This window comes from Saprospiraceae bacterium, from assembly GCA_016716185.1.
Classification (GTDB): Bacteria; Bacteroidota; Bacteroidia; order Chitinophagales; family Saprospiraceae; genus Vicinibacter.
Genome location: JADJWV010000002.1, coordinates 2,087,303 through 2,202,645 on the forward strand (window position 1 = coordinate 2,087,303; position 115,343 = coordinate 2,202,645).

The 115,343-nt window shown below is 40.7% G+C and carries 79 protein-coding genes and 2 tRNA genes (2 of these 81 running past the window's edge); 34 read left to right on the forward strand and 47 right to left on the reverse strand.

The genetic code is table 11. The features are described 5' to 3' along the window. The 5 genes from IPM34_10045 to IPM34_10065 form a co-directional block, all read right to left on the reverse strand. Positions 1-130, reverse strand: partial view of a 30S ribosomal protein S21 gene (locus IPM34_10045; GenBank protein ID MBK8955882.1) — the 5' portion only. The gene continues 62 nt to the left of window position 1, outside the view; the window shows 130 of its 192 coding nt (coding positions 1-130); its start codon is at positions 128-130; the stop codon falls past the left edge of the window. A gap of 99 nt (positions 131-229) precedes the next feature. Then, complete coding sequence (locus IPM34_10050) at positions 230-1,048, reverse strand: hypothetical protein (GenBank protein ID MBK8955883.1); 819 nt, start codon at positions 1,046-1,048, stop codon at positions 230-232. Positions 1,049-1,067: 19 nt separating this feature from the next. Continuing rightward, on the reverse strand, positions 1,068-2,534 hold the full coding sequence (locus IPM34_10055) for a SusD/RagB family nutrient-binding outer membrane lipoprotein (GenBank protein ID MBK8955884.1): 1,467 nt from the start codon (positions 2,532-2,534) through the stop codon (positions 1,068-1,070). A gap of 23 nt (positions 2,535-2,557) precedes the next feature. After that, positions 2,558-5,833, reverse strand: coding sequence for a SusC/RagA family TonB-linked outer membrane protein (locus tag IPM34_10060; protein ID MBK8955885.1), 3,276 nt, complete (start codon positions 5,831-5,833; stop codon positions 2,558-2,560). A 238-nt stretch (positions 5,834-6,071) separates the two neighbouring features. After that, positions 6,072-6,818 carry a pyridoxine 5'-phosphate synthase gene (locus tag IPM34_10065; GenBank protein ID MBK8955886.1) on the reverse strand — a complete coding sequence of 249 codons (747 nt, stop codon included), beginning with the start codon at positions 6,816-6,818 and terminating at the stop codon, positions 6,072-6,074. Positions 6,819-6,834: 16 nt separating this feature from the next. Here IPM34_10065 and IPM34_10070 point away from each other — a divergent pair, with 16 nt between their 5' ends. From IPM34_10070 to IPM34_10085, 4 genes are all read left to right on the forward strand, one after another. Further along, on the forward strand, positions 6,835-7,707 hold the full coding sequence (locus IPM34_10070) for a CPBP family intramembrane metalloprotease (GenBank protein ID MBK8955887.1): 873 nt from the start codon (positions 6,835-6,837) through the stop codon (positions 7,705-7,707). Next, on the forward strand, positions 7,700-8,512 hold the full coding sequence (locus IPM34_10075; protein ID MBK8955888.1) for a phosphatidate cytidylyltransferase: 813 nt from the start codon (positions 7,700-7,702) through the stop codon (positions 8,510-8,512). The genes IPM34_10070 and IPM34_10075 overlap by 8 nt, the downstream gene beginning before the upstream one ends. A gap of 9 nt (positions 8,513-8,521) precedes the next feature. Continuing rightward, positions 8,522-9,175, forward strand: coding sequence for a phosphatidylserine decarboxylase family protein (locus IPM34_10080; protein ID MBK8955889.1), 654 nt, complete (start codon positions 8,522-8,524; stop codon positions 9,173-9,175). 247 nt (positions 9,176-9,422) lie between these two features. Continuing rightward, positions 9,423-9,496 (forward strand) — tRNA-Ala (locus IPM34_10085). Between the two features lie 29 nt (positions 9,497-9,525). Here IPM34_10085 and lysS read toward each other — a convergent pair. The 4 genes from lysS to IPM34_10105 form a co-directional block, all read right to left on the reverse strand. Further along, a complete protein-coding gene (gene lysS / locus IPM34_10090; GenBank protein ID MBK8955890.1) occupies positions 9,526-11,055 on the reverse strand; it encodes a lysine--tRNA ligase in 1,530 nt (509 codons plus the stop codon). Between the two features lie 121 nt (positions 11,056-11,176). After that, complete coding sequence (locus IPM34_10095; protein ID MBK8955891.1) at positions 11,177-13,246, reverse strand: T9SS type A sorting domain-containing protein; 2,070 nt, start codon at positions 13,244-13,246, stop codon at positions 11,177-11,179. Between the two features lie 247 nt (positions 13,247-13,493). Continuing rightward, positions 13,494-13,802, reverse strand: a complete 309-nt coding sequence (locus IPM34_10100; GenBank protein MBK8955892.1) for a hypothetical protein — start codon at positions 13,800-13,802, stop codon at positions 13,494-13,496. Beyond that, positions 13,796-14,056 carry a hypothetical protein gene (locus tag IPM34_10105; GenBank protein ID MBK8955893.1) on the reverse strand — a complete coding sequence of 87 codons (261 nt, stop codon included), beginning with the start codon at positions 14,054-14,056 and terminating at the stop codon, positions 13,796-13,798. Before IPM34_10105 ends, IPM34_10100 begins: the two co-directional genes overlap by 7 nt. A gap of 168 nt (positions 14,057-14,224) precedes the next feature. Between IPM34_10105 and IPM34_10110 the strand changes: the two genes are divergently transcribed. From IPM34_10110 to IPM34_10130, 5 genes are all read left to right on the forward strand, one after another. Then, positions 14,225-15,253, forward strand: a complete 1,029-nt coding sequence (locus tag IPM34_10110) for a S41 family peptidase (protein MBK8955894.1) — start codon at positions 14,225-14,227, stop codon at positions 15,251-15,253. Positions 15,254-15,318: 65 nt separating this feature from the next. Further along, positions 15,319-16,389 (forward strand): efflux RND transporter periplasmic adaptor subunit, encoded by a 1,071-nt coding sequence (locus IPM34_10115; GenBank protein ID MBK8955895.1) that lies wholly within the window; start codon positions 15,319-15,321, stop codon positions 16,387-16,389. Then, entirely contained in the window at positions 16,382-19,456 is a 3,075-nt protein-coding gene (locus IPM34_10120; GenBank protein MBK8955896.1) for an efflux RND transporter permease subunit, read from the forward strand. Before IPM34_10115 ends, IPM34_10120 begins: the two co-directional genes overlap by 8 nt. Further along, complete coding sequence (locus IPM34_10125) at positions 19,443-20,747, forward strand: TolC family protein (GenBank protein MBK8955897.1); 1,305 nt, start codon at positions 19,443-19,445, stop codon at positions 20,745-20,747. Before IPM34_10120 ends, IPM34_10125 begins: the two co-directional genes overlap by 14 nt. 110 nt (positions 20,748-20,857) lie before the next feature. Beyond that, a complete protein-coding gene (locus IPM34_10130; GenBank protein ID MBK8955898.1) occupies positions 20,858-25,873 on the forward strand; it encodes a gliding motility-associated C-terminal domain-containing protein in 5,016 nt (1,671 codons plus the stop codon). Between the two features lie 20 nt (positions 25,874-25,893). On the opposite strand, the gene IPM34_10135 is transcribed toward IPM34_10130, so the two are convergent. After that, positions 25,894-28,809 (reverse strand): gliding motility-associated C-terminal domain-containing protein, encoded by a 2,916-nt coding sequence (locus IPM34_10135; protein MBK8955899.1) that lies wholly within the window; start codon positions 28,807-28,809, stop codon positions 25,894-25,896. 234 nt (positions 28,810-29,043) lie between these two features. Between IPM34_10135 and IPM34_10140 the strand changes: the two genes are divergently transcribed. Together IPM34_10140 and priA are read left to right on the forward strand one after the other, a co-directional pair. After that, a complete protein-coding gene (locus IPM34_10140; GenBank protein ID MBK8955900.1) occupies positions 29,044-29,790 on the forward strand; it encodes a hypothetical protein in 747 nt (248 codons plus the stop codon). Then, complete coding sequence (priA, locus tag IPM34_10145; GenBank protein MBK8955901.1) at positions 29,708-31,495, forward strand: primosomal protein N'; 1,788 nt, start codon at positions 29,708-29,710, stop codon at positions 31,493-31,495. The genes IPM34_10140 and priA overlap by 83 nt, the downstream gene beginning before the upstream one ends. 55 nt (positions 31,496-31,550) lie before the next feature. Here priA and IPM34_10150 read toward each other — a convergent pair whose 3' ends face one another. Both IPM34_10150 and IPM34_10155 read right to left on the reverse strand, forming a co-directional pair. Further along, positions 31,551-31,931 (reverse strand): LysM peptidoglycan-binding domain-containing protein, encoded by a 381-nt coding sequence (locus IPM34_10150; GenBank protein MBK8955902.1) that lies wholly within the window; start codon positions 31,929-31,931, stop codon positions 31,551-31,553. 208 nt (positions 31,932-32,139) lie between these two features. Continuing rightward, entirely contained in the window at positions 32,140-33,798 is a 1,659-nt protein-coding gene (locus IPM34_10155; protein ID MBK8955903.1) for a Na/Pi cotransporter family protein, read from the reverse strand. A gap of 334 nt (positions 33,799-34,132) precedes the next feature. On the opposite strand from IPM34_10155, the gene IPM34_10160 reads away from it, so the two are divergent. The 4 genes from IPM34_10160 (at position 34,133) to IPM34_10175 (ending at position 39,959) form a co-directional block, all read left to right on the forward strand. Then, positions 34,133-34,825: a MotA/TolQ/ExbB proton channel family protein gene (locus IPM34_10160; GenBank protein ID MBK8955904.1), complete on the forward strand. Its 693-nt coding sequence runs from the start codon at positions 34,133-34,135 to the stop codon at positions 34,823-34,825. Positions 34,826-34,843: 18 nt separating this feature from the next. Beyond that, on the forward strand, positions 34,844-35,242 hold the full coding sequence (locus IPM34_10165) for a biopolymer transporter ExbD (protein MBK8955905.1): 399 nt from the start codon (positions 34,844-34,846) through the stop codon (positions 35,240-35,242). 170 nt (positions 35,243-35,412) lie between these two features. After that, positions 35,413-36,879, forward strand: a complete 1,467-nt coding sequence (locus IPM34_10170; protein ID MBK8955906.1) for an amino acid permease — start codon at positions 35,413-35,415, stop codon at positions 36,877-36,879. Between the two features lie 722 nt (positions 36,880-37,601). Further along, a complete protein-coding gene (locus IPM34_10175; protein MBK8955907.1) occupies positions 37,602-39,959 on the forward strand; it encodes a T9SS type A sorting domain-containing protein in 2,358 nt (785 codons plus the stop codon). Positions 39,960-40,861: 902 nt separating this feature from the next. On the opposite strand, the gene IPM34_10180 is transcribed toward IPM34_10175, so the two are convergent. Then, the gene (locus IPM34_10180) at positions 40,862-42,391 is read right to left on the reverse strand and encodes an amino acid permease (GenBank protein MBK8955908.1); all 1,530 of its coding nucleotides are present in this window, start codon (positions 42,389-42,391) and stop codon (positions 40,862-40,864) included. A gap of 167 nt (positions 42,392-42,558) precedes the next feature. On the opposite strand from IPM34_10180, the gene IPM34_10185 reads away from it, so the two are divergent. Then, on the forward strand, positions 42,559-44,331 hold the full coding sequence (locus IPM34_10185) for an OmpA family protein (GenBank protein MBK8955909.1): 1,773 nt from the start codon (positions 42,559-42,561) through the stop codon (positions 44,329-44,331). On the opposite strand, the gene IPM34_10190 is transcribed toward IPM34_10185, so the two are convergent. Together IPM34_10190 and dusB are read right to left on the reverse strand one after the other, a co-directional pair. Then, positions 44,321-45,799: an HD domain-containing protein gene (locus tag IPM34_10190; GenBank protein ID MBK8955910.1), complete on the reverse strand. Its 1,479-nt coding sequence runs from the start codon at positions 45,797-45,799 to the stop codon at positions 44,321-44,323. The two genes, IPM34_10185 and IPM34_10190, sit on opposite strands and share 11 nt — an antisense overlap. A 2-nt stretch (positions 45,800-45,801) precedes the next feature. Next, positions 45,802-46,809, reverse strand: a complete 1,008-nt coding sequence (gene dusB / locus IPM34_10195; protein MBK8955911.1) for a tRNA dihydrouridine synthase DusB — start codon at positions 46,807-46,809, stop codon at positions 45,802-45,804. A 157-nt stretch (positions 46,810-46,966) separates the two neighbouring features. On the opposite strand from dusB, the gene nhaD reads away from it, so the two are divergent. The 3 genes from nhaD to IPM34_10210 all read left to right on the forward strand — a co-directional run bounded on the left by nhaD (position 46,967) and on the right by IPM34_10210 (position 51,821). Continuing rightward, on the forward strand, positions 46,967-48,232 hold the full coding sequence (nhaD, locus tag IPM34_10200) for a sodium:proton antiporter NhaD (protein ID MBK8955912.1): 1,266 nt from the start codon (positions 46,967-46,969) through the stop codon (positions 48,230-48,232). A gap of 62 nt (positions 48,233-48,294) precedes the next feature. Next, positions 48,295-51,357 carry a glycosyl hydrolase gene (locus tag IPM34_10205; GenBank protein ID MBK8955913.1) on the forward strand — a complete coding sequence of 1,021 codons (3,063 nt, stop codon included), beginning with the start codon at positions 48,295-48,297 and terminating at the stop codon, positions 51,355-51,357. Positions 51,358-51,389: 32 nt separating this feature from the next. Beyond that, the gene (locus IPM34_10210; GenBank protein MBK8955914.1) at positions 51,390-51,821 is read left to right on the forward strand and encodes a TonB family protein; all 432 of its coding nucleotides are present in this window, start codon (positions 51,390-51,392) and stop codon (positions 51,819-51,821) included. 158 nt (positions 51,822-51,979) lie between these two features. Here the strand turns inward: IPM34_10210 and IPM34_10215 are convergent, their stop codons facing one another. The 6 genes from IPM34_10215 to IPM34_10240 form a co-directional block, all read right to left on the reverse strand. After that, positions 51,980-52,567, reverse strand: coding sequence for a hypothetical protein (locus IPM34_10215; GenBank protein ID MBK8955915.1), 588 nt, complete (start codon positions 52,565-52,567; stop codon positions 51,980-51,982). A gap of 275 nt (positions 52,568-52,842) precedes the next feature. Further along, a complete protein-coding gene (locus IPM34_10220) occupies positions 52,843-53,571 on the reverse strand; it encodes a TIGR02206 family membrane protein (protein ID MBK8955916.1) in 729 nt (242 codons plus the stop codon). A 12-nt stretch (positions 53,572-53,583) separates the two neighbouring features. Continuing rightward, positions 53,584-54,270, reverse strand: a complete 687-nt coding sequence (trmD, locus tag IPM34_10225; GenBank protein MBK8955917.1) for a tRNA (guanosine(37)-N1)-methyltransferase TrmD — start codon at positions 54,268-54,270, stop codon at positions 53,584-53,586. A 25-nt stretch (positions 54,271-54,295) separates the two neighbouring features. Beyond that, positions 54,296-54,883: an FKBP-type peptidyl-prolyl cis-trans isomerase gene (locus IPM34_10230; protein MBK8955918.1), complete on the reverse strand. Its 588-nt coding sequence runs from the start codon at positions 54,881-54,883 to the stop codon at positions 54,296-54,298. 95 nt (positions 54,884-54,978) lie between these two features. Beyond that, positions 54,979-56,349: a dipeptidase gene (locus IPM34_10235; protein MBK8955919.1), complete on the reverse strand. Its 1,371-nt coding sequence runs from the start codon at positions 56,347-56,349 to the stop codon at positions 54,979-54,981. Positions 56,350-56,400: 51 nt separating this feature from the next. Then, positions 56,401-58,566, reverse strand: a complete 2,166-nt coding sequence (locus IPM34_10240) for a S9 family peptidase (protein MBK8955920.1) — start codon at positions 58,564-58,566, stop codon at positions 56,401-56,403. A 97-nt stretch (positions 58,567-58,663) separates the two neighbouring features. Between IPM34_10240 and IPM34_10245 the strand changes: the two genes are divergently transcribed. After that, the gene (locus tag IPM34_10245; GenBank protein MBK8955921.1) at positions 58,664-59,707 is read left to right on the forward strand and encodes a hypothetical protein; all 1,044 of its coding nucleotides are present in this window, start codon (positions 58,664-58,666) and stop codon (positions 59,705-59,707) included. Continuing rightward, positions 59,686-60,291, forward strand: coding sequence for a tRNA-(ms[2]io[6]A)-hydroxylase (locus tag IPM34_10250; GenBank protein ID MBK8955922.1), 606 nt, complete (start codon positions 59,686-59,688; stop codon positions 60,289-60,291). Before IPM34_10245 ends, IPM34_10250 begins: the two co-directional genes overlap by 22 nt. A 209-nt stretch (positions 60,292-60,500) precedes the next feature. Here the strand turns inward: IPM34_10250 and IPM34_10255 are convergent, their stop codons facing one another. The 5 genes from IPM34_10255 to yidC form a co-directional block, all read right to left on the reverse strand. Continuing rightward, positions 60,501-61,031 (reverse strand): hypothetical protein, encoded by a 531-nt coding sequence (locus IPM34_10255; GenBank protein ID MBK8955923.1) that lies wholly within the window; start codon positions 61,029-61,031, stop codon positions 60,501-60,503. A 24-nt stretch (positions 61,032-61,055) separates the two neighbouring features. After that, positions 61,056-62,072, reverse strand: coding sequence for a hypothetical protein (locus tag IPM34_10260; protein ID MBK8955924.1), 1,017 nt, complete (start codon positions 62,070-62,072; stop codon positions 61,056-61,058). 119 nt (positions 62,073-62,191) lie between these two features. Then, positions 62,192-63,235 carry an NAD(P)-dependent glycerol-3-phosphate dehydrogenase gene (locus tag IPM34_10265; protein MBK8955925.1) on the reverse strand — a complete coding sequence of 348 codons (1,044 nt, stop codon included), beginning with the start codon at positions 63,233-63,235 and terminating at the stop codon, positions 62,192-62,194. A gap of 880 nt (positions 63,236-64,115) precedes the next feature. Beyond that, entirely contained in the window at positions 64,116-64,667 is a 552-nt protein-coding gene (locus tag IPM34_10270) for a hypothetical protein (protein ID MBK8955926.1), read from the reverse strand. Next, positions 64,664-66,481 carry a membrane protein insertase YidC gene (gene yidC / locus IPM34_10275; GenBank protein ID MBK8955927.1) on the reverse strand — a complete coding sequence of 606 codons (1,818 nt, stop codon included), beginning with the start codon at positions 66,479-66,481 and terminating at the stop codon, positions 64,664-64,666. Before yidC ends, IPM34_10270 begins: the two co-directional genes overlap by 4 nt. Before the next feature lie 580 nt (positions 66,482-67,061). Between yidC and typA the strand changes: the two genes are divergently transcribed. After that, positions 67,062-68,879: a translational GTPase TypA gene (gene typA, locus IPM34_10280; protein ID MBK8955928.1), complete on the forward strand. Its 1,818-nt coding sequence runs from the start codon at positions 67,062-67,064 to the stop codon at positions 68,877-68,879. A gap of 383 nt (positions 68,880-69,262) precedes the next feature. Here the strand turns inward: typA and IPM34_10285 are convergent, their stop codons facing one another. From IPM34_10285 to IPM34_10295, 3 genes are all read right to left on the reverse strand, one after another. Next, the gene (locus IPM34_10285; protein ID MBK8955929.1) at positions 69,263-69,688 is read right to left on the reverse strand and encodes a hypothetical protein; all 426 of its coding nucleotides are present in this window, start codon (positions 69,686-69,688) and stop codon (positions 69,263-69,265) included. Positions 69,689-69,705: 17 nt separating this feature from the next. Next, a complete protein-coding gene (locus IPM34_10290) occupies positions 69,706-70,596 on the reverse strand; it encodes a hypothetical protein (protein MBK8955930.1) in 891 nt (296 codons plus the stop codon). Positions 70,597-71,192: 596 nt separating this feature from the next. Continuing rightward, positions 71,193-73,193, reverse strand: coding sequence for a PD40 domain-containing protein (locus IPM34_10295; GenBank protein ID MBK8955931.1), 2,001 nt, complete (start codon positions 73,191-73,193; stop codon positions 71,193-71,195). Positions 73,194-73,354: 161 nt separating this feature from the next. Between IPM34_10295 and IPM34_10300 the strand changes: the two genes are divergently transcribed. Beyond that, a complete protein-coding gene (locus tag IPM34_10300; GenBank protein MBK8955932.1) occupies positions 73,355-76,282 on the forward strand; it encodes a S8 family peptidase in 2,928 nt (975 codons plus the stop codon). 75 nt (positions 76,283-76,357) lie between these two features. Here IPM34_10300 and IPM34_10305 read toward each other — a convergent pair whose 3' ends face one another. The 10 genes from IPM34_10305 to IPM34_10350 all read right to left on the reverse strand — a co-directional run bounded on the left by IPM34_10305 (position 76,358) and on the right by IPM34_10350 (position 91,102). Further along, positions 76,358-77,626 (reverse strand): adenylosuccinate synthase, encoded by a 1,269-nt coding sequence (locus IPM34_10305; protein MBK8955933.1) that lies wholly within the window; start codon positions 77,624-77,626, stop codon positions 76,358-76,360. A gap of 298 nt (positions 77,627-77,924) precedes the next feature. Further along, complete coding sequence (locus IPM34_10310) at positions 77,925-78,698, reverse strand: sulfite exporter TauE/SafE family protein (protein MBK8955934.1); 774 nt, start codon at positions 78,696-78,698, stop codon at positions 77,925-77,927. A gap of 361 nt (positions 78,699-79,059) precedes the next feature. Continuing rightward, a complete protein-coding gene (locus tag IPM34_10315) occupies positions 79,060-80,691 on the reverse strand; it encodes a GMC family oxidoreductase (protein ID MBK8955935.1) in 1,632 nt (543 codons plus the stop codon). Between the two features lie 221 nt (positions 80,692-80,912). Next, positions 80,913-82,034 carry an aminotransferase class I/II-fold pyridoxal phosphate-dependent enzyme gene (locus IPM34_10320; protein MBK8955936.1) on the reverse strand — a complete coding sequence of 374 codons (1,122 nt, stop codon included), beginning with the start codon at positions 82,032-82,034 and terminating at the stop codon, positions 80,913-80,915. Positions 82,035-82,050: 16 nt separating this feature from the next. Beyond that, the gene (locus IPM34_10325) at positions 82,051-82,428 is read right to left on the reverse strand and encodes a hypothetical protein (protein ID MBK8955937.1); all 378 of its coding nucleotides are present in this window, start codon (positions 82,426-82,428) and stop codon (positions 82,051-82,053) included. Beyond that, positions 82,364-83,119, reverse strand: coding sequence for a hypothetical protein (locus IPM34_10330; protein ID MBK8955938.1), 756 nt, complete (start codon positions 83,117-83,119; stop codon positions 82,364-82,366). The genes IPM34_10325 and IPM34_10330 overlap by 65 nt, the downstream gene beginning before the upstream one ends. Before the next feature lie 33 nt (positions 83,120-83,152). Continuing rightward, entirely contained in the window at positions 83,153-84,133 is a 981-nt protein-coding gene (locus IPM34_10335) for an enoyl-CoA hydratase/isomerase family protein (protein MBK8955939.1), read from the reverse strand. A 346-nt stretch (positions 84,134-84,479) separates the two neighbouring features. Next, positions 84,480-85,226: a response regulator transcription factor gene (locus tag IPM34_10340; protein MBK8955940.1), complete on the reverse strand. Its 747-nt coding sequence runs from the start codon at positions 85,224-85,226 to the stop codon at positions 84,480-84,482. Positions 85,227-85,230: 4 nt separating this feature from the next. After that, a complete protein-coding gene (locus IPM34_10345) occupies positions 85,231-88,416 on the reverse strand; it encodes a histidine kinase (GenBank protein ID MBK8955941.1) in 3,186 nt (1,061 codons plus the stop codon). 439 nt (positions 88,417-88,855) lie between these two features. Further along, positions 88,856-91,102: a bifunctional (p)ppGpp synthetase/guanosine-3',5'-bis(diphosphate) 3'-pyrophosphohydrolase gene (locus IPM34_10350; protein MBK8955942.1), complete on the reverse strand. Its 2,247-nt coding sequence runs from the start codon at positions 91,100-91,102 to the stop codon at positions 88,856-88,858. Between the two features lie 171 nt (positions 91,103-91,273). Here IPM34_10350 and IPM34_10355 point away from each other — a divergent pair. From IPM34_10355 to truA, 6 genes are all read left to right on the forward strand, one after another. Beyond that, positions 91,274-91,355: transfer RNA gene (locus tag IPM34_10355), tRNA-Leu, on the forward strand. Positions 91,356-91,417: 62 nt separating this feature from the next. Next, positions 91,418-92,797: a hypothetical protein gene (locus IPM34_10360; protein MBK8955943.1), complete on the forward strand. Its 1,380-nt coding sequence runs from the start codon at positions 91,418-91,420 to the stop codon at positions 92,795-92,797. 24 nt (positions 92,798-92,821) lie between these two features. Continuing rightward, the gene (locus IPM34_10365; protein ID MBK8955944.1) at positions 92,822-93,511 is read left to right on the forward strand and encodes an ATP-dependent Clp protease proteolytic subunit; all 690 of its coding nucleotides are present in this window, start codon (positions 92,822-92,824) and stop codon (positions 93,509-93,511) included. 1 nt (position 93,512) lies between these two features. Next, a complete protein-coding gene (gene clpX / locus IPM34_10370; protein MBK8955945.1) occupies positions 93,513-94,763 on the forward strand; it encodes an ATP-dependent Clp protease ATP-binding subunit ClpX in 1,251 nt (416 codons plus the stop codon). A gap of 139 nt (positions 94,764-94,902) precedes the next feature. Then, positions 94,903-95,259 carry a DoxX family protein gene (locus IPM34_10375; GenBank protein ID MBK8955946.1) on the forward strand — a complete coding sequence of 119 codons (357 nt, stop codon included), beginning with the start codon at positions 94,903-94,905 and terminating at the stop codon, positions 95,257-95,259. A gap of 123 nt (positions 95,260-95,382) precedes the next feature. Next, positions 95,383-96,159 carry a tRNA pseudouridine(38-40) synthase TruA gene (gene truA / locus IPM34_10380; GenBank protein MBK8955947.1) on the forward strand — a complete coding sequence of 259 codons (777 nt, stop codon included), beginning with the start codon at positions 95,383-95,385 and terminating at the stop codon, positions 96,157-96,159. On the opposite strand, the gene IPM34_10385 is transcribed toward truA, so the two are convergent. Both IPM34_10385 and IPM34_10390 read right to left on the reverse strand, forming a co-directional pair. Continuing rightward, entirely contained in the window at positions 96,145-97,428 is a 1,284-nt protein-coding gene (locus tag IPM34_10385; GenBank protein MBK8955948.1) for a serine hydroxymethyltransferase, read from the reverse strand. The two genes, truA and IPM34_10385, sit on opposite strands and share 15 nt — an antisense overlap. Positions 97,429-97,733: 305 nt before the next feature. Next, complete coding sequence (locus tag IPM34_10390) at positions 97,734-98,942, reverse strand: HD domain-containing protein (protein MBK8955949.1); 1,209 nt, start codon at positions 98,940-98,942, stop codon at positions 97,734-97,736. Positions 98,943-99,004: 62 nt separating this feature from the next. Here IPM34_10390 and IPM34_10395 point away from each other — a divergent pair, with 62 nt between their 5' ends. Further along, on the forward strand, positions 99,005-100,567 hold the full coding sequence (locus IPM34_10395; GenBank protein ID MBK8955950.1) for a PglZ domain-containing protein: 1,563 nt from the start codon (positions 99,005-99,007) through the stop codon (positions 100,565-100,567). Between the two features lie 199 nt (positions 100,568-100,766). On the opposite strand, the gene IPM34_10400 is transcribed toward IPM34_10395, so the two are convergent. Together IPM34_10400 and tatC are read right to left on the reverse strand one after the other, a co-directional pair. Continuing rightward, positions 100,767-101,204: a hypothetical protein gene (locus tag IPM34_10400; GenBank protein ID MBK8955951.1), complete on the reverse strand. Its 438-nt coding sequence runs from the start codon at positions 101,202-101,204 to the stop codon at positions 100,767-100,769. Next, the gene (gene tatC / locus IPM34_10405; protein ID MBK8955952.1) at positions 101,201-102,130 is read right to left on the reverse strand and encodes a twin-arginine translocase subunit TatC; all 930 of its coding nucleotides are present in this window, start codon (positions 102,128-102,130) and stop codon (positions 101,201-101,203) included. The genes IPM34_10400 and tatC overlap by 4 nt, the downstream gene beginning before the upstream one ends. A 78-nt stretch (positions 102,131-102,208) precedes the next feature. Here tatC and IPM34_10410 point away from each other — a divergent pair, with 78 nt between their 5' ends. Further along, positions 102,209-103,390 carry a T9SS type B sorting domain-containing protein gene (locus tag IPM34_10410; protein ID MBK8955953.1) on the forward strand — a complete coding sequence of 394 codons (1,182 nt, stop codon included), beginning with the start codon at positions 102,209-102,211 and terminating at the stop codon, positions 103,388-103,390. Positions 103,391-103,577: 187 nt separating this feature from the next. Here IPM34_10410 and IPM34_10415 read toward each other — a convergent pair whose 3' ends face one another. The 3 genes from IPM34_10415 to IPM34_10425 all read right to left on the reverse strand — a co-directional run bounded on the left by IPM34_10415 (position 103,578) and on the right by IPM34_10425 (position 109,527). Further along, complete coding sequence (locus IPM34_10415) at positions 103,578-107,309, reverse strand: gliding motility-associated C-terminal domain-containing protein (protein ID MBK8955954.1); 3,732 nt, start codon at positions 107,307-107,309, stop codon at positions 103,578-103,580. Between the two features lie 110 nt (positions 107,310-107,419). Then, the gene (locus IPM34_10420; GenBank protein ID MBK8955955.1) at positions 107,420-108,670 is read right to left on the reverse strand and encodes an imidazolonepropionase; all 1,251 of its coding nucleotides are present in this window, start codon (positions 108,668-108,670) and stop codon (positions 107,420-107,422) included. Between the two features lie 17 nt (positions 108,671-108,687). Beyond that, complete coding sequence (locus tag IPM34_10425; protein ID MBK8955956.1) at positions 108,688-109,527, reverse strand: SPOR domain-containing protein; 840 nt, start codon at positions 109,525-109,527, stop codon at positions 108,688-108,690. A 195-nt stretch (positions 109,528-109,722) separates the two neighbouring features. Between IPM34_10425 and IPM34_10430 the strand changes: the two genes are divergently transcribed. Both IPM34_10430 and IPM34_10435 read left to right on the forward strand, forming a co-directional pair. Then, positions 109,723-110,712 carry a ketoacyl-ACP synthase III gene (locus tag IPM34_10430; GenBank protein MBK8955957.1) on the forward strand — a complete coding sequence of 330 codons (990 nt, stop codon included), beginning with the start codon at positions 109,723-109,725 and terminating at the stop codon, positions 110,710-110,712. Positions 110,713-110,716: 4 nt separating this feature from the next. Further along, positions 110,717-111,664: a nitronate monooxygenase gene (locus tag IPM34_10435; GenBank protein MBK8955958.1), complete on the forward strand. Its 948-nt coding sequence runs from the start codon at positions 110,717-110,719 to the stop codon at positions 111,662-111,664. Positions 111,665-112,727: 1,063 nt separating this feature from the next. Here IPM34_10435 and IPM34_10440 read toward each other — a convergent pair. Further along, entirely contained in the window at positions 112,728-114,428 is a 1,701-nt protein-coding gene (locus IPM34_10440) for a S8 family peptidase (GenBank protein MBK8955959.1), read from the reverse strand. 112 nt (positions 114,429-114,540) lie between these two features. Here IPM34_10440 and IPM34_10445 point away from each other — a divergent pair, with 112 nt between their 5' ends. Further along, positions 114,541-115,343 carry the 5' portion of an outer membrane beta-barrel protein gene (locus IPM34_10445; GenBank protein ID MBK8955960.1) on the forward strand. The gene runs 25 nt beyond the window's last position, so 803 of the gene's 828 nt are visible here — the first part of the coding sequence; it begins with the start codon at positions 114,541-114,543; its stop codon lies beyond the right edge, outside the window.

The following is a 115,343-nucleotide window of genomic DNA, read 5'->3' on the forward strand; positions in this document are numbered from 1 at the left end:
CTACGGATGGTTTTGTAAAGTGTTTGCGTTTGCGCAACTGGCGTAAGGTTTGGGACTGCTCAAATTTCTTTTTATACTTTTTGAGAGCCCTATCGATTGATTCCATTTCTTTTACGTCGATAATGAGCATATTTTCTTGTTTGGACCGCAAATTTACGATTAATTTTATAAAAGCAAAAAAAAATAGCGAACCCGTTAGAGTTCGCTATTTTCTATTTAAAATTTGATCTTATTGTTTTTCGAAAACCCGGATAGCTGTATGCCCCCATGCACATAATGCTCCATCAGGATGCAGCGCAGAATTATTCGCTGATGGGAATTCAAAGACTTTCCATCTAAAGGTAATTGGACTTAAAGAAGCAATTTCTGGTGGAAATGCATCGTATTCTCCAGCTGTTTTACTTACTGGTGCCGCGGGAGCCACTAAGCGTAATCCACCTCCACAGCCATCCGTTTGCACCGGAAAAGCCAATGAATCGCCCCCTGACTGATTTTTGTAATTATAAAGCAGGTAAGGAACAAAAGTTACAGCCGCACCACCTGGTTGACCAATGATATACACGCCATCAAAAACTTTTATTATATCTTGTAAATGGCCATTAGCTGTTCGTCTGTAAGTTCCTTCCATAGCAGTGGGCCCTGGATTTGCAATAGGGCCAGCAATTACGATATTGGCACTTGTACTTACTTTATAACCACCCTTATTAAATTTCTCAAAAGCAATACTATAACCGCCGATTTCTGATAAATCAGGAATTCCCAAATTTTCCGATTTAAGAATATTTACAGAATCGCTTCCCGTCTTACCGCCGTATCCGCCGACCATACCGTAAACAGTATCCACGGCAACAGCTACGACTTCTGGTAAATCTTTTTCCAATGTTGCTTGTCCAACACCATATACATAGGAATCAGACATAAGTTTCTCTGCAATAAATGGCAGACTGATTTCCTGTGATGTTGATGGTACTAGATCATCGTCCTTGCATGCATTGAATGCAAATGAAACGAGTAAAAGTGATGCGAAAAAATAAAATTTATGTTTCATAATTAGATGTAAGTTTAAATTATTTATCCCAAAATACTTTGGCTGTCAACAAATGTTGACCAACAAAATTCTGATTCAGACTCTCTTCAATTTCCGGATACGGAAGTATGCTTGGAAATATACCCAATCCTAAAGCGTTTTTAGTCGGATTTTTGAAGATCCCTCCATTAGATGCAAAAAGCGGAGTCCCGTTGCTGTCCATCCTTCTTGTTTCAATCCAGGATTCTATTGGCTGTAAACCATTCATACAAACCCACTTTTGGTAGGCAATAGATTTCAATGGATTTGCTGCATCAAAAGCACCTTTACCAGCCAAGTAGGTATCATCAGCTCCGGCTGTTACGCCCAGGTAAGCAAAACTTTGCTTAACGGCTTCATCGTAGAGAGCCTTCGCATCTCCTCCCGCACCCAATGCGGCTGCTTCAGCAAGAAGAAGATTACCTTCCCAGGCAGACATGAAGATTACTGGAGCGGTTGCACTAAAAATCAAACCTCCATCTTTTTTTAAGGCGCCAGCTGGTTTAGAAAATGGAGCTGAACTCGAAGGTGCATTTTCTACATCCCCGGGGCCAAGTCCTTTATGATCGCCGTTATCGTTGCGGTCGTAGAAATAATCAATTCGAGGATCGTTCGTACTTTCAAGATACTCCATTGCAGTTGTGGTAGCTACGTAAAAATTACCCAAAGCCGTACTTTTTGCTGAAGTCCAAAATGGATTACTTCCGGTGGATCCACCCGGGAACCTTACCATTGCAGCATCCGCATTTTCTGTGATAAAATTACTTGTGCTTGCGATTAATTCCTTTGCTTTATCTGTATTACCAGATCTCAGATAAATCTTTAGCAACAAGGTATTTGCAAATTTTTCCCATTTGGCCAAATCTCCGCCATACACCAAATCATCGCCGGCTGGATGCCGGAAGGAGCCACCATCCTGAAGGATTTGAGCTGCCTCAATCAATTCTGCTGCCAATCCTGGATAAACCACATCTTTGGCATTATCGTATTTCGGATGCAAGATGGATCCGTCCTCGATATCTCCTTTAAAAGCTTCCAGATAAGGTATATCGCCAAACAAATCGGCACAGGTTTGTAAGCCATACGCTTTCATCACCTTAGCCAGAGCCACATAGAATTTCTCCTGCGGAGCATTCTTGATGATAAAGTTCATGTTGTTACCAGCCCGATATACGGATCTGAAAATCTCATTTCCCTCTGAAGAAGAAAGGATATGTTGATCAGGATCTCCCAAAGATACACCTGGTCCTCCCGTATGGTATTGACACCAAATTCCAATAATCGGATAAAGTCTTTGTCCAAAACCAATAGCTGTGTAAAGTTGTCCGGAACTCAACTGCAAATTAATATCTGAAGTATTTGACTGATTCGGATCAACATTCACATCGAGGTAATTATCACAGGATGTGATAAACAAACTCAGGAAAAATATTCCTGACAACACCAATTTATTTTTAATAAAGTTCATAATCATTTATTTTTCCTTGTTAATTAGAATTTTACTCTCAATTCCACACCAAAACTTCTGGAAGGAGGAGTTGTAGTCGTTTCGATACCTATCGCATCACTGGCACCACCAACACCACCAACTTCCGGATCAGCGAATGTATTCTCTTCAGCAAGCCAGAATTTAATATTCTTGGCAAAAACGCCCAACGAAATTGAACTGAATCCATTTTTTCCTTTGAATGAAGGAAAATCATAGAACAAACTCAACTCTCTGAATTTCAAATAAGATGCATCCAACAAGTATGCGCTTGCGGGCAACCCTCTGAAATAAGAGTAGGCAGTTGTCTGTTTAGTATTTGCATCTCCATTGGCGTTCACACTGTTTTCAACTACAAAAGGCTGACGGTCATTCAATAAAGTAGTTAATGCAGTTCCATTAAACTCAGTACTCAATTTTGTACCGGAGTAAAATAAACCACCCTCTTTACCATCCAATAAAGCATTTAATGTGAAATTACCAACTTTTAATTCTGTTCCCATGGTATACAGGAAATCAGGCTGATAACTGCCGAGATAACTCAGCTCTGCACTCTTTTCCGGATTACCACTCGCATTTACAACCAAACGACCCTGGTTGTCGTAAACAAAATCTGTTCCTTTGAATGTACCGAAAGGTTGTCCTTCTACAGCAACAAGGTTTAGACTTCCATGTCCGGTGAAGTGAACAATACTGGTAAAGATATTGAGTTCATCTCCTTCAATGCCGTTATCGATAATCTCCACGACTTCATTTGTATTCTTAGAATATGATCCATAAAGTCTCCAAGTAATGTTCTGAGTGTGCACAGGAGTAACGGATAAACCGATTTCCACTCCTTTGTTTGTCATTCGGCCTATGTTGACCGGAACAAATGCAAAACCTGATGACCATGGAATGTTTACATCCACAATCTGGTTTTTTGAGTTGATGTTGTAATAGGTAAAGTTCACCTCAATACGGTCTTTCAATAAGCCCATATCAAATCCGACTTCAGTTGTAACAGATAATTCTGGTTTCAAATCCGGATTTCCTATACTGTTACCTTTTTGTGCCCCTGTTTGGCCATCAAATGGAAAACGAACCTGAAAATCATCTCCCAGATCCAAAAGCAAAGGATTTAGATTGTAATAAGTATTTAATCTATATAACGGAGCATCTTTTCCAGCACTTCCTATTCCCCCTCTTAATTTGAAATAATTAATGGGTCCTAAATCAACATTGGCCATGGAAGTTGGAACAAATGAAAGACCAACAGCCTGATAGAAGAAACCTCTGTTTCCATCGGGTAATGTTGAAGAATAATCCTGTCTTGCAGAATATTCGAAGGTGGCAAAATTCTTATAACTCAAAGAATTGTTGGAATAAATTCCATAAAGCCTGTACTGAGTTGATCTTCTGGTAGCTCGTGGCTGCTCAACTGAGTTTGTCAGGTCATAAAATCCCGGTATAACTAAACCACCCACAGTAGTGCCATTTACAGTTCTGCTTGCCTGGTCAATTGAATTAAATCCTAATGTGCTGTTCAATTTGAAATCAGATCCTATAGGTGTGGAATAGGTACCGAATAAGTCGTAAATCAAATCTGTTATGCGCACAGAAGATTCTTTGTAAGAACCCAGACTGAAAACAGATTCCGGAGATCTACCTCCATCAACCAATTCTCCATCTGCCCAGGTATAGGCATGTTCATAGGCAAATTTTGGACCTTTCTCAGTCACTGAACTAGAAATGAAATTTGTACTAATTCGTCCGGTAAAACTTAATTTCTCAGTTGGGCTAAAAGATAAAGATGCACTGGACAAAACATTATCAACCGAATTTCTAAGATCCTGGTTGTCCAGAATAAAATAAGGATTGATGGAATATTGTCCATAAAATCCTTTAAAATCATGATATGGACTGTTGTAATCTCTTAATTCTTCAAAAGGTATATTTGAAGGCGTCTGAGTAGCGAAAGACATTGCTGGAGTACCAGAAGAGTAACCGAATGGATATCCTCCTTCCGTTGCGCCTCTTTGATTCAGTTTGGAGTAGTTTATTCTAAAATCTGACCTCCATTTGTCTGAGAATTGTGCACCTGCATTTAATTGCAGGTTGTGTTTTTTCAATTCAGTATTCAAAACAATACCTTCATTATTAAAATTGGTATAAGACAACAGGTAGGTAAATTTATCACTACCTCCACTGATTGAAAAATTGTTTCTAACGGTTTGTCCGATTTCAAAGAAATTCTTCACATTGTTTTTAACCGCACTATAGGGTCTTATCAATTGCTCAATCTTACCGTTCGAAAGAGGAATGAGATCGCCATGATCGTCAAATGGAGCTGCTGTCCAGGGTAATAATCTTCCATCAAATTTGGAACCCCAGGCAAAGTTTTCGCCCATAAAAATGTTGATTCCACCACCGCATCCGTTACAAGATTCATATCCTGAACCGTATTGCTCCTGGTACTTGTACAATAAAAGTACCTCTTCCACACTAAATGATGAGTTCACCGAAATGGTAGGTTTAGTTGATTTTTTACCTGACTTAGTAGTTACCAAAATAACGCCGGAACCTCCTCTGGAACCATACAATGTGGTTGCTGCAGGTCCTTTTAATACAGTCACTGACTCAATATCATCAGGATTGATGTCGTTACCTCTGTTTCCAAAGTCAACATAATTGTCGCGATCGCCATCTTTTCCAGTTCCTCCTCCACCCGAAGCACTACTGTTATTTACAGGTACTCCATCAACGACGATCAAGGCATTATTTCCCTGGGTTAGAGAAGTTTCTCCTCTGAGAACTACCCTGGTAGAGGCTCCAACTGCTCCAGAAGCCTGACCAATTTTTACGCCGGCAACTTTTCCCTGAAGGGCATTGAGTACGCTCTTACTTGCAGTTGAATTTAATTCATCGGAATTAATCGTTTGATTCGCATAAACGACGTCACTTTTATTCCGCTTTACCCCCAAAGCAGTAATTACCGTTTCCCCCAGCAAAACCCCTTCTTCCAATGTCACATCCATGGTGTTGCTTACGCCTAAACTCAATTCCTGGGAATTGTACCCCGTATAGCTCACCACAATTACTGATGAATTTGCAGGAACTTCCAGGGAATAATTGCCGTTAATGTCCGTTATGGTACCAACGGTTGTTCCTTTGGCAACGACATTCGCTCCGATAATGGGATTACCGTCTTTGTCGGTAATCGTGCCTTTCAAAACCCTCTGAGCCTCAGCAAACTGTACTACAGCAAACAAGGCCAGAAAAATGAATAAAAGTTTCTTCATAATCTAGTAAGTTTTTATTTCTAAATGTTTTGTTAACCCCCAAAGATAGCATTCTAACCAAAATCCAAGTAATTTTGGTTAATTTTTTATTAATTTCTTGTGAGCCCTGATGAATTAACCAAGTATTATGCCAGACTCTATAGGCGGAAGGCGGAAGGTGGAAGGCAAGAGAAAGTTTTCAGTTCTCAGTATATAGTGTGCCGTACCCCGTATGTTACATTTGACTTTAAACTGCAAATTATCTTCTTTCATATGAGTTATTATAATCATCAACCAGCTTCTGTTTATACATGCCGATAACATTTTCAAGACCAAAATACAAGGCATCGGCGATCAGAGCATGGCCAATGGAAACTTCTAAAAGATTGGGAATCTTCGATTTATAATATCCTAAATTAAATAAATTCAGGTCATGTCCGGCATTCAGTCCAATGTTGTGAGCTTCAGCTGCAAGGGCGGTTGCTACATGATCTTTGATGGCCTGTTCCGGATTTGAAAAGAATTCTTGAGAATAATTTCCTGTATATAACTCAATGCGGTCAGCTCCAATAGAAGCCACCGCCGGAACAAATTCCTCAACCGGATTTAAAAACAATGAAACTCTTATCCCGGCATTTTTAAAGACCACAATGCAATCCCTCAAAAATACTTCATTTTGAACAGGGTCCCAACCGGTATTGGAAGTAAGAACATCCGGTGGATCGGGAACCAGCGTCACCTGATCGGGCCGGTTGGAAAGGACCAGATCAATAAAACTCTCCGAGGGATATCCTTCGATATTGAATTCGGTTTGCACTACTTTTCTCAGTGGCGGAATGTCTGAATAACGGATGTGTCGCTCGTCGGGCCGGGGATGCACGGTGATTCCCTCTGCCCCGAATTTTTCACAATCCTTTGCCATCTGCACCAAATCAGGCAAATTACCCCCTCTGGAATTACGCAATAATGCAATTTTATTGATATTTACACTCAATCTGGTTTTCATAAGACCCCTTCATTTTATGACCAAAAATACTTCAGTTCAGCTCATCAGTTATATCGGGTTTATTCTTGCAGGGCTGGTTTTAAGCCAATTGATCCTTTTAGCAAGTTTCATGGTTCAACATGGCGTTGAATTTATTAACCACTCAGACAGTAAATCCATCATCGAAAGTCTGAGTGGGCGTCAGCTACTCATTCAGCAGCTCATTTCTCAAGTTTGCAGCCTGATATTGCCCAGTTTTGTTTTTTATCAGGTTTTTATGCGGGGACCTATCCCTATCAACTCAAAGGCTTTTGATACGATGGTCTTTTTTAAATGCGCTCTGTTATTTTTCCTATTGCTTCCTTTAGTGGGTTGGTCGGCGTATCTCAACCAGTTATTTCCTCTCCCCGAATGGGCAAATACTGCAGAAACAGAGATGTTGGCCCTTATGGAGAAAATGTTTCAATCAAAAACTCCCTCAGATTTTATCCTGGGTTTAATCGCGATTGCCATCATACCGGCCATCGCCGAAGAGTGGGCATTCCGAGCCGTAATACAAAATTGCCTGATCAGGATTACCGGCAAAGCCTGGGTTGGATTGTTTTTAGCCTCGCTTGTTTTTTCTGCAGTACATTTTCAGTTTCAGGGATTTTTACCAAGATTTTTACTGGGATGGATACTTGGATTCATTTACCTTCAAACCGGACAGCTGTGGTACTCGGTTTTATTGCATTTTTTGAACAACGCGATCCAGTTGGTCACTATTTTTACTCTGCAAGACAAATCCTTACAAGAATTGCTTCAGACTTCTGAAATGCCCAATGTTTTTGCAACCATTGCTTTTACAATTGCTGCAATTTGGCTGGGTCTGAAATATTTTAGAACACGAAATCGCATTCATCATGCTTAAACGCAGCATAACCGGATTTCTTTTAGGAACGGTCATGATCGGATCGCTTTGTTATTCAGCAAATAGCGCATTCATTTTACTCCTGGTCATTTTAATCGGGTCCGTTTATGAATGGTATAAACACTTCTTGCCCAAGCATTCAAATCTCATCAGGTTCCTTTTCCTTGGCATTACATTCGTTATTGTTTGGATCCTTGTGTTGCTGCATTTTGATAAAATTGAAGCACATCCCCAACACTTCCAGAATTTGATTTACATCAATTTGTTGTTGCTGATTATTCTGGCAACAGGCGCTGTTTATGCCAAGTCTCTAGTATCCAGCAGCGTAGATTGGTATTGCTGGATCTTTTATTTGTTATTTCCTACCCTCATCGCAGTAAATTTTTTACACGACAATTTTTTATCAAACAGATGGATCCTCCTGGGATTGATTATTATGAACTGGAGCAATGACGTGTTCGCATATTTTACAGGCCGATTTTTTGGAAAAACTCCTTTGGCTGCTCAAATCTCACCCAAAAAAACCTGGGAAGGGACATTAGGGGGTGTCCTTGCAACCATATTTGCGGGCATTTTGGTGAACCGCTTTCTTCTTACAGAATCTTTGCCTTTGTGGCAAGTACTTTGGCTTGGTTTGGTTGTTTCCATGGCAGGAACTACCGGAGATTTATATGAATCGAGACTAAAAAGGCTGGCAGGAATTAAAGACAGCGGTGCCATATTACCGGGCCATGGTGGATTCCTGGACAGGTTTGATAGTTTTTTCTATGTCGTGGTTGTAGGTATTTTTGTGGTTTCCTTTTAATTCTAAAGAATGAATATACATAAAGAAGGCAAAACTTGGGTGGCTGGGGGCTTGGTGGTTTATCTGGTCCTCATCCTGATTTTCTATAAATTGGGAAGTATTTGGTTTTGGCCGTGGGCTATTGTATTTGGGGTTTTCTTTTGGCTGATCCTCAATTTTTTCAGGAATCCTAAAAGAGAAATCCCTGAATACGATGATCGCCTGGTTTATGCCCCTGCCGATGGTAAAATCGTGGTCATTGAAGAAATTGAGGAATCTGAATTTTTTCAGACACCTCGTAAAATGGTCAGTATTTTCATGAATCCACTCAATGTCCATGTCAACAGGTATCCTTTCAGTGGCAAGGTGGTTTACACCAAGTACCATCCAGGCCTATATTTGGTAGCCTGGCATCCTAAGTCTTCTACGGATAACGAAAGAAATACGGTTGTCATCGAAAGAACCGATGGCACTCTGGTATTGCTCAGGCAAATTGCAGGCGCACTGGCCCGGCGAATTTGCAGTTATGCCCAAGCTGGTAATGCCTGTAAACAAGGTGAAGACTTTGGCTTTATTAAATTTGGATCCCGAGTCGATTTATTTTTACCGTTGAATGCAGAAATAAGGGTTGAAATGGGACAAAAGGTAGAAGGAAACAAAGATGTCATTGCATTTATTCCCTAATTTCATACCTGAATTTTAAAGAATATCTGTTTCTTTGCGAGCCTGAAAGAAGGCGTTTTAGGCTTTTAGGCTTTTAGGCTTTTAGGCTTTTAGGCTTTTAGGCTTTTAGGCTTTTAGGCTTTTAGGCTTTTAGGCTTTTAGGCTTTTAGGCTTTTAGGCTTTTAGGCTTTTAGGCTTTTCGAATTGTTTCCGCTCACACCCACACTCACACCCACACCCACACTCACACCCACACTCACACCGAATTGGGGGTGTAGCTCAGCTGGCTAGAGTATTTGCATGGCATGCAAGGGGTCAGGGGTTCGACTCCCCTCACCTCCACAATTCAAAAAAAACTGCCTCAATGGAATTTATTCTGTTGGGGCATTTTGTTTTTTAACTGGTTTCATTTGAGGAAATAATAATACTTCCTGTATGGCTTCCTGTCCGGTAAGCAACATCGTCAATCGATCTATTCCGATTCCAAGTCCGGATGTTGGGGGCATCCCGTATTCAAGAGCCAGCAGAAAATCCTCGTCCATGGCCATGGCTTCTTCGTCACCTCTGGCCGCCAATTGGAGTTGCTCTTCAAATCTTTGACGTTGATCAATAGGATCATTTAATTCAGTATAAGCATTTGCAATTTCTTTGCAGTTCACGTACAATTCGAAACGTTCCACCAGGCCTTCTTTGTTGCGGTGTTTCTTAGCCAAAGGAGTCATTTCGATAGGGTAATCAACAATATAAGTAGGCTGCACCAACTCAGGCTCAACAAGCGTACTAAAAATCTCGTCAATTAATTTCCCTGAGCCCATAGTCGGATCCGTATCTATATTTTTTGTTTTGCAAAAAGCTCTCAGTTCCGATTCAGACTTCCCTTCTACCTGAAATCCACTGTATTTTTCAATGGCATCAAACATGGTGATTCTCACAAAAGGCTTTTTGAATGAAATTTTTTTACCCGCGATTTCAACTTCATGAGAACCATTGACCATTATAACAACTTTTTCCAACATGTCCTCCACCATTTCCATCATCCATATATAGTCCTTGTAGGCCACATAGATTTCCATGGATGTAAATTCCGGATTGTGGGTTCTGTCCATTCCCTCATTTCTAAACATCTTGCCGATCTCGTAAACTCCATCAAATCCACCAACGATCAATCTTTTTAGATAAAGTTCATTTGCAATTCTCAAAAACAAGGGTAGATCGAGGGCATTGTGATGCGTTTTAAATGGCCTTGCTGCTGCACCCCCATGAACACTTTGCAAAACAGGGGTTTCGACTTCCAGCCAACCTTGCGCATTAAAATAATCGCGCATGTATTGGATCAGTTTACTCCTTTTTATAAAAGTTTCTTTGACCTGCGGGTTGACGATCAGATCCACATAACGGTGGCGATACCTTTGTTCAGGATCCGAGAACGCATCGTGAACATTTCCGTCTGCATCGGTCTTTACAATGGGTAGCGGGTGCAATGATTTTGATAACAGTTTCAACTCAGAAACATGAATGGAAATTTCTCCTACTTTGGTTCTGAAAACATAACCTTTGACTCCTAGGATATCTCCTATATCTGTGTATTTTTTAAATACCAGGTCAAACAAGGATTTATCATCTTCAGGACAGATCTCGTCCCTTTTAATATAAACCTGGATTTTTCCATGATCGTCCTGCAACTCGGCAAAACATGCTTTCCCCATATCTCTTACCATCATCAACCTACCGGCAAGACAAACATTTTTAAAAGCATCGGGATCCTGGTCAAACTTCGTCTTAATGTCGTGCGAATTCGAATTGACAGGAAAAGCTTCAGGCGGATAGGGATTTAATCCCAGATTCTGTATTTCTTTTAATGCGTTTCGTCTTACAATTTCCTGTTCAGATAGATTTAACATATTGCGAATTATGGCCGCAAAGATATATTAAAATAATTCTTCATGATTATCAGAAAATAAGCAATTTTTAATTAAATGACTTTTATACAGCTTAAAAATCGCCGTTTAAAATCTAATAATATTACTTTTCTGATAGAACTATTTTAAAATAGGAAATTTCAGATTCGATTGTTACTTTTATAACATATACTCCCGAGATATCAGGCTTTACTAACTTTAATCTGTTTCCATCAAAGACTTCATTATTGTTTGAATAGGCGATCAATTTTCCTGCAAGATCAAACCATTCGACTTCGGGCTTTGCAACAAGTGTATTCTTAGAAGAAATTACAATATGATCATCACCAATTGAACTCACATGCAAAGCTCTGTCTAAGCGCTCCCGATGAATTAACTTGCCAAACAGACTATCTCCCCGCTCGTGTTTTCTTTCCTCCTTATCATCATAAGTTACAATATCTTTAAATTCGATACATACCGTATCGCGCTCTTCGCAATTTGGCAAACTTGCCAGCCATTCAAAGCAATAGGTTCCGAATCCTTCTACGGCCACATAGGTCAGTGGAATTGAAGCATCATCGATCACTGCAGAAAACGGTGCAGCAATCACAGACCAGTTTCCATTTAATGCACTGTTGGCGCTCAGTTTTCCAATTTTTCCAAACACTTTTAATTTTTCAGGCAATGGATCCGGATGGATACTTACAATTTCACATACTGCGGACTGACTTTCCGTAGAATCTTTTCTGAGTTTTAAACTTACGAACGTTTGTTCGCCAGGTTGAAAATTCCATACCACTTGTATGGAGGAAGAGTCCGCATTCGAAAGGATGTCCCCGCCTTCAACGGTCCAGACATATTTCAGATTTTTATCCTGAAATATAGCAGATCCAATAATCCAAAACGTATCTCCGGGACATACCGCTTTTGTGGTTGAAATAAACGGGCCTTTGAATATTTTTAACTCCTCAAATCCCTCTTCAAAACTTCGCACACAGATGGCGGTATCGGAACCTAATAAACAGGTGACTATAACATCTACAACATAATCTCCCGGTTGAGCGGGCCTGAACCTTTCATCTGTCGATAAAACCGTTCCGCTTGTATCCTGAAGATCTCTCCAATGGTACTGAAACATGTAGCTTTCTCCAATATTACAAGGATGGTTGATCCGGATGTTGGGACTATACTCCAAGGTATCGTTGACCAACTTTTGTTGCATATCGGCACTGTAGTCAATCTGAACAGAAGTGAGCAGGATGGAGCTATCGCATTCATAGGGAGTTGTCGATTTGGGCAATGGGATCTGGAAAGCTTGTTTGCAGCCCACCCAGGCCCGGTTAAACATGTCGATGTAGGGTTGGTTATCACAGCTTATAAAATATACTTCAGCAGGTTCTGGTTGGTCCAACACAATATAATTCGCAATTGAGTCAAATTTACAGCAATTGTTATCGGTAAATTGCTGTCTGTATACCCCACTGGAAAACACCCGTTGAGAATGCCATTTGTGTCCTCCGGGATGAGCCTGTTCGTAGCATATGACTCTTGGGACCCCTAATTTGTCGGGAATGTTTCTCACTTTAATTAATGCACAGCGAGGGCCTTCCTGACCACAGATGTCGCCACTTTTTGGATTTCCAATATAGGCGGTAACACAGATTGTAAAATCGCCTTCATCGGGAAAATCAAGATAGAGTTCATTTTTATTCAAACCAACCTCATCACCATCGAGGGTCCATTGGTATGAAGGTTGACAAGCAGCTGAACTGTCAATAAAAAACTTATAATTACAAGCCCCAACACAAATTGAATCGATCACACCACTTGGTTCATCATTGATAAATCCGAGAGGGTTTAATGTGGTCGGTCCACCACCATTTGTACTCAATGTAAAATCACAAATATCTCCGGAACACCCATCCACCCAAAGATAGTAAGTTTTACAGGGTGTAAGATTGACATTTATAACTTCAACACTACCCGGAGGAACACAAGGCATAGACTTGCATGCAATCTCCTCCCCACAATTGCAATCACCCCAGATGCCGTACTGCAAACCTTGACTGACAGTACATCCACCAATGGTCAACGTTATCGTTACGTTTCCACCCTGAGTCACAAAACCCCACCAACTCGTATTGTGCCCTACCCCACCCTGAGAACACATAGGTGCGCAATGAGTAGGCATCGTACTAGGATTATTACAAGCATAGCCATTTAATTGGTCCAACGAACAAAATACGTTTGCATCTTCACATGTTTCTGACATCGGTGGCGAGCATTGCGAAAGCACTTTTGTTTGGAAACAAAAAATCAAAATAAGTAGGGTAATGTATGTTTTCATAAGTTTAGCTTTAAAAATTATTAAATGATGAATCCATGCATTCAATACACAACTATTTTTTGTACGCGATGGATCTTTCCATCATTTAAAATCAAGAAATTTCATATTGCAATCCGTTGGTGCCGGTACAAGATCCGACGTGTAAAGTAAAATAGACGATACCTCCTTCACTTACAAATGACCAATAGACCGTATTATCTGATGAACTCCCATCGCAAAGGGTCCCCGAACAACCTGTGGAAAGCCCGGATTCATTGCTGCAACTGTAACCGTTCATAGCAGAAAGACTGCAAAAGGTGGCTGCCTCCTGACATTGGTCTGCAACCGATGGAACGCATTGGCTCCAAATTTGGGATATAGATATGAAACTCAACCCAACAAAAACAAGAAATCTTAGCATAACATTAAATTAAAATAGTGATGCCTTAAAAATGCAAAACGCTTTCCGGATTTGGGATTTTGATTAAAATAAAATGAAATACTATTAACTCCAACCATTATTTGAACCGGACCACAACCAAAAGGACTGTCCAGGTAACGACTATCGGGGGAATTATTATCCTTTAATTGGCAACTTGCAGGACTTAGTAACCTGCCAATAAATTGGAAGGATGCAGACGAAATCTCAAGATCATACACTTTCTTGAAGTTCATGATGATCGGATAATTAATTCAAAACCAGTTGGTACATCGTAAAAATAAGGCCTGAGACCACAGGAATCAAATATTTTTAGTTAAAATTTCTTCATGGGCAGGTTGAGAACAAGCTGGTTCGAACAAAATCAGGCTACTTTTGTGGCTTTATACACTAAAATTGAATAGATGCAATTGAGAAAATTCCTGGTCGCTATTACATTGTTAAACCTGTTGCTGATCAACGGTCTCAATGCTCAATCGGGGATTCCGATGGATAGCGTTTATACGTTTATTAAAAATAACTCTGTTTATAAAAATCAAGTCGATTGGCAACAAGTCGATAGCATTTACAAGGTTCATAAAAGCAAAAGCTATACGACAGAAGACAGCATTCAAACGTTGGTTCAGATATTGAAGGCGCTTGGCGATGTTCATAGTTCGATTCAATTTCAAGGCAAAAGCTATGGGCATTACGAAGGATTGGAAAAAAATGAATGGGCCTATTTAAAAAACTTTAAAACAATAGCAGAAGAAAGCCAGAATAAAATTTTCAGAACAAAATTTTTACAAGGTTTTGTGTACATCAGGATCCCGGGAATTCAGGTGGATGATTCTAAAAGTCTGAACCAAATGGCACAGATGCTCTACGATTCAATAGTCCTTTATACTCCTGAACGGGTTAGAGGATATATAGTTGATCTGAGATTAAACACCGGTGGGAATGTTTATCCCATGTTGGCAGGTGTAAGCGCATTGTTGGGCGAAGGTTTGATTGCAAAAGAATCAGATGCCGATGGAAGGGTTGTCCGTAATTGGTACATTCACGGTCCGAATGTTTTTGCAGACAGCACCCAACTTACGTATGTACAGAACAGAAAATTGGATGCCATTTCAACTAAGCCCGTTGTCGTATTAACGGGTCCGTTGACAGCAAGTTCCGGCACATTTACTGCCATCGCATTTAAACGGAGGCCTAATACCCTGTTCATTGGCGAACCCACAGCAAAAGGCTACAGCAGTTCCCTGACTCCGTTTAAATTTTCAAAAGAATTTACTGTAAATTTTGCCAATTGTTCAGTTTTAGATCGCGTTCAAACGGTTTACCTTGATCAACTTACCCCGGATCAGATTGTTTACCGGGGCGAAAATTTTGATCATTTATTAGCCGATAAAAAAATAAAAGCTGCTCTGGGATGGCTTCAGAAATTTCATTAATATTTATAATTTATAGTTCTCTAAAACCATATTTGCCGGGACTTGTTCTTTCTTTCTAATCGCTTATGTTGAAAACAACTGGTATACATACAATAGGGCTGGCCTCCATGCTTATTCTTATTTTTTCATGTTCTGATGAAAATAATAATCAAAAACAACAAACCGGAGCAAAACCCGGTTCCGTTCCGCCAATTCCTGTTAAAGTCATGGAAATCAGGTCATCCAAGCATCGGTCCATGATGGAGGCAACAGGCAACCTCATTGCTTTGGATCAAACCCTGTTGAGTGTTGAGTCATCGGGTAAAATCACTTATTTAAATTTGCCGGAAGGCGAATCTGTTGAAAAAGGACAATTGCTTATTAAATTGAATGATTCTGAACTAAAAGCGCAACTCGAAAAATTGCAGACCCAGGAGAATCTGGCCATCGAAAAAGAAAAACGAAAAAAGAAATCTCTGGAAATTCAGGGCATTTCCAAAGATGAATATGAGACGGCTCTTAACGATCTTCAGATGATTCGGGCGGAAAAGAAAATATTGTTAAGCCGAATCGCCAAGACCGAACTCAGAGCACCTTTTGCCGGTATTTTGGGATTACGCAATGTAAGCGAAGGAGCATACGTAAGAGAGGGCGATCCGGTGATTAGTCTCGTAAAAAGGGACCCTATTGGGATTGAATTCAACGTACCTGAGTATCAATCCTTCATGATCACCATGGGTCAGGAAGTTGCTTTTTCAATTGATGGTATCTCAGATTCTATGCAAGCCAAAGTGTATGCTTATGAACCTTCAATCGACCTCGAAGCCCGAAGTTTAAAAGTCAGAGCAAAATTGAGGAATCCGGGTCAAAAATTAAAACCCGGAGCATTCGCACAAGTACATTTATCCGGATCAAAAAATACACAGGCCATATTTATTCCCAACGAAGCATTGATTCCCATATTAAAAGGGTATAAAGTTTTTATTGTAAAACAAGGCAAAGCCAAAGAAATTCAAGTTGAAACCGGAGAACGGGATGAAGAAAAGGTGTTGATTAAATCCGGTCTGGCCGATGGGGATAGTCTGATCATCAGTGGAATCATGAGGTTACGGGAAGGTTCCGTTGTTCAAATTATTGAGAATACACCTCATGAGTAATTTCTCCCATACTTTTATCAGAAGACCCGTATTGGCCATTGTGGTCAACCTACTCATTGTCATTTTCGGTGCGATCGGATTTACCTTTTTAGGGGTACGGGAATATCCTTCCATCGATCCCCCCGTGATCAATGTGCGTACAAGTTATCCGGGCGCCAATTCTGACATCATTGAATCGCAGATCACCGAACCTCTTGAAAAAGCCATTAATGGAATATCGGGAATTCGAACCATTTCTTCCTCAAGTGCGCAAGGCAATAGCAATATTCGAGTTGAGTTTGACCTGGGATATGATATGGATGCCGCGGCCAATGATGTCAGAGATAAAGTATCTCAGGCGGTGCGGAATTTACCAAATGACATGGATGGGTTACCCATTGTCAGCAAGTCAGATGCAAGCTCGGAATCGATTATTTCTATGACCGTAAGGAGTGATACCCGAAATCATCTGGAAATTACAGATTATGCAGAAAACGTACTTGCACAGAGATTCATCACTATTCCCGGAGTGAGTACAATTCAAATTTGGGGACAAAAGCGTTACAGTATGCGACTTTGGATGGACCCTGTAAAAATGTCTGCCTACCAAATTACCCCACAAGACATACAAGCTGCACTCCAAAGGGAAAACGTCGAACTACCTTCAGGGAAACTTGCAGGCAATCAAACCGAACTTACCATTCGTACCATTGGCAAACTGAGTACAGAAACTGAGTTTAATGAATTGATCATCAAAACCGTAAACGACCGCTCAGTAAAACTTAAAGACGTTGGAGAAGCGAGATTGGGGCCAGAAAACGAAGAATCCATTTTAAGAGAAACCCTGGTCCCAATGATCGGTCTGGCGATTGTCCCGCAACCCGGATCGAATTACATCGATATTGCAGATGAGTTTTATAAAAGAAAAGAACAAATTGAAAAAGAACTTCCGAAGGACATCAGCCTTGACATTGCGCTCGATAACACCCGGTTTATCAAACAATCTGTCACAGAAGTTGGGGAAACGATATTTATTGCAGTTGCATTAGTCATTTTGATCATTTTCCTGTTCTTCAGAGATTGGCTTGTGGCTTTCAGACCTCTTATCGATATTCCAGTTTCGCTAATCGGAGCATTTTTTATCATGTACCTTATGGATTATTCCATCAATGTACTTACGTTGCTGGCCATCGTTTTGGCAACCGGACTTGTTGTGGATGATGGAATTGTCGTTACTGAAAACATTTTCAAAAAAGCTGAAAAAGGATTATCTCCAATGCAAGCTGCATTTCAGGGTTCATCGGAGATCATTTTTGCAGTCATTGCGACATCGCTCACATTAGCAGTTGTATTTCTTCCCGTAATTTTTATGGAAGGATTTGTAGGGCGGCTGTTTCGTGAATTTGGAATTGTGCTGGCCGGAGCGGTTTTGATTTCGGCATTTGTGTCACTTACGCTTACCCCTATGTTGAATGCGAGGATGATTCGTGCTCATTCAAAACACAACCGGTTTTATGAATGGACGGAGCCATTTTTCAAAAGTCTTGAAAAGTTTTATCAAAAAAGTCTATCCGCTTTTCTCGGTATCAGATGGATAGCATTTGTAATCATTTTGGTTTGCGGCTTCACCGTATTTTGGCTTGGAAAAAAATTGCCTTCCGAACTTGCCCCTTTGGAAGACCGCAGCTGGTTGCGTTTAAATGTGTCTGCTCCGGAAGGCGTTTCATATGAGTATACCGATTTTTTCATGAAACAACTGGCGCAACTCATTCACGATTCCGTGCCGGAAAAGCAAGTCTTACTTTCTGTAACTGCGCCCGGATTTACCGGCTCGGGGGCTGTAAATACGGGATTCATACGTCTAAGGCTGACCCAACCTGAAGACAGAAATCGAAGTCAGGACGATATAGCCAAACAATTGGTTAAACTCACCTCGCCATTAAGTCAGGCAAGAACTTTTGTGGCTCAGGAGCAAACCATATCAACGGGTGGTGGTGGGCCCAGAGGTGGTTTGCCCGTTCAATTTGTGATTCAAGCTCCCAATTTTGAAAAACTGAAAGAAGTCCTTCCCAAATTTATTGAAGCGGCCAACAAAAGTGAAATCCTGCAAACCATTGATGTAGATTTAAAATTTAACAGACCTGAATTGCTCGTCGAGATCGATAAAGAAAAAGCAGCACAACTCAAAGTAAGTACCGAAGATATAGCACGGACCATTCAAATGGCATACAGCGGACAACGATTTGGCTACTTTAATATCAATGGAAAACAATATCAGGTGATCGGACAAGTGGAACGCAAATTCAGAGACGCACCGGAAGATATACGTAAACTTTACGTCAGTAATGCGGAAGGCACTCCGATAGCCATGGATAACCTGATCCGGTTTTCAGAAAACAGCAGTCCTCCGCAGTTATATCATTACAACAGATACATGTCGGCCACAGTATCCGCCGGATTGCAAACCGGATATACCATCAAAAATGGCATAGAAGAAATGAAATCCATCGGTGCTGAATTGCTGGACGACAGTTTCTCTACTGCACTAACAGGAGCATCGAGAGATTTTGAAGAAAGTTCTTCGAATGTCTGGTTTGCATTTATGCTTGCATTGGTATTGATCTATCTCGTACTTGCTGCACAGTTTGAAAGTTTCCGGGATCCTGTTGTCATCATGATGACTGTACCTCTTGCTATAACAGGCGCTTTACTTTCCCTTTGGATATTCAAACAATCCTTAAATATTTTTAGCCAGATTGGTATTATCATGCTGATCGGATTGGTTACAAAGAACGGAATATTGATTGTTGAATTTGCGAATCAACTGCAACGGAAAGGAACGGTATTAAAGAAAGCTATTCTCGAAGCTTCTGCTTTGAGACTTCGACCGATCCTGATGACCAGTTTGGCTACCGCATTAGGAGCCTTGCCTATTGCTATGGCTTTAGGTGCCGGAGCCATCAGCAGGAAAGGAATGGGGATCGTCGTGGTTGGCGGAGTTCTTTTCTCGTTAATCCTCACGTTATACATCATTCCAGCCATATACATCTATCTATCGAAGCCGAAAACAGCAGATGAAGAAATATAATCTGATCATATTTTCCAAGGTACTAACATTCGTTAGTTTGATGGCACAGGACTCGCTCCGTCTTCGCGATGCCATTGAAATCGGATTAGCTCAAAACTACAGCATCAAAATAGCCGCTGAAGACATCAAAATTGCGGATTTCAACCACAGCCGCGGCCATGCAGGAATGTTACCTTCGCTTGATGTGAATGCTCAAGCATCCAAGTCGGGATCGAACACCAGGCAGGAATTTGTAACAGGCAATCTCGTCGACAAAACAGGTGCATTGGCCACACAATATCAATCGGAAATTGCTTTGAGCTGGACCCTGTTTGATGGAATGCGGATGTTCATTACTTACGACAAACTCAAATTGCTTAAAACTCAAAGCGAGCAAATGCTTAAGGTCCGTATTGAGGAATTTGTTTTTCAAATTACAAATCAATACGCTCTTATCGCCAAGCAGCAGCTTGCACTCAGATCATACAGCCAATTGCTAAAATTGGCAGAAGAGCAATTGGAATGGACCCGCAAAAAATTTGAAATTGAGCAAACCGGAAAATCAGATTTACTGCAATCGGAAATTGAATGGAATCGCCAGAAAGCCAATTTGCTCATTCGCGAAAATGAAATTAAAAACGCCAAAAGGCAATTGAATTTATTGTTATCCCGTAATCCTGAAACAGGTTTTTTTGTAATGGAAGACGAAGGCCTTTTGTTAAATCCACTTCAGGATTTTGATCCCACCCAGTGGATTCAAAAAAATTTAAATTTAAAAATATTGGAATCCGACAAGAAAATTGCAGAGTTCGAATTAAAGGAACTCAAGACCGGATACTATCCTCAATTATTTCTGAATTCCTCATACAGCTACAACAAAACAGAAAATCAGGCTGGATTTTTATTATTTAACAGAAACCATGGCTGGAATGTAAATCTCAATGCCAGTTGGAATCTTTTTAACGGCCACCGATTAAAAAAGGATATTGCCATCTCCAAAATAAACATACTCAAATCAAACTTGGCTATCGAGTCTTTGAAATTGGAAAACGAAACGCAACTCCGGGATGCCTACAACAGATATTTGCATTCAAAAGAAATCGCTGCACTCGAAGAAAAAAACCTCCAGCTCATCCAGGCCTATCTCGATCTGGTCAGTTCCAACTATCAGCTTGGAGAAGCTTTGTTCCTCGAATGGAAAGAAGCCAGATCACAATTCGAAAGCAGTCTCAATCAACTTCTCGAATACAAATACCAGGCAAAACTTGCCGAATTGGAATACAGGAGGCTTAGCGGTATTCTGATCAACTGATCTCTCCCTTGCAACTCTCTAGAATGACTCTCATATTATGCCTTCATTAAGGCAGATTAGAAAAGATTGCCTTGATTATCTTTGTGGATACAACCGGATACCTGTAGTAAATGAAAATTTCTAGTGTCGTTATTATAATCTTTTGTTTTGCACGGGTTTCTGCACAATGTCCTGAAATAACAAACACTACAACCAACCCGAATTGTATACCGGAATGTACGAGGTGTGGTGGTGATCAGATAACGATCAACATCCAAGGTGGCGACCTTCCACACAATGGAAAGATTGATTACTATGCAGACGTCAATCCGGGGTTTAATCCTTATATAGGCCAGGGCACTCTGATTGGAAGTGCCAACATTACCACCAATAATCCAAAATGCAGAATTTGTCCTTCATTATTGGGATTCATGATCGATGCCTGCGGAACAGAAGCGGCCAATGAATTTCTGATCATGTGGAGTGGCAGCGGCTTAAATACCTCTGATTTTTATTTTGATTATGCTCCCCAAAACAATACAGGTGGAGCAGGCAACGCTGATATTGGACCCGGTGGATGTGGAATTGGGGCAGGGCCAGCCGGCCTGGTGGGTGGCTGCACAGCAATTTCAGTAGGAGCTAATTTCAACATCCCCCCCAATTCTATCTGGATTGTTTTTACAAGTGCAAATGCATTTACATCATATGATTTTAGTGCCATTTGCGGACTCAGCTGTAAAATTTATGTTTCTGCGAGCAACTGTACACGAACCATTGGCGCATTTTCTAATTTCGATGCAAGCCCCGGTTCCAGGACTCAGGTGATGACCATAACCGGATGCGGATGCTCTACAAATGCCAGTTACGACATCCCTGGATTGCTTACAGGAAATGGAGATTTTTGGGCTGAAGGAAGTATATCCAATAATGGTTGTGCCGTACCTTCATTATCGCCTCCCGCATATACTGCAGCAACGAGTATTGTTACGCCATTTAATTACACCATCCCACAAAGTTGGTGCGAGCGCGATTACGAAATTGTAGGAATTCCAAACCCAGCCCCGGACCCCGATTGTTGCATGCCAATTTACACGGAACGCATTTTGGTACATGTAAAATGTCCTGTCGCTAACACAAGCACCCTCGAAGCATGTGAGATCATTAATGGCCTGGCCGCCTTTACACTTGAAGATGCCGATCCGGATGTTCTTGGAAGCAGCAACGGATTGGTTGAGTATTATCGGGATAAGGCAGGCACACAACGTATTTTTTCTCCTTTTACTTCAGGAAATGCAACAATTTATGCAAGAATCATCGATGGAAATTGCAAGTCTAATGTTGTTGCCATCCAATTAAAAGTAAATCCGTTGCCGGTTGCAAAAGCAACATCAGATAAACAATGTGACGATGGAAGCGGATTTGCGAATTTCGACCTGAGTCTTTTGGAAACTACCATCAAAAATGGCAACAATGGAGCAACGGTCAAATTTTTTGAAGATATCAACAAAACAAAAGAAATCAGTTCACCTTACCAAACCGGAACAACTACCATATACGCCTGTATACACAATGGCAAATGCGAATCCGCTCCTGTTGCCATTTTCTTGACTGTACTTCCTAAACCAATAGCCACAAGCGTCACATCCAGCGCCTGTCCGGGAGCTGATGGAAAAGCTGTTTTTTTATTATTAGACCTCATCACAAAAATCACCAACAATCCATCGGGGACTTCGGTAAATTTTTATGAAGACGATCTGTTGCTTAAAAAAATTAATCCCCCCTACTCTACTCCGGGAGATACGATCTATGCCGTAGTCACTGAAGGCAATTGCAAATCAGAACCGGTTGAAATTATTTTAAAAGTATCTGACTTAAATACCGTTCTTCTGATCACAGATAAAATTTGCGATGATGGGAACGGCAGTGCTGTTTATCACTTGATTCCTGCAACCCGGTATCTGCAACAAGGCGATACCAGCATTCGGGTGAGTTGGTATAGAGACAGCCTTAAACTAGATACGGTCATTTCGCCGGTCACTGTAAACCAAATAGATACTTTTTATGCCTTTTTAAAGAAGGACAGTTGCATTTCAAAAGCCATTCCCGTCATCATTGAAACGGTAAAACGCCCTGTGGGTATAGAACGAACTTATGAATTTTGCGGAGGGATAGATGGACAGGTCATCATTCCTTTAAACACTTTGGAAAATGGGGTCAAACCTTTTCCCCATTTGCCGAATATGGTATTGTTTGCAACAGACAGCAACATGACCCAGTTGGTACAGAACCAGATCACTACCTCAGGCGACACGCTTTACGCAGTCATCCTCGATTCACCCTGTAACTCACTTCCCGTTAAAGTAATTATCAACGTCAACCCATCTCCTTTTTTTGATCCTTATCCCGACCAGGTTTATTGTGACCACTACCTGTTGCCGGCTCTGTCAGGAACCAATTTGAGTCCAAATGCAAGTTACTTCAACAGCATGGGTAAGCCGTTGCAGGAAAGTGATACCATCAGGAGCAGCCAATGGATTTATGTTTCCGATACCCTTGGAATTTGTTCCGATCTCGATAGTTTTTACGTCGACATCCTTAAACAACCCGAAGCAGGACCTGACAACAACATCTCGGTATGTGAAGGAACTGTTCTAAATTTGAATAATCTGCTTTCTAATCACGATGGCGGAGGAATTTTTATCGATATAGATATGTCGGGAAGTTTGCAGGACAGTCTTTTTACTTCCACCGGACACAATGGACAAACCTTTCGTTTTCAGTATATCCTCAACGGAAATTCTTATTGCCAGGGAGATACCGCTGTATTTACCGTGCAAGTTGTCAAACAATTGTTTGCGGGTCAAAATCCTTTCATTATCATGTGTGAAAATGAACAGCTTTCGCTGTTGAACGCAACTCTAAACGGTGACGCGGGTGGTATATTTATTGATCCCATAAATACGGGCGCTTTACAACAATTGATCTGGGATGCCCGTATTTCCGGACCAGGAACCTTTGATGTGATCTACCAGGTCGGAGACGGAATAACCTGTCCAACTGATACCGCGTTGATAAAAATTCAGATTTTACCAAATATAGAAATTGACAAACCTCAAGATGTCTCAACTTGTGGTTATTATGTTTTACCCGCTATTTCAGGTAAAAACACCATTGGGAATTCTTCTTATTTTATCAGACAAAACGGAATATTAATTCCCCACAAAGAAGGCGATACACTATTCAGCTCTACAATCATTAATATCGTTGGAATTGGCCAGATGTTATGCCCCGATTCAGATAGCTTTCAATTGGAAATACTCAATGAGGTCAATTCCGATTTTAAACTAACAGATGTTTGTCCGGATTTCAGCATTGATATCGGAACCACAACATTCAACCTTCAGAATAGTAACGGGAAAGTTATTTTTAAAAATGGGTCTTTTACCGGTTGCGACAGTATCGTCCAGGTCGACCTGAGTTTTCTACCGGTAGCACAGGGAAATTATCAGGCTACGCTCTGCGAATCCAAGAGTTTGATGCTTGGAAATACCACCTTCGACAGAGCCAACCCGAGCGGGACAGCCGTGCTTAAGAACCAGAGCGCACATGGCTGTGATAGTTTTGTACAGGTATCTCTACTTTTCGAATCCATTCAAATGGATACTTTCAGGACGAGTTTATGTGAAGGAGAACGCATTCAGATCCGCAATAAATTTTACGATGCACAAAATTTATCTGGTATCGACACTTTAACAAACATCAATCCCGATTTATGCGACAGCATCGTGGTTATAGAAATCACTGCTTTGAAAGGCGGGGTTTTTAACTATAATGTAACGCTCTGTGAGAATGATTCGCTGGTGATTGGATCTATCGTGTTTAACAAGAACTTTACAGGACTTCACGACACCATCCAGAATGGAGCCAGTAATTTCTGCGACAGCATCCGCCATATTCAAATAAATTTTTCTCCACTCCCTGTTCATAACTATACTGACACCTTGTGTGAAAATGAATTCAGAGTCATTCAAAATAACAGATACGATTCTTTCAATCCTACAGGTACTGAGATTTTTAAAGGAGCAGGATTTACTGGATGCGACAGCATTGTCCATATTCAATTGTATTTTCTAAAAGCAGTTCAATCACAATATTCACCAGCCCTTTGCGAAAACGACAGCATTGATATTCATGGAAACTATTATTCAAAATACAAAACCTTTGGATTGGATACACTCAAAGGTCAGGCTTCAGGTGGTTGTGACAGCATTGTGTCTATTTCTGTCCAATTGATTCCCCTGGCTACGGGCGTTTTGGATACTCCATTGTGCGAAAATCAACAAATCGTTTTGAATGGAAAAATCTACGATAAGAATAGAACTTCAGGTATAGAACTTTACAAAGGAGCTGCGGTAACCGGATGTGACAGCTTGGTTCAAATCAATCTGAAAATTTTGCCACAAGCTGTTTCTGAAATTAAAGACACCTTGTGTGAAGATGAACAACTCATCATAAATGGCAACATATACAACAAAAAGAATCCCAGTGGGCAATCGATCATTCCGGTAGCCGGTTCATGCGACTCCTTAGTAAACGTCGACCTGTATTTCAACAGTCTTCAGGTTATATATCCTTCCGAAGTAAAAATCTTCCAGGGATCCGGTCAGAGCATTCAACTTCAACCAAATTTTACACCCGTTTTCATTCAATGGTTTCCTACACAAGGTCTAAGCTGTACAGATTGTTTAAATCCGGTCATCACCGTAAATGCAGATACTGAATATTCGGTGACCTTGCTTGACGAAAACGGATGTGAGATTGTAATTCGTATCCTTATGAAAGTATTTTTGGATGATCAGGTCTTTGTCCCGAATGTATTTTCGCCAAACGGAGACAACATCAACGACGTATTTAAGCTCATGGGTGAAAACAAACTGATAAACATTCGTTCGTTTGTTATCTACGACAGATGGGGGAACCTGATCTATTCAGAACCTAAAACTACACTGGCCAACCACAAAGGCTGGGATGGCTCTGCGCTAAACGGAGATAAAATGAATCCTGGAGTTTACATTTTTTCAATTGAGATTGAAAATCAGGGAAATCAATTCAGAAAAATCTTCGGTGATATAACTTTGATGCGTTAAACTCCTGTTTTATGCTTAGGTCATCTGATCAGTGTAACATCGCCGCTCAACTGATGAAATATTCCAGCCTTATCGTGAAACTGAAACACATAAACATAAACACCAGGCAATGATTTTATACCTTTAAATTCTCCATTCCACCCATCCTGTGTGCGGTGTGGAGAAAATTTCTTGCCCTCAAATTGCAAATTACCCCAACGGTCAAAAATTTTCAACACATCAATGACGTCCACAGAACGGTCTGTTATGATGTTAAAAAAATCATTAATGTTGTCTCCGTTAGGACTAAAGACGTTTGGGGCAAAGTATTTCTGCTCAGCGGCAATAAAAATGGATGCTGTGTATATACACCCAAATGAATCGGTAATTTTAACATGAAAGACACCCCCTTTCGGACCAGGAATTACAGAAGTGGCAAGACAATTTTGACAACGAATAATACCCGGGCCTGACCATTCAATTTCTACAATTGAATCAAGCGCGTTTACTTCTGCGATCAGATAAACAGAATCCCCAATTACAATTCGAAGACTGTCGGGATTAACATCAACTGCACCGATAACCGGATCCAGTATTGTGAAAGATTTAAACTGATTGCATCCGTTTGCATCCGTAAATTCAATAATATGGGACCCTGGCGAAACGCCTTCTTTCCCATCCGTGAAGTCATGAGCAACTCCATCGATTTTAAAAAGATAAGGTTCTACTCCCCCTTCAGCAAAATCAACAAATACAGTCCCTGATTCCGGCGAATTGCAATTTGCATGTTTGACCAAAATGTCAAACAACAATGGATCCGGTTCAGCAATTAAAAACGAATCCCTAATTGTACACTGATGCCGATCTGTAATCGAAACATAATAAAGACCCCTGGATAAGTTTTGTCGGATATTTAGAGAAGAACCATTTTCCCAATTATACTGATAAGGTGCTGTTGTCCCTTGTACCGAGATTTGAATACTGCCGGATTGTTGGCCATGGCACCTGACATCCTCAATCTGAGATAACAAGGTTGGTCTCAGCGTCTTTTCGATATGCAAAGTCAGGATGCTATCACAACCATTTGCCGACAAATAGAATTGTTGGTAAGTCCCGGAATCCCGATAATGCACCCCGGCAATATGAATGCTCTGATCAAAACACAAAGTCGTATCCAAACGGCTGGCTGATTTTGGTTTTGAAAAGTAATTGAGGGTGATCAAACTATCACAACCTAAGTGGCTTACAAATGGAATGGGGTAGATCCCTGATCTGAAAAATTTCATTTGACCAAAATAAAGGGTATCTCCTTCACATCTGCTGGAATCTAAAGAAATATTGTAAACAGGGTTGACAGATAAATTTAGAGTAATGAGGCTGTCGCATCCTGCCGCATTATTCAATTGCATCAGATATGTACCCGATGTAGTATAATTGTTGCCATTCAAACTGAGAGTCTTTCCCTTACAGATTGAAGTATCGACAACAGCGTTAGTATTTGCTCCAACTTTTAAGTCGACAACAAGTGTTGAATCGCAACCATCAGCAGATAAAAAAGTTTGCGTATAGAACCCCGGAGAGGTATAAATTTGATTTCCTGCTTTCAGAGATTGGCCTTCACAAATAAATGTATCCCATTGTGTGAATTTGTTTGGAAGCACAGTCAAATTTAAAATAGTCGAACTGTCGCAGCCGTTTGTGTCTTTATCGAACCAGTTATAACTCCCTGTTTTATCGTAACGCACTCCATTAAATTGGAGTGAATTTCCTTCGCAAATTGCAGCTGAGAATGAACTATCGCGTGGTGTATGAACCGTCAGATTCAAATCCAGGATGCTGTCGCAACCTTTTGTATTTTTTAGGAGCACTGCATAATCCCCTTGTGTATTAAAAACCTGGCCATCGATGACCAGGGAATCACCTTTGCAAATACTCGTCTTCAAAGATGCATAAGTGGTATCGAGATTGTATTCATAGGAGTTACTCAGTTCACAATCGTTACCATCAATGGCTTTAAGTACATACCTGCCTTCCTGCCCCCGAGGTATCAAATAATTCGACAAATTTGCAGACGGGATGGCCACTCCATCTTTATACCATTGATATTTTATCCGCGTGACGGTGGATGCCGGTGAATTGAGAACGATGGAATCCCGACAAGGATTTCCCGTAATCGCAAGCAGCAAGGAATCGAATTTTACGGTTTCCTCCAATAGCAATTCATCCAGGAAATAATAATAATATCCATCGGCGCGGGTGCATTGCGGACCAATGGCAATGGCTTCAATATTGGTAGTTGGTGTGATTTTGAGATTCACCTTCACCCACTTATTGGTTCCTGAAGCCGTAACGCGTGTTATCTCAAACCAATTGGGGTAATTGGAGGGGCATAACCAGGAATTTGCATCACCAAAAGGTAAGTTGGTACATTGTCCAGTGCCGAAAATTCCCAACGTTGTAATTGCTCTTGGGCCATAAGCGTTTCCCCTTTGCCCAAATCCAATCCAGAAACTCAAAGTGTATTCTCGCCCTGCCAGCATCGGACTATTGAGACAAGCGCCTACATATTCCTTGTAAATGGCATTGCGCACAGGATGGGTGTATAAATCCAAAAACCCAACATAGCCATTCCCCGCAGGTAAAGGCAACGGCGGACTGCCACGCATGGGGTCCTGTCTGAAGCCACATGTATGAAAATAATCAGAAGTGGCCGGAGATGCCTGGATCCAGTATTTCGAGCAATTCAATTGCATCAAACCCGTCGGGCAACAATAGTATTCTTCAAACGATGGATTGGGTATCAGGGATGAAGGGACAAACAAGGTATCTTTGATCCCTTTGCAAATACAGGCGGTATCATTCAGATCGATGAAACCATTTCCATCGTCATCTATTCCATTGTTGCAATCCTCGGTCACCGGCTGTGCAGAGAGCAGGACGGTGAGCATCGAGAGCATTCCAACAATTATAAAACGCCGATTCAATTGATCCTTAATATTCCAGGCTACAAACCTAAATAAAATACTTAAATTCTTTGAAAATTAACAAATTACAATTTGGCTCTGGTTTTTACAGGTAAATTGCAAATTATAAAGAAATTACGATTCTCAGATATATATCTGAGTGAACAGGGATATGTAAAAGCCTGTTAATACTTTTACCCGGAAAAACAAGAAAGGTTCAGATTTAAAATGGCAATTCAAACCCCTCAATTTGCAGAGCTCATCCTCCCATTGAACGTGGAAGGAACTTTTACCTATTCCGTCCCGGAAGAACTCCGGTCTGTTATCCGCATTGGACAAAGGGTTGAAGTTGAATTTGGAAAAAGGAAACATTATTGTGCTCTTGTTAAAAATCTGAACTCGGAATCCAACTGGACAAAGCCCAAACCACTTTTAGCGATCATCGATGAAAAACCAATATTTTCTTCGGTACAATTTAAGTTTTGGGAATGGTTAAGCGAATATTATATGTGCAGTTATGGCGAAATCATGATTGCAGCACTTCCATCCGCCTTCAGACCGGGTAGTGAAACGTTGATCTTTTCTCTTGTCGAACAGGATAACTTTCCAACAGAGGCTACCGATGACGAATTTTTACTTTTAGAGGCTCTTGAAATTCGCAAAGAAATTAATATCCAGGAAGCCCAGTCCATCCTGCAGAAAAAAGCCGTACTTAAATTGTTGAATGAAATGCTTGAAAAGCGGTGGATCCAGATTTATGAGAAACTGGAAGATTCTGCCGAAGCCATTCAAATATCATGGATCAGGCTGCATCCAAGCCTTCGCGAAAATCAAGATCTGTTGAATAAATCACTTGATCTCGTTCCAAAAATCAGAAAGGCAATCGCGATCATTGGTAAACTATTTACAACAAAGAAAAGATTATGGATGGATACGCCGTGTGGAATTACAAAAGTTGAGTTCTACTCCGGCTGATGTGACACAAGCATTATTGCAAAAAGAAATTTACGAAGAAATCAAACTTGAGAAATTCCACTACCCTGAATCATTCCGTCAGAAAACAGAACTCATACTTAGTAACGAGCAGGATAAAGTCTTAAAAGAGATCACAAACTGTTTTGAAACAGGCAAACCCATTCTTTTGCATGGCATAACCGGCAGTGGCAAAACCATGCTGTACCTTAAACTTATTGAAGATTTGCTCAATCAAGGCAAACAGATCCTGTATCTCGTTCCTGAGATCGCTTTGACTTCTCAGTTGGTGGGGCGTTTGAAACAACAATTGGGTGAACAATTGCTGGAATATCATTCCGATTTGAGTCCCAAATCAAAATTATCCGTATGGAATCTTGCAAAAGAGTCATCCTCTGTTTTTATTGGTGCGAGGTCATCTATATTTCTTCCTTTTACAAATCTGGGACTGATCATCGTCGATGAAGAACACGATTCTTCTTACAAGCAAAACGATCCATCACCCCGATACCAGGCCAGAGATTGTGCTGTTGTTTTAAGTAAAATACACTCTTGTAAAATCATTCTTGGCAGCGCCACTCCGAGTTTAGAAAGTTACTACAATGCAGGTGAAGGAAAATACCATTATGTGAAATTATTTCAAAGATTTGGAGACAGCGATTTACCGGACATTGAAACTGTATCCATGCAGGAGGCTCAAATCTTTGGCAAGAAGCATGGTCATTTTTCCGAACGCCTGATCGAAGAAATGAAAACTCAATTTGCATTGGGAAAACAGGTCATTATTTTCAGGAACAGACGTGGTTATAGTCCCCTGCTTCAATGCTCCAATTGCCATTGGGAAGCAGCCTGCAGCCAATGCGATATCCGACTGACGCTCCACAAACAGTGGAATAAATTGAAATGTCATATATGCGGACAAACAAAACCAGTTCCAGACAGATGTCCGGATTGCGGACAATTTACATTGAGACAACTGGGCTTCGGAACAGAACAAATTGAAGAAGCTCTTCAGGAATTATTTCCAGAACAAAAACTTCAACGACTCGATCTCGATGTAGCCCGAAGCAGGAAAATGCAACAGAAAATCATCGAAACGTTTCAGGAACAGGAATCCCATATTCTGGTTGGTACGCAAATGGTAACCAAAGGTCTGGATTTTGAGCATGTGGGAATGGTAGGAGTTTTACAAGCCGATCAAATTTTGTTCTTTCCCGACTTCCGCTCACAGGAGCGCGCATTTCAATTGTTAACTCAGGTGAGTGGCCGCGCCGGAAGAAGATCGCAAAAAGGAATTGTAATCGTACAGGGCTACCACATCGATCATCCCGTTTTACAATTTGTAAAGCATCACGATCAGGAGTCCTTTTATAAAAAGGAACTTAGCGAACGCCATAAATTTAATTACCCTCCCTATACCAGGCTTATCCGGTTACAACTGCTTCACAATAAAGCTCAAATCGCCGAAGATGCCGCCCAAGTCCTGAGCAAGGACTTGAAGGTACTTTTGGGAAAACGGGTTTTAGGTCCTGCAGAACCCCATGTTTCAAAAATTAAAGGTCTTTATGTAAGAGAAATTCTGGTCAAAATCGAGCGAGACAGCAATCAGGTTCTCAGGATTAAGAATGAGTTGACAGTCAGAATTCAAAAAATGAAATCGGGTTCAACATATCGAGGTGTAAGAATCCAAATTGATGTTGACCCATAAAAAAAAAAGCTTGTCTTGCGACAAGCTTTTAAATTTCTTATCATATCGACTTCAATCAGGCATTTGGAATGGTAAGTTCCTGGCCTGGATGAATTACATCGGGATCTTTCAATATATGTTTGTTAGCATTGAATATTTTCATGTAACTACCGGCATTATTGTAGTAATGTTTGGCAATTTTACTCAGACTATCACCCGATTTTACGGTATGTTTTGCGTAAAAGTCGGTATAGGCTACTCCAATGTCGGCAATGATATCAGAAGGATTATCTCCACCAATTTCTTTAATCTTATCCCAAATCTGGTCTTTTTCGTATTGTGTTTGTGCAGTGCCCCAAACTTTTAATACACCGTCAACTTCCTGTACATCACCATGTTGGATGTTCAATTCCTGGCCCAGATCCAAGACTGCCCGATACTTATCCTGTAAACTCATATTATAAAAATTAATTGTGAATAATAGCTACAAATTTACAATTTTTAAGATTGGCATTTGTAATCATATCCTTAAATTTTTACTATAATTTATAAAAGGGGGTAATTAAATGGCAAATCAGGCAATTTCATATTAGACCTCATTAAATTCTCAGAGCCCGCTTGCACCACACTTACATGATTTACAGCAATTAGAAGGTAACTTCCAATTAATTAAGCTCTTCTGCCTCCATAGACTTCAGCGTACTGATTTCTGCGATAACCTGTATAAGTGCTTTATTGGACGAATAAATTTCCCGATAGACATTCAAGAAGTTTGATGATTCCATCTCTGAAATTTCATTATTAATCAGTTCATGAGTCAGACTTGAAATTCTTTCTTCATAACCGGATTTGTTTTGATTCAACATCAGGACCAAATCAGCCTCATTATTATGAAAAGCAGAATTTAAAAGCAAGTTGTATTTTTTGTAAAATTCCATTTCCATCGTTTTTATTTCATTGTAGTTACGCGAAACCACTGCATTTGCAGAAAATTCAAATTCCAATAAATTGTGGCGGATGTCTTTCATATTTTTTGCCGAGCGAAGGATCAAACGTGCGACGATTAATATTTTACCCAATTTCAAAATTTCTCTTTCGTTCATTTGGTCTCGTCTGATCTCTGACAGGAATTCATGTATTTCACCTTGCAGAAATTTTAGCTTGTTATACTTTTCTTCAAACCTCACCTGTTCACCGGATGCCATTTGCCTGAGATTCCCAACAAAACCATTGTCTGCATCATTTGTGATTCCCAAAGTGCTTTTATTTAGATCCAAAGTCAATTCAAGCAAGTGAAAAATTTCCTTTTGTGATGATTCCAGGGCTTGTGCAGGAAGAACAGAAAAACTATTGCCAATAAATTTTGCGATGTACTCCGATGGTCTGTCTTTTATAAATCTGACCAACAAATTTGAAAACAGTCCCAAAAGAGGATAAAATATAATTAAGGAAATCAGGTTGATGCCGGATTGAAAAATAACGAGTTGCGTCAGAGGATCCCGAACCAGTAATTTTCCTGAAATAAAATCAAGCATCGGAAAAAGAAATGAAGCGGCTATGATGATGGTGCAGAAATTAAGTATGAAATTCCCCCAGGCTAATCTTTTTTTATCGACAAGACCTGTTCTGGAGGCCAACAGGAATTTCAGAGAAGTTCCTAATTCAGATCCAACCACTGTTGCAGCAGCACTTTCCAAAGGCAAAATTTGGTTATACAGCGCACTTAATGCAACAGCCATAGTCAATGAACTGGATTGAACAATTCCAGTAAAAACGAAACCTATACCAATAAAAAAAAGATAATTCCATCGCGAAAATTCCGACAAGTAAATTTCGAGCGATTGGTTTGCAGAAGTTTTCAACCATTCCAGCGCAATAAACAACATGGCAATGCCAATCAATAAATTCGTGAACTGCGCGACGTTGGTCTTTTTCTTAAAAAAAAGCAAACCCAGCAGACTTAGTCCCAAGAGCGGAAAAGAAAAACTGCTGAAATTTATTTTAAAACCTATGGTTGCAATCAACCAGCTGGTCATGGTGGTCCCCAGATTACTGCCCAATGTTGCCGCCAAAGCAGCTTTTAATGGAATAAGTCCTGCGCCAACAAAAGATAAAACGAGCAATATGACGACCGAACTACTTTGTAGGACTGCAGTGATGGCCGTACTTGCAACAGTAATTTTAAACTTACTCTTGGCCTGCTTTTGCAAAAACCTCTTAAATGAACGGGCAGCCAGATGCTTTAAGGAGTCTTCGATCAAAGACATCGCATAAATAAAAATGGCCACACCGGCTGCGAACTGCCAGAAATCAAATCCTTTCATAAGTTGACGGGGGCTCCAATACAACAATTAAATTCACGATCATATCCTCTGCAATTTCTAAAAAAGTGTCAAGCTAATATCCATGCCATTCAGATAAGCTATGCTTTTTCCGTAAATTTAAGAGGGCTAGAATTTCAAAGCTTGTTAAAAATAAATTAAACATCTGATTATCAAAGAAATAAATATTAACTATTTTTTTTGAATGGATTTGTAAGTTTGTACCAATTTCTTACTTTTGTAGCTTGATACATGAGCTTTTTATATCAAATGTATTGAATTCAAATACCAAAAACACCGGTTTTTACGATTAAACTAAGAATTGAATCCATAAATCATGCAGTTACTCACCTTACTTTGGGCAGAAAAAGCCACAGATGCCGCAGCAGAAGCAGTTGCAAAGACCAGTATTGTCGATATCATTTTATCGAGCGGACCGATTGGTGTTGGGATCATTTCCATCCAATTGGTACTTTCCTTTGTAGCACTTTACATTTTTATTGAGCGTTTTCTGAGCTTTAAAGCTCTTGCCAAGGAAGATGAACGCGTCATGCAGAACCTGAGAGCGAACATTGGCAGTGGAAATATTCAAGTCATCCAAAGTATTTGTGCGGGCAGCGACACTCCACTCGCGCGAATGGTAGAAAAAGGATTGTCCAGATTGGGTCGCCCCATGCCTGAGATTGAAAATGCAATTGAAAACGTCGGTAGAGTTGAAACATTCCGCCTGGAAAAAAAGGTTACTTACCTTTCATTGATTGCAAGAATAGCTCCTATGTTTGGATTTCTTGGTACCATCATGGGGGTCATTAAAATCTTTTACGACATCTCTTTATCAGATAATTTATCTGTTGGTGTCATTTCCGGAGGTTTGTACCAAAAGATGCTGACATCTGCGGGTGGATTGTTGGTTGGTATCGTTGCATTTCTGGGATATTATTTTTTAACCATGATGCTCGATGAGTTGGTAAACAAGCTGGAGAGAAGAAGTATCGAGTTTATGGACATCCTGCACACACCCGTTAAATAAGCATTTTAAAAAAAGCATATGAACATTAGGGGAAGAAGAAGGGAAACCGCTGAGTTGAGTGTCGAATCGCTCAACGATATCATGTTTTTTCTTTTGTTATTTTTCTTGATCGTTTCCACTCTGGCAAATCCAAATGTGATCAAACTTTTGCTTCCTTCTTCCAAACAAAGTGAGCAAACCACCACAAAGCCCATTGCCATTTCTGTAACAAGCGATAAAAGGTATTACATCGAACAAAAGGAAGTACCCTACAATCAATTAGAAACAAGTCTTCGCAAGTATTTAAAAAATGTTCCGGACCTGACCTGTGTGATCAGGATGGATCAGGGTTTAACGGTCCAGGATCTGGTGGAAGTATTGCAAATCGGAGTTAACCTGAAAGTGAAGATGGTGCTTGCGACAGAAAATCCGGATTAAACACAGATTTCTGAAAGGTCTCCTCTTTTAACATCTTGAGAGATAAGGAGTATTGAACTGCTCTCGCCTTCCTTTGGAATATATTCTATTTAAGGTAATCCTCCCCCAAGGAAAATCATTTTAGCTTACATTTATAATCATCCTTCTATATTTATGCAAGAATACAATATATGAAGAATAAGCTCACCTTGATGGATGCCATACTGATCGTATCGGGCTCCATGATTGGCTCCGGAATTTTCAAAGTGAGTCCGGATATCGCCAGAACGGTCGGAGGTCCCGGGTGGTTGTTGTTGATCTGGGCATTGGCTGGGGTAATATCTATATTGGGTGCATTGAGTTTAGGTGAACTGGCAGGAATGTTCCCGAAAGCCGGAGGACCTTATGTATTCCTTAAAGAAGCTTTTAATCCGCTTACGGGATTTTTATATGGCTGGACAGTCTTCCTGGTTGTACAATGCGGAACCATCGCTGCTGTAGCGGTGGCATTCGCCAGTTATTTTGGGGAGCTGGTTCCGATATTTCACGAAGATCATATATTATTTAACCTCGGAAACTGGTCCATCAGATCTACCCAGGTTTTAGGAATTGCGGTAATCGCCCTGCTCACCTATCTGAACAGCAAGGGTCTCAATTATGGAAAGATCATCTTAAGAATTTTTACGTTTGCCAAATTGTTTTCATTATTCGGCCTGATTGCTCTTGGAATTTTTGTTTTTGGCAATTGGGAAATCTGGCAAGCTAATCTCGACCATTTCTGGAATCTCAGTCCGAGTTATAGTCTGGATGCTTCCGGACAATACATTCTCAAAGAACTTTCCGGTACTGTTTTGTTATCAGCTATAGGTGTAGCCCTGGTGGGTTCTTTATTTTCCTGCGATGCATGGAACAACGTAACTTTTATTGCAGGGGAAATGGAAAATCCCGAAAAAAACATACCAAAGAGTTTATTTTTCGGCGTCCTGATCGTGGTTTCACTTTATATCCTCGCCAATGTCTCCTATTTATTTTTATTGCCATTTTATGGAAGTCCAGATGGTACTGATACCTTGACAAAGGGAATTCAATTTGCCAATGACAACAGAATAGGTACTGCTGCAGCATTCATGATGTTCGGACAAGTTGCTACAGTCATCATGGCTTTTCTGATCATGATTTCCACTTTCGGATGTAATAATGGAATCATTTTCGCAAGTGCGCGCGTATATCAGGCCATGGCGCAGGATGGATTGTTTTTCAAAAACATGAAAGAAAATAACACTCATGGCGTTCCGGGCAATGCACTGTGGATCCAGTTTGTCTGGGCTTCCCTTCTTTGTTTATCCGGCAAATACGGCGATTTACTGGATTATGTGATGTTTGCAGTCATGTTTTTTGCAATCATAACCATTGCAGGATTATTTGTACTTCGGGTAAAAAGACCGGATGCCCACAGACCCTACAAAGCATTTGGTTATCCTGTTGTCCCCGCTTTATACATACTGTTGGCAGGTTTGTTTTGCGTAAACCTGCTCTTCCAAAAACCTCAATATTCATTTCCGGGACTTTTGATCGTTGCATTGGGAATCCCCGTTTATTATTTTTGGAAAAGAAGGAAGACAGAAGAGGGAAAGATGAAGATAATGGATAATGATTAATGGATAATGCATAATGGTTATGCCTTAAGCCTTAGGCCTTACGCCTTCAGCCTTAAGCCTTACGCCTTACGCCTTTAAGCTAAGAAACTGGATTCCATTGCATGAATTGGGTTAATACATCATAGGAAATGCATTATTGTTAATGGTTGTTTGCTTTTATGGATTAGTTATTATCTATTCGTGTTTAGTGATTTTGACGTTTCGACGTTTTGACGTTTTGACGTTTCGACGTTTCGACGTTTCGAAGTTTCGAAGTTTCGAAGTTTCGATTATAAACTAAATGAAAGATCTGCGGATATCTGCGTAATCCCCGCCTGACCGAATAAGTTTTCCATTATTTTAAAACAAAATATCAGTCGGGCAGGAGCGGGAAAAATGGAAGAGTTTTTCGACATTTCGACATTTCGATACTTCGGGATTTTGAAGTTTCGAAGTTTTGGCTCTTGGTCTTTCAGATCGTAGGAACTCATGGTTATTGCGGGTATTTTCTATATTAATTTGTAAAAACAAGTATGATAAAATTGCCTCCAGAGGCACGATTAGAAGCTTGTATTGAATAGAAAATATGAGCCAAAAGGAGCCAGTTTAATTGGTGCATCCCCTTTAAAATGTTGAGCGAAAATGCACCCTTGATTCTCTTTTAGCCATAATTTTCTTATAATTCCATTCCATTGAATTATATTTAAGTCATTTAATTAAATAACATCAACCTTTGTTTTGCTATGAAACTACTGAATGAAATTATTTCCAAGAAGTTAAGAAATTATTTATTTCCAATCATTTTGAGTCTTGGAAGTGGCAATCATTTTTTCGCCCAATGTATTCCTCCCATGTCTGAAATTTGTGATACAGCTCACGTGTTATGTTCTTTGGATCAGTTAAACGGTTACACGTGCGCTAACTCCAGTACGACACCAAACCCCTGCAGCCCACTTTGTTCGCAAGGGGGTGTTGGACATAATACCAGCTGGTGGGCTTTTGTTACCCAGGGAGGGAATATAACCTTGAGTTTATCCATTGGAGGATGTGTCACTTCTCAAGGTCTGCAATTTGGTATATGGGAAGATTGCTCCTGTGGCACAGAGATTTTATGCAGGTCCATACCGTGTGTACCGCCCGGTGCTGAAGAACGCTTCACCGTGAATCTTCAAGCTTGTAAAATGTATTACTTATGGGTTGATGGCTGTTCCGGAGATGTTTGTGATTTTACATTGAGTACTCAGGGTGGAGGAATTCCACAAATGAATGATCTTAAAAAAATCAATAATATAGATAGTGAAAAAATCTCTGTTTGCGAGGGAGCATGTGATGTCTCATTTTTTGTACCTGTTGACTCCAATGGTTGTGAACCCTATTTCATTTGGGAATTGGGAACAAAAGAGGTTGGACGTCAAAAACGTTCCATTAAACTGAGTTTTCCAGATACCGGAGTTTTTAAGCTATGCGCAACGGCTGTCATTGGAAATCCAAGCACTGGATCAATTTGCTCCCAGCCTTCCAAGAAATGTATAGAAATTACTGTAAATCCTAAATCCGGAGTGATTAGCGGACCTGCCAGACAAATTTGTTATTATGACCTGCCTTATGCTTGGGGAAATACTGTCGTCACCGCCAACGGTGAGTACAAGAGCCAATTTATAGACTCCACCAACTGTTGTATTTTCGATTCCTTGTTAACGTTCGTGGTCATCGATGACGGAATTCCACCTTGTATCCGAAAACCATACATCAAGGGCAAGGTCTTTTTAGATCAGAACAACAACAGAACCTATGATACCCTTGAGGATATTTTATCAAACCGTTTAATCCTCAATTCTCCATCTCAAACTATCAGTTTTTCTAACAAATTGGGCTATACACTTTTTCTGGATTCAGGACAGCTGAATTCCATTACTGCTCCGCTGCCTTTGCCAAAATTTTATGACCAGTTTCCCGATAATTATTTAGTAAAGCCGCTGAATGGCTTTGGACAAGTTCCGGGCAATTTTGATTTTGCAGTTGTAAACACAGACTCCATAGACCTGGAAGTCCATTTAGCTTGCAGTCAAGCGAGAAGAGGTTTTGGTCAATATCCAGTTTACATTAGCATTAAAAACCTCGGTGGCTCAGATGCAATAGGATTTAAACTCGAATTGGCTTTTCCTTCCAATTGGGTATTCGAATCCAGCACTCGACTCACTCCAACGCAGATACAGGGCAATAAAATCTTTTTTGAATACATGGATAAATTATCTCCCAATGCGGATTTGCAATTTATTTGTTACTTCACCGTACCTCAAACAACAAACATTGGGACTCCTTACGAATTTCTAGTTGAAGTCTCAAACCCGGAAGATTTATATAAAGAAGATAACATTTCAAAATGTGGCGGTCGGGTTACCGGCTCTTATGATCCAAACGACAAAGCCGTTAATAAAACTTTTGTTGAAGACACATTAACTCCATATAAAGAACTTATTTATACCATACGATTTCAAAACACAGGCAACGACACGGCATTTACAGTATTCATTCGTGATACCTTAGACCCATTGCTGGATGCACGCTCGATTCGTTTATTGCAATCCAGTCATACTTGCCAATTGACCGGTGATCAGTTGGGGATTTATGAATTAATTTTTAATGACATTTTATTACCAGACAGCACGACAGACAATTTAGGATCTCAGGGTTTTGCCCAATTTTCAGTAACTACAACACCAAGCTTTTATTCAGGAAAAATAATAAAAAATTCTGCTTCCATTTATTTTGATAACAATGAGCCCGTTCATACAAATGTTGTAACAACGGAGTACCTCATCGTCAGTAACAAGGACTTTCATCAAGGTGGTATTGATTTCGAAGTTTATCCAAATCCTTTTGGCGAAGAACTGATTGTAAAATTTAACGAATTACGAGATGCTGATCAATTCATTTTAGAAGTTACAGATCCAAGAGGGTCATCTTTAGTTCAATATAAAGTCAGTGAGGGTGTTGTGTTAAAATTAGATACACAATCATGGTCTTCCGGAATTTATCATTTGCTTTTAAAAACTACTCAACAGCGTGTTGTTTCGTCTAAAGAAGTTTTGAAGTATTGATAGATGAGGATGTTTCGACTTTTTGACTTTTCGGGATTTTGTCTTTTTGACTTTTTGACGTTTTGACGTTTCGACGTTTCGACGTTTCGTAGTTTCGTAGTTTCGTAGTTTCGTAGTTTCGAAGTTTCGAAGTTTCGAAGTTTCGATTATAAACTAAATGAAAAGATCTGCGGATATCTGCGTAATCCCCGCCTGACCGAATAAGTTTTCCATTATTTTAAAACAAAATATCAGTCGGGCAGGAGCGGGAAAAATGGAAGAGTTTTTCGACATTTCGACATTTCGAAATTTCGGGATTTTGACTTTTTGACTTTTTGAAGTTTCGATTTTAAACTAAATGAAAAGATCTGCGGATATCTGCGTAATCCCCGCCTGACCGAATAAGTTTTCCATTATTTTAAAACAAAATATCAGTCGGGCAGGAGCGGGAAAAATGGAAGAGTTTTTCGACATTTCGAAATTTCGACATTTCGACATTTCGATACTTCGGGATTTTGTCTTTTCGACTAGTAGAAGTTTTGATTATAAACTAAATGAAAGATCTGCGGAAATCTGCGTAATCCCCGCCTGACCGAATAAGTTTTCCATTATTTTAAAACAAAATATCAGTCGGGCAGGAGCGGGAAAAATGGAAGAGTTTTTCGACTTTTCGTTCCGATAAAATAAAGAGATTTATTTCTTCTCTGAGAAGCTATTTTATCTGGACGATTTATTGAGTTACCCTATACACTTTGCTCTTTACTAATTAATCATTGCCCCACACTCTATAATGAATTCTCCTCCATCTATGCTGCATTAATTAAAGGCGCAAGGTTAAAGGCGGAAGTTGAATTCCATATCGGTATTATTTATCAAAAATATAATTTACCAATAAACATTCATTCTTCATTCTCTATTCTTTATCATCCATTCTGCACCTTACTGTGTTTGATTCCGTAAAAGAAATAAATGGAAATTCCGAGAACCATCCAAACGATCAGACGCAACCAGGTATCCATGGGAAGTCCCAACATTTGGGCAAAACAGATCAAAGCTCCAAGAATAGGTACTGCCGGTACCCAGGGGGTTTTGAATGGCCTTGGCAGATCTGGCTTATTTTTACGCAATACAATGATTCCGATACATACAATGACAAAGGCAAACAAAGTTCCTATTGAAACCAATTCGCCAAGTATATTAATAGGCAAAATACCTGCAAAAAATGCCGCAACAACACCAGTTAGTATGGTAGTAACGTGAGGGGTTTTATACTTGGAATGAACTTTTGCGAAAACGGGAGGAAGCAGTCCATCCTTTGCCATGGAGAAAAAGATACGAGGCTGCCCCATCAACATCACCAGAATCACTGAACTTAATCCGGCAATGGCTCCTATTTTTATTGGAAATCTCAACCACTCTAAAGATTCGCCGGTCTTGTCGATAGCGAGAGCAATTGGAGCGGGTACATTCAATTCCTTGTAATTCACAATTCCCGTCATCACCAATGCAACTAAAATATACAGGATCGTACAAACAACCAACGAACCCAGAATACCAATCGGCATATCCTTTTGAGGGTTTTTGGCTTCCTGTGCCAATGTCGACACTGCATCAAATCCAATGTAGGCAAAAAAGATCACACCCGCAGCAGTAACAATACCAAACCAACCGTAGTGTCCTCTCCCATCTACGTCAATGATGCGTTCAGGAATAAACGGCACCCAGTTTTCGGATTGAATGTAATTGAATCCAAAAATGATAAATAATATAATGACTGCCAGTTTTATCAATACGATGATGTTATTGAAATTTGCAGATTCTTTGATCCCGATAACCAGCAAAACAGTCAATAAACCTATAATGAATACGGCAGGAAAATTGAATAGGGCTGTCGCTGATTCAAGACTTGCCGGATCTATCGATGCTGCTGCAAGTTTATCGGAGACACTTGAGTTTAGGGTCTGCCACCCTTCATTGGGGATATTGACCAACTTAGTTCCGGTGGATGCTATCAACTCCGGCGGTAAATACACGCCAAAATCTTTCAGGATACTCACAAAATATCCGGACCATCCAACTGCAACTGTGGAAGCCCCAAACAAATATTCGAGGATCAGATCCCACCCTATGATCCATGCGATGAATTCACCTAAAGTAGAATAAGAATATGCATAGGCACTTCCGGAAATAGGGATCATCGAAGCATACTCGGCATAACACAAGCCTGCAAAAGCACAGCCGATGCCAGATAATATAAAAGCAAGAACCAAAGCCGGCCCGGCATGTTCGGCAGCAGCAGTACCGGTCAGGACAAAAATACCAGTCCCAATTATAGCCCCGATACCCAGACTGACCAGGTTTGTCGCACTTAAGGTCCGTTTTAATCCTTTGCTCGAATCAGCAGCTTCTGCATGAAGATGATCGAAAGGTTTAACTTTAAAGAGATTTTTCATTTGTTATTGAATAAGCAGCGAATATAAGAGAAATTCCATTTGGAAATAGTTTACAATTATTTTAGCCCTTTCCGCTAAAAACATATGAAGTTCCTTCATTTTATTCAAATTCAGACTAAAATCCATGTCTTTCCGTTTTAAGCAAAGATTTTATTACTTTGCATTCCATGAAGAACATTATCAGCAAATTACTAATCCTGCTGCCCTTCCTTTGCTTTGGCCAAAAAGAAAACAAGGCTTTGGTTGAAAACTACCAGAAGTTGGCTCCCGATGAAGCAGTCCGGGCCATCCTCATCGACAAGAAAAATTATAAATGGCTGGGAACCGACCGGGGTTTGTACCGAATGATTTCAATGGAACTCGATGCGGAATTGATGAGTTCTGATTCTGTTGCAGCTATTACCGAAGATAAAAAGGAATTGGTTTGGTATGGGAACCGCAACCAGCAATTGATAACCGAAGATAAAAATCAGACTATTGAACTTGCGATCAAAGGAGCTCAAATAAAATGTATGGCCTATTATAAGGGGGATATTTGGGTAGGTACGGACAAAGGTCTATTCCGGGTGTCGGACGATCAGGGCAGAATTTTAAACCATTATACCAGTAAAAACTCCAAACTAAATAAAGAAGGTATCAATTCGCTTTATGTCGATCCTAAAAACAGATTTTGGGTAGGAACTGATGGAGGCATTATCAAAATCGAAGATAAAGATTGGGATATTTATGAGAAAAGTTCAAAATTCAATGGAGCCATATCTTCGACTGAAGGAACCTGGTTATTGGCAGAAGACCGGATGTGGTTGGTTTATGAAGAAGATGGCCGCGAACGCTGGCAGGATGCTGCTGTAAAAAGAGGCCTCAGCAAGGGCCCTGTAAGAGCGCTCGCTTCCGATAGCAAAGGAAGAATTTACGTAGCTTCAGAGCTGTTGGTTCAATTTGATCCGTATACAGACCATACGCTCTTACTGGATGAAGACTATGGTTTTGTTTCTTCGCAAACCCTGTCACTGGCTTGTGATAAAAATGACGACTTATGGGTGGGTACCGCTGACCGCGGACTCTTCAGAATAGACATTCTCGATGGCGAAGAACAAGCTTTCAGTGTCATTGCATACAGTAAAGGTGAATTAAAATGTGCCGGAGATAAAACAGCATCCGTCATTGCCATTGCTAAAGGAGGTAAAACACCCTATAGCTACCTGTGGTCTGATGGAGTTACAAAGCTGAGCAGCAGAGACAGTCTGGGTGCAGGCACCTATGTGGTAACCGTAACGGATGCCGAGGCAGAAGACTATGTTGCCACAATAAAAATAAAAGAACCCGATCCGATTCAGGTCACGGTCGTTTCCAAATCTCCGGTCTCAGCAGTCAACCGAAAAGATGGAAAAGCAACCATTGAAATTCATGGCGGCACGGGTATCTACAGAACCTTGTGGTCGAATGGACGCTCGGGTCTGAGCAACAGCAACCTTGCCGCTGGGAAACAGGGAATCCGCATTATGGATCAGAATAATTGCATACTCAATTACAACATCATTATCGATCAACCTAAGGTCATTGCCGATCTGGACCGCAAAAAAATTACTGTAGGTCAGACTCTGCAAATAAATCAATTGTTTTTTGATGCCGACTCCGCAGTCATTAACGATCGTTCGTTTGCGGTTCTTAACGAAATTTATGACTTCCTGGTGAACAATAAGGATGTTGTTATCGAAATTGGCGGACATACGAATTCCATTCCACCACACGAATATTGTGACCGGCTTAGCACTTCACGCGCTAAAAACGTTGCCGATTTTTTGATTCAGAAAGGTATTTCTGCATCGCAGGTTCAACATAAAGGATATGGAAAAAGAGTTCCCATCGCAAGCAATGACACTGCAGCAGGCAGGCTTAAAAATCAGCGGGTAGAACTTAAAATAATTGCTATGAATTAATTTTTGTTGAAGAACTAACAGTCGTAAGTTCCTCCAGAGATTTGACAGGTATCAATCCGAGTTCTTTACCCTTTTCAAACATCAATTGTAATGCGGCATATCTTTCGTTCGGGATCACTCCTTCCAGAATAGATTCCCGAATACAAGTTTTGATAATCCCTACTTCCTTACCTGGTTTAATGGCAAATATTTCCATAATATCTGTACCATCTACCGGTGGTTGCCAGTTTCTGATTCGGTCTCTTTCTTCCAGTTCAAAAAGTTTCTCACGAACGATCAGGTAATTGTTGAGATAACGATTGACCTTGGTGATATTTTTTGAAGTAATATCCGCCTCACACAACATCAGGAGATCTTCGAGATCTTCTCCTGCGTCAAACAGCAATCTTCTCAATGCAGAATCGGTAATTTCTTCTTTGGTGAGTGCAATGGGCCGCAGGTGTAAACGAACCATTTTTTGAACATATTTTAACTTGTGATCCAGGGGTAATCGCAAGCCTTTAAATATTCTGGGGACCATTGCAGCTCCTAAGGCATCATGTCCGTGAAAGGTCCATCCTATGCCTTTTTCAAATCTTTTCGTTTGAGGTTTGGCGATATCGTGCAACAGCGCTGCCCATCGAAGCATGAGCTGATCCGACTTTTTTGCCAAATTATCGACGACTTCAAGAGTATGGTAAAAATTATCCTTGTGTCCCTTTCCTTCGTGGTATTCTACGCCCGCAAGCAATACCAGTTCCGGGAGAATTTTTTCCAGCAATCCGGTTTTAAAAAGCAGATCGAGTCCTACAGAAGGTTTTGGACACAATAATATTTTATCGAATTCAGCAGTGATTCTTTCTTTGGAAACAATTTTAATTCGGTCGCTACTGGTTTGTATGCCGGTTAAGGTCTCGGGATCTATTTGATAATTTAATTGTGTTGCAAAACGAATGGCCCGCATCATTCTCAAGGGATCATCAGAAAAAGTCGATTCCGGGTTGCCCGGCGTTTTAATTCGTTTTAGTTTGATATCTCCCAATCCATTGAAAGGATCGATCAGTTCGCCATAATTATTAGCATTGAGGCTAATCGAAATAGCATTGATCGTAAAATCTCTTCGAAGCTGATCATCTTCAAGAGTACCGGAAAAAATTACCGGTTTACGGGAATCGTGTTTATAGGATTCTTTGCGTGCCCCCACAAACTCGATATGTAAATCTTTGTGTTGAAAAGCGGCTGTGCCAAACCTGCTGTAAAAATTCACACTGGGCCTGGGCTTCAATTCATCTGCGACCAACTCAGCGAGCCTGATGGCATCTCCAATACAAACGATATCGATATCTTCAGAAGCCCGACCAATTATTTTATCGCGGATGTACCCACCTATGGCATATACTTCAATGCCATGACGTTGCGCAACAGAAGAGATAATAGAAAGTATTTTCTTTTCTGAAGGATTTAAATCAAATAATAAGGATTGTTCCATGTTCATCCTGCCAATTGCATTTCACAGGAATAATGGACCTGCATTTCTTCCAGAATATCTATAATTTCATTTTTATACATTGAACTTACCAGCCTGGTTCTAAATTCTTTTACACCCGGAAATCCTCTGAAATAATTGGTATAATGTCTTCGCATTTCTAAAATCCCAAGTTTTTCTCCTTTCCATTTTATTGAATGCAGAAGATGCTGTTGTACGGCATCCAGGCGTTCTTCCAAAGTAGGAGGACCTAATAGCTCACCGGTTTTTAAAAAATGTTTGATTTCCCTGAAAATCCACGGATACCCAATGCTGGCCCTGCCGATCATAAGACCATCGACTCCATATCTGTTTTTGTAAAGCAAAGCTTTTTCCGGACTATCGATATCGCCATTTCCGAAAACAGGTATGTGAATTCTGGGATTTTCTTTGACTTTGGCGATCCAGGTCCAGTCGGCATCTCCCTTATACATTTGCGACCGCGTTCGCGCATGAATAGTCAGTGCTTTTATACCTACATCCTGAAGCCTCTCTGCGACTTCTTCAATAAAAATGGTTTTATCATCCCAACCCAGGCGCGTTTTTACGGTGACGGGCAGCGATGTCGAATTGACAACAGCTTTGGTAAGTTCTACCATTTTGGGAACATCTCTGAGTATACCGGCACCAGCCATTTTACAAACAACTTTTTGAACCGGGCAGCCATAATTGATGTCGATCAGCTCGGGTTTAGCCTGTTCCACAATTTCTGTGGCCCGCATCATGGAATCGTATTCCGCACCAAAAATCTGAACCCCTACCGGCCTCTCTTCCGGATATATATCTAATTTCTGGACTGATTTAGCAGCATCTCTGATCAAGCCTTCTACGGAAATGAATTCCGTGAACATCAAATCGCAACCTTGCTGTTTGCATAACATGCGAAAAGGAGGATCGCTTACATCTTCCATAGGTGCCAACACCACCGGAAAATCCGGCAGGGCTATATTCCCAATATACAAAGGCTCCTGCATCGCCCGCAAAGTTAATAAATGCCTTGTTATATGGCTTTAGGGATGAGTAATATAGAATTAAATTGTTGTATATCAATATCTTATATAATTATTTTAATAAAACGAGAAATGGTTGCATTCAAAAATTTTGAGTACTTTTCCACCTTTAAAATTTTATATGATTACACTGATCACTGCCATCTTTATTATCGGTTATTTGTGCATCATTTTCGAGCACCAGCTAAAAATTGATAAAGCGGTTTCTGCTATGCTTACAGGAGTTGCGTGCTGGGTCGTCATTGCACTCAACCACGATCACGTCCAATCACCAGATTATTTAATGGAGCAAATGTCTCATGTATTAGGAGAGATTGCAGCCATATTATTTTTTCTTTTAGGAGCCATGACCATCGTAGAACTCATTGATCTTCACGATGGTTTCAGTGTGGTCAGCAAATGGATTCAGGCCAGAAAAAAAATGAGTTTGCTGATCCTGATCTCAGCCATATCATTTTTCTTCTCTGCGGTGCTTGATAACCTGACCACTACTATTGTAATGATTTCTCTGATCAGAAAAATAATTCATCACAACGAAGACCGTTTATGGTTTGTCAGTTTTGTTGTTGTTGCTGCGAATGCAGGTGGAGCCTGGTCTCCTATTGGAGATGTAACTACGACGATGTTGTGGATTGGTCACAAAGTCACCTCAATTGAACTTGTAAAGCAACTCCTTATTCCTTCGTTAATTTGCATTTGCATTCCATTGATGATTGTTTCCAGAAATACAAGATTTTGGGGATCTTATAAAGATGAAATTGAAATGCCGAGTGTATTCCATCCTTCAGCTTCGTTTTATCTGATAACCGGAGTTATACTACTCATTTTTGTCCCTGTTTTTAAAACCATCACGCATTTGCCCCCTTTCATGGGTATGATGGGTGCTTTATCAATTTTCTGGCTGATATCCGAGATTGATCATCCCTATAAATTTCCGGAAACCAAAGAAAGCCCGAGACCAACCGTTAGAAATGCGCTCTCCAGAATTGAAATTCCAAGCATCTTGTTCTTTTTTGGGATCCTGCTCGCAATAGCTGCATTGCAACACATCGGGCAATTAATAATCCTTGGCAACGCTCTCGACAGGCATATCAGCGATCCTGCATTGATTGCTTTTGTATTGGGCTTACTGTCCGCTGTTATCGACAACGTTCCATTAGTTGCCGGTGCCATGGGCATGTATTCTTATCCGGTGGACCATAATTTCTGGCATGAGGTCGCATTTGCGGCCGGCACCGGAGGCAGTGTGCTTATCATTGGATCCGCTGCGGGAGTGGCCGCCATGGGGCTTGAAAAAATCACTTATCCCTGGTATTTGAAAAGGATCAGCGTCTTAGCGTTTCTGGGTTATGTAGCCGGGTGGTTGTATATTTATTTTTTCGATTGAATTCTATTGCAATGATCCACATAAAATTGAAAATGCCTTACGTTTTAAGTTTCCTCTTTGCAATACTAACATTTGTTAGTGTTGGGCAAATCCCTTTTTCTGAAAAACACATCAAAGGGATGGAATGGAGACATATCGGGCCATTCAGAGGCGGGCGCTCATGTGCCATAACCGGTTTGCCAAACAAACCCGAAACTTTCTACATGGGAACCACCGGAGGTGGTGTATGGAAAACTACGGATGCAGGAAAACACTGGGAAAATATTTCAGATGGATTTTTTGGCGGAAGCATCGGAGCTGTAGAAGTATCGCAAGCTGATCCCAATATCATCTGGGTGGGAGAAGGCGAACAAACCATTCGTGGTAATGTGAGTCCGGGAAGAGGGATCTGGAAATCTGAGGATGCCGGCAAGACCTGGAAAAAAATGGGACTGGACCAAACCAGGCATATGGTCCGCATCAGATGCCACCCCACAAATCCCGAAATTCTGATGGTGGCTGCACTCGGCAATGTATTCAAGTCACATCCGGATCGCGGAATTTATAAATCAAACGACGGTGGTAAATCCTGGAAAAAAGTTTTACATGTCAATGACAGTACAGGTGCAGCAGAACTGACCTACGATCCATCCAATCCGAGAATTGTATATGCGACGACCTGGAACATGAGACGATCCGCTTATCAGATGAGCAGTGGCGGACCCGGATCTGCATTGTGGATGAGCACCGATGGAGGAGACCACTGGAAAAATATTTCCGAAAGCAAAGGTTTACCATCGGGCACCTGGGGAATCAGTACCGTTGCAGTAGCCCCTTCCAACAACGATATTGTGTACGCTATGATCGAAAATGAAAATGGTGGATTGTTTCGATCGAACGATGGTGGTAAAACCTGGAAGCTCGTAAATTCAGAAAGAAAAATCAGACAACGAGCCTGGTACTTTTCCCGGATTTGTGTACACCCCAGAAATCAGGATGAAGTTTATGCGCTGAATGTTTCCCTGCACAAATCAACTGATGGCGGAAAAACATTCACCACCGTAAATACACAACATGGCGACCATCACGATATGTGGTTTAATCCCGATCAACCAAATTATATTGCCGTAGCCAATGACGGCGGAGGACAAATCAGCGATGACGGAGGCAGGCATTGGTCAACGCAAAACAATCAGCCGACTGCTCAATTTTACAGAGTCACCACCGACAACCACCACCCCTTCCGCATTTATGTTGCGCAACAAGACAACAGCACCATTCGTATCTATCACCGTACAGAAGGATATTCCATCGGGTCAAATGATTGGGAACCCACAGCAGGTGGCGAGTCAGGACATATAGCCATCGATCCCTTGAATCCGGAAATTGTTTATGGCGGAAGTTATGGAGGTTACCTAAACAGATACGACCATCAACGAAACATTAGCAGAAGCATCAACGTGTGGCCAGACAATCCACTTGGACATGGTGCAGTAAATTTAAAATACCGCTTTCAATGGAATTTTCCGCTTTTTTTTAGTCCGCACAATCCCAAACGTTTGTATGCAGCATCCAACCACTTGCACATCACAGAAGATGAAGGACACAGTTGGCAAACCACAAGTCCGGATCTGACGCGCAACGACACCAGTAAGATGCAGGCGTCAGGCGGGCCCATCACAAAAGACAATACTTCTGTGGAGTATTATTGCACCATTTTTGCAGCAGCCGAATCGCCCCGGGTGAAAGACCTCTTATGGGTAGGAAGCGATGATGGATGGGTGCATTACAGTCCGAATGGTGGAAGAGAATGGATAAATGTTACACCCAAAGATTTGCCTCCGTGGACCATGATCAACTCCATTGAACCCGATCCTCATTCAGACGGAGGATGTTATCTGGCTGCAACGGGATATAAGTCGGGTGATTTCAAACCTTATTTATTCAAAACTTCCGACTACGGCAAAACCTGGCAAAAAATAAATACCGGAATCCCATCGGAGCATTTTACAAGGGTATTGCGGGCGGATCCTGTTAAACAGGGATTGTTGTATGCAGGGACTGAATATGGAATTTATTTTTCACAGGACGATGGAAAAAACTGGCATTCGCTTCAACTCAACTTACCCATCGTGCCCATTACCGACTTGCATATTAAAGATGATTTTCTCATTGCGTCCACGCAAGGCAGGAGTCTTTGGCTAATCGACGATCTTGGACCTCTTCGGCAGTACTCTTCGCGTTTTACAACAGCCCGACCGGTTTTATATCATCCCAAATCCGTTTTGCGCACCGATGGTGGATCCTCCACTTCAAAATTTTCCGGTACCAATCATGCAAATGGCGCTGTGGTTTATTTTTACATCGACAGTTTATTTGTTCAAGACAGTTTTGCTTTTGTTTGTATAGGACCAAACAAAGATACTATTGGCCGCTGGTCAAATAAAACCGGAGATGGGTCTTTCGAAAAAATAGAACTTAAATCGGGAAGTAACCGACTTGAATTTCAACTTCGTGGAAAACCGGCCAAAAGTTTCGATGGCATGGTACTTTGGTGGGCTGGCTTACAAGCCCCAAAACCCAGAACCGGCAGTTACAAATTATATGTTACCGGCCCGGAATATTCAGACAGCACATCGTTCCAGGTCGTGCTGAATAAAAAATATCCAACTACGGAGGCTGAAATTGAAAAACAATATGAATTTATTGATGCTATAAAATCGACCATTGACCGTTCGCACAAGGCTCTCATTGAAATTCGCGATCTTAAGAAACAATTGAATGATTTTTGCTCCAAGTTGGATAAAAATGAAAAAACGGATAGTTTGTTCCTGATCAAAGATGCAATCGACAGTGTACTCACTAAAATTGAAAATGAATTGTACCAGACGAAAAGTAAGAGCAATCAGGATCCGATCAACTACCCCATCAAACTGACCAATAAACTGGCACATTTAATTGCTTTATACGAGCACGGAAATTTTCCGCCGACCTTACAAGCCGAAGCTTACCGGAATGAAGTAACAAAGCTCATCGATGATCAATTACAAAGGTTTGTGCAGGTCAAATCCGAACATCTGAAATATTTTAACCACAAAATCAGATCTTTGGAGCTCGACTTTATTAAACCGGCGATTGTTAAATAAGCTGCAAACTTTTTGATCTCAATCCATAAAAATTGAAAAAAGAAAAAAAGGCCAAAGATTTTCTTCCTACGCCCGAATATCCGGGAGGAAATAAAGCGATGGCAAATTTTATTGGTCAAAATCTCAAGTATCCCAAAAATGCATTTGATCAAAAAATCGAAGGCACGGTAATCATCAAAGGCGAAATCAATTTTGAGGGCAAGGTCATTCAAACCAAAGTGCTCTCTTCACTGCACAGCGAATGCGATGCAGAAGCTCAGCGCGTTGTTTCCTTACTTCAATTTCAGGTGGAGAAAATCAGGAATGCCAAGGTGATTTATTATAAGACTTTTCATATTCATTTCAAATTACCTGCCACACCACCTCCCATGCAAGTTAATTATGTCGTTACACCAAAGGAGTCAGAAAAATTAATTCAGTATACGGTGGTTATTGGGAAGGGGGTTGAAAAGGCTGAAGGGTAAAATTGGAAAGACGTTTACGCTAAATTTCGAAGTTTCGACTTTTCGATTACTTCGATGTCTAATAGTTTACGTTTTTAGAAATAGTGTTGAATAGAAAATGATTTCTCGTGCTTAACCGCAATGAACGCAATGTTTTTCGCAAAGAGCCTGGAAAGATTCTATTTATATAGAAAAGTAAATTTCATAATAGGGATCAGAAGCGGATCGGAAACTCTCAGCGCTCTCTGCGCCTTCTCATCTTCCTCCGCGGTTAAAAAAATGTACATTTTCATAAAAGAGAGTTGAATAGAAAATGACGTCTCGAGTTTAACCGCAAAGGCCGCAATGATTTTCGCAAAGAGCACGGAGAGTTTCAATAAACGAAAAGTGCAATTTTCATAGAAGGGACAAAAAGCTACCCGAAAAATTCTTAGCGCCCTTCGCGCCTTCTCTTCTTCCTCCGCGGTTAAAAAAATGTACATTTTCTTAAAAGTGAATTGTGGAAAAAATGATGTCTCGTTATGAACCGCAAAGGCCGCAATGTTTTTCGCAAAGAGCACGGAGAGTTTCAATAAACGAAAAGTGCAATTTTCATAGAAGGGACAAAAAGCTAACCGAAAAATTCTTAGCGCCCTTCGCGCCTTCTCATCTTCCTCCGCGGTTAAAAAAATGTACATTTTCATAAAAGTGAATTGTGGAGAAAATGATGTCTCGTTATTAACCGCAAAGGCCGCAATGTTTTTACCGAAGAGCACGGAGAGTTTCAATAAACGAAAAGTGCAATTTTCATAGAAGGGACAAAAAGCTAACCGAAAAATTCCTAGCGCCCTTCGCGCCTTCTCTTCTTCCTTTGCGGTTTAAAATTGTACATTTTCATAAATGAGAGTTGTATAGAAAATGATGTCTCTTATTAACCGCTGAGATTGCAATGTTTTTACCGAAGATTGCAAAGGGTTTCTTTTAACAGAACAATCAATTTTAATAAATGAAGTTAGAATAGCAACGAAATTTTTCTCTTTACTTTGGTTTTGTACTCATTGCTTTAAGCTTTTTGCTCTTTTCTGTTTTGAAAATACCGTACCGGCAAATAATAAATAATAAAAAAGATCAACATCACCAATTGACCGGTAAGCAGATACCAGGGCCATGGCCCGAGATAATCCAATAGCGTGGCAGCTTCTGGTTTTCGCATGGTGAAAAAATAATTTCCACCTGTAAACCAGTTGATGATCAGAGAAAAAACCAGATAAACATTTGCCCCGATGATGGCATTACCAATATCGCGAACCTCAATTCTCCATTTGAGAACAATGAGCCCGTAAACAATCAAAGTGATCAATCCGCAATGGATCCACCAATACCGAAAATATACGAAATGCGGAAAAGGTTCTCTTAAATCAGGTGTGATCACGGCTTGCAACGTACCAACAAGTACCCAGAAATACAGAATTCCAAAAAACCATTTGATCTGAAAATACAAAGCGACAGGAAACAGAACAGCTAAGATGTTGCATAAATGAAAGGGAAGATCTTCTTTGATATCGAATCTGCCCATAGCCATCCGAATCAGCATCCAGGTTAGTACTGCAAATGCCAGGCTTGCCGAAAACCAAAAAGCCGATCTGTGTTTTTCAGCTACAGATTTCTTCTGAGCCCAATTGATCCATTGATATGTACCAAAGATCCAAAGGATCATTGGAATCCAATGCTCGATTGAAAAACGTTCAAATCCACTAACTTGTCCGAGAAATTGCTCCCAAGATGGATCCATGGTGCAATTTAATTATTCCTGAGCATCCTCAAGTAAGTCGGGTCTTTTTTGTTTTGTCCTTTGTAACGCTTGTTCGAAATTCCACTCATCGATTTTGGCCTGATGTCCGCTTAATAATACTTCCGGCACATCGAGTCCTTTGAAACTCGACGGGCGGGTATAGACCGGTGGAGCCAAAAGATTGTCCTGAAAAGAATCTGTCAAGGCAGATGTTTCATCATTGAGTACGCCCGGCAACAATCTGCCGACAGCATCCACCAAAACACAAGCTGCCAGTTCTCCTCCCGATAGTACATAATCTCCGATGGAAATTTCCCTGGTGACCCAATGATCCCTGAATCTTTGATCGACTCCTTTGTAATGTCCGCAAATGATCAGAAGATTTTCCTTCAGACTGAGTTGATTGGCTGTTTTCTGATCGAATGTTTCGCCGTCGGGAGTGAGGTAAATTATTTCATCAAAGCTTCGCTGTTGCTTTAATATCTCAACACAGTTGACCAGGGGTTCTATCATCAGGACCATACCCGCAGCACCCCCATAAGGGTAATCGTCTATCTGGCGATAAGCCCCCAATCCAAACGATCGTAAGTCTATGCATTCTATCGTGAGCAAACCGCGTTCCTGAGCACGTTGAATGATGGAGTGACCCAAGGGACTACTCATCAATTCCGGGATGACACTTACTATGGTAAAATGCATAGACCCCGTTTTTCAGACATTGAACTTATTCTTCAATAGCCAACAACTCAACTTCGAAAATCAGCGTTGAATAAGGTTTTATATCTGCTCCCGCACCTCTTTCGCCGTAAGCAAGGTGATATGGAATGAATAATCTCCATTTTGAACCTACGGGCATTAACTGCAAAGCTTCTGTCCAGCCTTTGATCACTCCGTTTAATGGAAATGAAATGGGTTCGCCTCTTTCCACGCTGCTGTCAAAAACTTTTCCGTTGATCAATGTACCGTGATAATGAGTTTTCACCTTGGATGTAGCTGATGGTTTTGCTCCATCGCCCATTTTAATAACCTGGTATTGCAAACCACTGGGAAGAGAAACAACACCTTCCTTTTTAGAATTCTCTTTCAGGAATTGCTCTCCTTCCGCTTTAGCAGCATGACTTGCTTTTGCTGATAATTCACCCATGGCCTTTGAATAAATTTGTGTGGCCTCATCTTTGGACAACTTTGTTGGTTTACCATTCATAGCTGCATCAAATGCTTCTGCGAGATCTGCTGCATTTATTTTATCCAACCCCTGTTGTTTCAAACTACTACCAAACAACACCCCAATACTGTAACTCAATGTATCCATCTTCATTTCTTTTTGCTGTGCATTTCCCACATAGAAAAACAAAGCTGTTAATGTAATTGTACTAAAAATTTTTTTCATTGTATGATTTTTGAAACTTATTTATTTTTCATTTCTGCATAATATTTGTGGAAATAAGGTATGGTCTCTATTCCCTTATAATAATTCTGCAGACCATAATGCTCGTTCGGCGAGTGGATGTTATCCGAATCCAATCCGAATCCCATGAGTACTGTTTTTAATCCCAACACTTTCTCAAAAAGTGCTACAATTGGAATGCTGCCACCACCTCTGGTCGGTATCGGTTTCTTGCCAAAAGTCGTTTCAATGGCTTTGGCTGCTGCTTTGTAGGCTTCACTATCGGTTGGAGTCACGACAGGCTCCCCGCCATGCAATTCGGTCACTTTTACCTTCACTCCAGGTGGAGCAATCCGCTCGAAGTGCTTCGTAAATTGTTTTGCAATTTTTTTAGAATTCTGATTGGGAACCAAACGCATGGAAATTTTTGCATACGCTTTCGAGGGAAGGACGGTTTTTGCTCCTTCACCTGTATATCCTCCCCAGATGCCGTTCAATTCCAAGGTAGGCCTAACGCCTGTTCGTTCGAGAGTGGTATAACCGGTTTCTCCCCATACTTCATCGATATCGAGATCTTTTTTGTATTCTTCTTCGCTGAATGGTGCTTTATTTAATGCCTTTCTTTCTTCATCAGTAAGTTCAATGACGTCTCTGTAAAATCCTCTGACTTTAATTTTATTATTTTTATCGTGGAGCGATGCGATCATTCTGCAAAGTATGGTAATTGGATTGGGTACGGCTCCACCATACACTCCCGAATGCAAATCCCTGTTTGGGCCGGTTACTTCAACCTCCATATAGGCCAGTCCGCGCAATCCGGATTCAATGGAAGGTGTGTCCATCGAAATCATGGACGTATCGCTCACCAACACAATGTCTGCTTTTAATTTTTCTTTATTGGCCTTCAGAAATTTTCCCAGGTTGGCAGATCCAACTTCTTCTTCGCCTTCGATCATGAATTTCAGATTGCAGGGAAGCGAATTGGTTTTAACCATACATTCCAAAGCTTTGATGTGCATAAATACCTGACCTTTATCGTCACAGGCTCCGCGGGCATAAATTTTACCATCCTTTACTACAGGGTCAAACGGTCCGCTGGTCCATAAGTTGAGTGGATCCGGTGGTTGTACGTCGTAATGGCCATAAGTGAGCACTGTAGGCAATTTCGGATCGACGATCCGTTCTCCATAAACAACCGGATGCCCTTTGGTTTTACAAATTTCGGCGTGGGTGCAGCCAGCGTCCAATAAAGCTTGTTTTACAGCTTCTGCACAGCGGTAAGTATCTGCATTGTGATTGGAGTCTGCGCTTACAGATGGGATTCTGAGCAAATCGAGCAGTTCGTCCAGAAACCTTTGTTTATTTGAATCCAGGTATTGAGTTGCATTCATAAGTATCGATTTTTTGATTAATAAAGCTTTAGTAACGGAATAATAAATGTCTTATTTTAATTTAGGTTGCAGTTGCATGTTAAAAAACATAAAACTCAGCATATCTGCGCTCTCCTCAAGTCTTTTGGTGGTTGGTTTACCGGCTCCATGTCCTGCACTGACATCGATGCGAATCAGGCAAGGATTTTTACCCTGTTGTGCTTTTTGCAATGCCGCCCCAAATTTAAAGGAATGTGCGGGCACTACGCGATCATCGTGATCGGCAGTGATCACCAAAGTTGCAGGATAATCTGCTGGTTTCAAATTGTGCAGCGGGGAATATTTCGACAGGTATTCAAAGCCATCCTCAGATTCTGAGGTTCCGTAATCCGTAGCCCAGGCCCACCCAATAGTAAATTTATGGTAGCGGAGCATATCCAGTACGCCCACTCCCGGAAAAGCAACTTTGCACAAATCCGGGCGCTGAGTCATACAAGCTCCTACTAATAAACCTCCGTTGGACCTTCCTTCGATGGCCAGCATGGCTCTTTTCGTATAATTTTGATCGACGAGAAAATCAGCTGCAGCCATAAAATCGTCAAACACATTTTGCTTTTTTTCTTTGGTACCGGCATTGTGCCAGTTTGCACCGAATTCTCCCCCACCCCTGATGTTTGCCACGGCAAAGATTCCGTCGTTTTCCAATAAAATCAGTCTGGATACCGAGAAACTTGGGAGTATTGAAATATCAAATCCACCGTAACCGTAAAGTATGGTTGGGTGTTGTCCAGATGAAGCGGGATCGAATTTCAATTCCTTCCTATGGGTTAGAAACATGGAAACTGAAGTACTGTCCTTGCTTTTGTACCACACCTGACTGGTTGTAAAAAGATCCGGATTGTAATCTTTGATTTCCGGAGCAAAGAACAGTTCCGATTTAAATGTATTCAAATCAAGCCGGTAGACCGTATTGGGCCTTACAAAAGAAGTGAACGCATAAAAACTCTCTTCGTCATTTTGATCGCCCGTAAATCCACCAACTGTTCCCAATTCGGGAAGGTTTAGCTCGTGGAGCATTTCTCCGCCTGGATTAAATATTTTAACTGCGTGGTAAGCATTGTGAATAAAAGTGACAATGAGTTTTCCGCCAATGAAGCGAACTGATGCAATCCGGTCGGCTCCTTCTGTTATGACATCTTTCCAGGATGAAGGATCTGCCTGTCCAAACTTGAAACTGCAGACTTTCCAATTCGGACTTCCAGCATTGGTGTGTACAAATATTTCATCTCCCAGGTTTCCGATGATGTTGTAATCGCTGTCAAATGCTTTGACAATCCATTTAAATTCAGCTTTGCCGGAAACTAAATCCATAATAGCAAGGGCATTCCCACTCGTTGATTCTGTAGTTGACAAAATCAGAAACCGCTCATCGTCTGTCAGGCTGGCTCCTGCATTTCGCAGCGGATTCTTTTTATCGACATAGATCAGTTTGTCTTCAGATTGGCTTGTCCCGATTTTATGAAAATAAACCGAATGGAATTCATTTTTAGCTGAATAAATATTTTCACCTTCGGGTGTTGGATAGCAGCTGTAATAAAATCCATCTCCACGCCATTCCGCATTGCTGAATTTTACCCAACGGATGGTGTCGTTCAGAACCTCATTTTTTTCAAGGTCCAAAACAAGGATTTTATTCCAGTCGGATCCTCCGTCAGATACCTGAAACGCCATATATTTTCCATCTTTAGAGAAGGAATATCCGCTCATTGAGCTGGTTCCGTCTTTCGAAAAAAGATTGGGATCAATGATCAGTCGAGGCTCTTTACCAAGGCTGTCCGTTCCAAAAAGAACATCCTGATTCTGTAAGCCATTGTTTTTAAAAAAGTAATAATGCCCCGATTTTTTAACCGGAGTACTCACTCTGGCGTAGTTGAAAAACTGCTCCATCCGCTGCTTTAATGCTTCCCGAAAAGGAATCTTATCGAGGTATGAAAAGGTGAGTTCATTCTGGCGTTTAACCCAATCGGCCGTCTCGTCGGATCTGTCATCTTCCAGCCAACGGTATGGATCCGGTACAGAATTTCCAAAATAATTATCGGAAATTGTATCCATCCGGGTATCCGGATAAGCAGGTATAGCGGTATCGAAAGCTGCGAGTTCTTGCTGGTTATTCATAGGTCTGCATGAAATCATCATGCCAATTGAAATTAAACTAGTGATTATACTTTTATTTCGCATGAAGCTGGTTTTTTTGAAATAGGCGCCAAAATTACAGAATAGAGCCCGAATTCTTTAGTTTTGGGCCTTATTTAAGGGATCTTTAAACTTTTATCCGTTGTCCGATTTCAACATCCACCCGTGCCCAAATGGCATTTCTCAAACGATCAGAACACTACCTGGTATTTCGTGGCAATTTCCAACTAAACAAGGATTCACACCCGGTTATACTTTAATTCTCAGAGCCCTTTTTTTGAGTCTTTTTGCCCTTCCTGTCCCTTTAATTGCTCAGGACACCATCTCCCGGCTTGAATCCAGAACCCTATCGATAATTGATATAGCAGGTGCTCAGTTCAAGAGCACAACTGTTCTCATCGATTCACTTCAAAGTGCCTATCAACGCGAAAAGGATAGGGACACAAAAGTCCATTTAAACAAAGCAAAAGACCGATTGCAATCCATTCAAAGGCGTATAAACTATTCGAAAGAATTATTGGGAGAAATCAGGCAACTGCGCTGGAAAAATGAAGCTGATGCACTGGTTGTCATGAAACGTATTTCCGGACATTTAGTTTCTTTAGAAAAAGAAAAGCTACCGGATTTTGATAAACAAAAAATAATCCCGACAACGAATCAGGTAAAATCTGAAACCGAAGTGTACGACCAGCAAGTTTTTCACTTTTGCAAATTAACCCGAAGTGCAGACGGTCTTACACTGGCGAATGAATTTGAAACTTTATTTGAATTTACGGATCCCAAACTCAGTCTTTATTATAAGGATTCAGAATTTCTCGTTTGCAAAGCAAGATTTATTAAAACGAATAAAGATTATTTTCTGGAAATAAATTTTACCTTCAACAGTCCGCAAGCTGATAAAATGATGGGCCAGATTGATGCTGAATCTCCATGCAGGATTGATTTTATAAATGGCACATATATCTATCTGCAAACCTTATCGCATACAGATGCCAATAAAAATGTGGAAGACGGAAAAACATTTTACCTGATCCGTTACAAATTAGATCAGGAAGAAATGAATGCGCTTTCAAAATTCGAAATGGATACGCTGACTTTTGTATGGACAAGCGGAGCGGATAAATACGAGATCGTCGATCTGGATGTACTTAAGAATATGTTTGCATGTCTGAAAACAAAGAGTTGACCAAATTGGGCCTGCATTTACCAACCGACCCGAGGTGGGTGGATCTCGCATCGATGTCCCTGGAAGATATTTTAACGGATCACGCATACTGCGAACAGAAAGCAGCAAGTTCCTGCATTTCTTTGATACAACAGTATCCTGACAAAGCTGAATTGGTCGAACAGGTTGCGCCTGTGGTCACCGAAGAATGGGGACATTTCCGCCTCGTGATTCAGGAATTGCGCAAGCGAAATTTAAAACTGGGATTTCAGCGAAAAGATGAATACGTGAATGCCTTATTAAAATTCCAGCAAAAAGGCGGCAACCGCGAACAAAGGCTCACCGAACAGTTGTTAACCTGTGCATTGATCGAAGCCCGGAGTTGCGAGCGATTCAGATTGCTTTCGCTCCATCTCGAAGAACAGGGCTTGAAGGAATTTTATCACCATTTTATGGTATCGGAAGCGGGACATTATAAAATGTTTTTACAACTCGCAGAATTCTATCAGGATAAGTACAGTGTCCGCAAACGTTGGCAGGAATATCTCGACAAAGAGGCGGAGATCATGAAATCATTAGCATTAAGGGGAGATCGGATGCATTGAGGTGAAAGACCAAAGGCTTAAGGCTTAAGGCTTAAAGCTATAGCTTAAGGCTAAAGAATTATAAGGCATTAATTTGACATTTGAATTGAGCGAGAACAATAATCTTTGAAAATGAAATGCCAATTCGAAATTTAACAATTGGATTTCCCATTTACAATCCATTTATCTATGCGTATTAACTATCTATGCGTTAGATAATTTTTTTCAACTCACTTCGCCTGTACATCCTGACTCAATTCGATCAGTTTATTCATAATGGCTACACAGGATTCTATGACCGGTGAGATGATCTGGCGTTGTTCTTCGGGAGATTTGGATATGGTTTGACCGTATTGTTCAGGAGTAAACGCCAAGGTTATTTTTTCGGTCGCGCATTTGCAATAATCCTGGACGATGTCGGGATACTTTTCCGCAGTGCGTTTTCCGTTTTCGAGGCATTGCTGGATGAGCAGGGATTTCATTTCCTCGTCCCAGTACTGTAAATTTTCTCCGGTAAAGGATTTTGAGGATGTTTGTGGAGTCGCTGTAGTTTTTGCAGGTTCCGGTTTCTCTTTACCCATACTGAGATAAACGCCGGCTACACACAACAAAACAGAAAATCCCAAACCAATGTACCGGTCTACTTTTTTTGCGGCTTCAGGTCGATCATCTGCAACTTGTTTTTTATGAATCCATCCCAGTGTTCTTGCGAGCACATAAATTCCCAAAAGCACCAGCAGATATCCCAGGTATGAAAACATGGTCGAAGTATTTAAATGTGAATTTTAACTATTGAACAATCCGTCGTAGTGACCTTCCTTTCCTGAGCCTTTATCCAGAGTCTGTCTCTCGGGTTGTTTGGATTGCAGCAGATTTTCATTTTTACCCCCCATCAAAAGCAGTTTGCTCTTTTCTTCGTACTCCTGAAGCATTTTTAATCCTTCCTCTTCAAATACTCCGTTTTGTAAATCTACCGAACTCATAAAATTTTCGGAGAGTTCCATAAAACGCTCCATCTCCCCTACTTTATATGCCACATCGTCTGCAATGTGTTCCAAAGCCTGATCAAACATGATGCGTTGGTCTGCATTGCCACTGATCACATTCATCGCTGATTTCATCGCACTGTGAGAAGCGCGAATGGCTTTGCGCTCCTGCTCTTTCAGTTTCACCTGATCTTTGGTGTCTTCGAGCAGAATTTCGGAATTCTGATACATCTTGGTCAAAACTCTGCTCAGGATGTCCATCTTGGACAGCAGATGCTGGTATTTTTCATTGGTATCCTGCAACCTGGCGGCCTTACGCGTAGCTAAAACCATCTGGGCTTCCTGATCCTGGCTGCGTGCCACCTGCGCCATGCGAAGTTGTTGTTCGATCTCCCGGCTGTTTTCCGTAACGTTAGTCTGGAGTTTTCTGATCTGCCCCTTGAGCACGCCAATTTGTTCGCTCATTTTCGACAAATTCTTTTCCAGATCATCTATATAATTTTTAAGGATACCTATGGGATCGATGGTGACAAAAATGCCGGTGACCCATCTCATGATACTTTTGTACATGTAACCGATGAGTGTCCTCATTTTAGGATCGAGGACCATATAGATGATCGCTCCTAAAACAATCAGCATTCCGCTCAAATAGATAAGATTGGAAGTAAGACTGATGAGGTAGGGAAGATTTTTATATAGCAAATACCCTCCTCCCAGCAATAAACCACCCAAAACAAGGGTACCAGTAACGCCTTCCGGTTTACTCCAGAAACCTTTAGGTTTATCGAAATTAGGACCTGAATTTAGTGTTGCCATGATCTCAGTTTAGATTTAAAAAAAATGAAACTATTCCCCCAACATGAAGCAGAGGCTCAAAATTAACATGACTTAAGCCATTTGGATAGAATTCGCGTCAAATTGTCGTATTTAATCGACTACAGGAAGTCAACGTCCGGCAAATACGGGTATCGCATCAAAAACTGGATGGCTTTTTCGATAGAGAGATCCTCAAATACCACACTGTAGATCATGTTGATGATGGGAACGCGCAAATGATAGTGCTTGGCCAGCTGGTTGGCGATCCGGACGGTTCGCACCCCCTCAACCACTTCGTCGAGTGTTCCGATGATATCCCTGAGTTTTTCGCCTTTGCCCAGCCTGAATCCAAAATTGAAGTTTCGGCTGCTCGGACTGGTTGCAGTTGCAATGAGATCTCCAATACCTGCTGTTCCTAAAAAGGACTTGGATGAAGATCCAATACACCTCCCGAGTTCGATCATTTCACGAAGCCCACGCGTGATGAGCATGGCCTCCAGGTTTTTTCCCATGCCCTTTCCGGCAAGCATACCCGAGCCCAGGGCAATAATATTTTTAAGTGCTCCGGCCATCTCGGCTCCCAACAGGTCGTAAGAACCGAACACGAAAAACATGCGACTGGATAAGACTTCGGATCCTGCTTTAATGACTTCGTCGTATTCGCTGGCAATCACTGAAGCTGCGGGTTGGCTGGCCATGATCTCCCGGTATAAATTGGGGCCTGCCAGACAACCCACTCTCAACACAGAAGTTTCCTGCCGTATAACCTCGCTCATGGTGTGAATATTTTTGCGCGAAATGTTCACTTTGGTCAATTCGGCAAGCTTGATCCCTGCAATGTCGAGTCCTTTGGTAGCATGGATCAGCACATGAGCCGGACTCAAATAGGGGGACATCGCAGCACAGGTTTCCCGGAAATTTTCAGAAGGCACCACTGGAAAAATCAAAGAACAACTGGAGCAAATCTCTTCCAGTGAGCGCGTGGCCCGTATCCTTGAATCCAATTTATAGCCCAGGTTCTCGTGCAACTCGTTGATCCTGGTGACCACTTCCTGTTGTCGCGAAAAAAGCAACACGTCTACATTATGTGCCAGCAAACTGGCCACAGTAGTACCAAAACTACCTGCTCCTACGACTCCAACTGTTTGCTTTTCTTTCAACACTGAACTTAAATGGGATGGCAAAGGTAGGGATGTGGGGGCAAAGATTGGAGATGAAAGATTGGCTTAAAGCGTAAAGCAGAAAGCAAGGAGAATGCAGCATAATTGATGGTGAATGGGTGATGAGGTAACTGTTATACTCAGATCATAATGCAATCTGAATTAAAATCCGCGTTATCTGCGTTATCTGCAGGACATTCATTGCATTTAGATTCCTGCAGATTACGACAATCGCGCAGATCTATTCATTTTTTCAAAGGCACCTCTGAAATAACAATTTTGAATTGAACAATTAAAGTAATTCTGGAAAATTTCTTCTCGATGTAGCAGAATAATTCGATAAGATGGTTACATAAATATAACAGAATCAGAATATATTAGTAAAAGATGTGAGCTAAAATTTGGTATTTCTAGTACTTGCATTCGCTATAAAGTCGAAATTTCTATATGTCCAATCTTCGAAAAATCTCTTCCATTTTTTTCCCGCACTTGCCCGACTGATATTTTGTTTTAAAATAATGGAAAACTTATTCGGTCAGGCGGGGATTACGCAGATTTTCGCAGATCTTTTCATTTAGTTTATAATCGAAACTTCGAAGAGTCGAAAAGTCGAAAAGTCGAAAAACCTCTGCCATTTATTTCCCGCAGATTCCGCAGATTTACGCAGATCTTTATATTTAATTTATAATCAAAAAGTCAAAAAGTCAAAAAGTCAAAAAGTCGAAACCTCGGGACGAAAACCTCCCCAATTTATTTCCCGCAGATTCCGCAGATTTACGCAGATCTTTTCATTTAGGTTTTTATCAAAAAGACTAAACGTCATCCCGATAAAATGATATAGCTTTTTTACAAAATAAATAATCGCGAACATTTTATCGGGAGGTCAAAAGGCCAACTTCTGAAATTGAGCTTCCAGAAATATTTCAAAATCCTTCAATGCTTTGGGAGCATGATGATTGTCGGTTACCTTTTTGTACAAACCAAATTCTTTAACGATGATGATGGTATTGGGAAGATCCGGTATGTACAATTCGGGTTCTACAGGATACACCGGTGCCAAATCAAAAAACTTACATGATGCCATCTGACTTTTTACTTCATTCCACCAGGCATCCGTAGCGAGTGCATAATAGTTGCCGGTTTTATCGACATGTTGAAGACCTTCGTATTTTACGATTCCATTTTCGAATACTGTGTATTGGTAGGTCGGACAAAAGCCAAAACAGGCCGACCGCTGGTAATACAACAAGGTATCTACTCCGGTCAGGAGCGTATCGGAAGCGGTAAAGCTTGTTTTAAAGATCGGCAATTCAGGAGCTGGAGTTGTTGGGTTTCCGTTGGGATTATTGGTTTCCGTTGACTTGCGCGTACAAGCCGATGTTAAAATCAAACTAACGATTGTAAGTATTCCAAAATGAAAACCTGAATATTTCATTTCTTTATGTTTTTAGCTTTCTCCTGCTGGATCTTCTGTTGTTCTTTCATCATTTGTTCGAGCCGTTCGCGGAATCCTCCGGATTTTTTGGGTTTGGTTTTATTGAGTTCCAGTTCGGCCCGTATTTTATTCTGGTCGAATAAATAATATTTGCCCAGCAAGGTCTGCGCAATGTTGAGGATGTTGCTGAAAAACATATAACAGGTAAGCCCCGCTGCTGTTTTATTAAACATAAACCAAAAGATGACTGGCATCAGGTATTGCATATATTTCATGGCAGGATTGGCGGAGAAGTCCATGGATTTTGAAGAATAATAGCTGAAGATCAAAGTGGAAACCATCCAAAGAAATGCAAAGAGGGACATGGTATCTCCAAACAATGGAAGCGTAAAAGGAAGTTTCAAAAATTCATCGTAAGACGTAAGATCGCCAGCCCATAAAAACGATTCCTGCCTGAATTCGATGGTCGCCGGAAAAAACCGGTAGAGGGCAATCCAGATGGGCATTTGAAGCAACAAAGGAAAACAACCTCCCAGTGGATTTACACCAAATTCATTGTACATTTTCATGGTTTCCATCTGTTGCTTCTGCATATCGTCCTTATTCTTGGCTTTCAGCTTTTCAATTTCCGGTTTCAAAGCCTGCATTTTGGCCTGAGAATGCAACATCTTATATCCTAAAGGAAATACAAGCAACTTGACAATAAACGTCATCAGCAGAATGATGACTCCTTTGGCACCCACCAGGTCTTCTAACCATACGAACAAAGGCCTTACTGCATGTCGGTTGACTGTCCCAAAAATGCTCCATCCATAGGGAATGATGTATTGAATGTCCTGTTCAAATGCCGCTAATTTCTTATAGTCATTTGGCCCTAAATACCACTTCATTTCATAAGGTTTACCGGAGAGCTCGGCTCCGGATATTTCTGCTGTTGAAATGAGTTTCTTCAAATCGGAATCCGTTTCCGCCATGAGTATGGTTTCGTTGCTGGATTTTTCAAAGCCATTGGGCGAGATCAGCGTAGAATTGAAAAACTGATGTGAATGGGAAATCCATTGGACCCTTTTTTCGGGCAGTTCAATTTTATCGTCTGACCTGCAGGAACAATAATCGGGATCTTCCTCTTTTTCCTTGAAATAAACCGTGCTGTTATAACGCTCGTACTCCCAGTTTTTTTCAATTTTATCGAGGTAGTTCTCCCAATGCAATTTTATGGGCTGAGAGGCATGAAGTCCCGTGGAGGAAATGGAATAATTTAAAGTATAATCCTCAGGATCCAGTTTGTACTGTTGGATAAATTTAGCTCCTCCATCGAGCAAAGCCGTAAATGTCACCGTTTGGTCGTCGGCTTGCTGTATATCGAAATACAATTGTTGCGTCTGATATTCTTTACCCTGAATTGAGAAACGATATTCGAAAATATTTTTCTGGTCTTCCAGCAACTTAACTTCTTCGACAACGGCCTGGCCCTCCTGAGTTCCGTAAGATTTGAACTTTCCTTTGATCAGGGCTTCAGTCATGCGACCACCCTTGTTTGAAAAAGTCAACTTGAGTTTAGGATTCTGAAGTGTAATCAATTTTTCTTCAGTCGGGACCACCACAGGAGATGAGGTATCCGTTATTGAATTTTGAATAGTATCAATTGATTTTAACGGTGCCTCGGCAGGAGCTGCATTCTGCAATTGTGCAATGGAATCCTGGACATGCATTCGCCTTTTTTGTTCTTCCATTTCGGGTTGAAAAAAATACTCGTTCCAAACAAAAAGTACAGCAATGATGAGCACTATTCCTATGATCTGATTCCGGTCCATAAATGATTGAAATTGGCCTAAGGCCGGCAAAGGTACAATAAAGGCAGGATTCTGCCGGAAAGCCTGGATAAAGGGTGTATTAATAAAAAACTATCCCTTGCACGTTCAAGTGGATAGTTTCTAAGACAGTAGTAGGTAATGTATAATTATTTCAAAAGACAAGCATTTCGATAAATGCTTCAAAACCCGGGTTCTTGAAGCTAACCTTACCTATCACTACCTGTTGAAAGTAAATGATAGCTTTGGTTAAAAATATTATGTCAAACAATTCCCTTTATATAACCGGTCTACGTATATATAGACCCCAATGATTCCTGAATTGCTGCCCGAAAAAATAATTTTTTTATAATTTTATTTTTTTAATATATAAAAAATTGGATATCTTCATTTTAGTTTAATTCAATCCTATTCAATGACTCGCCGGTTCTTTTTGAGATTTCGATAAATTATTTGATCATATTATAAAATATTAAATGTATAAATTATTTATTATTAATTGTAAATAATATGTTATCAATTTAAAATGCCAGTTTTTAAGCTGGTTTTCGACTTAATTTTGCAAACTCATTTCAAATCATCTATGCATTCCATTAGAAACATTGCCATCATTGCCCACGTCGATCACGGAAAAACAACCCTGGTCGATAAAATCTTACACCAGACTAAACAGTTCCGGGAGCACCAGGAAACCGGAGAGCTCATCTTGGACAACAACGAGCTCGAGCGCGAAAGAGGTATCACCATTTTGGCGAAAAATGTTTCTGTCAATTACAAAGGAGTCAAGATCAACATCATCGATACCCCGGGCCACGCCGATTTCGGTGGAGAGGTCGAACGCGTGCTCAATATGGCTGATGGAGTTCTTTTGCTTGTTGATGCTTTCGAAGGTCCCATGCCGCAAACGCGCTTTGTTTTGCACAAAGCCCTGAGCATGGGTAAAAAACCCATTGTAGTCATCAATAAAGTGGACAAACCCAATTGCCGCCCTGATGATGTCCACGATGCCGTATTTGAACTGTTTTTTAACCTGGAAGCCACCGAAGAACAGCTTAATTTTCCAACGGTGTACGGCTCTTCAAAACAAGGCTGGATGAGTAAACACTGGAACGAACCTTCTACCGATATCACGTATTTGCTCGATGCCATCATTGAACAGATCCCTGCGCCGGAAATTCCGGAAGGAAACCTCCAGATGATGATCAGCAGCCTGGATTATTCCTCTTATATCGGCAGAATTGCCATCGGGAGAATTCTAAGACAAGGAATACGCATCAATCAGCCGGTGACTCTGGTCAAACGCGATGGTTCACAGGTAAAATCCCGGGTCAAGGAACTTTTTACGTTTGAAGGCCTCGGTAAAGTAAAAGTCGAGAGCGTAGCGGCAGGCGATATTTGTGCAGTTTTTGGTTTGGAAAACTTCGATATCGGCGACACCATTGCCGACTTCGAATCACCGGAAGGTCTCACACCCATTCAGGTAGACGAACCTACCATCAGTATGTTATTTACGATCAACAATTCTCCTTTTTTCGGAAAGGAAGGAAAATATGTGACTTCAAGGCATATCCGCGAACGGCTCGAGAAAGAGCTCGAAAAAAATCTTGCACTTCGGCTTGAAGATACTGAATCGCCCGATTCTATTTTAGTATATGGCAGGGGTATCCTCCATCTTTCAGTCCTGATCGAAACCATGCGTAGAGAAGGTTATGAGCTTCAGGTGGGACAACCGCGAGTTATTATAAAAGAAATTGATGGCCAAAAGTGCGAGCCGGTTGAAATCATGACCATCGACGTTCCCGAAGCGTATTCCGGTAAAGTCATCGAACAAGTCAGCATGCGTAAAGGCGAAATGACGGTCATGGAAACCCGCGGCGATCTTATCCATATAGAATTTGAAATTCCGGCAAGAGGTCTCATCGGACTTCGAAATGTATTGCTCACTGCTTCTGCAGGTGAAGCCATCATTGCTCATCGATTCAAAGAATTTCAAGCCTGGAAAGGCAACATTCCCTCGAGAACAAATGGGGTGCTGATTTCAAAACTGGCCGGACCAGCTACTGCCTATTCTATCGGCTACCTTCAGGACCGCGGACAATTCTTTATCGAACCTGGTGAAAATATCTACATCGGTCAGATCATCGGAGAACAAATAAGACCCGGAGATCTGGTCGTCAATGTCATTGAAGGAAAAAAACTGACGAATATGCGTGCTTCCGGATCGGACGGCACCATCCAGATCATACCCAAAATTCAATTCAGTCTGGAAGAAGCTCTGGAATACATTCAGGAAGATGAATACGTTGAGGTGACTCCAAAATCTATCCGCCTTCGCAAGATCATTCTCGATGAAAACGAGCGTAAAAAAGCTCAAAAGCGCGTGGAGATGGCGGAAGCGTAGTTGATGGAGAATGGAGAATGCAAAATGGTTAATGCATAATGATTCTGCCTTACGCCTAAAGCCTTCAGCCTTACTCCTTCAGCCTTACGCCTTAAGCCTTACACCTAACGCCTTTAGCCTAAAAAGCTGGCGCTTATTGAATGACCAATGCAGGACCGCCAGCAATCAAAGAACTCGCCTGATTTTTGTTTAATTTTTTCATAACTGTGTTTTTTTGTTTAAAAAATAATTGACGATACAAATGTCAGGTAAGTTCAGTTTCCACACACCCACATAAAAGTAGATAAATTCAGACAGGATGTTCTAAACCAGTCGTAGATAATGAATGATAAATCGACCTTTCGAAATATCGCAATTTCGAAAGGTCGAAAATCTGTATGCTATCACTTTACCGAGAATACAACAGTACTGATCACCTCTTCTTCTCCAGCATCATGGCCCCAAACCTTTGCGGTAAGCTTGTAGGTTTTACCTGTCTGAAACCCGTTCTGCGCACCCATCAGGATCACATCTTCATATACGTACTTGCCTGAAGTTTCATGAACATGTGCATCTTGAGGTTTGTCATAAACCACCGTACCGTTTGATTCATCGGCGATTTTCACGTTTACGTGGTGAACGGTATTGTTGGTGTGACTTTCAAATTCTACTTCGATAAGCAGTGAGTCACCGATTTGAAAACTGGCATTGGCATGCGGGTGATGAATATGCGCATGGTAATCAAAGGTAGAATCATGATCATCATCACTACAAGAGTTCAAAAAAAGTACTGTTGAAAAAATCGTTATAAGACCTAATAAATATTTCATCTGATTAAATTAAAAAGTTAAAAAAAATAATGAAGCTGACAAACGAAACGGCTGTTCAGTTGGCTGCCTCCGTTTGCATAGTTTTGTTTTAAGGGGAATGAGAAGGCATTCTGGAGCACAAAATCGGACCACCGCAAACTCAATCCGATCGGCATCAGGAGTCCGTAGCCGCCCGTTTCAGAATTGTTATAGCCGGTGGCATACCTGTCCTTTTCCGAGTATTCCCATTGCAAGCCTGCTGTGGGAGTCACTTTCAGATCATCCTTTACAGGAATTTCGCAAAAGAAAGTACCTATAATTCCGAATTGATTGCCAAATCTATAGCGATCCTTTATCTCTAAATTGTATTGATAGTTTCCAGCTGCATAAAAGCCAAAGGAAGACCTGCTCAATGCAAAAGTCGGTTGAAAAATCAAGGCATAATGTCCATTACCGATGTTGAAATTTTCGGGTAAATTCTGAGCATGCAGATCGGCTTCGTATTTACCTGTTGGCAATTTTAATCCGGATCCAACATCAAGAGTGAATTTCCATTCCTTGCAGGAACCATAATCTTTTTTAATAATGTAATGGCCCATGATCTGAATGTCCCCAACTCCGGATGCTTTTTGTTTTTGCTCCTGGTTTTTCCGAACATTCCATTGGTAAGGGACAAATGCGTTTAATTTCCAGTTTGATGACGGAATATAAGTTCCCTGCACACTCAAATTCCGAAAGTAGTCATAGACCCCTGATTCGTGTTTGGACTGGTAAACTGCTGATGTATACGACATTCCCAAGATGTTTGAATGAATCAGCTGGTGTAAACCCACCCCCTGCATTCCCATATTACAAGCGCAAATGTCACATGCACGTGCAACAGTCATACACATGAGTCCAAAAAGCAGAACTCCGATGAACCTGTTCATAAAAAGTAAATTTAAAATGAATTAATGCTTGTTGAAAGAGAAACAAGCAAGGTCAGGTGGCTCGAACGAATTCCATCTAAAGTCACAGCGTAAAAAGCCCATTCTGTATCTTATTTCTGATTTTATCAGAAGAAAGACCTCGTAAGAAAGCAATGCCTGCTCCGGCATAAACAATTCAAACTGCTGTTTTATCAATTTCAGCGGAACCGGCATGTTTTGTTCCGGAGGTGTTTCCTTCATTTTTTTTGAAAGCAAACATTTGCCGTGGCATTTTTTAAGTTTATTGCTTTTATTAATACAAAGGGTTTGCTCAATGGAGCCCTGGTTCCACAGGAAGAAAGCGATATGAACCACCTCCCGGCAACTGGAAATTGCTATCAATAAAGCCAAAAACCCTATTTTGTATTGAATATTACAGAACATGTAAATTTCGAATACACAAATATAAACATTACTGGTTATTGCAATTTAAAATTGGAATCAGCTGGGAAGATGATATTTATCAATAACTTTTGGGATTCAGGCGCTACCCTATACAAACGTGCATAGACAAAAAAGGCCGGTAATCAGCCGGCCTTTTTTTATGAGTTGTTTAGTTACAATCGATATAACTTACCATTTTCCTCTACGACGAGATAAGATTCCTTAAATCCTCTTGTTTTTAATTTAGACAGAACGTCTTTTGCGGCTGTTTCTGATGTATAGCTTCCTAATACGATGATAGTCAGACCACTTTTAGTCCAGTGCTCAATTTTTCCAAGATCGTTGATTTTGCTTACATCAAACCAATCGGGTGCTTTATATTCTGCAACGCGGATTTTGTATTTGCCCTCTTCTTCAGGTTCTTCTTCCTGCTGAGGAACCGGTGTGTTTTCAACCTGCTTGCCTGTCACTTTGGGTGATTCTGATTTGCCTACCGCGTTTGCCAGCAGTACAACGCGATCACCACCCAATACATCCGTTACAATAAAAGCATCTTTGGTTCCATTGGCTTTCATAATTTTCATAGCAGCCACAGCTTCATTAATATCGCTGAAACCTCCTATTCTGATCTTCATGACATCGTCAACCTTAAATTTATAGACATCGCCATAAGAAGTGTAATTCGTAAAACGCGAATCCATTTTACTGTTGTACTTCGTCAGAGAAGCAATTTGTATAAAGTAAAGTTTGGGTTCCTGTGCAGCTTTCCTGGTTTGCGGAACCAGCTGATCTGCAACCAAAGCTTCGGATGCAAGCAAATTTTCTTCTGCAATCGCTGCGGGCTTCTCTTCAGACTTTACTTCAGACTTTAATTCAGACTTTACTTCTTGCGTTTGTGCAACGGGCTTTAATGCCATAGTTTGTGATTCCGTCGCAACTTTTAATTGGAACGAACGATAAATGTCATCGGCACCTTTACCTCCGTATCGATTGGATGTAAAATAGGCCTGGTTTTCATTATCCAGAATGAAATAATATTCATCCATTGAAGAGTTGACACAAGTGCCGAGATTTTCAATCACAGCCCCATGACCATCCACCAGCTGGGTTTTAAAAACATCGAGTCCTCCAAATCCTGTATGCCAATCGGAAGAAAAATACAGAACTCCATTTTTGTAGAATGGAGATAACTCATTGCCATCGGAATTGATCACTGCTCCCAGGTTATGTGGTTTCGACCATTCGGAACTTTCCGGAGATTTAAAACTCACATACAAATCATAGCCTCCATATCCACCGGGTTGATTTGATGCAAAGTACAAGACATTACCGGTCTCTGCCAGGCAAGGAAAACCTACAGAATATCCATCTACATTGTATGCGAATGGTTGTATGTTATTCCAGGAACCATTTTCTTCAATATTTGCCAAATGGATTTGCAATTTAATATCGTGCATCAGGATGCGTTCCAAATCGTAATCGCTCGCCTTGCTGAATGCACATGCGGTTTTATTTTCATTGATCGAAATATTTCCCAATCCACTGGCTTCTTTTGAGAGCAACTCAATTAATCCTTCAGAAAATTTTCTGGTGACCGCCTGAGTAGCTTCAGAAGCTGCCTGCACGTTTCCGGATTTTAAAGTAAACTCATTCTTTTGCCCACTTACAAACACCAGTTCTTCGTCAATAAGCATGGGGGCAAAATCTGCATAAGCTGAATTCGACTCGAGATTGGTCAACTTACAATTGTTAGGTTTGTTCAATTGTTGCAAGGAATAATCGCAGGTCTCGGCAAAATAATTACCAATAACCGGATTAAAATTGGCATACTCGAGGAAATACTTTTTTGCTTTCAGGAAATCTCCATGGCCTTTCAACAAGTCTGCGTATTCATAACGAGCTTCGGGGTCTGCATCCGGAGATAAAACCAATTGTGCATACAAATCCTCGGCTTTTTCGTTTTGCCCGGTCCTTTTGTAACTCAATGCAAGTGCAGACAGTGATTTCGCATCCAGCGCAGCAGTGGTTTCTTTTTCAAAAGCCGAAATAGCCGAGATATAATCTTTGGATTCGAAAAAGTGGAAGGCATCTTTCAAAGTACTGTTTTGGGAAGAGCTTTGAGCAGTCAGTTGTGATAAAAGAAACACACCCGACAGAATCAACATTTTTTTCATACTTTGAATTTTGGTTAAAATAGATAGAATCTTGTTATTAAAGCGCTAATATATAAAGAATTTTTGTAATTTATTATAAATATGATAAAAAAACATAATATATTTCTGAATGCTGTAAACGTTTTAGATATTGCGGGGCGTTTCCCGGTTAAATCCCAAACATGACAGCAGACAGAAGATCCTTCGTTTTTCAGGTGTTATTTCTTTTTTGTATCCTCATTTTTACATCTCCTGCTTTGTTTGGGCAACAACTCAGCCATCGTCAGGGCGAGCTCATCGTGTTATTCAGGAATAATTATAATGCGAAGAATATCAGCCATTTAAGATCCAGTTCCAAGTCCGTATGGAATCATCTCTACCCTGCCAGGCAACTTGGAGGTTGCTGGAACATCTGGTTGCTTAAATTTGATCACAGCCGATACGCAGCCCCGGAATTACTTCGCGACCTTCATGCCGACGATCGGGTATTATTGGCTCAACGAAATCATTTGATTCAGTATCGGGTCAAACCCGATGACCCTTTTTTCGCCCTTCAATGGCATCATTTTAATGATGGCTCTTCCGGGGGTGTCGCAGATGCAGACTTTGACACCGACATGGCTTGGGATCTTTGTACCGGTGACCTTACCGAAAACAAAGACAGCATTGTGATTTGCATCATAGACGACGGACTCGAAACCGTCCACGAAGACCTGAGTGAGAATATGTGGAAAAACTATGGAGAGTTGGCAGGAAACGGTGTCGATGATGACCAAAATGGCTACATAGACGATTTTTTAGGTTGGAATACTTTTAATCAAAATGATATTTTTGAAAGCGGAAAACACGGCACGGCGGTCACTGGTCTTGCTGCCGCCAGAGGTAATAATCAAACCGGGATCAGTGGGGTATCCTGGCATTCCAGGATTATGTTTGTAGCGGGCGGGGGCGACGAAGCAAATGCTATAGAATCTTATTCTTATCCATTGTATTTCAGGAGATTATACAATCAAACCCATGGCCGCAAAGGAGCTTTTGTGGTAGTAACTAATACCTCCTGGGGAGCGGACCTGGTCAAAGCCGAAGATGCCCCGGTATGGTGTGCTGTTTACGACAGTTTAGGAAAAGAGGGAATTTTAAATGTGGCCTCGACCACCAATCAAAATCTGGATGTTGACATCGAAGGCGATATGCCCACAACATGCACCAGCAATTTTCTGCTAACCACAACGAACATCACGGATGCCAACGTCAAAAAAGTGAATGCCGGTTATGGTAAAAAATCGATAGATATAGGTTCATATGGCGAATCCACCTATTCGACTTATATCAACAATTCTTATCGTTTCTTTGGTGGAACCAGTGCAGCAGCTCCACAGGTTACAGGTGCAATCGGCTTATTGTATTCATTATCCTGCAGCAATCTCGATGAACTCGCCCTGTCAGATCCGCCTAAAGCTGCCTTAGAAGCAAAAAATCTGATCTTAAAAAGTATAAAACCCAATGCCTCTTTAAAAGACATTACCCTTACAGGCGGAGTGATGAATGTTTTCAATGCCATCAGCCAGGTCAGCCCATTATTGGTCGAAGTCCAGAATAGTCAACAGATTAAGATAAGCTGGCAGGAACCCGCCATCTTACCCATTCAATTCAGGTACCGCAAAGCCGGCAATTTTCAATGGAAGGATACCTCGATTTATTCAGGCAAGCATCTAATCCTGACCGGACTTGAATCCTGCACCGATTACGAACTTCAATTCAAAAACCTGTGCCCGAGAAATTCTGAAAATTATTCTGCTGTACAAAATATTAAAAGTGCAGGCTGCTGTGATCCTATACAAAACGTAAAAATCTTCAAGCTCTCAGCAACAGCTGTGGAATTGGCTTATACAGATCCTTCCTCCGTAAATGAGCTAACTGCTTATTTGAGAAAAGCTGGGACTACTCGCTGGGATACTTTTCGAATATCAACACATTCTGGAAATCTGAACTTTAGCCAATTGGAAAGTTGCACAGCTTATGAGTTATTGGTATACTCTTTCTGTAACGGTAAACTGACGGAATTGCCGGCCAATTATACATTCACTACCAACGGTTGTGAGTCTTGCACTTCAATGGATTACTGCAGAAGATTCAGGCCTTCATCAGAGCTCGAATGGTTGCATGCTATTGAAATTGATCAATTATCCTTTATCAGCGGCAATAATGCAGGTTATGGAAATTATGTAGGTACGAATCAACAATGGATATTTGAAAAATCCAAAAATTACACAATCGTATTAAAGGCAGGATACCTTTCTGATACAAGCACAATGGTAGCAGCAGCATGGATCGACTGGAATCAGGATGGAATTTTTGACGATGTTGAAAATATAGCAATACCTACCCTTCAATTTAAGTATCGCATTCAATACAATTTTAATCTACCGGCAAATGCCCGTTCCGGCTGGACAAGGATGCGAGTCATGTTAAAATTTGCAGAATTTTCATCAGCCACTCCGCTGGCTTGTTTCCAATCGCTGGAATTTGGCGAATACGAAGAATATTGCGTTTACATTTCAAATGGTTTGTGTAGTGGTATTCAGTCGGTAACACTTACCGATATTCAAAAACAAAGCGTACAGTTGTTAGTAAGCGATCATCCAACAAATGACTTCATTTATGCCTACCGTAAATTATACTCGGGCGATTGGGTCGAAGGGAGCTCCAGGTCGCGCATCATCCAATTAAATGATTTAGACAGCTGCAGCAAATACCAATTCCAAATCGCAGCCCGTTGCCTCAACGAGCAGTCTTCATTTTACGATGTTTATTTTTCAACCAGAGGAACTGACTGTTTTGTCAGCACTGATGAATTTAACCCAATTGACGGAATAAAACTATACCCAAATCCTTGTTCCGACCAATTGCATGTACTCCAAAATGAAGCCAAGAAAATAGAACACATCGATATTCTCGACCTCCGGGGAAAAAGATATCGCTTACAAACGAAGATCAACGCCAAAGATCATTACACGATCGAAACGGGCCCATTGCCCTCAGGTTATTACATTACGTTAATCCATTATAAGGATGGAAGTCATCTGGCAAGACGTTTTGTAAAATTTTAGCAGGCCTTCCCATCCAACTCTTTGTTCTTCGGATCGCGACAGAACCATAAAAACAGAAACGTTTTAAATTCCCGCTTACGCGATAATCAATTCGTCTCTGCCGGGACCATTGGAAAGGAAACTGATTTTTGTCTGGCAATAATTTTCAACAAAATCGAGATACGATTTCATCTGCGAAGGTAGTTCCGAAAAGTTTTCGCAATGACTCACATCTCGCTTCCAGCCATCAAATATTTTATGTCGCACACTGCTTATGCTGTTCAGATCGAAAGGCAATTCGTCGCCTTCCAAATGATCATTCAACTGATAGGCATCGACAAGCTGAATGGATTCAAAATCGTTGAGCACATCAATTTTAGTTATACATAAATCGGTGACTCCGTTTATAATTTTACTGTATTTGAGTTGAACGAGATCCAGCCAGCCACATCTGCGCGGGCGTCCGGTAGTAGAACCAAATTCATTGCCTGCTTTTCTGAGTCGCTCTCCTGTTTCGTCATTTAATTCAGAGGGGAAAGGACCGGAACCGACCCGGGTGCAATAGGCTTTCGTGATCCCGATAATTTTTCTGATTTTATTCGGTGGCACTCCAAGACCGGTACAAATTCCGGCTGCAACTGTATTCGACGAAGTAACAAATGGATAGGTTCCAAAATCAACATCCAGCATGGATCCTTGCGCACCTTCCGCTAAAATATGTGCTCCTTTGTTCAACAATTGGTCCAACCAATATACTCCGTTTGTCGTTTTTAAGTCTGATATAAAATCAATGGCTTCGAACCACTTTTTTTCTTCAAGTTCCATATCAAATTCCACTCCGGGAAATTGCTTTAGGAATTGCATGTGTTTTTCCTTGAGTAAATTATATTCATGCTTAAACGCAGGCATTTGAATATCGCCAATTCTCAAGCCATTTCGTCCTGTTTTGTCCATGTAACAAGGCCCAATTCCTCTCAATGTCGATCCGATTTTGGATTTTCCTTTTGCATTTTCAGATGCGAGATCTATCCATCGATGGCTTGGGAGAATTAAATGGGCACTTCGCGAAATAAGAAGACGATCTCGAAGATCAGGAACGGCAGGTGTAATTTTATTGATTTCACCTGTTAAAGTTATGGGGTCTATGACCACACCATTTCCGATCAGGTTTAAGGTATTGCTTCTGAAAACTCCTGATGGGAGTGTATGCAAAACGTATTTATCACCCTGTATATAAAGTGTATGACCGGCATTGGGTCCTCCCTGGAACCGGCAAACGGCCTGGTACTGGTCTGCAAGGTAATCGACGATCTTTCCCTTTCCTTCATCGCCCCACTGCAAACCAAGAATCGCATCAACGGGCATAGCTTAAATTTAATAAAATAAACAGCGAAGGTAAGCAAACGCTGCTTAATTTTCAATGCAGCTCATTCATACCCATGTTTTGAATACTCATCAACTTTTGATACCATATTATTAGTCTGAGTCGAAAGCCAATCCTTCTAACTCCTGTGTAATGAAATGTTTGGATATAAATGAGCGGACTCCTAAAAGCAAACAAGACCATTGTACATTTACATGGGACGGGTCGAGATCATATAAATAAAATTCTTCCGCCTGAATCTTTATAGTGATCGGGTTTTAAACTTGCAAGGAGGTGAATCTAAATCCAGCCAAGGCCTAGTGCAATGGCAAACAACAAGACCATGATAGCTACCAGTAATCTGATCTGTTCAATCAATATCTTTTTTAAAAGACGGCTGCCTAAATAAGCCCCTGAAATCGCAGCCAATGCAGGACAAATAAGCCAAAGCAAGTCGATCTCATTAATAAATTTCAGCATTTTTGTTGAATAAACGGATAATCTTGTAAAATCTACCAAACTCGAAATAATTACAGTGGTCGCAATAAAACATTCCTTTGACATCCCGGTTTTAACAAGAAATGCACTTCTCAGTGCTCCCTGATTTCCCGAAAATCCGCCAAAAAATCCGCTGATCAGTCCGCCCCAGACTAACTTTGAATTATCGAATTCAAGCTTTCGGGTGTATGGAAGTAAATCCATCAGGGCAAAGCAAATCAATAATACACTGATCAGGGAGTTCAACAAGTAAATAGAATGTGTTGAACCCCAAAAATAATAAGTCCATAGAGGTTGATGATCAGGAATAAGCAACAACAACCACGATCCCGCTAGTGCTGCAAGTATAGCCGGTATTCCAAATTGAATGACTATTTTTTTATCGAATTTATTACCGACGAGCAGTAATTTGAACAGATTGTTTACAAAATGTACGACAGCTGTAATGGCAATCGCTGCATCGACCGGCAAATAAATCAGAAATACCGGAGTCAGGAGTGTACCCAAACCAAAACCAGTAAAAAAAGTCAAAACGGCAGCAAAAAATGCAACTAAAGAAATGACCGCAATTTCCATTTAATCAAAAACTATGGATTGAATTCAAATGATGAAACAAAGTTAAACTTCCCTTCCCAACTTCCACAATTTCTCTGTTCCTCGATTATTAGATCATTATTAAAAAATAAACTCAATAATTGAATTTATAATCCGCTTCGATTCATTTGATTAGCAGACAATCCAAGATAAACTGGATCATTATGAATTAAATTTATCAGAACACTTTTGAATAAACTGGAAAAACCCGATTTCCATGCTTGCACATGAAGGGGACTTCTAAAAAACCTCTCAGACGAGGCGTGTGATTTTTTTTAATTCTGAGTTTACTGCGTATCCCGCAAGGTCGGAGAGGAGTTTAAAAAATTTGCACAACGAAGTATCAGGGATTTTTAGGTGTGCCCTGAATTTTAGTTTGCTGTTCGATCAATTCTTCGAGGGTCTTGTTTTGATTCCCAGGCTTGGGTTCAATAAGACTCATGGCATATTCGCTTATAGCCGTTATAGTCAGCGCCGGGTTTACACCGGGATTAGACTGCAGAACAGATCCATCTAATACATACATACCGGGGTATCCATGCACCCGGAACTGTTCATCAATCACTCCGGCTTCAGCATGGACTCCCATCTTACATCCACCTAAAATATGAGCAGTGGTCGCCATACCAAACAAAACTTCGGTGGTGGCATTTTGAGGTATTGCATTTAATTTGCTTGCATATCGAAATAATACCTCCTGCCCGACAGTTGAATATCCTGATGAGGATTGATTTTTATCCTGTGTGGATTTCAAACGCATTCCCAGCCATGAATTTTTCCAACTTATCTTCATTGGATCTGGTAAACTCTGCATGATCAGTAGAATTACAGAATTCCTGGAAAGGTCGCTACGGAAGAATACCCGCAAATATTTAAATGGGCTCTTCAAAAATTGGAAAACCATGTTAAGGATTCGTTGGTATCGATTCTTCCCATTTGAAGCCGGGCAAGCTAAACGATACATAGAACCAGAGCCATCGGGATATTTGCACAATTCAACCGTAGTGTTTGAATCAGGACGAATCAAAGTACTGATTGCGATACCATTGTTCAACTTCCGATCTAAAGAACTTACACCTGCGATCATTTCAGAATTTGCCAAAACCCGGTTTCCAAGTTCCGGGCTCAGATTTACCAAAGTTTTATACTTCAGCTTTTGTTCAAGAAGCAACTTAAGAGTCCCTAATACGCCTGCACTCAATACAAGCCTATCCGAAGTGAAGGTCATCTTCTTTGAAAATAACTTATCTGAACTTTTGCAATGAATCTTATATGAACCATGATCAGTTTTCTCAATTTTATATACTTCAGTATTGGAAATAATTATCGCCCCATAAAATTGCTCAGCAAACCAAAGATAATTTTTATCCAAAGTGTTTTTAGAATCATACCGACAACCTACCATACAGGCTGCACATTCCTTGCATGGTTGGCGCTGAGGTCCAAGTCCTTTAAAATATGGATCTCCAATTGTTTTTCCAAAATATACTCCTACATGATCGACAAACCGGTAGGACTCACCAACACCCATATCCACCGCTACTTGTTTAAAAACCTGATCTTCGAAAAATTCTTTTTGGTAGAAAGCACTCCCCAGCATGAATCTTGCTTTGTCGTAAAAAGGCAACAATTGAGCTTTCCAGTTTTTTAACAGGTCCCATCCGGAATCTTTAAAAAAAGCATCGGAAGGCATCATATGCGTATTTGCATACACCAAAGATCCTCCACCTACACCCACCCCGCTCAGCACGAACAAGTTTTTAAAAAAAGTAAGCTGCATGATGCCAAAACATTTCAGCATAGGATACCAAATAAATTTTCTTAGTTGCCAGTTACTTTTAGGGAATTCCGATGCCTGCCATCTTTTGCCTTTTTCAAGTACCAGGACTTTGTATCCTTTTTCAGACAGTCGCATAGCAGCTACAGAGCCTCCAAATCCAGACCCGATAACTATGTAATCGAAGTGTGTATCCACGAAACAAAGATAGGTGGGTGATGATAGATAATGGAGTATGGATAGGAGCCATTAAGCGGCAAGCTTAAAGCGAAATGCGAGGTGGTTGCAGATGGAATAAAGAGAAAAGAGGAGAGTGAAAACTGGAATACCTTCAAATAATTAATATTATTAATGTGGCATCTTACTACCAAATTTCAGTAACATTAGTGTTGCATGCTTTGAGCTTTGAAGTACTCAACTTAACTTGCCAGGCTAAATTGTTCCTGATTTGCAAAGTAAAAAGCATTCAAAGATTTCTGGATGCAATTCATAAAAGCCTTATTTTCTTCCCGGGTACCGATGCTGACTCGCAGGGTATTGTCTAGTTGCACAACATTACTTAAATCCAAAACTTTAATCCCATTGTTAAGGAGATCGGTTGTTACTTTATGGAATAAGTTTTTACCTAATATTTGAATTAAGAGGAAATTACCTTGAGATGGATAGACCTTTATGGAATTTGCAAATCGATCAGAATTCAGCCCTAGAAACATTTTTTCTCTTTCACTTATAATTTCACGTATCCGGCTTTTAGAAAGTTCTAAAAACTCTTTTGTAAACAACATGTTCCTGGCAAATATCAATGAAAAGTAACTAATAGAATATTGCAGGAATAATTTTCTAAAAGCAGTAGTAACTTCTCTGGAGGCACATAAATAACCAAGTCTCAACCCGGCCACCGGGAAGGCTTTGCTGAAGGATCTTAATACAATAAGATTCTTGAATTTTTTTACCAGCGGAGTATAATCCACATTACCAAATTCGCAATAAACTGCATCTACAATAATCATGGATTCCGGATAAAGTTGAAGAAGATGCTCCAGACATTTTATATCAAATGTATTTCCAACCGGATTGTTGGGAGAAGTTATAATCAGTACAGAATTTTTTCCAAGATTGGGGATGTTCTCATAGTTATATTCAAGATTTGAACTCAACATCCAGGGTTGATAATTGATATTGTAGGTTTTACAATGATAATCGAATAAAGAATAAGAAGGCTGTGTGATGAACAATGTTTTCCCGTTCAAAGCAAAATAATTCAATAAGGTTGTGATGATACTTGCAGATCCGGCACTTAAAAGAATATTCTCCTGGTTCAGTCCACAATATTCTGCAATTTTTGATTCAATATCTTTATGATCGGAATCGGGATATCGATTCCAATTGGCATTTCTCAACTCCCTTAAAACTTGTTCTTTCAAGTTGTGGTTGAGGTCCAGCGTTTGCTCATTTTTATCCAGCAGATATTTGCATTTTTGTTTGACAATGGCTATTCGTTGCTGTGCCTTCAGTAAATAATCATTAAAGAAATTTATCATTGTCGATTTCAATTTATTAATTTGCGAATATGACTGCTAAAACTGTTTCATCTTCATATGTAAATCCAAAAAAACCTTCTTGATGATATTTCATTTCAACGCCCAGATGAGAATCAATAGGTAAACGGAGTACCTTGTCAGACAAATTGAAATTACATTTTACGAGTCGGGAGATCCATTTTGATGCTTTTTCATGTTTTTCAAATCGTTCTGATTCGATTTTGCCCAGGATATCTTCAATTTCTCTTCCGAAGAATAATTTAAGAGCGTTCTTGTCTTGCTCCTCCAAATTAAGCCTATCGATGACTTTGAAAATACTGTAAAAATGATTAAAGCATTGGCGGAACCTCTTTAACAAATCCGGTTCGAAATGATCTACATTTGGCTCGATCAATAAAAAAAGCAGCAGGATTAAGTTGCCTGATACTTTTTATTGTGTCCAGCCTTTGTTTTGACGATTGAATGTGATGCAATGCTAAGGAAGCATTTACCACAATTTTACCAGGAAGCTGCTTCATGGCACTAAAATCAATCAACTCCACATATTGTTGTCGATCAATAAATTCAACAGAAAACGGCAGGGATCTCCCTAATTCGTTAATGCGGTTTTTTGCGATCTGCAGGGCATTTTCAAATGGTTCAATTCCAACAATTACAAGCTTTTTAAGTTGCTTACTATCTTTGAGTAACTCCAGAATATTTATGATTTGAGTACCCTGTCCAACTCCGATATCTATGATAGTGGCTTCCGATTCATTCCTGATCAAGTTGGCTATTGCTGTATTTGTAATTTGCTGACTAAACTTAACAAAAGGAAATTGCTCGATCAGAATGTTGAAAAGTTGGATTTGAGGCATTTCATATGCCTTCTCGTAAATATTTTCATCGATAGCGCCGGGTCGAATACGGTTGCGAAGTGCATGGAGTACAATTGTAGCCAAAAGTTTCTCTGAACATCTATCCGTTTCAATGGAGCATTCATTATACAAATCCATTATATCGTTATACACATCCGGATCATGGTGTTGAGAAATGCTTTTTACGATATTCTCCAGTTGATTGTAAATATTGATCTGAACTTCCAAAGTTGTTTTATGATTTAATCTATTGATACAGACTTAGGCTTGCATAAAAAATTGATTCTGCTTTAACTGAGTGTTCAGCTTAATTCTTTTAATATGCGTTCCTGGTTTGTGAACATTGCTGGTTTGGTTGAAAACGGGTTTTCTTTTTGTTATAAAAGCTTCAACACCTTCAGCGAAATCAGAACTTTTGCCAGCTTCACATTTTGTGCGACGTTCCATTAAAATTTGAGTATTGAGATCATTCTCGGAAGCAATGGAAATAAGTTGTTTGGTAAGTGACAAACTGATAGCCGGCAGTTGGGCCATTTTTGAAGTTAAATTCCCTAATTCAACATCAAAAACATCCTGAGGAATTACTTTATAGATCATACCTATGCGCTCAGCTTCGGTCGCATTTATTTTTTCTCCTAACATAAGCAACGCGGTTGCCTTTTGGGCACCAACTTTCCTCGTGAGAAAATAACTTCCCCCGCTGCCTGATGTAAGGCCGATTTGTGAAAACCCAAAAATGAAAGAAGCTTTATCGCTGGCAACAACCAGGTCACATGCCATTGCAAACACAGCACCTGCACCTGCCGCAACGCCGTTTACGGCAGCAACTACCGGTTTAGTGCAAGAAGAGATTTTTTGAACGACTGGATCATGGTAGTCCCGAAGTAGTTCTTCCACAGTTGGCGGGTCTTCACAAAGCAATTCTCCCAGATCTTGACCGGTGCAAAATGCTTTTTCATTACCATGAAGAACTACAACCCTGACTTCGGGATCGCTTTCTGCCTGATCAAGGTATCCGGCTATTCCAAGCAGCATTGATCTGTTTAATGAATTCATTTTTTCAGGTCTGTCGATCGTGATGTAGGCACAATTGCTGCTTACATGGTAGTGCACGGATTCACAAGAACTGTGTATTTCATTGAAGCTTAAAGCAGCACCGGGAGTATTCTGGTTTTCACTACCCGTTGCCAGAACAAAAGGGGATGCCGATGTTTTGTCAGATTGATGATTGGAAATGATCATGATTAGGTTTTAATATTAATAATTGTTCAAATAATAACACAAAAGTGCCTGGTTTACAAATTCGCATCCATCACATAAAAGTGTACTAATCGTTTATTAAATAAAAAAAATGCGGGAAAATGCGTTTCTTTTACTTAAACAACCAGATAATCACAAAAAGAATAAGTACTACTGTCAGCATAAAAAACAAGTCATAAGAATTGATACCCAACAGTTCCTTCATCTTTTTTAAGTGAAATTTGCAATTCATAAGTCAAAGGTAGGGGCAGCCAGACCCCTTCAATGACTCACTTAGTGGATGACCTGTTTTATGAGTGGATGACGGAAATTCTTAGCAGCAGACCTTTCAGAATTTTGCAAACAATTGGAAAAACTCGTCTTTTTTACTCCGGGAGATGGTTATTTCTGTTTTATCGGGCATAACAATATAGCCTCCATCCCCCCTCACAAACTTCTGTATGTGATTGATATTCACCAGATAAGAATTATGTACACGGAAAAAGTCCTTTCCCGACAGTGTTTCATCAATTTCTTTGAGGGTTTTGGCAACCAATATCCTCTTCCCATCAGCTAAAACTACAAAAGTGTAATTACTTTCGGCTTTACAATAGCAAATATTCGTAGTCTGGACAAATACCAGTCCTTCATCTGTTGACAGTGCTATGCGTTCGACCTGGGTTTTAGGATGGAGAAGGTTTTGAAAAAGTAAATCCATTTGTTCCCTTGAAGGAGTGGTTAATTTCTCATCCATTCTCCGGATGGTTGCCTGTAACTCATCGGGGTCAATGGGCTTGAGCAAATAGTTTAACGCTGCATATTTAAATGCCCTGATGGCAAAATTATCGTATGCCGTCGTAAAGACTACTTCAAAATGAATTTCATTTAATTGTTCGAGTAAATCAAAACCGTTCATTTTAGGCATCTCAATATCGAGAAATACCAATTGAGGATCGAGACGCGTTATGGCATCGATCCCTGATTCTCCTGAACTGCAAGTGGCCATAACCTGAACTGTAGGGCAATAGTTCTTCAATAGCCATTCCAGCATTTCAATACAATTCTTTTCATCATCGATAATAATTGCTTTTATCATATGCTTAAATTGGTATGGTTAAAATGACTTTAGTTCCGCATGGATTCCCCATCGCGTCATATTTATCAATGATCTCCTGTGATCCCCCGCTATTGAAATGGTCCTTCGCCATTTTTAGTCGCTCTTCAGTGAGCTTCATTCCAAGAGACTTTCTTGTTGGGCTGTTTATACTTTTAAACTCTCCTGCCTTTTTTCTCCCGATCCCATTATCGTCAATAACAACTACTAAATGCGCATCTGTCATTTTAACTTGAATGGTCAGATGCCCGTTAGACTCCTTCGGCAAGAGCCCGTGCCAGATAGCATTCTCTACATAAGGCTGAATAATCAACGGAGGGATTTCAACATTATCAACATCGACATCCGCTTCTACATGAACTTCGTAACTAAATTTATGATCAAAGCGAAACGCCTCCATTTCGATATATAGTTTTAGTGCTTCCAACTCATTTGCCAACAACACTTTCTTTTGTTCCGAATTATCGAGAATTAGCCGCATCAGTTTGGCAAAACGAGTCAGATATAGCGATGAAGTTTTTACATCGCTTTTGATGATGTATCTGTTGATCGAATTCAGGGAGTTGAAAATAAAATGCGGATTCATCTGAGCCCTTAGGGCCTCCATCCGAGACTCAATTAACTGTCGGTTAAATTCAGTTTTGATTTTTTCCGTTGCTTCAATCTGACTTATTCTAATCCGATAAAGCAAAAATATAAGTCCGGTAAAAAACATAACCACGGAGAATATAAACCAGGATTTCTTATAAAATGGTGAATCTATAAAAACCGAAACTGTAGAAATCTCACTCCAAACTCCGGAACCCCCATCCACTTTCACTTTAAATTTATAATGCCCTCCATCCAAATTACTATAACTTGCATATCGCCTGGTTCCACTAAATACCCAATTATCATCCCAACCCTCCAACATGTAAGCAAATCGATGATTATTTTGATTTTCGAAATTAACACAAGAAAATTCAACTGAAAATAGATTTTCATTTGGTTTTAACTGATAATGCAAATTTTCTGAAAATGGCACCAATTGCTCTCTATTTTGAATTGTAAATTTTTCAATATAAACAACTGGAACATCTGCTTTTCTTTGTAATCTCTCATAATTCACTCTTGAATATTTCCCGGGAATTGCCAGATACATAGATCCATTCGAAGCTGGAAAAAATCGCACTGAAAAATAGTCAGGATCCATTCCATCAGAACGCGTATAATTTCTGATATATCGGTGTTCAGGGTTAAATGTATAAATTCCCTTTATAGTAGAAAACCATAATATACCCAGGTGATCAACGCAAACAGAATACACATTTGATGCTGGCAACCCATTTTCTCGATTAAAGACACGAACATGAAATTTGTCATTGGCATAACTTATATGCATAAGGCCTTCGTGAATAATAGTTATCCACAAATCTCCAACGGTATCTGTAGCCACAGAAAAATAACCCTTAGAAATAAATTCCTTATACACATCATTTTCGACGCTGATGGTAAGCTTCTTAGATTTATCAAAATAAAAAATTCCATTACTGGTACCTAACCATATTTTTCCCTTCGGACCAGAAACAAAGTTGATTACTTTCCATGGAAAATTATATTCATTATGCAAATGATTCAGTCGCAAAGACATCTTCTTTTGAATGGGATTAAAAATATGGATCCCTCCCTGATGTGTAAGCGCCCACATGACCCCATCTGTATCTTTGATAATCCGACTGACAACATAACCACTATCTTCTTCAATCTTCTGAAATATTTTCTCAATTTTATCCAGTCTTTTTTCAACATATTTGTACTCATATAAATCCGTATTCCCTATTACCCAGATTCTTTTATCAGGATCAATTACTACATCTTTTACTTTCATAAACTTCTCGCCAGGCACCTGTTGGTAGTCAATAGGAAAATTCAGCAATTCTCCGTTTTCCAGATTTAACACATTTAAACCGTTTCCAAACTGAGTACCAAATAATAAGGATTGTTCGTATTCAATAATTCTTGAAAAGTGAAATTGATTCGAATATTGGCTGTTTTGAATTTTTAACTCCTTAAAGTTGAAAATTTTTGAATGCGGATTGTATTTTATAAGTCCTCCCGGAACAGCACCAAAAACAACACCATCCGGAATTGTATACAACATGTAAACTGAATTGAGATGAAAGTTAGGATCTTGCAAGTGATGCTCATCATGAAAATGAAAACTTTTAGTTACAGTATTGAAAATCCCAATCCCCCTGGAAGCTATAATTACCCATAATTCAAAATTACTCTTCCGTTGAATTGAATAAATGGCATATTCAATTTCTTTATTTCCAACTAAAACCTTTGATTTGTATTTACTAAATTCTTTCTTTTCAATGTCATAATAAAATATGCTTCCACCATAAGACGAAAGCCACAATCCCTCCTTTCCTTCCGGCACCATAGAACTTAAGTAATCATGCCTTTGCCTGGACGTATCGATTAAATCTTCCGATTTATGCACAAACGTCTGATTGCTTTTATCAAATGTAAACAAGCCAATGCCTGTTGCGAGCCAAAATAAATTACCCTCTTCGGAATAGATTTTATATATAGAATTGGCATTACCCTTTTCAACTCCTTTATATCGCTTATCAACTCCAGGCAGATCCCAATGCTTAATCTTACGCGATTTAAGATCAAACATATTCAAGCCATTTCCAGTACCCCCTATCCAAATTATACTGTCTTTGTCAATCCTAAGAATAATAAACCCATTATTGAATAGTTCGGGATTTTGTTCTGCTATATTGTAAATATTTTTGAAACACTGACAGTTGTTATCAAATTTACTAATTCCCTTTCCTCTATAACTAACCCACAAATCACCTTCCTGATCCACCGTCAGAAATTGATTAAAATCTTCAATCAGAGAAGTGGAATCTCCTACGATGTTCTTAAAGATTTTAAAATTTCGACCATCGTATCGATTTAGACCATCGCCGGTACCAATCCACAAAAAACCAAATTTATCTTGCTGAAAACTACTGATGGATGGATTTGAGATACCACAGTCGTCACCTAAATATTCAAATCTGACATCGTGTAGGTTTTGACATTGGCCAGAAATTTGAAAAATAAAGCAAAATGTTAGCGCGTAAAACTTAGAAATTCCAGATGCAAATGGAGTCCTAAATAAATTTTGCAGCACTTTTATTATTTTTGAATTACAATAATACAACCTTAATTCCTATTTTACTTTAAGGGTACTTCTAAAAAGCCCTGATACTTGGTTGTGCAAATATATTAAACTCCTCATCACACTGCAGCGTAACTCCGGGTTTATAAAATTCACACATCTGAATTGATTGGTTTTTAGCAGTCATCTTTATCATTAAAGAACCATGAAATATCATTGAAGTTCCCCGAACGGTATATCAATATAGATTCATGTAAGGCAAGACATGAATTTAAATTACAGGAGGATGAACGCACATTTTGTAAAATATAAAAACCCAAATTTTGTGGATACCCAACTTAATGATTCAAATAAATTTTGTCTCTATGATCTACACTGCAGAAATTCAGTATTATTTGTCGGGTTGAATTCTGAACACGGCCATTTATAAATCTGCATTTATCCAAAATAATCAAACTTCTTTTACTGCATCAATTCGCTGAACCGAACTGATCCCCGGCAGCTGAGTAAGCGCCTTGATAATAAGATTCAAGTGGGCTTTGTTGTTTACGATCAAACCTATTCGCCCTTCAAAAGTACCCTGATGTCCTTCAATACTAAAAGAGGTGATGTTTACCCCCAATTTTGTCGAAATATGATGCGTCAGTCTTTCGATAACTCCCGGACCATCGTCAATTCCCTGGACCTGCAATACGGCATTGAAGGTATCTGACACCATATCTGACCATTCGGCTTTTAAAATGCGATAACCGTGATTGACCATCATGTGTTCTGCATTCGGACAATTGGAGCGATGAATTCTCACTCCGCTGCTAGCGGTTACATATGCAAATATTTCATCGCCATGTAAGGGATTGCAGCAATGTGCAAGGCTGTAGTGATATTGCCTGCCGGGCTCGCCATTGATCAGAATTCCTTCGGAACCTTGACTTTCGGTAAAAAGAGACTTTTGTTGAAATTCTTTAGGTTCCGGCGTTTCTGATTTTCGTTCTGCCAGTTTACCTTTGTCGATGTCGAAACTTTTCAGACTTTCTGTGACATCAATTTTTTCTTCGCCAATCGCCTGGTAAAGATCAATCCTCGTTTTAAATCCGAGCACTTTGACCAATACATCTAAATTGTCCTCTGATTCAAGTTTGTTGTTTTTTAATTTTCGATCGAGAATTTCTTTTCCGATGTCTGCCAATTTTTTTTGCTCTTCCTTGAGTGCAGCTCTGATTCGGGACCTCGCTTTCCCTGTAACAACCAACTTGAGCCAATCTTCAGTTGGCTTTTGATTTTTATTAACCAATACCTGAACCTGATCACCACTTTCCAGGGGTTGACCCATCGGTACCAGTTTATTATTTACTTTAAAACCCGTAGCATGTGAACCTACATCTGTATGAATGCTAAATGCAAAATCCAAAACCGTTGCACCTTTAGGCAGAACCCGCATTTCTCCCTTGGGTGTGTAGATGTAAACTTCCTCACCGTACAGATTTGATTTGAAGTCGTTTAAAAACTCAATGGCATCGTTGTGAGGAGTTTCCAGAACATCGCGGATGCTGTCAAACCAATGGTCATAGACATTTTGCATACTGCCTACTTCTTTGTATTTCCAATGCGCAGCAAAACCTTTTTCCGCAATCTCATCCATCCTTCTCGAACGGATCTGCACCTCTACATACCGGCCTCCCGGGCCAATCACGGTGGTATGCAAAGATTCATATCCATTTGACTTCGGAGTAGTGATCCAGTCTTTCAAACGTTCCGGGATCGGACGGTGTACATCCGTCACTATTGAATAAACCAACCAGCATGCCGATTTTTCTTTTTCCGGTGGGACGTCAAGAACTATTCGCACAGCGAATAGGTCGTAGATTTCTTCGAAGGCAACCTTTTTGGTTTTTAGTTTATTGGCAATGGAAGATATAGCTTTAGGCCGGCCATAAATTTTGTAAGGAATCAAAAGCTGATCCAACTCATTTTTCAATGGCCTGATAAAATCATTGATAAATTTATTCCGGTCCTTTTGTGTTTGTTTAAGTTTGTCGATGATCCCGGTATACAATTCGGGTTCTGTGATTTTAAGGCACAGATCCATGAACTCGGATTTGATATTGTAAAGACCCAACCTGTGAGCCAAAGGGGCATAGATGTAACTGGTTTCTGCAGCAATTTTTAGCTGTTTTGTTCTCGACATAATGTCGATGGTTCTTAAATTGTGCAGTCGGTCGGCCATTTTAATAAGGATGACCCTAACGTCATCGAGCAAAGTCGATAATACTTTTTTAAAATTTTCCGCCTGAGGACTCTCGACATTATAGAGGCCATCGAGTTTGGTAAGTCCGTCTACAATTTTTGCGATTTTAGGACCAAATTGCTTGTGGATATCTTTGAGTTCGACCGGTGTGTCTTCGACGGTGTCGTGCAACAAAGCCCCGATAACGGCTGTCGGACCCAAACCCATCTCTTCGTAACAAATCCTGGCAACTTCGAGCGGGTGGGTAATGTAAGGTTCCCCCGACTTCCGGCGCTGGGATCCATGTGCATCTAATGCCAGTTCAAATGCTTTCCTGATTTCAAGCCGGTCATCATCTGCCAGGGCATGTTTACTCAGTGCACGCAATAACCTTCTGTACGAGGCACGTATCAGCCTTTGGTCTATCTCCTGTTGAGCAGGATGGACCTCATTCATGGGAGCTGCGGACTGCATATAAAGAATACAAAATTAGTTAAAATCTGGTTCAAATCCAAATCACTATGCTTAACATGATTCCTATTACACTATAATATAAGCAAAAATATATAGTAATTATTTGTTATATATTTTAATATTCACCTCCTTTCGCGATATCTGCCGATTGTTTAACTTTGCCCCTCTTTTGCGGGCGTGGTGAAACTGGCAGACACGCCAGACTTAGGATCTGGTGCCGAAAGGTGTGTGGGTTCGACTCCCTCCGCCCGCACAACTATACAACTTTAAGCCCATCGGCTTGTTCATTCCTTTATCGAGAATTAGAAGTTAATTATGCAATCAGTTTTAGAACCCATCGGTCCTCAGCATCATCATTTGATCATCCAGATTGAACCCTCCGACTATAAGCCTCTTATTGAAGACAAGCTTAAAAAGATCCGTAAAACAGCCCAAATAAAAGGATTCCGTCAGGGCGCGGCTCCGGAAAGCATGATCCGCAAACTTTATGCGGAAGAGCTGAAAGTCGAGCAGCTGCAAAAACTTGTCAACAAGGCCATCGACGATTACCAAAAGGAAAACAATATCCAATTTATGGGAGATCTGATGGATGTTCCCGAAAAAAGCAACACTGAAGATCGGGACTCCTTCCGGTTTGTATACGAAGTAGGTACCGCCCCTCAAATTAATTCAACAGCATTTGTGGCGAACCTGACGACCAAGAAATATAAAATCATCCTGGACGATAAAAAAATTGACGACGAAGTCGAACACTTCAGAAAACAATATGGAGAACCAAAAGAAGTTTCAGATCATATAAATCCAGGTGATCTGGTGACGATAGAAGCTCAGGAAATGGATGGCGAACAGCTTAAAGAAAATGGATGGCAAACGAGCTTCATTGCAATGGCTGATGAAACCATGCACCCAAATCTTCTCGAAGAGCTTACAGGCAAAGAGGCAGGTCATTCATTTCAATTCAACATTCATGAAGTTGAAAAAGATCTTCAGGAAAAAGAAATCAGAAAATACATTCTGAAAATTCCGGAAGATCGGGATGCTCAGATCGAGGTTGGTGATTTTTTTAAAGGTAACATCAAAGAAATCAAGCGAAAACTTCCTGCAGAATTAAATGAAGATCTCTATAAAAGAGCCTTCGGAGAACATACTGAAATCGTAGACGAGATTAAATTACGAGAAAAGTTTCGCGAAGATGCTGAGAATTATTTCGTTGATGAAGCAGAAAAATATTTTGACCTCATTGTCGTCCAGGATCTGGTCAAGGCCTCCGGTTTTGAATTACCCGATAACTTCCTGAAAAAATGGTTGTCTGCTACTTTCGAGGGATGGAAAAACAAACCCGAACACGAGCTGGAACACGATTATTTTCATTACCGGGAACACATGATTTGGAAACTCATCAGGGATGCCATTATCAAAGAAAATCAGATAAAAATTGAATACAACGACATTGTCGATGCGGTCATGAATGAAATGGCACAGTATTATCCTATACACCAACTGCCCGAGCACATGAAAGCTGATTTTGTAAAAAGGATCATCGACAACCAGGAAAAGGCCATGAAATATTTGAACATCGCCCAGAATAATAAAGCCATCGATTGGATCAAAACTCAATTTGAACCATCGTTAGAAGATATAAGCCTTGAAGAATTTCGGGAAAAAGTCGTACATTTAAATAGTCATCAACATTAAAAAAAAAAAAAAAAATAACTGAATATGTTTTCACAAGATGAGTTCAAGAAATATGCAGTGAAGCACATGGGTATGTCTTCCATGCATTTAGACAAATACATGGAGTCCACAATATCGACAATCAAAGGATTTACCCCAACCGTTATTGAAGAGCGTCAGTTAAATGTCGTTGGGATGGATGTATTCAGCAGATTGATGATGGACCGGATTATTTTTATGGGAGTACCCATCAACGATTATGTTGCCAATGTCATCCAGGCTCAATTGTTGTTTCTGGATTCTGCAGACCCAAAACGCGATATCCAAATGTACATCAACAGTCCGGGAGGATCTGTAATCGACGGACTTGGAATTTACGATACCATGCAATATGTAAATCCAGATGTGGCGACGATCTGTACAGGACTCGCGGCATCCATGGGCGCAGTTCTGCTGAGTGCCGGTACTAAAGGAAAAAGAACCTGTCTCAAACACAGCAGGGTTATGATCCACCAGCCATCTGGCGGAATGCAGGGTCAGTTTAGTGACATGGAAATTTCTTACAAATTGATCAAGGCCATGAAATCCGAATTATACGAAGTACTCGCTCATCATACAGGCCAGGATCCTGCACGCATCGAAGAAGATTGCGACCGTGACAACTGGATGACTGCCGATGAAGCAAAGACTTATGGTTTGGTCGATGAGGTGTTAATCCGCACCAAAGCCCTTTAATATGGCCAAGAAAAAAAACAACGACCCATTTGATCAAATCTGCATCTTTTGTGGAAAACCTCAATCAAAAGTCGAATTGATGATTCAGGGTGACCTCGCTTCTATTTGCAGCGAATGTGTGACCCAGGCTTATCAGATTATCGAAGATACCGCAAAGGATGGTCGCAAAAAAGCGCAGTCCAAACAATTTCAGTTGCCCTTTGGCTTTTCACCCCGCTTTATCAAAGAGTATCTCGATCTTTATATCATAGGACAAGAGGAAGCAAAAAAAACTCTTGCTATTGCTGTTTATAACCATTACAAACGTCTGTCCGTTGAAAGCGACGGAGAAGTTGAGCTCGAAAAATCAAATGTACTTTTTATAGGTCCTACCGGAACGGGCAAGACGCTGATGGCCAAATCAATGGCTAAATTGCTGGATGTGCCATTCGCAATCGTTGACGCGACATCTTTTACGGAAGCCGGATATGTTGGTGAAGATGTTGAGGGCATGCTGAGTCGATTGCTTCAAAGTTGTGACTACAATATCGCCAAAGCAGAAAAAGGGATTATTTACATAGATGAAATCGACAAAATCTCACGCAAAGGAGAAAATCCATCAATTACACGCGATGTTTCGGGAGAAGGAGTTCAACAAGCCATGTTGAAAATTATAGAAGGCGCAGATGTCAATGTGCCTCCCGAAGGAGGGCGAAAACATCCCGAACAATCTTTTCTGAAGGTAAATACCCGCGACATTTTATTTATTTGCGGTGGGGCCTTTGACGGAATTGAAAAAATCATTGCAAAGCGGATGAATGCACACGTCATTGGTTACAACCAGACTAACGAACGATCGGAACTCGAAAAAGAAAATTGGTTGCGTTATGTAAATCATCAGGACCTGAAACGCTTCGGGCTCATCCCCGAATTATTGGGCAGGTTGCCGGTACTCGCTTATCTCGATAATCTTACCCGCGATATTCTGGCGAAGATTCTGGTTTTGCCAAAAAATGCCATAATCAAGCAATACCAGAAACTATTTGAAATGGATGGCATCCAGCTGGAATTTAAAAAAGAAGCGATTCAAATGATAGCTGATCTGGCCTTTGAAAATAAACTGGGCGCAAGGGGTCTTCGGACGATCTGCGAAACCGTGCTTAGAGAAGCTATGTTTGAAAACACCAGTTTAAAATCTACAGGAAAATTGGTTGTGGATGCGGATTTTATCAAAAGCCATATTGATCTGGGACAATTGAAAAAGTCAGCCTGATTTCCTCAGAGCTGAATTCCAAATTTGTTTACTAATTATTAGTTTTTACAGACCTGTTTATTTCACCTCTTGAAAATTCAGGAGAGAAAGCTTATCTTACCCTTGATTTTATTTTTTTCACCTTCAAAACAATTTTACGATGAACGCACTTTTAGGACTTGGCAAGTATTTACTGGCACTTCCCATGGCGGGTTTTGGGATCCTTCATTTAATGAACGCAAATGCTATGGCGGGTATGGCCCCATTCGGAGGCAGCATTACCATTTATTTTACCGGACTATGTCTGATCCTGTTTGGAGTCAGCGTCCTTATTGGTAAATACGATAAACTTGCTGCTGTACTGTTGGCGGTAATGCTTATTTTATTTATTGTACTCATCCATTTGAATTCAGCTATGGCAGGCGATTACGGTGGCATGTTCAAGGATCTGGCCATTGCGGGAGGTGCTTTGATGTATGCACAAAATCTCGCAAAAGATAAAAGCATCATCGGTTAGAATGCACACCGAACATAGCATAAGGCTGATGAGTCAGCTTTATGCTATTCTTAAAGAATTAGATTCCAAAATACAGAACCGATTTTAAAATTTATTAGCGCTTATCTTTCATTTCTAATTTCCATGTCCCTTCATCGGTTATTACTCGAACTATCATACTGCGGAACAGCATACAAAGGATGGCAAATTCAACCAGGAGAAATAACCGTTCAATCTGCACTGGAAGAAAAACTCAGGGTTTTAACCCGCTCAGAAATTGAAATAACCGGCTGTGGACGTACAGATACCGGAGTGCATGCATCCCGCTATTATGCACATTTTGATCTCGATAGTTCAAGCGCAACTGTGCCTGAATTAAAATCACTAAACGCGATGTTACCTCCGGACATTGCCGTTCACCGGCTATTCAAAACTTCAGAAACATTTCATTCGAGGTTTGATGCTTGTTTCCGGAAATACATTTATAAAATTCATCTCGAAAAAAATCCGTTTGCCCCCTTCAATAGTTGCTGGTTTAGGGAAACACAAAATTTTGATCTTACTTCTTTAAATCAAGCCGCTGGATTGCTTCAAGGAATCAGTGATTTTCGTTCGTTTGCAAAAACCGGCAATCAACTGGATCATTATGAGTGTACGCTTTTTGAAAATAAGTGGTTTGAACTGAGCCCGGGTAATTTCGAATATCATATTGCCGCCAACCGGTTTGTACGGGGAATGGTTCGATTAATTGTAGGCATGTGTATCAATTTTTCATTGCAGAAAATCAGCAAAGAACAAATTCTCCAGGACCTTCAGGCCGGACGACAGATTAAAAAATCATACAGCGTTCCGGCTACAGGCCTGACCCTTGTAGATGTTAGGTATCCGGAAGAAAAATGGAATTTATTAGAAGCTATCTAATTCAGGATACAAAGGAAAATTGCCCATATACTTGTTGATCTCCATTTGAATACCTGCGATTACGCTTTCATTATTTTTATTGGCGATCAGATGATGGATCCATTCTGCGGTCTGCTCAAAATCATTTTCTTTAAAACCCCTGCTGGTTAAAGCTGCAGTTCCAAGGCGAATTCCGGAAGTAATCATAGGCTTTTCCGGATCGTTTGGGATCATGTTTTTATTGGTCGTTATATGGGCACGGATCAGCAGGTTTTCAGCATCCTTGCCTGTAATTTTCTTAGAACGGAGATCTACCAGAAACAAATGATTGTCTGTACCTCCCGATACGATCTGAAATCCCCGATCCTGCATACTTTTGGCAAAATGACTGGCATTGCTGATTACCTGTCTGGCATAGGTTCTGTAATTTTCAGATTGGGCTTCCCTGAATGCAACTGCTTTGGCTGCGATCACATGTTCGAGTGGTCCACCCTGGGTTCCGGGGAACACTGCTGAATTCAAACTTTGCGACATCAATACGGGTTTGCCTTTGGAATCTGTTTTGCCGGAGGGGTGGTCAAAGTCACGACCTAACATAATGATTCCACCTCGAGGTCCACGCAAGGTTTTGTGTGTCGTTGAAGTAACGACATGACAATGAGGTAAAGGATCGTTCAACAGTTTTGCAGCAATCAGTCCTGCCGGATGCGCTATGTCTGCCAGAAGTATGGCCCCCACTTCATCGGCAATCTCTCTAAATATTTTGTAATCCCAATCTCTCGAATATGCGGAAGCACCACAAATAATGAGTTTAGGTTTATGTTGCCGGGCCTGTACCCGTACCATTTGCATATCCACATATCCCGAATCAGGATCCACTCCATAGGAATGCGCCTGAAAATACTTTCCACTGAAATTAACCGGAGATCCATGCGTTAAGTGCCCACCATGAGCAAGATTTAATCCCAAAATAGGTTCGCCCGGTTTGAGTAGTGCTATCTGAACAGCCATGTTGGCTTGTGCACCAGAATGAGGCTGCACATTTGCAAATTCTGCACCAAACAATTCACAAAGCGATTGAATAGCCAGATTCTCGATCTGATCGATGACCTCACATCCGCCGTAATATCGCTTACCGGGATATCCTTCCGCATATTTGTTATTGAGCCATGTCCCCATAGTCTGAATGACATCCAGGCTGGCAAAATTTTCAGATGCAATGAGTTCAATACCTCTCCTCTGCCGATGCAGTTCTTTGTCCAACAGATCTCTGACGAGTTGATCTTTCATATTCTTGGCATAAAAGCCAACAAATATAGCAGGATTTGTGGAAGGAGGAAGATTGGAGGCGAAGGGGTTTCATTTTGACTTTTCGTCCCGTTAAAATAAAGCTAACTATTTCATTTCTTAAGAATCATGACATTTTATCGGGATTTCGTCCTTTCGAAGTTTCGACATTTCGAAGTTTCGACATTTCGAAGTTTCGACATTTCGTCCCGATAAAATATAGAGAATTATTTCTTTACTAAAATATTATGCCATTTTATCGGGATTTCGTCCTTTCGACCATCACTTCGAACTTTATTCTTTCCGCCTCAACCCTTCAGTCCCCTGGGTATACTCAAGTAAAATTTTTCTTCTGGCTTACACAAATGCTCAAGATTCAAACATTGCGATGCAGGATAAACCTTGCCTTCTTTCGTGCGGATCCGGATTTCAGAAGTGCCAATTTCATAGCCTAAAAATTCCATTCTGATCAATTGCACCATTTGTTCTGATTCGGCCACAGAACATTGAAAGTAATTTGCACATTGAGATCTTAGATCGGTTACCATACCCTGCTCAAACGGATGTTTCTGCATTTTGATCTTGAAAAAATTGCGTTGCAACAGACCTTTTGCCAAATAGCTAATCAGGCGGTCGTCAGAGTTTTCACAGCACTTTAAAAACATCTCGATATCCGAATCATCGATTCGCTGAAAATTCATCAATAATTCATTAGGATCCACTTTTTCCATAGCACCCTCATTCAGGGATATAAAATAATCCAGAGAAGGTGACGCAAAATCGTGTCTTCCAAGTTTCTTACACCTGGCAAGCAACAATTCCAGCATTTGTTCAGCGACCAAAGAAGTTTTATGCATGTAAACCTGCCAGTACATGAGTCTTCGTGCTGCTAAATAGTTTTCAATGGACAGGCCGGCTTTTTCTTCAAATACTAAATGCTCGTCTTCGACATCCATCATGGTCAGCAAGCGATGATATCCAATAGTTCCTTCAACTACCCCACTGTAAAAACTGTCCCGGTTCAAATAATCCATCCGGTCTACGTCGAGTTGCCCTGCCACCAATTCGCATAAAAACTTTTTTGGATAATGGCCTTTAAAAACTTCAATTGCCAAATCCAAAGATCCTTCAAGTTCTTGATTGAGCGATTCCATTATCATCAGGGTCAATTGCTCGTGTTCCAGAGGAACAAGACTGTTTTCCAACACATGCGAAAAAGGTCCATGCCCTGCATCGTGGAGCAATGCCGCTATCTGGCTTGCTTCTGCCTCGTCTTTGGTGATAGTTATACCTTTTTGTCTGAGAATTTCAATCGCCTGCGACATCAGATGGTAGACCCCGACTGCATGATGAAATCTGCTGTGAACAGCGCCTGGATAAACATAATAACTTAATCCCAACTGTTTGATCCGCCGGAGTCTTTGAAACCATGCGTGATCCATTAGACTCAGCATCAAGCCTTTCGGGATCATGACAAATCCGTAGATCGGGTCATTTAATATTTTAATTCCAGGCACGACGCGTTCAGAATAATATAAATTTGCCCAAGGGCGTTTCAAAAAGACAACCCGCCAAAAATATGGATAAAATCAAGATTTTATGGGCAGATGATGAAATAGATCTCTTAAAACCTCAATTGTTTTTTTTAGAGAAAAAAGGGCATAGTGTGGAGACCTGCACAAATGGCTACGATGCATTGGACAAACTCGATAAAAATCCATATGCCTATGATCTTGTTTTTCTCGATGAAAGTATGCCCGGCATCACTGGACTTGAAACTCTTGCAAAAATGAGAGAAAAAGGCATTCGAATCCCGACAGTGATGGTAACAAAAAACGAAGCGGAAAATATCATGGACGATGCCATTGGCTCCCAGATAGCGGATTATCTGATCAAACCGGTCAACCCCAATCAGATCATTCTGACCATTAAAAAACTCATCGACAATAAACGCCTGGTCACAGAAAAAACGAGCATGAATTATCAGATTGCGTTCAGAGATCTCTTTATGGAGATCAATAGCAATCCTGATTACCTAAAATGGGTGGACATCTACAAAAAACTTGTCCAATGGGAATTAATGTTTGATCAAAACAGCTCGCCCGATATGCAGGAAATTCTGGCGAATCAAAAAAATGAAGCCAACAGTGAATTTTGCAAGTACATTGTAAGCCAATATCTGAATTGGCTTGGGTCCGATAAAATACCACAACCTGTATGGTCACATCAGCTCATGATTAAAAAAGTTTTTCCATATCTGAAGGAAGATGTTCCCACATTTTTCATCCTGTTGGACAATCTCAGGTATGATCAATGGAAAATCATCGAACCGATACTTACAGAATTGTTTACAATCGAAGAAGAAGATACATTTTATTCTATACTTCCAACGACCACACAATACAGCAGAAATGCCATTTTTGCTGGTATGTTGCCTTCCGATATAGAATCCTTTTATCCGGACTGGTGGCTCAATGACAATGAAGAAGGCGGTAAAAACTTGAAAGAACCTGATTTACTGGCAGCACTCCTCAAAAGAACATTCCGCAAAGAAATCAAAAGCGACTATGTAAAAATTCTGAATGCAACACAAGGCAAAGCTTTGGTGGACAACATCCACAATTATCTGGTCAACAATTTTACTGTGATCGTATATAACTTTATCGATATGTTATCTCACGCTCGCACCGAAATGGAAGTATTGAAAGAATTGGCATCCGATGAAAAAGCTTATCGCTCACTGACGAGAAGCTGGTTTTTACACTCGCCGTTGTGGGCCGCACTTCAAAAAGTAAAAGGCAATAAACTGCAAGTGATCATCGCAACCGATCACGGCACGATCCGTGTAAAAAATCCATCAAAAGTAGCGGCAGACAGAGATACGACCACCAATCTCCGATACAAAGTTGGCAAAAATCTCAATTACGAAAAAAAGGATGTTTTAGAAATCAAGGACCCTCCAAAAGCCGGACTTCCGAGACCTAATGTCTCTTCGGCATTCATTTTTGCAAGACACGACAACTATTTCCTCTATCCGAATAATTTCAATTATTACATGAATTATTACAAAAACACCTTCCAGCATGGTGGCGTATCGCTTGAGGAAATGATCTGTCCGGTAGTTAGGATGAGCTCTAAATGAAGTAAGGATGATATACCTAGACTGAAAACTGAAAACTGAAAGCGAAAAGCTGAAAGCTGAAAGCGAAAAGCTGGATCATTTTATTGAATTCAAACATACGTTAGTTATTAATTCAACAAAAATTGTCAAAGCTAACAACTGTCACCTTGAATTAAACAACTACATATTGAATAGCTTCGCTCGCTTTAAGCTTCTTGCTTTAAGTTTCAAGCGTTCTTCGAATTTCCTCCTTCAACAATTTCAATTGATCAGCGTTACAAACCATTTTTATGTTCTTTCCAAAAGTGGAATTAAAATCAAGATGAAGTGTAATCCAGGATCGGGAAATAAATTTTTTTTCTGAAATTTTTACTACACTTTGCAATGGAATTTTGATGGTCTTGAAATAATTGGTAATGTAAAGCGATGTACCATCGATCTCAATTCGTTTCAATGGCAAGAGGAATACTAAAATAAGGGATAAACCCACAAAGAAAAAAACGGTCAATTGAACACGAAAGATAAAAGGATCTCTCAATGGCAGATCCTGATCATCTGTAAACCAGGAAAACAAACAAAGGCTGCCAAAAAAAACAAACCAGAATACGGGAATAAAGATCCGCAGAACTACTGTCAGCGAGGAGGATAAGACGTTCATGAGTCCGATACAGTTTCTTTGGGAAAATTCATGGCTGCAATATAAATACTGATCTCATAAAGCAACATCAGTGGTAGCGTCACGACAGCCATCGAGGTTACATCCGGAGGCGTGATGACGGCTGCCAAAACCAGAATTACAACAATGGCATGACGCCTGTAAGTTTTCATAAAAACAGGTCCCATGATGCCCAGTTTCGCAAGAAAATAAATGAGCAAGGGCATTTCAAAAACCAAACCGGTTGCCATGGTGTACATGGTCATCGAATCGACATAAGAACTCAAAGTGGCAGTCGCTTCCACGAGATCACTGACATTATAAGATGCCAGAAATGCAATGGAAAAAGGAGCCAGCACATAATAACCAAACAGGACTCCCACTAAAAATAAAACCGTACACCAAAAAATAACTCCGGACGTGGCTTTAATTTCCTTGTCGTATAATCCCGGCTTTACAAACTTCCAAAATTCATTAAAGACCAAAGGAAAAGCAATAATGAGCCCGAGAAAAAAACTAACTTTTAGATGGATCATCAATTGCTCGCTGAGTTCGCGGGTAATGAGTTTGATGTTCTCCGGATAAAAACATGTCAATTCAGAGAGTTCGCAAAAAAAGCGGTAGGTAACAAAATCTTTATGAAGTGGTCCTAAAATGATAACATCGAAAATGAAGGTTTTTTGTGTAAAAACGGCAACAGCTGAAATACAAACAAACAAAGCTGCTCTGAACAAATGCCCTCTGAGCGCATCGATATGCTCAAAAAAAGTCATTTCTGTTTGTCCAGTCGACTTATCCCTCCTTTTAAAAAGTTTTGCAAACATCGCCAATCTCCAAACTAGAGGCTGCAAAATTAAACGAAAATCGCAAATAGCACCCGACACAGCCTGAAGAGCACCAAGGGTATAGAAATCAGGAAGCGCTTGCATGTTAAAACCTTGTTACTCTGGTCGATTTTTGTCCGAATTTGGGTCGTTCTGCATGGATATCCCTATTTTTGGACCTGCATGAATAAAATACTCTTATTACTCTTTCTACCGCTGTGTTTAGGAGCACAGGAAAGAAAAAAACTACTGTTTCATTTCGAAAATTGCAGCCTCGAAGAGCAAAATAAATTTGTGACGCCTCTTCTTACCGGTGCACCGCCCATTTGTGATTGCGGACTGGAAGATGAAGCCCTTGAACTGAATGGCCAAAGTATCGAACTCGCGGTTGAGAACGATACCATGTTTTATTCTGACTTCAGTTTTGGGTTCGCCGTACAACTGGAACCCGGAATCGGAACCATTGACATTTTATCAAAGATGAAATCTTGCAATGCAGATACTTCGTTGAGCATCGTTTACCAGTTCTCCGACTCCACCTTTGTCTGTTCATTCCAACAAGGTTTCGATAAAATTGTACAATTGGTAGGCAAAGCAGACCCTTCCACCTGCTGGCAACAATTAGCTGTAACGAGGGCCGGCGGCCAAATGCGATTTTTTATTAACGGACTTCTCAAAGATGTCAAAAACAATAGTTTTATTTTACGACTTAATAACAAGCAGAATCTGAAATTCAATGCTTCGCCCTGTGTGTTTGCTGCAAGATCCAAAGGCAGGATCGACCAGATTTTTGTTGCGAATTATCCGATGAACAGCACGGAAGTAAACGACGAATATTTGATACAGGACCAAATCCTTACCCCAGATACTTTAATTTTTCTGGGAGGAAGTTTTCAGTTGCGCACCATTGCAGATTGTGCTACATCAGTTCAGTGGCAGCCCTCTGCAGGTTTATCATCAACCATGATAAACAATCCCATTGCAAGTCCTCAACAAGAGCAGCATTATCAATTCACGATCCAGAATGAATTTTGTACGGCCACTGATTTCGTGTTTGTTCGGGTTGTCGATACTTCGCAAACCGATTGCAGCAAATTGAGTCTTCCAACTGCATTCTCCCCTAATGATGATCAGCTGAACGATCGTTTTTTTATATCCAACAATTTTCTCATAGAATCTTTACAGTATTTCGATATCCTCGATCGAAACGGAGGAATCATCCAGAGATTCACCCAAGCTAGCGATAGCTGGGATGGAAACTGGAATGGTAACAAATTAAATCCGGGTACTTTTTTTTACAGGATTGCATACACCTGTAAAGGAAAATCCTATAAGACTAAAGGCAGTGTGTTTCTGATGAGATAGGCTGAAAGGGAAAAGGCTGAAGGCCAAAGGCTTAAGGCCTAAGGCCAAAGGCTGAAAGCTTAAGGCCAAAGGCTGAAGAAAAAAGGCTAAAGAGAAAAAAGGGATTCGGGATTTCGAATTCGCGACATTTCGATAGGTCAAATGGTCAAAACACTTTCATTCCTTCCTTTAAGCTGATGTCTCGGACTTACCTAAGCAAGGTAATATCTCCCCTGTAAACCGTCGTGCTTCCGTCCTGAAAAACCACTTCCGCAACATACACATAGACACCCGGATTCATCAGATCGCCGTTGTTTCCGAACCTACCATTCCAGATACTCATTCGCTCTCCATTCCTTGGAGGGTTTTCAATGGAACTCACCATATTGCCCCAGCGATCAAAGATTCGGGCATATTTGATGGCTTCAATTCCCGGACCCATAAACACTTCAAAGGCATCGTTGATGTTGTCGCCGTTAGGTGAAAATACATTGGGTGCATAAAATCTTCGTGTACTTCTCACCACTATGGTGATCTGATCGCTGACCTGGCAGCCATCTTCATCGATAACGGTAAGGGTGTATAACGTGGTTCTGCCCGGGCTCACAAACGATATTGTACTGCCCGGATTAGAAACTGAATTCGATGGGCTCCAGATGATGGTGTCTATGACACCTGAATTCAATAAATTTCCATCCAATAATATACTATCACCGAGTTGAATGGTGTCAAAATCTCTTCCAAAATTTAAATTGATCAGATTGGTCGGATTGCTAACGATAATGCTTGTATCCTTAAAGCAATTGTTTTTATCATAAACGCGAACGGCATAATTTCCGGGAAACAAAGGCACCTGTTGACCTATATTCACGGGTGCGCCATTATTAATTGTAAACCGGTAGGTGGCTCCTGATCCTCCCGACGCTTGTATTATTGAAAATAAAACCTGGTCATCTACACACCTCGGTGTATCGGGTGGAGACATCACAAATTGAATAGGAGGTGGTTCGGACACTGTATAACTCACTGTTCCGGTACAATTTTTTGAATCGGTCACGGTTAAGAAATAGGTTCCCGCAGCCAGATTGGTAACTATTGAATCCTGACTATTCACAGGCGACCATCTGAAACTTCCTTTCCCTCCGTTGCCTCCTGTCCATGCGGTGCTGATCCTTCCGTCCTGGCTTCCCGGGCAGCTTACATCCAGAGTCGAGCCGGCTATGATATCAACTCTGATAGAGTCGGGCTGCCTCAACCTAACAGAATCGAGATGGACACAATTTTTTGAATCGACAATGTTTACATAATACATACCATCTCCTAGATTGGAAATGGTTGGAGCACTGATTGCCGGATTGATCCAGTTGTATTGATAAGGACCTGTACCTCCTTTAGCCCGGATGCTAATTTGTCCATCGTTGGAATTGTAACATCTTGGTGCTGTGATTGAAAGAAAATTGCTGTCAATCGTGATAGGCACAGCTTCAGGTACATCAAACAACACGGTGTCGGCACAAAAACCACAAGTCGCTATGACAAACTGTTGTCCCGAACATAAAAGGTTTGCGGTATCGCGATTCCGGAATACCTGTTCACCCGAGGACCAGGTCAACGAAACAAACGTATCGGTACAAGCGGTTGTAACGATCGCAGTAGCATCACAGGTTCCGGGAGTTGAGCAACTTGGTGCAGAAATGGTGGAAATATTAATTCCAATGGCAGGCGGTTCTGATAAAGTGAAACAGGTATCCAATGGAGGACAATTCCCAAAATCATCGATGCGAACGCAATGTCTTCCGGCTTTGAGATTGGTGTTGTTGGGGGTTTGAACACCATTGTCCCATAAATAAGTATATGGGCCTTGCCCTCCTGCAATATTGATGACAATGAATCCATCGGAATTGCCATTACAACGAGGATCCCGGGTCACAGCAGAAGCGACCCGCAATGCGTTGCCCTGTGGTAATATGTTGACGGAAGCACTATCGACGCAACCATTTCCATCCGTAATGGTCACCGAATAACTGCCATCCCTGATATTGATCAGATTTCTGGTTATATCTCCCGTGCTCCAACGAAAATTTACATTGGGGTGACTTCCCGGTGTAAAAAATAAATTTGCACTTCCCGTTGTATCTCCGGAACAATTGGGTCCAAATGTGATAATGCTGTCAATATTCGGAGGAAAAGGCTGTGTGATGGTATATTCCCGGGTTAACGAACAACCGTTAGCATCGGTCAGGGTAACGGTATAAACACCCTGACTTAAATTGGTAACTCTACCTCCCATGGCCATGTGGCTCCAGTTGAATTGATAGCCAGGAGTGCCCCCAAAACCCCGGATATCGATATATGCATCATTTCCTGGCGAACAACTGGCCGTAGTATCTACATCGTTTTCAATAATTTCCAGCAAATTGGGTTGGGTTAAAACGATGGTGTCAAATCTTTTACAACCACTGGTATCCGTGATCTCCAAAAAATAAGTACCTGCCTTTAACAGCGGACTTGTATATCTATCTACCCCGTTTACTCCACCGAAAATGGTGTTGTTGTTTTGATCCGTCAAACGGAATGCGAGCGGTATGTTGAGGGTGCCGTTTGACCTGACAAATGAATGAATAATACCTGTTGAATCGCCAAAACAATCAATGCTATCAATGACGATACTATCGAGTAACACTCCGCCGTAGGGTATGTCAAAAAAAACCGTATCCATACAGCCTCTTGAATCCTGAATGATCACAAACTGCTGTCCCGATAAACGGAAGTTGTATGAAGTTGTATCTGAAGTATTGGCGGCCACATTCTGGCTCCAAAAATAATCGTATAGTCCACCGGGATAAGGATTGCCCCCAAAAGCTCTGGCAACAGCTGCACCATCGTCTGTGCACGATGCATCTTTGAGTATCTCCACTTGTGAAGTAATGGTATCTGCAAATAATTTAAAAGTTTCAGTAGCCAGACATCCTGCAGAATCTCTCACAGTTACCGTATAATCCCCTACGCAAAGTCTTCTGAGGGTCGTCAGACCAAAGTCGCCTGTGGGTCTCCAACCAATGGTCATATTCCCGACGCCTCCTGTGATCCGGATGTTGATCTCACCATCGCAGGTATTCCAGCAGGTAGGCTGCCTGATCCCATTTGGAAAAATGGCAATGGGAGTCCCCATTCCAACTACAACCATGAGGATGGTGTCCTTCCCTGTGGCATCTTTTACATGTATTTCGTATGTTCCGGGAAAGAGGTTGTTGTAAACCACACAATCGCCGCTTTTAGCAAGGGTATCCGATTGGGGAGGAGCTATTCTATCGACAATATAGGGCGAAGTCCCTCCAAATGGTTTGATGGTAATACTCCCGCTGTTGGTAACCGTTCCGCAGGAATAACTGAGCACACAAAGGCTTGTAGGCTCGCCGATACAGATGTCATTGTCGGGAATATTAATTTCTTCCACACAATATTCATCGGCATTACAATCCAGTACTTCGGTGGGCACCGGACTTCTGTCAAAAAAAGAAACTTTGGTACAACTCCCCGGTTCCCCAATGAGCTTGAATTTGATCATGATCAGCGTATCTCCATCAATCAATCCATCGCAATCTGAATTTGGGTTGGCCCATAAAAATCTTACGATCTTCCGGATGGTGTCAAAATTGATATTGGTGTTGGGATCCAGCCCAACGAGCTTGGTTGTTGCCCACTTATCTACCGGCATGATTACCTGAGGATCATAGCTCAATGCAAATTGGGCTGAAAGAATCGTATCAAAGTTGTACACGCGAACTGGAACCCAGATGCAGTCCCCTTTCGGGGCATTACCCCCAATGATGTCAAATTGGACACAGTTGTTTTGAGCATGAAGATGGATATCTGCAGAGAAGATAAAATAAAGGGCAAAAAAAATGTACAGGCGTTTACATAGTATTCCGGGTCTCATCTAAACTTCGTTTTAAACCGCAAAGATATTAATTAAAATGCTTATATGATAGGCATAGGAAGGCTCATATCACAACGAAAGTTGCAAATAAATAGTTTGAAATCCAGCAATTAAGTCAAAAAATCAGGGTTTCCCCTGATAAATATCCGTGAAAACCATGAGTGCCCAAGTGCATATGGAAAATAAGAAAGCTCGCTGGCAGCATGGGTAAGTATCAGATTTGCAAGTTTTCCTACGGCAATGCTGCCCACTTCATCCTGAATATCGAGATTGACAGCAGGATTGATGGTCAGGGCATTCAGAGCTTCCTCTGGAAGCATTTTCATCTGGTTGCAGGCCAGTCCCCATACCAAAGAAAGATCGAAATTGGGGGAAGTGCCGGGATTGAAATCCGAAGCCAGGATCACTCCAAGCCCTTTATCTATCATTGCTCTGGCCGGAGGATATTCCTGATTCATAAAAAACGCAGCAAATGGCAATAGAACCGGATGGGTTGATGCATCACGCAGCATTCCCATTTCTTCTTCATTGCAAACTTCGAGATGATCCACACTGACTGACTTGTGCTTTAAAGCCAGCGGTATTCCCCCACTATGGGTAAACTGGTTGGTGTGAATTCTCGAAGGAATACCCCGTTTTCCTGCGGCTTCCAGGACCTGGTCTGCTTCCTCCGGAGTATAAAATCCGCGTTCGCAAAACACATCGCAATAATCTGCGAGTCCTTCTTCCGCAATTCTCGGCAACATTTCATCTACGATGATGCGGATGTAAGCCTGGTGATCGTTTTTATATTCAGCCGGAAACGCATGTGCTCCCAGAAAGGTTGATTTTACAGGAATTTGAGCTGTTTCTTTCAATCTCCTGATGACCCGCAGCATTTTTAATTCGCTCTCTACGTCCAAACCATAGCCGCTTTTAATCTCTATGGCTCCTGTTCCCCGCTTCATTGCATTTTTCAAACGCACCCCTGAACGCTCGAATAATTCGTCTTCCGTTAAAGCACGAAGTTTTGAAGTGGAATTCAGAATTCCACCACCTTTTGCAGCAATTTCGAGATAGGTGAGGCCTTTGATCCGGTCTTCGTACTCCCGGTTTCGCCACTCGGCAAAAACCAGGTGTGTATGGCAGTCGACAAAACTTGGAAAAACCCAGCCGCCCTGTGCATCGACCACTTCCTTGATACCGGATGGGGCATCCTGGTTTGGACCAAAGGCGGCAATTTTTTCATTCTCAATCAGCAAGTAAGCGTTTTGCAAACAGGGAAGATCCGTCATTTGCCTGCCTGCACGATAAAAACCCTGGCCGACATCAGTCTGTACCAGGGTATGAATATTTTTAATGAGTATGGATCTTGGACTCATCTGTGAACAGCATTAGTTTAGCGAACAAATGTAAGTTTGTTGTCGACAACGACCGAATTCAGATTTTGGCGTTGTAGAAAATCCTGAAAAAGTTTCGCTTCCTCCTGGGTTTCAAACTGACCTGCGATCACCTTAAATAATTTTTTATCCTTACGGGTTTCTTCGGCGATCCGGATATCGATCTGATATTTTTCAATCAAATTCAGGGCAAGAGACTCTGCATTTTCTTTTTGAGAAAAAACACCGGCCTGAAGAGCAAAGTTGCCTGTTTCATGAATGGATAATCCTACCGTCGTTTCCTGAAAATCTGTTTCGGATTTTTTATTCCTTGCTGTTTCATCTGCGTTCAGAAACGCTTCCACACCTGCCCATTCATTTGAATGTTCTGAGGCTTGAGTATGAAGGAACGGATTTACATCTGGTTTTGATTTTGATTTATTGCCCAGAAATTGGTCGGCTTCCTGTTCAACCCAGGAGATAAATGCTTCGGGGTTGAGACTGTGTTCTTTGCGTGCCAATACCGAACCAGATGCCCTTTTCAGGACTATAGTCGGCAAAACGCTGACCTGATATTCTCTTTTTAATTCCTTGTTTTGTGGATCATCGATATCCACTTTGTAAATGATTACATTTTGTTCCACAAAAGCCTGAACATCGGCATTCCCAAAAACTTCTTTTTCCATAAACCGGCATGGCTGACACCACTTTGCTGTGAACTGTAGCAGCAGGAGTTTCTTTTCCTGACAAGCTATATGCAGAGCAGCTTTGTAACTGCCTTTAAAGATAACTTTATTGGGATCGGAAGCCTGGAGGTTGAGACTGAGTACGATACAAATGAAGGATACTAAATTTTTCATGTCGTGAGATTTTGAGTGAATTTGCATATATCCGATAATGCTGCAAGGAACATACCAAAAATTCACATTACATTATTATATATGTTTATTGTGCTGTTTTTCATATATTTACAAGTTATATTTTTTTTTAATATGATAAAGAAATCATGAGATATTCTATTGTCCGTGGTATATTTGCAGCCTAATATTCAAATCATGGGCTCCATTAAAGCTGCTATCACTGGAATTCAGGGTTATGTTCCCGATTATATACTTACCAATGCCGAACTGGAAAAAATGGTCGACACGACAGATGAATGGATCACCACAAGAACCGGAGTCAAGGAACGGCACATTCTCAAGGAACCGGGACTTGCAGCTTCAGATATGGGTAAGATCATCGTCGAAAAATTACTCGAAAAAACAAATACCAAACCCGAAGAAGTTGAGCTGTTAATCTGCTGTACTGTAACCGGCGATATGGTTTTTCCGGATACGGCCAACACCATCTGTCATAAGGTGGGCATCAAAAATTCCTGGGGATTTGATATCAATGCAGCTTGCTCCGGATTTCTGTACGGTTTGACGACGGGAGCTAAATTTATCGAAAGTGGAATGCATAAAAAAGTAATCGTCGTGGGCGTGGATAAAATGTCTTCCATCATCGACTACACCGACAGGGCTACCTGTATAATTTTTGGCGATGGAGGTGGTGCCGTATTGCTCGAACCCAACAGTGAAGGATTTGGAATCCTGGACAGTTCTTTTCACGGCGATGGTGCAGGCAGGGAATTTTTACACATGAAAGCCGGAGGTTCGTTCAAACCACCAAGTCTTGAGACCGTCCAAAATAAAGAACATTATGTTTATCAGGATGGAAAACCTGTGTTCAAAGCTGCAGTCAATGGTATGGTTGAATCCATCAAAGAAGTTTTGCAAAGAAATCATCTCGAAAAAAATGAAATTGACTGGTTGGTTCCACACCAGGCCAATATTCGCATCATCAACAGCGTAGCCGATTTTCTGGAAATGGAAAAATCGAAAGTGATGATCAACATTCACCGGTACGGCAATACAACTTCGGGGACCTTGCCGCTATGTCTTTGGGATTACGAAAGCCAGCTCAAAAAGGGCGATAAAATATTTCTCAGTGCCTTTGGAGGAGGATTCACCTGGGGAACCACGTATTTGAAGTGGGCTTACTGAGACGATGAAAGCGCAATCGCTTACAGACTTACTCGACATTCAATATCCCGTCATCATGGCTCCAATGTTTTTGGTGTCGGATATGAAAATGAGTATAGAAGCTGCCAAAGCGGGAATCGCTGCTTGCATTCCGGCATTAAATTTTCGACGCCATTCAGAACTGATCAGGGCCTTACAATCGATCTCCATGTCCAATGCCTGCATTGGCATCAATCTGATCGCCAATAAATCCAATTACAAACTGAAAGAACAATTGTCGGCCTGCGTCGATTATAAAGTTCCGTTTATCATCAGCTCGCTTGGAAATCCAGAGGAGATCATTAAAAAATGCAGGCCTTATGGAATCAAAGTTTTCTGCGATGTATCAACCATGGAATATGCTGAGAAAACTGCCAAACTAAATCCAGATGCTCTTATTGCAGTGACTAATAAAGCCGGAGGACATTTGGGCCCCCATGACCCTGAAGTTTTTATACCACAACTACTACGCGCATTTCCACACATCCCCATCATCGCTTCCGGCGGAGTGGGAGATTATGCAAGTTTTAATAAAACGATGTCTCTTGGAGTTGCAGGAGTTTCAGCAGGCACTGTATTTATTGCTTCTCAAGAATCCCCGGTAAGTCAAGAATACAAGCAAGCTTGTGTAGATTATTCTGAAAACGATATTGTGTGCACTACAAAACTCAGTGGAATTCCCTGCACGGTTATCAACACCCCTTACGTTCAAAAAACCGGTCAGGAACAAACTGCATTTCAACGTTTTTTAAATCGAAATAAGACGTTTAAAAAATGGTTCAAACTCTGGGTTTATAAAAGTGGAATGCAAACACTCCAAAAAGCAGCTTTCGACCACACGTATCAGAATGTATGGTGTGCTGGAAAAAGCATCCGATATGTCCATGAAATCCGGCCGGTTCGTAAGATCGTTCAATCAATCGTAGGGATTTAAAAGAGGGAGAGTCGACTATTTCGACATCCAGACTTTTTGACATTTTGACTTTTTGTCTTTTTATCTTTTTGATAAAATCCTAAATGAAAGATCTGCGCAAATCTGCGAAATCCCCGCCTGACCGAACAAGTTTTCCATTGTTTTAAAACAAAATATCAGTCGGGCAGGAGCGGGAAATAAATGGAAGAGGTTTTTCGACTTTTCGACATTTCGATATTTCGACACTTCGGGATTTTGACTTTTTGTCCCGATAAAATAAATCTAACTATTTCATTTCCTATGAATCATGTCATTTTATCGGGATTTCGACTTTTTGACTTTTCGAAGTTTCGACTTTTCGAAGTTTCGACTTTTCGACTTTTCGATATTTCGACTTTTCGATATTTCGATATTTCGACACTTCGGGATTTTGACTTTTCGACTTTTTGACTTTTTGATAAAAACCTAAATGAAAGATCTGCGCAAATCTGCGAAATCCCCGCCTGACCGAACAAGTTTTCCATTATTTTAAAACAAAATATCAGTCGGGCAGGAGCGGGAAATAAATGGAAGAGGTTTTTCGACTTTTCGACATTTCGGGATTTCGACACTTCGAGATTTTGACTTTTTGTCTTTTTGTCTTTTTGATAAAAACCTAAATGAAAGATCTGCGCAAATCTGCGAAATCCCCGCCTGACCGAACAAGTTTTCCATTATTTTAAAACAAAATATCAGTCGGGCAGGAGCGGGAAATAAATGGAAGAGGTTTTTTCGACAATTAGAAGTTTCGACTTTTTAACTTTTTGACTTTTCGATATTTCGACTTTTTGACTTTTCGAAGTTTCGATTATAAACTAAATGAAAGATCTGCGTAAATCTGCGAAATCCCCGCCTGACCGAACAAGTTTTCCATTATTTTAAAACAAAATATCAGTCGGGCAGGAGTGGGAAATAAATGGAAGAGGCTTTCGACCCGAGATTTCGTCCTAATAAAGTATAGGGAATTATTTCTTTACTAAAATATTATGAAATATTTTAAAAGCTGATGCCTTCTTCCCTTTGAGCATTTTGCTACCCGCTTTGCTCAACTCCGCGGACTTGTTTTCTTCGGTACGATTTCGCCAGGTCCTGTTCTTTCGTCTTTAATTTTCTTTTTTCCTTTGGTTTTTAAAGCGAGCTGAACCGCTTCATATACATTGACTAAACCGCCGGTAACGCTCATTTTATTCAACTTTTCAGTCTTTTTCGTTCCCGGATTGATGACTTCATAATCTGGCTTTGCTGTACTTTTTAAAATGATCTTGCGAACTTGCTTTGCGGTTAGTTCCGGAAAATAAGAACGAAGCAAAGCAGCCACACCTGCAACTACTGGACTTGCCATCGATGTACCTTGTTCGTGTGCATAGCTTTGATTAGGCATGGTTGAATAAATCTGGACGCCGGGAGCAAATAGATCCACTTGCTTCTTACCGTAATTTGAAAATCCGGCGACCAATTCAGGTCCCGATTCGAATTGACTGGCGCCCACTTCAATCCAATTGGATACTTTGTTGCAGGAAAGAAATTTTTTCTTTTTAAAATACTTGTTTGGAAAATTTTCAACTTTATCATTATTAGAGGCCGCATTCCCTGCAGCATGGACCAACAGAACATCTTTTTCTTCTGCATATTTAATAGCTGCATCGACGTATTCCTTTTGAGGAGAATAACCTTTGCCGAAACTCATGTTGATCACGCTGGCTCCATTATCTACTGCATATCGAATGGCATTTGCCACATCTTTATCGCGTTCATCACCATCCGGCACGCAGCGCACCGCCATGATGCGCACATGATCGGCAACTCCATCCATCCCAAGATTGTTTTTTCTTTCGGCTGCAACGATCCCCGCCACATGGGTGCCATGCGATGCGTCTGAACCAATGACATCATTATTCCCATAAAATTTTTGTCCGAAGTCAGTATAATCATCCCCAACAATTGCCCGCGGATCGTAATCGGGATTGAAAGCATATTCCACTTCCTTTGAAAAATGCTTTTTACCATCCGTGAAATCCTTAAGGATAAATGATTTGAATTCACCCACGTTTTTAAAATTCAATCCCTGGCCAACGACTTGCTTGGCAATAGCCAAGCCCATTTGCAACTGTTGGTTCTCTCCGCCGTCCAGTTTCTCCAGATTTTCTGAATTCATCAATTGGGTCGAATCCATTGCTATTTCCAAAGCATTTAACGCTATGAGTATAAAATTTTCGGTCTGGTTAATTTGCTCCAGATTTTTCTCTGCACTGGCTCTTCTATCTTCCACGTCTTTCTTTAACTTTAAGAAAAACTCGTATTCCTTTTTTTGTGTGCTGTTTAACTTTTTGGGATCTGCTTCATCGAATTTGTACCGCATCTGAGCATAAAGCCGGGTTGATTCGTAAGTGTCGTAGGCTACGTTTCCATTGGGACCCCCAATAAAATTCCATCCATAAATATCATCCACATAACCATTGCTGTCGTCGTCGACCTTGTTTCCTGGAATTTCTCCGGGGTTAACCCACATGACGGATTTCAGATCCTCGTGATTATAATCCACTCCTGAATCGAGGATGGCAACAATCACCGGCCTGGATTTCTTATCTTTTAACAGTTCAACATAAGTCTTTTCGAGACTAATACCTGGTAGTCCGTCTTTTTGTTTATCCAGTAAATGCCAGTTGAGCGGCAGTTCATCCTGGGCCATCAGATTTACAAAAAACAAAACTCCAAGGCAGATACCTAAAACTCTATTGAAGATCATGTAATTAGTTTAAATATTTTTATAATAAATAAAGTACTCTAAATCAAATAATAGCATTATTTTTGGGCGAAGTGCAAAATTAGTTAGATTTGATTGATTGAAGCGAAAAATCATGCGTAGCCTTTTGATTCTTTTAGCTCTGTTTGTCATTCATCCTGTTTTAACGCAGCCGGTCGATTTAGGTTTATATCTGGGTGCCTCTAATTACAATGGAGACCTCACAGAAAATCTCAGAAGTTCGGTAAAACAGAGCCATCCGATGTTTAACGTTCAATTGCGTTGGGATGTTGATCCTGTATTCAGTTTTAAAATTCAATACGCCCAACTTACGATCAGCGGAGATGACCGATATGCCACAAACGCTCAGCTTTTGCGAAGAAATTTGAATTTCAAAACCAGCATCCGGGAATTATCGGGTGCAGCTCAACTTCAAATATTCAATCTTTTCCGTTTGGAGCCCATGCGTTTCAGTCCCTATCTGCAAATGGGATTTGGCTTTATACATTTTGATCCCAGAGGAAATTACAACGGGAGCCTGGTAGATCTGAGAGCTTTAGGCACAGAAGGGCAAGGTATGCCGGGTTATTCGGAAAAATACAAGCTTTTTTCTGCAGTCTATATGTTTGGCGGAGGCTTGCGTTATCATTTATCTTCACACTTCAGCTTAGGACTGGAACTCAATCTTCGTTTAAGCAATACCGATTATCTCGATGATGCTTCCGGAAATTACGTATCTTATGAAACCCTGCTTCAGTTCAATGGCCGCACCGCAGCCGAATTGGGCAATAAAATCCGGGCCAATACAGGACAACAACGTGCAAACCCAAGATCCAACGACGGTTATCAAACTTTGGGAATCGGTATTCATTATCATTTTGGAAAAAATCCCCTTTTTAAAAATAGTTTATTCAAAAA

Coding starts and splice junctions, on each gene's coding strand:
- IPM34_10295 (MBK8955931.1), bottom strand. CDS start 73,193: ATGAAAAAAATGTTGATTCTGTCGGGTGTGTTTCTTTTATCACAACTG.
- IPM34_10240 (MBK8955920.1), bottom strand. CDS start 58,566: ATGCGAAATAAAAGTATAATCACTAGTTTAATTTCAATTGGCATGATG.
- IPM34_10305 (MBK8955933.1), bottom strand. CDS start 77,626: ATGCCCGTTGATGCGATTCTTGGTTTGCAGTGGGGCGATGAAGGAAAG.
- IPM34_10420 (MBK8955955.1), bottom strand. CDS start 108,670: ATGAGTCCAAGATCCATACTCATTAAAAATATTCATACCCTGGTACAG.
- IPM34_10235 (MBK8955919.1), bottom strand. CDS start 56,349: ATGAATGCAACTCAATACCTGGATTCAAATAAACAAAGGTTTCTGGAC.
- IPM34_10255 (MBK8955923.1), bottom strand. CDS start 61,031: ATGTTTTCATACCTGGGATATCTGCTGGTGCTTTTGGGAATTTATGTG.
- IPM34_10100 (MBK8955892.1), bottom strand. CDS start 13,802: ATGCTAAGATTTCTTGTTTTTGTTGGGTTGAGTTTCATATCTATATCC.
- IPM34_10440 (MBK8955959.1), bottom strand. CDS start 114,428: ATGATCTTCAATAGAGTTTTAGGTATCTGCCTTGGAGTTTTGTTTTTT.
- IPM34_10065 (MBK8955886.1), bottom strand. CDS start 6,818: ATGAAAACCAGATTGAGTGTAAATATCAATAAAATTGCATTATTGCGT.
- IPM34_10435 (MBK8955958.1), top strand. CDS start 110,717: ATGAAAGCGCAATCGCTTACAGACTTACTCGACATTCAATATCCCGTC.
- IPM34_10300 (MBK8955932.1), top strand. CDS start 73,355: ATGACAGCAGACAGAAGATCCTTCGTTTTTCAGGTGTTATTTCTTTTT.
- yidC (MBK8955927.1), bottom strand. CDS start 66,481: ATGGACCGGAATCAGATCATAGGAATAGTGCTCATCATTGCTGTACTT.
- IPM34_10230 (MBK8955918.1), bottom strand. CDS start 54,883: ATGGATACATTGAGTTACAGTATTGGGGTGTTGTTTGGTAGTAGTTTG.
- truA (MBK8955947.1), top strand. CDS start 95,383: ATGTCCCTTCATCGGTTATTACTCGAACTATCATACTGCGGAACAGCA.
- clpX (MBK8955945.1), top strand. CDS start 93,513: ATGGCCAAGAAAAAAAACAACGACCCATTTGATCAAATCTGCATCTTT.
- IPM34_10110 (MBK8955894.1), top strand. CDS start 14,225: ATGCAATTGAGAAAATTCCTGGTCGCTATTACATTGTTAAACCTGTTG.
- IPM34_10070 (MBK8955887.1), top strand. CDS start 6,835: ATGACCAAAAATACTTCAGTTCAGCTCATCAGTTATATCGGGTTTATT.
- IPM34_10175 (MBK8955907.1), top strand. CDS start 37,602: ATGAAACTACTGAATGAAATTATTTCCAAGAAGTTAAGAAATTATTTA.
- IPM34_10180 (MBK8955908.1), bottom strand. CDS start 42,391: ATGAAAAATCTCTTTAAAGTTAAACCTTTCGATCATCTTCATGCAGAA.
- IPM34_10310 (MBK8955934.1), bottom strand. CDS start 78,698: ATGGAAATTGCGGTCATTTCTTTAGTTGCATTTTTTGCTGCCGTTTTG.
- IPM34_10425 (MBK8955956.1), bottom strand. CDS start 109,527: ATGAAAAATTTAGTATCCTTCATTTGTATCGTACTCAGTCTCAACCTC.
- IPM34_10400 (MBK8955951.1), bottom strand. CDS start 101,204: ATGAACGTCTTATCCTCCTCGCTGACAGTAGTTCTGCGGATCTTTATT.
- IPM34_10350 (MBK8955942.1), bottom strand. CDS start 91,102: ATGCAGTCCGCAGCTCCCATGAATGAGGTCCATCCTGCTCAACAGGAG.
- IPM34_10415 (MBK8955954.1), bottom strand. CDS start 107,309: ATGAGACCCGGAATACTATGTAAACGCCTGTACATTTTTTTTGCCCTT.
- IPM34_10270 (MBK8955926.1), bottom strand. CDS start 64,667: ATGAAATATTCAGGTTTTCATTTTGGAATACTTACAATCGTTAGTTTG.
- IPM34_10395 (MBK8955950.1), top strand. CDS start 99,005: ATGGATAAAATCAAGATTTTATGGGCAGATGATGAAATAGATCTCTTA.
- IPM34_10120 (MBK8955896.1), top strand. CDS start 16,382: ATGAGTAATTTCTCCCATACTTTTATCAGAAGACCCGTATTGGCCATT.
- dusB (MBK8955911.1), bottom strand. CDS start 46,809: ATGCAGGAGCCTTTGTATATTGGGAATATAGCCCTGCCGGATTTTCCG.
- IPM34_10320 (MBK8955936.1), bottom strand. CDS start 82,034: ATGATAAATTTCTTTAATGATTATTTACTGAAGGCACAGCAACGAATA.
- IPM34_10335 (MBK8955939.1), bottom strand. CDS start 84,133: ATGATCATTTCCAATCATCAATCTGACAAAACATCGGCATCCCCTTTT.
- IPM34_10050 (MBK8955883.1), bottom strand. CDS start 1,048: ATGAAACATAAATTTTATTTTTTCGCATCACTTTTACTCGTTTCATTT.
- IPM34_10130 (MBK8955898.1), top strand. CDS start 20,858: ATGAAAATTTCTAGTGTCGTTATTATAATCTTTTGTTTTGCACGGGTT.
- IPM34_10060 (MBK8955885.1), bottom strand. CDS start 5,833: ATGAAGAAACTTTTATTCATTTTTCTGGCCTTGTTTGCTGTAGTACAG.
- typA (MBK8955928.1), top strand. CDS start 67,062: ATGCATTCCATTAGAAACATTGCCATCATTGCCCACGTCGATCACGGA.
- IPM34_10165 (MBK8955905.1), top strand. CDS start 34,844: ATGAACATTAGGGGAAGAAGAAGGGAAACCGCTGAGTTGAGTGTCGAA.
- IPM34_10375 (MBK8955946.1), top strand. CDS start 94,903: ATGAACGCACTTTTAGGACTTGGCAAGTATTTACTGGCACTTCCCATG.
- IPM34_10150 (MBK8955902.1), bottom strand. CDS start 31,931: ATGAGTTTACAGGATAAGTATCGGGCAGTCTTGGATCTGGGCCAGGAA.
- IPM34_10105 (MBK8955893.1), bottom strand. CDS start 14,056: ATGAACTTCAAGAAAGTGTATGATCTTGAGATTTCGTCTGCATCCTTC.
- IPM34_10285 (MBK8955929.1), bottom strand. CDS start 69,688: ATGAAATATTTATTAGGTCTTATAACGATTTTTTCAACAGTACTTTTT.
- IPM34_10095 (MBK8955891.1), bottom strand. CDS start 13,246: ATGCCTACTCATTGCGCACCTATGTGTTCTCAGGGTGGGGTAGGGCAC.
- IPM34_10155 (MBK8955903.1), bottom strand. CDS start 33,798: ATGAAAGGATTTGATTTCTGGCAGTTCGCAGCCGGTGTGGCCATTTTT.
- IPM34_10430 (MBK8955957.1), top strand. CDS start 109,723: ATGGGCTCCATTAAAGCTGCTATCACTGGAATTCAGGGTTATGTTCCC.
- IPM34_10360 (MBK8955943.1), top strand. CDS start 91,418: ATGCAATCAGTTTTAGAACCCATCGGTCCTCAGCATCATCATTTGATC.
- IPM34_10115 (MBK8955895.1), top strand. CDS start 15,319: ATGTTGAAAACAACTGGTATACATACAATAGGGCTGGCCTCCATGCTT.
- IPM34_10185 (MBK8955909.1), top strand. CDS start 42,559: ATGAAGAACATTATCAGCAAATTACTAATCCTGCTGCCCTTCCTTTGC.
- lysS (MBK8955890.1), bottom strand. CDS start 11,055: ATGTTAAATCTATCTGAACAGGAAATTGTAAGACGAAACGCATTAAAA.
- IPM34_10170 (MBK8955906.1), top strand. CDS start 35,413: ATGAAGAATAAGCTCACCTTGATGGATGCCATACTGATCGTATCGGGC.
- IPM34_10410 (MBK8955953.1), top strand. CDS start 102,209: ATGAATAAAATACTCTTATTACTCTTTCTACCGCTGTGTTTAGGAGCA.
- nhaD (MBK8955912.1), top strand. CDS start 46,967: ATGATTACACTGATCACTGCCATCTTTATTATCGGTTATTTGTGCATC.
- IPM34_10260 (MBK8955924.1), bottom strand. CDS start 62,072: ATGGCAACACTAAATTCAGGTCCTAATTTCGATAAACCTAAAGGTTTC.
- IPM34_10220 (MBK8955916.1), bottom strand. CDS start 53,571: ATGGATCCATCTTGGGAGCAATTTCTCGGACAAGTTAGTGGATTTGAA.
- trmD (MBK8955917.1), bottom strand. CDS start 54,270: ATGCATTTTACCATAGTAAGTGTCATCCCGGAATTGATGAGTAGTCCC.
- IPM34_10385 (MBK8955948.1), bottom strand. CDS start 97,428: ATGAAAGATCAACTCGTCAGAGATCTGTTGGACAAAGAACTGCATCGG.
- IPM34_10190 (MBK8955910.1), bottom strand. CDS start 45,799: ATGGAACAATCCTTATTATTTGATTTAAATCCTTCAGAAAAGAAAATA.
- IPM34_10365 (MBK8955944.1), top strand. CDS start 92,822: ATGTTTTCACAAGATGAGTTCAAGAAATATGCAGTGAAGCACATGGGT.
- IPM34_10340 (MBK8955940.1), bottom strand. CDS start 85,226: ATGATAAAAGCAATTATTATCGATGATGAAAAGAATTGTATTGAAATG.
- IPM34_10160 (MBK8955904.1), top strand. CDS start 34,133: ATGCAGTTACTCACCTTACTTTGGGCAGAAAAAGCCACAGATGCCGCA.
- IPM34_10080 (MBK8955889.1), top strand. CDS start 8,522: ATGAATATACATAAAGAAGGCAAAACTTGGGTGGCTGGGGGCTTGGTG.
- IPM34_10055 (MBK8955884.1), bottom strand. CDS start 2,534: ATGAACTTTATTAAAAATAAATTGGTGTTGTCAGGAATATTTTTCCTG.
- IPM34_10125 (MBK8955897.1), top strand. CDS start 19,443: ATGAAGAAATATAATCTGATCATATTTTCCAAGGTACTAACATTCGTT.
- IPM34_10135 (MBK8955899.1), bottom strand. CDS start 28,809: ATGCTCTCGATGCTCACCGTCCTGCTCTCTGCACAGCCGGTGACCGAG.
- IPM34_10290 (MBK8955930.1), bottom strand. CDS start 70,596: ATGAACAGGTTCATCGGAGTTCTGCTTTTTGGACTCATGTGTATGACT.
- IPM34_10075 (MBK8955888.1), top strand. CDS start 7,700: ATGCTTAAACGCAGCATAACCGGATTTCTTTTAGGAACGGTCATGATC.
- IPM34_10250 (MBK8955922.1), top strand. CDS start 59,686: ATGTCTGAAAACAAAGAGTTGACCAAATTGGGCCTGCATTTACCAACC.
- tatC (MBK8955952.1), bottom strand. CDS start 102,130: ATGCAAGCGCTTCCTGATTTCTATACCCTTGGTGCTCTTCAGGCTGTG.
- IPM34_10140 (MBK8955900.1), top strand. CDS start 29,044: ATGGCAATTCAAACCCCTCAATTTGCAGAGCTCATCCTCCCATTGAAC.